105 protein-coding genes (2 of these 105 only partly in view) are annotated in these 115,343 nt (G+C 47.6%); 68 read left to right on the top strand and 37 right to left on the bottom strand.

What is annotated here, in order from left to right:
* From trpS to sppA, 13 genes are all read right to left on the bottom strand, one after another.
* A protein-coding gene (gene trpS, locus C504_RS0108655; protein ID WP_018688938.1) for a tryptophan--tRNA ligase crosses the window boundary here: on the bottom strand, positions 1–583 show its 5' portion. 485 nt of this gene lie to the left of the window's left edge; only the first 583 of its 1,068 coding nucleotides appear in the window; it begins with the start codon at positions 581–583; its stop codon lies beyond the left edge, outside the window.
* Positions 584–645: 62 nt separating this feature from the next.
* Positions 646–2,208, bottom strand: a complete 1,563-nt coding sequence (gene murJ, locus C504_RS0108650) for a murein biosynthesis integral membrane protein MurJ (RefSeq protein WP_018688937.1) — start codon at positions 2,206–2,208, stop codon at positions 646–648.
* A gap of 3 nt (positions 2,209–2,211) precedes the next feature.
* Positions 2,212–5,022 (bottom strand): [protein-PII] uridylyltransferase, encoded by a 2,811-nt coding sequence (locus C504_RS0108645; protein ID WP_018688936.1) that lies wholly within the window; start codon positions 5,020–5,022, stop codon positions 2,212–2,214.
* A gap of 6 nt (positions 5,023–5,028) precedes the next feature.
* Positions 5,029–7,776: a DNA mismatch repair protein MutS gene (gene mutS, locus C504_RS0108640; RefSeq protein ID WP_018688935.1), complete on the bottom strand. Its 2,748-nt coding sequence runs from the start codon at positions 7,774–7,776 to the stop codon at positions 5,029–5,031.
* Positions 7,777–7,925: 149 nt separating this feature from the next.
* Positions 7,926–8,789: a l-ornithine N(alpha)-acyltransferase gene (olsB, locus tag C504_RS0108635; protein ID WP_018688934.1), complete on the bottom strand. Its 864-nt coding sequence runs from the start codon at positions 8,787–8,789 to the stop codon at positions 7,926–7,928.
* An 86-nt stretch (positions 8,790–8,875) separates the two neighbouring features.
* On the bottom strand, positions 8,876–10,810 hold the full coding sequence (locus C504_RS0108630; RefSeq protein WP_018688933.1) for an ATP-binding protein: 1,935 nt from the start codon (positions 10,808–10,810) through the stop codon (positions 8,876–8,878).
* A gap of 70 nt (positions 10,811–10,880) precedes the next feature.
* Positions 10,881–11,876: an acrylyl-CoA reductase (NADPH) gene (gene acuI, locus C504_RS0108625; RefSeq protein WP_018688932.1), complete on the bottom strand. Its 996-nt coding sequence runs from the start codon at positions 11,874–11,876 to the stop codon at positions 10,881–10,883.
* Between the two features lie 31 nt (positions 11,877–11,907).
* Positions 11,908–12,396 carry a signal peptidase II gene (gene lspA / locus C504_RS0108620; RefSeq protein ID WP_018688931.1) on the bottom strand — a complete coding sequence of 163 codons (489 nt, stop codon included), beginning with the start codon at positions 12,394–12,396 and terminating at the stop codon, positions 11,908–11,910.
* The gene (locus C504_RS0108615; protein ID WP_018688930.1) at positions 12,393–13,247 is read right to left on the bottom strand and encodes a TrmH family RNA methyltransferase; all 855 of its coding nucleotides are present in this window, start codon (positions 13,245–13,247) and stop codon (positions 12,393–12,395) included. Before C504_RS0108615 ends, lspA begins: the two co-directional genes overlap by 4 nt.
* Positions 13,240–14,352, bottom strand: a complete 1,113-nt coding sequence (locus tag C504_RS0108610; RefSeq protein ID WP_018688929.1) for an RsmD family RNA methyltransferase — start codon at positions 14,350–14,352, stop codon at positions 13,240–13,242. Before C504_RS0108610 ends, C504_RS0108615 begins: the two co-directional genes overlap by 8 nt.
* Positions 14,353–14,460: 108 nt before the next feature.
* Complete coding sequence (locus tag C504_RS0108605; RefSeq protein WP_018688928.1) at positions 14,461–14,802, bottom strand: LapA family protein; 342 nt, start codon at positions 14,800–14,802, stop codon at positions 14,461–14,463.
* A gap of 29 nt (positions 14,803–14,831) precedes the next feature.
* Positions 14,832–15,110, bottom strand: coding sequence for an integration host factor subunit beta (locus C504_RS0108600; RefSeq protein ID WP_018688927.1), 279 nt, complete (start codon positions 15,108–15,110; stop codon positions 14,832–14,834).
* A gap of 33 nt (positions 15,111–15,143) precedes the next feature.
* Entirely contained in the window at positions 15,144–16,112 is a 969-nt protein-coding gene (gene sppA / locus C504_RS0108595) for a signal peptide peptidase SppA (RefSeq protein ID WP_018688926.1), read from the bottom strand.
* 193 nt (positions 16,113–16,305) lie between these two features.
* Between sppA and lptC the strand changes: the two genes are divergently transcribed.
* The 6 genes from lptC (at position 16,306) to ptsN (ending at position 21,269) form a co-directional block, all read left to right on the top strand.
* Positions 16,306–16,998: an LPS export ABC transporter periplasmic protein LptC gene (gene lptC / locus C504_RS17500; RefSeq protein WP_018688925.1), complete on the top strand. Its 693-nt coding sequence runs from the start codon at positions 16,306–16,308 to the stop codon at positions 16,996–16,998.
* A 21-nt stretch (positions 16,999–17,019) separates the two neighbouring features.
* Complete coding sequence (locus tag C504_RS0108585) at positions 17,020–17,544, top strand: LptA/OstA family protein (protein WP_018688924.1); 525 nt, start codon at positions 17,020–17,022, stop codon at positions 17,542–17,544.
* Positions 17,545–17,600: 56 nt separating this feature from the next.
* The gene (gene lptB / locus C504_RS0108580) at positions 17,601–18,359 is read left to right on the top strand and encodes an LPS export ABC transporter ATP-binding protein (protein WP_026317332.1); all 759 of its coding nucleotides are present in this window, start codon (positions 17,601–17,603) and stop codon (positions 18,357–18,359) included.
* A gap of 117 nt (positions 18,360–18,476) precedes the next feature.
* Positions 18,477–20,039: an RNA polymerase factor sigma-54 gene (gene rpoN, locus C504_RS0108575; protein WP_018688922.1), complete on the top strand. Its 1,563-nt coding sequence runs from the start codon at positions 18,477–18,479 to the stop codon at positions 20,037–20,039.
* 126 nt (positions 20,040–20,165) lie between these two features.
* The gene (hpf, locus tag C504_RS0108570) at positions 20,166–20,741 is read left to right on the top strand and encodes a ribosome hibernation-promoting factor, HPF/YfiA family (RefSeq protein ID WP_018688921.1); all 576 of its coding nucleotides are present in this window, start codon (positions 20,166–20,168) and stop codon (positions 20,739–20,741) included.
* Positions 20,742–20,804: 63 nt separating this feature from the next.
* On the top strand, positions 20,805–21,269 hold the full coding sequence (gene ptsN, locus C504_RS0108565) for a PTS IIA-like nitrogen regulatory protein PtsN (RefSeq protein ID WP_018688920.1): 465 nt from the start codon (positions 20,805–20,807) through the stop codon (positions 21,267–21,269).
* A 66-nt stretch (positions 21,270–21,335) separates the two neighbouring features.
* Here ptsN and C504_RS0108560 read toward each other — a convergent pair whose 3' ends face one another.
* Together C504_RS0108560 and C504_RS0108555 are read right to left on the bottom strand one after the other, a co-directional pair.
* Complete coding sequence (locus tag C504_RS0108560) at positions 21,336–22,418, bottom strand: ABC transporter ATP-binding protein (RefSeq protein WP_018688919.1); 1,083 nt, start codon at positions 22,416–22,418, stop codon at positions 21,336–21,338.
* Positions 22,419–22,446: 28 nt separating this feature from the next.
* Positions 22,447–23,232, bottom strand: coding sequence for an IclR family transcriptional regulator (locus C504_RS0108555; RefSeq protein WP_018688918.1), 786 nt, complete (start codon positions 23,230–23,232; stop codon positions 22,447–22,449).
* Between the two features lie 230 nt (positions 23,233–23,462).
* On the opposite strand from C504_RS0108555, the gene C504_RS0108550 reads away from it, so the two are divergent.
* The 21 genes from C504_RS0108550 (at position 23,463) to trmB (ending at position 44,998) form a co-directional block, all read left to right on the top strand.
* Positions 23,463–24,701: an ABC transporter substrate-binding protein gene (locus tag C504_RS0108550; RefSeq protein WP_018688917.1), complete on the top strand. Its 1,239-nt coding sequence runs from the start codon at positions 23,463–23,465 to the stop codon at positions 24,699–24,701.
* 126 nt (positions 24,702–24,827) lie between these two features.
* The gene (locus C504_RS0108545; protein WP_018688916.1) at positions 24,828–25,769 is read left to right on the top strand and encodes a carbohydrate ABC transporter permease; all 942 of its coding nucleotides are present in this window, start codon (positions 24,828–24,830) and stop codon (positions 25,767–25,769) included.
* 1 nt (position 25,770) lies between these two features.
* Entirely contained in the window at positions 25,771–26,622 is an 852-nt protein-coding gene (locus tag C504_RS0108540) for a carbohydrate ABC transporter permease (RefSeq protein WP_018688915.1), read from the top strand.
* Between the two features lie 6 nt (positions 26,623–26,628).
* The gene (locus tag C504_RS0108535; RefSeq protein WP_018688914.1) at positions 26,629–28,785 is read left to right on the top strand and encodes an alpha-galactosidase; all 2,157 of its coding nucleotides are present in this window, start codon (positions 26,629–26,631) and stop codon (positions 28,783–28,785) included.
* A complete protein-coding gene (locus C504_RS0108530) occupies positions 28,785–29,552 on the top strand; it encodes an SDR family NAD(P)-dependent oxidoreductase (protein WP_018688913.1) in 768 nt (255 codons plus the stop codon). Before C504_RS0108535 ends, C504_RS0108530 begins: the two co-directional genes overlap by 1 nt.
* The gene (locus C504_RS0108525) at positions 29,552–30,493 is read left to right on the top strand and encodes a 2-dehydro-3-deoxygalactonokinase (RefSeq protein ID WP_018688912.1); all 942 of its coding nucleotides are present in this window, start codon (positions 29,552–29,554) and stop codon (positions 30,491–30,493) included. The genes C504_RS0108530 and C504_RS0108525 overlap by 1 nt, the downstream gene beginning before the upstream one ends.
* 14 nt (positions 30,494–30,507) lie before the next feature.
* Positions 30,508–31,146 carry a 2-dehydro-3-deoxy-6-phosphogalactonate aldolase gene (locus C504_RS0108520; RefSeq protein ID WP_018688911.1) on the top strand — a complete coding sequence of 213 codons (639 nt, stop codon included), beginning with the start codon at positions 30,508–30,510 and terminating at the stop codon, positions 31,144–31,146.
* A 2-nt stretch (positions 31,147–31,148) separates the two neighbouring features.
* Positions 31,149–32,015, top strand: a complete 867-nt coding sequence (locus tag C504_RS0108515; protein WP_041951612.1) for an SMP-30/gluconolactonase/LRE family protein — start codon at positions 31,149–31,151, stop codon at positions 32,013–32,015.
* Positions 32,016–32,032: 17 nt separating this feature from the next.
* Complete coding sequence (locus tag C504_RS0108510) at positions 32,033–34,012, top strand: beta-galactosidase (RefSeq protein ID WP_018688909.1); 1,980 nt, start codon at positions 32,033–32,035, stop codon at positions 34,010–34,012.
* 58 nt (positions 34,013–34,070) lie between these two features.
* Positions 34,071–34,742: a tRNA (adenosine(37)-N6)-threonylcarbamoyltransferase complex dimerization subunit type 1 TsaB gene (tsaB, locus tag C504_RS0108505; RefSeq protein ID WP_018688908.1), complete on the top strand. Its 672-nt coding sequence runs from the start codon at positions 34,071–34,073 to the stop codon at positions 34,740–34,742.
* A gap of 2 nt (positions 34,743–34,744) precedes the next feature.
* A complete protein-coding gene (gene rimI / locus C504_RS17495; protein ID WP_018688907.1) occupies positions 34,745–35,239 on the top strand; it encodes a ribosomal protein S18-alanine N-acetyltransferase in 495 nt (164 codons plus the stop codon).
* Between the two features lie 60 nt (positions 35,240–35,299).
* Positions 35,300–35,710, top strand: a complete 411-nt coding sequence (locus C504_RS0108495) for a Fur family transcriptional regulator (protein ID WP_018688906.1) — start codon at positions 35,300–35,302, stop codon at positions 35,708–35,710.
* On the top strand, positions 35,710–36,492 hold the full coding sequence (locus C504_RS0108490; protein ID WP_018688905.1) for a lysophospholipid acyltransferase family protein: 783 nt from the start codon (positions 35,710–35,712) through the stop codon (positions 36,490–36,492). Before C504_RS0108495 ends, C504_RS0108490 begins: the two co-directional genes overlap by 1 nt.
* 41 nt (positions 36,493–36,533) lie before the next feature.
* On the top strand, positions 36,534–37,940 hold the full coding sequence (gene miaB / locus C504_RS0108485; RefSeq protein ID WP_018688904.1) for a tRNA (N6-isopentenyl adenosine(37)-C2)-methylthiotransferase MiaB: 1,407 nt from the start codon (positions 36,534–36,536) through the stop codon (positions 37,938–37,940).
* 20 nt (positions 37,941–37,960) lie between these two features.
* Entirely contained in the window at positions 37,961–39,043 is a 1,083-nt protein-coding gene (locus C504_RS0108480; RefSeq protein ID WP_018688903.1) for a PhoH family protein, read from the top strand.
* Entirely contained in the window at positions 39,033–39,512 is a 480-nt protein-coding gene (ybeY, locus tag C504_RS0108475; RefSeq protein ID WP_018688902.1) for an rRNA maturation RNase YbeY, read from the top strand. The genes C504_RS0108480 and ybeY overlap by 11 nt, the downstream gene beginning before the upstream one ends.
* A 6-nt stretch (positions 39,513–39,518) precedes the next feature.
* Positions 39,519–40,643 (top strand): hemolysin family protein, encoded by a 1,125-nt coding sequence (locus tag C504_RS0108470; RefSeq protein WP_018688901.1) that lies wholly within the window; start codon positions 39,519–39,521, stop codon positions 40,641–40,643.
* A 69-nt stretch (positions 40,644–40,712) separates the two neighbouring features.
* Entirely contained in the window at positions 40,713–42,299 is a 1,587-nt protein-coding gene (gene lnt, locus C504_RS0108465; protein ID WP_018688900.1) for an apolipoprotein N-acyltransferase, read from the top strand.
* Between the two features lie 149 nt (positions 42,300–42,448).
* Positions 42,449–42,868: a helix-turn-helix domain-containing protein gene (locus C504_RS0108460; protein WP_018688899.1), complete on the top strand. Its 420-nt coding sequence runs from the start codon at positions 42,449–42,451 to the stop codon at positions 42,866–42,868.
* A gap of 142 nt (positions 42,869–43,010) precedes the next feature.
* Complete coding sequence (gene metK / locus C504_RS0108455; RefSeq protein ID WP_018688898.1) at positions 43,011–44,282, top strand: methionine adenosyltransferase; 1,272 nt, start codon at positions 43,011–43,013, stop codon at positions 44,280–44,282.
* A 14-nt stretch (positions 44,283–44,296) separates the two neighbouring features.
* Positions 44,297–44,998, top strand: a complete 702-nt coding sequence (trmB, locus tag C504_RS0108450) for a tRNA (guanosine(46)-N7)-methyltransferase TrmB (protein ID WP_018688897.1) — start codon at positions 44,297–44,299, stop codon at positions 44,996–44,998.
* 61 nt (positions 44,999–45,059) lie between these two features.
* On the opposite strand, the gene C504_RS0108445 is transcribed toward trmB, so the two are convergent.
* On the bottom strand, positions 45,060–45,905 hold the full coding sequence (locus C504_RS0108445) for a polysaccharide deacetylase family protein (protein ID WP_018688896.1): 846 nt from the start codon (positions 45,903–45,905) through the stop codon (positions 45,060–45,062).
* Positions 45,906–46,156: 251 nt separating this feature from the next.
* Here C504_RS0108445 and rimP point away from each other — a divergent pair, with 251 nt between their 5' ends.
* The 12 genes from rimP (at position 46,157) to C504_RS0108385 (ending at position 59,259) form a co-directional block, all read left to right on the top strand.
* Positions 46,157–46,780, top strand: coding sequence for a ribosome maturation factor RimP (rimP, locus tag C504_RS0108440; RefSeq protein WP_018688895.1), 624 nt, complete (start codon positions 46,157–46,159; stop codon positions 46,778–46,780).
* A 41-nt stretch (positions 46,781–46,821) separates the two neighbouring features.
* Complete coding sequence (gene nusA / locus C504_RS0108435; RefSeq protein ID WP_018688894.1) at positions 46,822–48,438, top strand: transcription termination factor NusA; 1,617 nt, start codon at positions 46,822–46,824, stop codon at positions 48,436–48,438.
* A 17-nt stretch (positions 48,439–48,455) separates the two neighbouring features.
* Positions 48,456–49,127 (top strand): RNA-binding protein, encoded by a 672-nt coding sequence (locus C504_RS0108430; protein WP_018688893.1) that lies wholly within the window; start codon positions 48,456–48,458, stop codon positions 49,125–49,127.
* The gene (gene infB, locus C504_RS0108425) at positions 49,124–51,904 is read left to right on the top strand and encodes a translation initiation factor IF-2 (protein ID WP_018688892.1); all 2,781 of its coding nucleotides are present in this window, start codon (positions 49,124–49,126) and stop codon (positions 51,902–51,904) included. Before C504_RS0108430 ends, infB begins: the two co-directional genes overlap by 4 nt.
* A gap of 47 nt (positions 51,905–51,951) precedes the next feature.
* Complete coding sequence (locus C504_RS18750; protein ID WP_018688891.1) at positions 51,952–52,125, top strand: hypothetical protein; 174 nt, start codon at positions 51,952–51,954, stop codon at positions 52,123–52,125.
* Positions 52,122–52,520 carry a 30S ribosome-binding factor RbfA gene (gene rbfA / locus C504_RS0108415; protein WP_018688890.1) on the top strand — a complete coding sequence of 133 codons (399 nt, stop codon included), beginning with the start codon at positions 52,122–52,124 and terminating at the stop codon, positions 52,518–52,520. Before C504_RS18750 ends, rbfA begins: the two co-directional genes overlap by 4 nt.
* Positions 52,520–53,458, top strand: coding sequence for a tRNA pseudouridine(55) synthase TruB (truB, locus tag C504_RS0108410; protein WP_018688889.1), 939 nt, complete (start codon positions 52,520–52,522; stop codon positions 53,456–53,458). Before rbfA ends, truB begins: the two co-directional genes overlap by 1 nt.
* A gap of 51 nt (positions 53,459–53,509) precedes the next feature.
* On the top strand, positions 53,510–54,946 hold the full coding sequence (locus tag C504_RS0108405; protein ID WP_041951611.1) for an aldehyde dehydrogenase family protein: 1,437 nt from the start codon (positions 53,510–53,512) through the stop codon (positions 54,944–54,946).
* A 1-nt stretch (position 54,947) separates the two neighbouring features.
* Entirely contained in the window at positions 54,948–55,415 is a 468-nt protein-coding gene (locus C504_RS0108400; protein WP_018688887.1) for a GNAT family N-acetyltransferase, read from the top strand.
* A 145-nt stretch (positions 55,416–55,560) separates the two neighbouring features.
* A complete protein-coding gene (gene rpsO / locus C504_RS0108395; protein ID WP_018688886.1) occupies positions 55,561–55,830 on the top strand; it encodes a 30S ribosomal protein S15 in 270 nt (89 codons plus the stop codon).
* Between the two features lie 224 nt (positions 55,831–56,054).
* Complete coding sequence (gene pnp, locus C504_RS0108390; protein ID WP_026317328.1) at positions 56,055–58,181, top strand: polyribonucleotide nucleotidyltransferase; 2,127 nt, start codon at positions 56,055–56,057, stop codon at positions 58,179–58,181.
* An 82-nt stretch (positions 58,182–58,263) separates the two neighbouring features.
* Positions 58,264–59,259 carry a class I SAM-dependent methyltransferase gene (locus C504_RS0108385; RefSeq protein ID WP_018688884.1) on the top strand — a complete coding sequence of 332 codons (996 nt, stop codon included), beginning with the start codon at positions 58,264–58,266 and terminating at the stop codon, positions 59,257–59,259.
* On the opposite strand, the gene C504_RS17490 is transcribed toward C504_RS0108385, so the two are convergent.
* The 4 genes from C504_RS17490 to fabA all read right to left on the bottom strand — a co-directional run bounded on the left by C504_RS17490 (position 59,260) and on the right by fabA (position 63,510).
* Positions 59,260–60,786: a putative bifunctional diguanylate cyclase/phosphodiesterase gene (locus C504_RS17490; RefSeq protein ID WP_018688883.1), complete on the bottom strand. Its 1,527-nt coding sequence runs from the start codon at positions 60,784–60,786 to the stop codon at positions 59,260–59,262. It abuts the gene before it with no gap.
* 104 nt (positions 60,787–60,890) lie between these two features.
* Positions 60,891–61,697 (bottom strand): enoyl-ACP reductase FabI, encoded by an 807-nt coding sequence (gene fabI, locus C504_RS0108375; protein ID WP_018688882.1) that lies wholly within the window; start codon positions 61,695–61,697, stop codon positions 60,891–60,893.
* Positions 61,698–61,717: 20 nt separating this feature from the next.
* Complete coding sequence (fabB, locus tag C504_RS0108370) at positions 61,718–62,938, bottom strand: beta-ketoacyl-ACP synthase I (RefSeq protein WP_018688881.1); 1,221 nt, start codon at positions 62,936–62,938, stop codon at positions 61,718–61,720.
* Positions 62,939–62,994: 56 nt separating this feature from the next.
* A complete protein-coding gene (fabA, locus tag C504_RS0108365; RefSeq protein WP_026317327.1) occupies positions 62,995–63,510 on the bottom strand; it encodes a 3-hydroxyacyl-[acyl-carrier-protein] dehydratase FabA in 516 nt (171 codons plus the stop codon).
* A gap of 165 nt (positions 63,511–63,675) precedes the next feature.
* Between fabA and irrA the strand changes: the two genes are divergently transcribed.
* A complete protein-coding gene (irrA, locus tag C504_RS0108360; RefSeq protein WP_018688879.1) occupies positions 63,676–64,113 on the top strand; it encodes an iron response transcriptional regulator IrrA in 438 nt (145 codons plus the stop codon).
* A gap of 25 nt (positions 64,114–64,138) precedes the next feature.
* Here irrA and C504_RS0108355 read toward each other — a convergent pair whose 3' ends face one another.
* Entirely contained in the window at positions 64,139–64,696 is a 558-nt protein-coding gene (locus C504_RS0108355; RefSeq protein ID WP_052323632.1) for an SH3 domain-containing protein, read from the bottom strand.
* Positions 64,697–64,873: 177 nt separating this feature from the next.
* Between C504_RS0108355 and C504_RS0108350 the strand changes: the two genes are divergently transcribed.
* Complete coding sequence (locus tag C504_RS0108350; RefSeq protein WP_018688877.1) at positions 64,874–65,881, top strand: 2-hydroxyacid dehydrogenase; 1,008 nt, start codon at positions 64,874–64,876, stop codon at positions 65,879–65,881.
* A gap of 51 nt (positions 65,882–65,932) precedes the next feature.
* Here C504_RS0108350 and C504_RS19095 read toward each other — a convergent pair whose 3' ends face one another.
* The 9 genes from C504_RS19095 to C504_RS0108305 all read right to left on the bottom strand — a co-directional run bounded on the left by C504_RS19095 (position 65,933) and on the right by C504_RS0108305 (position 75,945).
* The gene (locus tag C504_RS19095; protein WP_425393372.1) at positions 65,933–66,835 is read right to left on the bottom strand and encodes an NADH-quinone oxidoreductase subunit E; all 903 of its coding nucleotides are present in this window, start codon (positions 66,833–66,835) and stop codon (positions 65,933–65,935) included.
* A 79-nt stretch (positions 66,836–66,914) separates the two neighbouring features.
* Entirely contained in the window at positions 66,915–67,661 is a 747-nt protein-coding gene (locus tag C504_RS0108340; protein ID WP_018688875.1) for a HesA/MoeB/ThiF family protein, read from the bottom strand.
* Positions 67,654–68,823: a DNA replication/repair protein RecF gene (gene recF, locus C504_RS0108335; RefSeq protein ID WP_018688874.1), complete on the bottom strand. Its 1,170-nt coding sequence runs from the start codon at positions 68,821–68,823 to the stop codon at positions 67,654–67,656. The genes C504_RS0108340 and recF overlap by 8 nt, the downstream gene beginning before the upstream one ends.
* Before the next feature lie 41 nt (positions 68,824–68,864).
* Positions 68,865–69,983, bottom strand: coding sequence for a DNA polymerase III subunit beta (gene dnaN / locus C504_RS0108330; protein WP_018688873.1), 1,119 nt, complete (start codon positions 69,981–69,983; stop codon positions 68,865–68,867).
* A 216-nt stretch (positions 69,984–70,199) separates the two neighbouring features.
* Positions 70,200–71,702: a chromosomal replication initiator protein DnaA gene (gene dnaA / locus C504_RS0108325; protein ID WP_041951648.1), complete on the bottom strand. Its 1,503-nt coding sequence runs from the start codon at positions 71,700–71,702 to the stop codon at positions 70,200–70,202.
* An 842-nt stretch (positions 71,703–72,544) separates the two neighbouring features.
* Positions 72,545–72,811 carry a 30S ribosomal protein S20 gene (rpsT, locus tag C504_RS0108320; protein WP_018688871.1) on the bottom strand — a complete coding sequence of 89 codons (267 nt, stop codon included), beginning with the start codon at positions 72,809–72,811 and terminating at the stop codon, positions 72,545–72,547.
* Between the two features lie 191 nt (positions 72,812–73,002).
* Positions 73,003–73,776, bottom strand: a complete 774-nt coding sequence (locus C504_RS0108315) for an enoyl-CoA hydratase (protein ID WP_018688870.1) — start codon at positions 73,774–73,776, stop codon at positions 73,003–73,005.
* Between the two features lie 47 nt (positions 73,777–73,823).
* The gene (mutM, locus tag C504_RS0108310; protein WP_018688869.1) at positions 73,824–74,705 is read right to left on the bottom strand and encodes a bifunctional DNA-formamidopyrimidine glycosylase/DNA-(apurinic or apyrimidinic site) lyase; all 882 of its coding nucleotides are present in this window, start codon (positions 74,703–74,705) and stop codon (positions 73,824–73,826) included.
* Entirely contained in the window at positions 74,698–75,945 is a 1,248-nt protein-coding gene (locus C504_RS0108305) for a phosphopentomutase (protein ID WP_026317325.1), read from the bottom strand. The genes mutM and C504_RS0108305 overlap by 8 nt, the downstream gene beginning before the upstream one ends.
* Before the next feature lie 131 nt (positions 75,946–76,076).
* On the opposite strand from C504_RS0108305, the gene C504_RS0108295 reads away from it, so the two are divergent.
* Complete coding sequence (locus C504_RS0108295) at positions 76,077–76,970, top strand: phosphate/phosphite/phosphonate ABC transporter substrate-binding protein (RefSeq protein WP_169385095.1); 894 nt, start codon at positions 76,077–76,079, stop codon at positions 76,968–76,970.
* 24 nt (positions 76,971–76,994) lie between these two features.
* On the opposite strand, the gene C504_RS17475 is transcribed toward C504_RS0108295, so the two are convergent.
* From C504_RS17475 to C504_RS0108280, 3 genes are all read right to left on the bottom strand, one after another.
* On the bottom strand, positions 76,995–77,609 hold the full coding sequence (locus C504_RS17475) for a TadE/TadG family type IV pilus assembly protein (RefSeq protein ID WP_018688865.1): 615 nt from the start codon (positions 77,607–77,609) through the stop codon (positions 76,995–76,997).
* A 24-nt stretch (positions 77,610–77,633) separates the two neighbouring features.
* The gene (locus C504_RS0108285) at positions 77,634–78,182 is read right to left on the bottom strand and encodes a TadE/TadG family type IV pilus assembly protein (protein ID WP_018688864.1); all 549 of its coding nucleotides are present in this window, start codon (positions 78,180–78,182) and stop codon (positions 77,634–77,636) included.
* A 137-nt stretch (positions 78,183–78,319) separates the two neighbouring features.
* The gene (locus tag C504_RS0108280) at positions 78,320–78,802 is read right to left on the bottom strand and encodes a pilus assembly protein N-terminal domain-containing protein (RefSeq protein ID WP_018688863.1); all 483 of its coding nucleotides are present in this window, start codon (positions 78,800–78,802) and stop codon (positions 78,320–78,322) included.
* A gap of 243 nt (positions 78,803–79,045) precedes the next feature.
* Between C504_RS0108280 and C504_RS0108275 the strand changes: the two genes are divergently transcribed.
* Together C504_RS0108275 and C504_RS0108270 are read left to right on the top strand one after the other, a co-directional pair.
* A complete protein-coding gene (locus C504_RS0108275) occupies positions 79,046–79,219 on the top strand; it encodes a Flp family type IVb pilin (RefSeq protein WP_018688862.1) in 174 nt (57 codons plus the stop codon).
* A 128-nt stretch (positions 79,220–79,347) separates the two neighbouring features.
* The gene (locus tag C504_RS0108270; RefSeq protein WP_018688861.1) at positions 79,348–81,564 is read left to right on the top strand and encodes an AGE family epimerase/isomerase; all 2,217 of its coding nucleotides are present in this window, start codon (positions 79,348–79,350) and stop codon (positions 81,562–81,564) included.
* Positions 81,565–81,601: 37 nt separating this feature from the next.
* Here the strand turns inward: C504_RS0108270 and C504_RS17470 are convergent, their stop codons facing one another.
* Positions 81,602–84,988: an SIS domain-containing protein gene (locus C504_RS17470; RefSeq protein WP_018688860.1), complete on the bottom strand. Its 3,387-nt coding sequence runs from the start codon at positions 84,986–84,988 to the stop codon at positions 81,602–81,604.
* Positions 84,989–85,454: 466 nt separating this feature from the next.
* Between C504_RS17470 and C504_RS0108255 the strand changes: the two genes are divergently transcribed.
* Together C504_RS0108255 and C504_RS0108250 are read left to right on the top strand one after the other, a co-directional pair.
* Positions 85,455–86,837, top strand: coding sequence for a M20/M25/M40 family metallo-hydrolase (locus C504_RS0108255; protein WP_018688858.1), 1,383 nt, complete (start codon positions 85,455–85,457; stop codon positions 86,835–86,837).
* 127 nt (positions 86,838–86,964) lie between these two features.
* Positions 86,965–89,178 carry a transglycosylase domain-containing protein gene (locus C504_RS0108250; protein WP_018688857.1) on the top strand — a complete coding sequence of 738 codons (2,214 nt, stop codon included), beginning with the start codon at positions 86,965–86,967 and terminating at the stop codon, positions 89,176–89,178.
* On the opposite strand, the gene C504_RS0108245 is transcribed toward C504_RS0108250, so the two are convergent.
* Complete coding sequence (locus C504_RS0108245; protein ID WP_169385094.1) at positions 89,162–90,859, bottom strand: tetratricopeptide repeat-containing sulfotransferase family protein; 1,698 nt, start codon at positions 90,857–90,859, stop codon at positions 89,162–89,164. The two genes, C504_RS0108250 and C504_RS0108245, sit on opposite strands and share 17 nt — an antisense overlap.
* A gap of 300 nt (positions 90,860–91,159) precedes the next feature.
* Between C504_RS0108245 and dnaK the strand changes: the two genes are divergently transcribed.
* The 9 genes from dnaK (at position 91,160) to C504_RS0108195 (ending at position 100,150) form a co-directional block, all read left to right on the top strand.
* The gene (gene dnaK, locus C504_RS0108235; protein WP_018688854.1) at positions 91,160–93,091 is read left to right on the top strand and encodes a molecular chaperone DnaK; all 1,932 of its coding nucleotides are present in this window, start codon (positions 91,160–91,162) and stop codon (positions 93,089–93,091) included.
* Between the two features lie 370 nt (positions 93,092–93,461).
* A complete protein-coding gene (gene dnaJ / locus C504_RS0108230; RefSeq protein WP_018688853.1) occupies positions 93,462–94,598 on the top strand; it encodes a molecular chaperone DnaJ in 1,137 nt (378 codons plus the stop codon).
* A 43-nt stretch (positions 94,599–94,641) separates the two neighbouring features.
* Entirely contained in the window at positions 94,642–95,199 is a 558-nt protein-coding gene (locus C504_RS0108225) for a class I SAM-dependent methyltransferase (protein WP_018688852.1), read from the top strand.
* Between the two features lie 99 nt (positions 95,200–95,298).
* The gene (locus tag C504_RS0108220; RefSeq protein WP_018688851.1) at positions 95,299–95,877 is read left to right on the top strand and encodes a class I SAM-dependent methyltransferase; all 579 of its coding nucleotides are present in this window, start codon (positions 95,299–95,301) and stop codon (positions 95,875–95,877) included.
* Between the two features lie 68 nt (positions 95,878–95,945).
* The gene (locus C504_RS0108215; protein ID WP_018688850.1) at positions 95,946–96,530 is read left to right on the top strand and encodes an NADPH-dependent FMN reductase; all 585 of its coding nucleotides are present in this window, start codon (positions 95,946–95,948) and stop codon (positions 96,528–96,530) included.
* Between the two features lie 74 nt (positions 96,531–96,604).
* Complete coding sequence (gene pyrF / locus C504_RS0108210) at positions 96,605–97,309, top strand: orotidine-5'-phosphate decarboxylase (RefSeq protein ID WP_018688849.1); 705 nt, start codon at positions 96,605–96,607, stop codon at positions 97,307–97,309.
* 17 nt (positions 97,310–97,326) lie between these two features.
* Positions 97,327–97,620, top strand: coding sequence for a DUF1330 domain-containing protein (locus tag C504_RS0108205; RefSeq protein WP_018688848.1), 294 nt, complete (start codon positions 97,327–97,329; stop codon positions 97,618–97,620).
* 439 nt (positions 97,621–98,059) lie between these two features.
* Positions 98,060–99,328, top strand: coding sequence for a polyhydroxyalkanoate depolymerase (locus C504_RS0108200; protein WP_018688847.1), 1,269 nt, complete (start codon positions 98,060–98,062; stop codon positions 99,326–99,328).
* Between the two features lie 207 nt (positions 99,329–99,535).
* Positions 99,536–100,150 (top strand): transglutaminase-like cysteine peptidase, encoded by a 615-nt coding sequence (locus tag C504_RS0108195; RefSeq protein ID WP_018688846.1) that lies wholly within the window; start codon positions 99,536–99,538, stop codon positions 100,148–100,150.
* Between the two features lie 28 nt (positions 100,151–100,178).
* On the opposite strand, the gene mbfA is transcribed toward C504_RS0108195, so the two are convergent.
* Positions 100,179–101,162 carry an iron exporter MbfA gene (mbfA, locus tag C504_RS0108190; protein WP_018688845.1) on the bottom strand — a complete coding sequence of 328 codons (984 nt, stop codon included), beginning with the start codon at positions 101,160–101,162 and terminating at the stop codon, positions 100,179–100,181.
* Between the two features lie 163 nt (positions 101,163–101,325).
* Here mbfA and C504_RS0108185 point away from each other — a divergent pair, with 163 nt between their 5' ends.
* The 12 genes from C504_RS0108185 to C504_RS0108130 all read left to right on the top strand — a co-directional run bounded on the left by C504_RS0108185 (position 101,326) and on the right by C504_RS0108130 (position 113,811).
* Positions 101,326–102,135: a YiiX/YebB-like N1pC/P60 family cysteine hydrolase gene (locus tag C504_RS0108185; protein ID WP_018688844.1), complete on the top strand. Its 810-nt coding sequence runs from the start codon at positions 101,326–101,328 to the stop codon at positions 102,133–102,135.
* Positions 102,136–102,260: 125 nt separating this feature from the next.
* Positions 102,261–104,069 carry a translation elongation factor 4 gene (gene lepA / locus C504_RS0108180; protein ID WP_026317323.1) on the top strand — a complete coding sequence of 603 codons (1,809 nt, stop codon included), beginning with the start codon at positions 102,261–102,263 and terminating at the stop codon, positions 104,067–104,069.
* Between the two features lie 3 nt (positions 104,070–104,072).
* On the top strand, positions 104,073–104,657 hold the full coding sequence (locus tag C504_RS0108175; RefSeq protein WP_018688842.1) for a DUF922 domain-containing protein: 585 nt from the start codon (positions 104,073–104,075) through the stop codon (positions 104,655–104,657).
* Positions 104,658–104,850: 193 nt separating this feature from the next.
* Complete coding sequence (locus tag C504_RS0108170) at positions 104,851–105,048, top strand: Flp family type IVb pilin (protein WP_018688841.1); 198 nt, start codon at positions 104,851–104,853, stop codon at positions 105,046–105,048.
* Between the two features lie 156 nt (positions 105,049–105,204).
* Positions 105,205–105,720, top strand: coding sequence for an A24 family peptidase (locus C504_RS0108165; RefSeq protein ID WP_018688840.1), 516 nt, complete (start codon positions 105,205–105,207; stop codon positions 105,718–105,720).
* Positions 105,721–105,871: 151 nt separating this feature from the next.
* The gene (gene cpaB, locus C504_RS0108160) at positions 105,872–106,675 is read left to right on the top strand and encodes a Flp pilus assembly protein CpaB (protein ID WP_018688839.1); all 804 of its coding nucleotides are present in this window, start codon (positions 105,872–105,874) and stop codon (positions 106,673–106,675) included.
* A 50-nt stretch (positions 106,676–106,725) separates the two neighbouring features.
* Entirely contained in the window at positions 106,726–108,237 is a 1,512-nt protein-coding gene (locus C504_RS0108155; RefSeq protein ID WP_041951645.1) for a type II and III secretion system protein family protein, read from the top strand.
* 15 nt (positions 108,238–108,252) lie between these two features.
* Complete coding sequence (locus C504_RS0108150) at positions 108,253–108,897, top strand: CpaD family pilus assembly protein (RefSeq protein WP_018688837.1); 645 nt, start codon at positions 108,253–108,255, stop codon at positions 108,895–108,897.
* 54 nt (positions 108,898–108,951) lie between these two features.
* The gene (locus tag C504_RS0108145) at positions 108,952–110,235 is read left to right on the top strand and encodes a CpaE/TadZ family protein (RefSeq protein ID WP_018688836.1); all 1,284 of its coding nucleotides are present in this window, start codon (positions 108,952–108,954) and stop codon (positions 110,233–110,235) included.
* Between the two features lie 28 nt (positions 110,236–110,263).
* A complete protein-coding gene (locus C504_RS0108140; RefSeq protein WP_018688835.1) occupies positions 110,264–111,784 on the top strand; it encodes a TadA family conjugal transfer-associated ATPase in 1,521 nt (506 codons plus the stop codon).
* Positions 111,784–112,797, top strand: a complete 1,014-nt coding sequence (locus C504_RS0108135) for a type II secretion system F family protein (protein ID WP_026317321.1) — start codon at positions 111,784–111,786, stop codon at positions 112,795–112,797. The genes C504_RS0108140 and C504_RS0108135 overlap by 1 nt, the downstream gene beginning before the upstream one ends.
* A 12-nt stretch (positions 112,798–112,809) precedes the next feature.
* The gene (locus tag C504_RS0108130) at positions 112,810–113,811 is read left to right on the top strand and encodes a type II secretion system F family protein (RefSeq protein ID WP_018688833.1); all 1,002 of its coding nucleotides are present in this window, start codon (positions 112,810–112,812) and stop codon (positions 113,809–113,811) included.
* Between the two features lie 103 nt (positions 113,812–113,914).
* Here the strand turns inward: C504_RS0108130 and C504_RS0108125 are convergent, their stop codons facing one another.
* Positions 113,915–114,736, bottom strand: a complete 822-nt coding sequence (locus tag C504_RS0108125; RefSeq protein WP_018688832.1) for a tetratricopeptide repeat protein — start codon at positions 114,734–114,736, stop codon at positions 113,915–113,917.
* Between the two features lie 48 nt (positions 114,737–114,784).
* On the opposite strand from C504_RS0108125, the gene C504_RS0108120 reads away from it, so the two are divergent.
* Positions 114,785–115,343: the 5' portion of a leucyl aminopeptidase family protein gene (locus tag C504_RS0108120; protein ID WP_018688831.1), read on the top strand. 905 nt of this gene lie beyond the right edge of the window; 559 of the gene's 1,464 nt are visible here — the first part of the coding sequence; it begins with the start codon at positions 114,785–114,787; the stop codon falls past the right edge of the window.

Genomic DNA, 115,343 nt, shown 5'->3' with positions numbered 1-115,343 from the left:
AATAGCCGTTCACAACCTCGCGGCCCATTTCCATTTCGACACCGAGACCAAGCTCTTTGATACGGCTGGAATAATCATTGTTGAATTTTTGCGCGATATCGCGCGTGAGCTCCAAATGTTGCTTTTGGTCATCACCAACAGGCACATGTGTTGCGCGGTAGGCAAGAATATCAGCAGCCATTAACGATGGATAAGCAAACAGGCCAACAGAAGCGTTCTCACGGTCCTTTCCAGCTTTTTCTTTAAATTGGGTCATGCGGTTCAACCAGCCCATACGGGCGATACAGTTAAACACCCATGCAAGCTCGGCGTGTTCATGCACACGGCTCTGATTGAACACGATATGTTTTTTAACATCGATCCCAGCCGCAATATAGGCCGCAGCGACAGAGCGTGTTGCGTTCATAAGGTCTTTTGGGTCCGGAGCAATCGTCAATGCATGCAAGTCAACAACGCAATAGATACAATCATGTGTATCTTGTAGTGCTACAAACTTACGGATTGCACCCAGATAATTGCCGAGTGTCAAATTACCGGTTGGTTGAACGCCGGAAAAAACCCGCTCTGGAATCGTATTGGTCATAATGATGATACCTGGCCATAAATGCTATTTCTGTGCGCTTATGGCAGGGCCACTCATTCCATTCAAGACCTTCTACGGACAAGACTGCGCTTCAAAGCCTCACGGTCCAGCGCATCGGTAAAAATTGCCATTGGGAAATAAACAAAAATTGCGATCAGGATGAGCGAAAGTAACAATAGAACGCGCAGCAAAATACCGGATTCTGCAAACAATACCCACCCATAATCTGCTGCAAAATATATGCAGATGCCCATCACGGCGCTGGATAATGCCATCATTAAACAACGCTTGAGTGTTTTTGGTGATGGCCTGAAATCATTGCGCCACCATAATGTGCCGCCAAGCAGAAGCGCTGTTGTCCACGCTGATACACTGGTTGCAAAGGCAATGCCCACATGGCCGTAAGTTGGAAACAATAGGAGGCTAAGGCCTGCATTGATGATCAGTGAAATAAGCGAAAACCAAAGCGGTGTACGCATATCTTCGCGTGCAAAATATGCCGGTTGAAATACTTTGATGAGGACAAAAGAAGGAAGCCCGATTGAAAACGCAGCGAGTGCGGCTGCTGTTGCCTCGGTTGTTTCAGGTGTGAATTTACCGCGCTCGAAAAGCACTGCAACAATTGGTTCTGGCACGATCGCTAAAGCGACAGATGCAGGTAAAATGAGGGCAAGGGCAAATTCCATGCTGCTGTTTTGCAGCTTTAATGCTTCTGGCTGGTCGCCAGCCCGCAGAGCACGCGAAAGCTCCGGCAGCAGGACCACACCGATTGCTATGCCGATGATACCAAGTGGCAACTGATAAATCCGGTCGGCGTAAGATAAAAGCGCAATCGCACCATCCTGTTGCGAGGCGATAATTTGACCAACCACAAGGTTGATCTGAATTAAACCGCCGGTAAGCGCTGCTGGCGCTGCAAGTGCTAAAAGCCGTTTAATAGCTGGAGACATACGCGGTTTGCGCGGCTTGAAGCTAAAGCCAACTTTCTTCATGCCCAGAACCAAGATGCCGAGCTGCAACACGCCTGAAAACAGAACACCGATAGCAAGAGCGATGCCAACAGATGCTGCATCAAATTCAAAATAAAGACTTGAGACCAAAACACAAATCAAGGTGATATTCAGCAAGACAGGTGCAATCGCGGCTATAAAATAATCACGCAGTGAATTTAAAATACCTGACAACATAGCCATAAGTGACATGGCGATGAGGTAAGGAAACATGATGCGTGCAAGCTGTGTCGTTAGCTCAAACTTGGATGGTGTATCGGCAAATGCAGGGGCAATCACTGTCGAAACCAGAAAAGGCATGAATGCAATTGCAAGTACCGTGAGTACAAGTAAAATCATAAAGAGAACGGAAAAGACCTCACCGGCAAATTTGGCAGCGCTTTCCTCGCCGTTTCCTTCTAACTCTTTTGCAAATAGAGGAACGAACGCTGAGTTAAATGCCCCTTCTGCAAAAAGCCTGCGAAATAGATTTGGAAATCTAAACGCAGCATAAAAGGCATCCGCAACGGGGCCAGCACCCAAAACAGATGCGATCAATGCTTCACGCACAAAGCCAAGCACGCGGCTGGCAGATGTTGCTCCACCAACGCTGGCAAACTTGCGAATCAAACTCATGCGCTAGGCATCCTTCGTATCTTTTTTATTTGTTGTGGCGGACGCATGCTGCGGCATCAATTTTTGGCGGAGGCTCTTTTTAATGCGAGTTTGGCGTGCTGTGTCGACAACCTTATGGCCAATTAAATCGGTTACATAAAAACTATCAATCACTTTTTCGCCAAAGGTCGTAATGTGTGCTGAGCGAATGTCTAATTTCAAATCAGACAATGTTTCGCAAAGTTCAGACAGCAGGGCAGGACGGTCAAGGCCTTCCACCTGAACAACGGAGAACCTGTTCGAAAGTGTGTTGTCGATTGTCACAACAGGTTCAATGACAAATGCCTTTGGCGTGCGGCCCAAGCGTGGCCGCGTTGCTTGCACCTCAGGTAAATAGCTCTTGCCGGACAGAACATCTTCGATAAGTTTGCCTATACGCTTTGCGCGGCGCAGCTCGTCTTCATCCGCATCAAATTCACGCTCTAATAAAATTGTATCAAGCGCACGGCCATCGCCGGTGGTAAAAATATGCGCACCATCAATTGATGCGCCTGCACTTGAACAAGCTGCCGCAATTACCGCCAATAGGCGAGGGTGATCCTGCGCAAGAATTGTAATTTCTGTAATGGCCTGAAACGCGTCCGTTTTAACCATCGTATCGAGGTGGCGGTCCGCAAGATCAGCATCACGCACGAAATGAGCATGGCGAATCTGGTCGTTTAGAGAAACAGTGAGAATATAATTATCATAGTGCAGGTTCGTGTATTTTGCGCGGTCGGCATCATTCCATTCGCCGAGTGCATCATACAGCCGTTCGCGCTCACCTTCGGCGCGGCTTTGGCGGTTGGTTTCTGAAAAACCGCCAGTAATCCAAAGTTCAGATTCTTGATAAAGTGTGCGCAGTAACTGGCCTTTCCAGCCGTTCCAAACGCCGGGCCCAACCGCTCGGATATCACAGATGGTTAGCACCAAAAGCAGTTTCAGGCGGCGCATCGTCTGAACGGTTGCGGAAAAATCTTCGATGGTTTTGCGGTCTGATAAATCTCGTGACTGCGCAACCATACTCATCGTCAAATGCTCTTGAATAAGCCAAGCAATGAGTGCTGTATCTTCTTTTGAAAAACCAAGCCGCGGACACAATTTGCGGGCAACTTCTGCACCTGCAATGGAATGATCTTGCGGGCGTCCCTTGGCAACATCATGCAAAAGCAAGGTGATATAGAGGATTTTACGCTCATGCTTCATTGAAGGCAGAAGCTTGGATGTAAGCGGATGCTCTTTAGCTATTTCGCCACTTTCAATGCGCTGCAATACACCGACAGTGCGGATTAAATGTTCGTCCACCGTATAGTGGTGATACATATTGAACTGCATCATCGCGACAACCTTGCCAAAATCACGCAAGAAACGACCAAGAACCCCAGCCTCATTCATGCGGCGCAGATTAAGTTCAGGATTGTTGCCTGATGTTAAAATGTTCATGAACAATTTGTTGGCGTTCACATCTTGGCGTAACTTGCGATCAATCAGCTTTAGTGACTTGCGGATCAATTGCATGGCTTGGGGGTGATATTCGAGGCTGTAACGGTCAGCCAGATGGAATATCCGTATTAGATTGACTGGATCTTTTTTAAATACATCCGCATCGGCAACATTGATGCGCTGGTTATCGATAACAAAATCTGTGATCCCAGCAATTTTTCGAACGCTGCGCGTAAATGGCAAGGTTTGGAAAAATTTAGTAAGAGACGGCGCTTGCTTTAAATCCTGTTCTTCAAGTGCTGCGCAGAAGATGCGCGTTAGGTCGCCGACATCTTTCGCAATCAGGAAATAGTGCTTCATAAAGCGCTCAACATCCTGCAATCCTGGATGCGACTGATAGCTCATGCGGGCCGCTAATTCGCGCTGAACGTCAAATGAAAGACGCTCTTCTGCCTTGCCCGTTAGAAAATGCAGATGGCAGCGCACAGCCCACAGGAAGTCTTCACACTTAACGAAAAGATTGAATTCCGAGCGCGTGAAGACGCCCTTTTTAATCAATTCTTTCCGGCGCAAGACCTGATATTGAAATTTACCGATCCAAAACAATGTTTGAAGATCGCGCAGACCGCCTTTACCGTCCTTGACGTTAGGCTCTACCACATAGCGTGTTTCGCCCATTCTTTTGTGCCGGTCGTCGCGCTCTTGCAATTTGTCTTGGATAAACTGTGAGCCAATTTTTTGAACAACATCGCTTTGATAAGCTTTGACGAGTTCGTCAAAAAGGTCTTTGTCTCCGGTCAAATAGCGCACTTCAAGAATGGAGGTGCAGATCGTGTTATCGGTTTTTGAAAGCTTGATACATTCGTCTACGGTGCGTGTCGCATGGCCAACTTTTAGGCCTAAATCCCACAGCATATATAAAATGTATTCGGCGATTTGTTCGCCCAAAGGTGTTTGCTTGTAAGGCAGAATAAAAAGAAGATCGACGTCTGATCCAGGTGCAAGCGTACCACGCCCATAGCCGCCAACCGCCGTCAGGGCCAATTTTTCTGCATTGGAAAGATTGCTCACTTTGAAAACATGGGTGAGTGCAAAATCATAGGTCGCACAAATGATTTGGTCTTGAAGGTGTGAAAGCCGCGCCGCGCAACCGCGCCCAAGACCGTCCTCATAGAGCATTTTTTCTGCGCGATCACGGCCGTCTTGTAGAACTTTCTTTAAGTGCGTCACAACTTTTGCGCGCACATCATTGCCGTCAGCAGAACTGCCACTTGCAACTGCAAAACCGTTAAGCGCTTCGTCTAAAGCAGTCCGGTCAACAATCTCATCGAGTTTAAGGTCTTGTTTCGCCAACAGGCTTTATTCCTTCTTAGCTGCAATCGATTTTAGCTTATATAGTGCTTCCATGGCCTGCATAGGAGTCATTTCATCAGGCGTCATATCGTCAAGCGCGGTATTGAGCGCATTGTTTGTCAGAACAGGCTTTGATGATTTGTTTTCAACTGCACGTGCGATCTCAGTTGAAAAGAGCGGTAAATCATCAATGAGCGTTGCTGTCTTACTCTCGCGCCCTTGTGTTTCCAACTCTTCCAAGACGTGCTTTGCACGCGCAACAACCGCATCAGGTAGGCCTGCAAGCCGTGCGACCTGTACACCGTAAGAACGGTCTGCTGCTCCATGAATGACTTCGTGCAAAAAGATCACATCGCCATTCCATTCTTTGACCTTGATCGTAACATTCGCAAGGCGATTGTGGCGTTCACTCAAAGCGGTCAATTCATGAAAGTGCGTTGCAAAAAGCGTGCGGCATTTGTTTTGTTCATGCAGATATTCGATGGTTGCCCAAGCAATTGAAAGTCCATCAAAGGTTGCTGTGCCGCGCCCAATTTCATCCAAAATAACCAGCGAGTTGGGGCCTGCCTGATTGAGAATAGCGGCAGTTTCCACCATCTCCACCATGAATGTTGATCGGCCGCGCGCCAAATCATCAGACGCACCAACGCGGCTAAACAGGCGGTCAATCGCGCCGATATGAGCTGCACCAGCAGGAACAAAAGAGCCAATTTGAGCCATAATTGCGATAAGGGCATTCTGGCGCAGGAATGTTGATTTACCGCCCATGTTGGGACCGGTTAGAACCCATATTGCGCCATGCTCATTGTCGCCATCAGTGCGCGGCGATAAATCACAATCATTGGCAACGAAAGGCGCGCCCGCCTGTTTGCGAAGTGCCTGCTCAACAACGGGGTGCCTGCCCGCCGTAATGTTAAATACACGGCTATCGTCAACGATTGGACGGCAATAACCTTGTCCACCTGCAAGCTCTGCAAGCGCAATGGTAACATCTAAGACCGAAGCTGCCTGTGCGCAGGCGCGCAAACTATCAGCTTGTGCAACAGTTGCATCACGCAATTGATCAAACACACCAAGCTCGATAGCGAGAGCTCTACCTGCAGCACTTGCAATCTTGCTTTCAAGATCAGCAAGCTCTGTTGTTGTAAAGCGCATCGCATTTGCCAAGCTTTGGCGATGGATATATTTGCCTTTGGCTTCATCTGTTTGCGTTAGCGGACCTGCGTTTAAAGCGGTGACTTCGATGAAATAACCAAGCACATTATTGTGCTTGATCTTGAGTGATTTAACGCCCGTATCATCTGCATATTTTGCTTGCAGCTCAGCGATGATGCGGCGGGACTGGTCGCGAAGGCCGCGCATTTCGTCCAACTCGTCATTATAGCCATTGGCCACGAAACCGCCGTCACGTTTAAGCAATGGCAATTCATCGCCAAGAGCCCGTTCCAGCAATTGATGAATATCGTCGGGAGCCATCGCTAAATTATCGGATGCCGATTGAATTTCCTGTGGCAGCATTTCGCACGCAGATAGAACGTCAAAAATTGAACGTGTAACCTTTAACCCGTTTGAAATTGCAGCCAGATCGCGAGGCCCACCGCGATTAAGCGACAAGCGCGAAATCGCGCGCGGCATATCCGGCATGGATTTTAGAAGCGTGCGTAACTTTTGGCCAAGATCGTCTTCACTTAGAAAAAAGCTAACAGCATCAAGACGCTGATTGATGTCGCCGCAATCTGTGAGCGGAGCGCGCAAACGCTCAGCCAAAAGCCTAGCGCCGCCGCCGGTTACGGTGCGGTCTATCGATTTGAGTAATGATCCATCACGCGAACCGTTTAATGTTTTTTCAAGTTCGAGGTTGAGCCGTGTTGCAGGATCGATGAATAAAAGTGAGCTTTCGCTTTCACGCTCTGGCCTTTGCAGTGAGGGGCGCTCAGCGATCTGCGTTTTCTCAATATAGGCCAGCGCACCCGCTGCAGCTGAAAGTTCAGCGCGTGAAAAATCACCAAAGCTGTCTGTTGTTTGAACGCCGTAGAATTTAGCAAGCTTTTGCGCAGCCGTTGCGCTGTCAAACAGAACGGCAGGTTGCAATGAAACAGCGCGGCCAAATTGTTCAAAAGAAGGTTTTAAAATTTCATCATGATAGACGGGCTCTGCCACAACAATTTCTTTAGGGCCAATGCGCATTAAATCGGGAAGCAGGCGCCGCGCATCGGTTTCCATCAACCTGAATTGTCCGGTTGTGATATCAATCCACGCAAGCGCCAGCACATCACCATTTGCTTTTACGCGGCCAACAGCAACGAGATAGGATGTGTCACTCGGATCAAGAAGCTTTTCCTCTGTGATTGTCGCGGGCGTAACAAGGCGTGTTACATCGCGCCGAACCACAGATTTTGAACCGCGTTTTTTGGCTTCCGCAGGGTCTTCCAATTGTTCGCAGACCGCGACACGGTAACCTTTTGAAATGAGCTTTTGTAAGTAGTCATCCGCGGCATGAACAGGGACACCGCACATCGGTATATCTTGATCAAGATGCTTGCCGCGCTTGGTCAATGCAATGCCAAGTGCTTTGGATGCTATCTCTGCATCTGAAAAGAAAAGCTCATAGAAATCTCCCATACGGTAAAAGAGCAACGAATCTGAATTCGCGGCTTTAATTTCGAGAAATTGAGCGATCATAGGCGTTGGCGCGCTGACGGGCTTTGCCGCGTCTGGCGTTGATGTCTGTGGTGTTGACGTTTCTGCACTCATGATGACTTGCTGAACTGTTCGATTTAAATTCGCGCCTAAGCGCCAGATTAATCCGTTTATGCGTCTTTAAACGTCATCGAAACAGGGCAATTTAATGAAATCCCCTGCAAAGGTTGCAGAGGGTTCAGTGTAACGGGCTATATTAGAGCCTAAGCGGCAAACCGTTCGGCATTTTCTCCATAATAAGCTTTGTATCGACCGGAGATATTTTCAACCGGCAAAACCACCATCACATCGATCGTGTTGAACTCATGGTCAATCACAGCGCCTTCGCCAAATTTAGCACCGAGGCGAAGATAGCCTTTAATCAGCGGCGGCAGCGTGTTCAAAGCCGTTTTCATATTGATGGCTTCTTCAGGCATTAAATCCATCGAAACATGCCTGCCCGGTACTGGTGCAATATGCCATGAAGCATCGGTGCGGGCGTGGTGATGCAAGAAGCTCAATGCTTCGGCATGTCTGGCAGGAACGGTTCCAAAAAAGGATGCGCAGCCAAGCATGACGTCAATTTTGTACTGTTGAGAATAAGCCCAAATACCCTGCCAAAGTAACTCAATAGTACGTTTGGAGCGGTATTTTGGCAGAACGCATGAGCGGCCTAGCTCTAAAAAATTACGATCTTTGTGGCGCGTCATCAGGCTCGCAATGGCAAATTCACCTGCCGAATAATAGCCACCAGCAGATTGTGCATGTTGTTTGCGCATCAATCTGTAAGTGCCGACAATTTGATCTTCACTTGAGCCGACAATTTCAGTGTCGAGCACAATCAGGTGGTCGCAATGATCATCAAATAAATCTTGATCAAGGCCAGATGCGCTGCAAGACGGCGAAGCATGTGCACCAAATTCGCGGTAAAAAACATCGTATCGAATAGACTGAGCTTTCTCAATTTCAGCCTTTGATTCGGCTAGTCTAACGTGAAGAAAGCCGATTTGGCCGAGCAAATTGCCAGCCTTATGTTCTTCAAATATTTGTGTTTTTTGCTTTGGCAAATTGCGTATGATGTGGTTCATATCACGCTTTCAAGTTTACTCTTGAACGTGAAATATCAATCTTTCACAACAAAATGGTGACAGCTGCGACTAAAGTCAAACCAAGTTTATCCCATTGATGCTGTTTTCGTTTCCAAAGCTATTTTTAAAACATCAATATTAAATGGCTTTTCAAGAATGCCGGACGCGCCCGCTGCCATAATAGCATTATTGGTTGAAATTTGATTGTCGGCAGTAACAGCCAAAATGGTGGCCGATTTCTCACCGCGTTCTTCTTCATTTTGGCGGATCGCTTTTATTGCCGTTAGCCCATCCATAACAGGCATGTGAAGATCCATGAGCACAATGTCATAGTCATGTTGCGCGTTTAGCTTCTCAACAGCTTGTGCACCATCGGTAACATGTGTGACTTGGCAGGATGCTCGTTCAAGTAGCTTACTGGCAAGCAATGCGTTAATTGGATTGTCTTCAGCAAGCAGCACTTTGTAGCTTTTCGGTTCGCTATTTTCAGTAATCGTTAGCGCGGTACTATTTGTGTATTCGGCCATTGGAATTTCATTGGCAAACACTTGTAATGCAGTTGAAGGGCGCACTGGCCGTGTCAGAAAACCATGTTCTGCTGCTTTAAAAGCTGCTCCAATTGTGCCGCGCTGTTCAGGTGTTATGAGGGCGATAATTTGGCAGTTGGGCAAAGCAAATTCGATTTGTTCTAAAGGCGCCATATCCGTCAGGCGTTGATCAATGATAATTTTAGATGGGTAGGGCCATTGATTTGCAAGATCATGCATCTCTGAAATGCTCGTCGTATGTAAGACATGCATGCCTGAACGTGCTGCGAGTTCACAAATGAGGTCTGCTTCAAAGCCTTTGCGTGCGCAAATCACAGCTGTTTCGTTCAGAAATTCTTTCTTTCTTGCTTCTAGCAGCGGCGTTGCTCGCACGCTCAGTGTAAAGACAGAGCCTTCGCCGACTTTACTTTTGAGAAAAATGTCACCGCCCATCGCATTTGCCATTTTTTTAGCGATGGAAAGCCCAAGACCAGCACCATCATGTGTACGGCTAAAGGTGTTTTCAACCTGCTCAAATGGTTCAAAAACACTGGCCTGGTATTCCTCTGCAATGCCTGGACCTGTGTCCTTCACCCGGATTTGCAAATGTTCATCGCAAAAAGAAACATCGATGCGGACACCGCCTTTGCCGGTGAATTTGAGGGCATTGCCGATAATATTAAATAAAATCTGGCGCAGGCGACCTGCGTCGATATTGAGCTTTTCAGGAAGATCTGCGCTCAAGCCATAACCAAGATCAATGTCTTTTTTATGTGCTTTGTCCGCAAGCAGCTCTACAACACCTGCAATAAGCGGGGCAATAAAGGTAGGTTCGGGGTTTATGCGATTTGCCGCTATGTCCTCACGCCCGAATTGCAGAAGATCATTCACGAGAAGAAGAAGCGCTTCGCTGGAGCTAATCATCGATTCGGTATAATTGCGTTGTTCGGCTGTTAGCTGTGTATCGGCCAGCAAACGCCCCATGCCCATAATGCCGTTCAATGGGGTGCGAATTTCATGGCTGACCATGGCCAGAAAGCGCGACTTGGCTGCGTTGGCTTCTTCTGCTTGATGACGCGCTTCAATTAATGCCGCTTCGGTGCGCTTTTGCTGGGTAATATCGCGGCCAATGACCCTGATAAATGTATCGCCATTTTCCGGCTCGCGCATGGAAAGTTGCAAACGGTCAAACCAAATTTCAGTGCCGCTTTGGGATGTTATTTTCTTTTCGCAGCGTGGGATTTCATTGTTGCGCAGAAAATCGAACTGATGACATGGCTGGCCAATAATTTGTTCAAGCGGTAGGCCAACGAGATCACCGAAAATTATATTGGCGCGTAGGATTTTTCCATCATATGTGCAGTCAACAACGACATCGCTCAACGCTTCAAATGCGGTATCACCAAGCGCGCTAACTTCAACGCTTTCCCACAGCCGGTCAGCATAAGCTTCCAACTCTTTATTGCTCTTAGGTTTTGCGCGCCCATTATCCATGTTCACGACATAAACCTTTTGGGTTATTATGCCGTAAAACTAGAAGATACAATTTTAGTGTTTGTACGCCTTATGCGGTCATATCAACGACAACGCGTCCACGCACTTTGCCATCCAATATTCCTGTCGCCGTTTCAATGATTTCATTGAAGCTAATTGTCGTTGCGATACTGGCAAGTTTTTCTCCATCCAAATCAGTGGAAAGACGAGCCCACGCTTCTTCGCGCAGTGCGATTGGTGCCATGACACTGTCGATGCCGAGCAGTGAAATGCCGCGCAAAATAAATGGTGCAACGCTTGTGGGCAGATCCATGCCTTGCGCCAATCCGCAGGCGGTTACAGCGCCGCCATATTGAGTTTGAGAAAGTACATTGGCCAGTGTTGTTGAACCAACAGAATCAATGGCGCCAGCCCAACGTTCTTTTCCCAGCGGACGGCCAGGTTCAGACAATTCAGCACGGTCGATAATTTCAGATGCGCCTAGGTTCTTTAAAAACGCTTCTTCAGATGTGCGCCCTGTAGAGGCGATGACACGATAGCCAAGCTTAGCAAGCAGGGAAACGCTAACAGAACCAACACCGCCATTGGCCCCTGTTACGAGAATCGGACCGCTATCGGGTGTAATGCCAGCTTTTTCGAGTGCCAAAATGCAAAGCATCGCGGTGTAGCCCGCTGTTCCGATTGCCATTGCATCTTTGGGTTTCATGCTTTTAGGTAAAGCAATGAGCCAGTCGCCGTTAACGCGCGCTTGCTGCGCATAGGCACCGTAATGCGTTTCGCCAACGCCCCAGCCATTTAAAATAACTTTGTCGCCAGCTTTCCACTTCGCATGGTTTGAAGAAACAACAGTGCCAGAAAAATCAACGCCAGGGATCATCGGCCAGCGGCGCACAACCGGTGACTTGCCCGTAATCGCTAAGCCATCTTTGTAATTGACGGTCGTTGCTTCAACGCGGACGACAACATCGCCGTCCATCAAGTCATCAAGCGTAATGTCTTCGATAGTGGCGCTTTGTTTTTTCTCTTCGTCGCGCGACACCATAATCGCTTTAAAAGTATCAGCCATTTTTATCTCCCGTTTAGATAAGAACGTGGTGTTACTCTGGATTCCTGTCAATCATTTTAGTTTTGCGCCATGTTATCAATTCGTCCAAAATGACGAGGCCAGCGCCAACGCTTATGGCAACATCGGCAATGTTGAAAACGGCAAATGACCAGTTTTCCAAGTAGAACAAAAACATATCGACGACATAGCCATACATGACACGGTCAATAATATTGCCGATCGCGCCCCCTATGATGAGGCCAAATGCAAGGTGTGATAACCAGCGATATGAAGGGTTAGAACGCCAAAGCCATGCCACGAAACAGACGACCGCGACTGCGATCAAAACCAAAGGCCAAGGGCCAAGGCCCCGCAACATTGAAAATGCGATACCTTCATTATGGGTGCGAAACAGCGAAAAGAATGGAAGTAACTCGATTTGCTGTTGGTATGCCATTTGGGCTTCCACCCAATATTTTGTTATTTGATCGATCACCACAACCAAAGTCACGATGAGAAAGCCACTCGCATATTTGTTCATATACGGCTTTCCCGCTCTTCAAGTGCAAGGGCATGGCGGCGCACTTCGTAAAGACAAACACCCGTTGCAATCGCAAGGTTCAAGCTATCAGCACGGCCAACTTGTGGAATGCGGATGAGTTGTTCGCACACGTCAACAAGCGGCGGCGGCATGCCAGATTGCTCATTGCCCATAATCAATAATGTCGGACGGCCTGAATATTGTGGCGCACGATAATCCACTGAACCAGCAAGATGTGTGCCGACAACAAAACCGTTCCAGTTCTTGGCAAAATCAATGAATTCTGCTTCGCCTAAGCGGGCAACTGGTATCGCAAAGATGGAGCCCATCGTCGCGCGCACGGTTTCGGTGGCAAAGGGGTCTGTGGTTTCCCCAACCAAAATAATGCCTTTTGCTCCCACAGCGTCAGCTGTGCGCATAATCGTGCCAAGATTACCCGGGTCGCGAATGCGGTCGAGAGCAATCCACACATCTTCGGCTTCTGGTTTTATATCAGAGGCATCAAGCAATTGGCGCTCAAAAATGCCGACGACCATTTGCGGGTTGTCGCGGCGTGTAATGGTGCCAAGTACTTTTTCCGGCACAATCAAAACATCCGCGCCACCAGTCACAGCGCGTGTGACAAGGTTTTTAACATTGTCATTTTCGCGGTGAGATGCTGCAAAAAGAAGTGTTTTCAACGTCCAGCCGCTATCAATGGCATCAATGATTAATTTCATGCCTTCTGCAATGAAGGAGTTGGTTTCTTCGCGGTGACGCTTTTTTTCCAGCAGACGAATGTCTTTTATAATCGGGTTAGAGACGCTGGTGATCTCTTTTATGCGGCCGCCATTTGTGTGTTCGTCACTCATCAAAAGTCTCCGGCAACCAACGTGAGAACATGGAGGTGGAAAGCGCCCGCCCACGTAATTTTTCGCGAATGATTAATTCTCCTGATTCAACGCAGCCCTGTGTTTTGTAGCCAGTAAAGCTGTCCATCATTGCTTCATGCATCGCAAAAAATGACGCGCGTATAGCGTAGGCCGTTAAAATCAGCATTTCAGGTTTGTCGCTTAAAAGATCGCGGCAACCATCCAGCATGTCGGGAAGGTGATCAAATAACTGCCAGACTTCACCATTGGGTCCGCGCCCATAGGCAGGCGGATCAAGCAAGATGATGTCATATGTGTTGCCGCGGCGCACTTCGCGTTGCACAAACTTCATCGCGTCTTCGCAAATCCAGCGAACTGGCATCTCATCAAGACCGGCAAAGCTTTGGTTTTCGCGTGCCCATCCGATCGCTTTTTTAGAGGCGTCAACATGAGTAACATGCGCGCCAGCATCGGCAGCGACCAGAGATGCTACGCCGGTATAACCAAATAGGTTGAGAACCCGCAATTGCTTGCCAGAGCGTTTAATTGTTTCGCGCATAGCACGCCAATGCGCGGCTTGTTCTGGAAAGACACCAACATGACGAAATGATGTAAAGCGTCCCAAATATCCGACGCCATCGAAAGCCATTGGCCATGTTTCGCCAAGTTGCGTGCCTGGAAAACGCCAGCGGCCCATGCCTTCTTCGTCTGTATCTCCAGTGAAGATTGCATTGGCGCTATCCCAAAGTGCATCATCTTGGCTTCTACCCCAAATAGCTTGCTGCTCAGGGCGTATAATTTTTATATCGCCATATTGCTCAAGCTTTAGCCCATCACCCGTATCAAGCAGTGCGTGATTCTTGTCGGGCGCGGTTTCTAAAATGACAGGCAGTTTTTCCGACGGACGCTTGGCGGTCTTGCGTGGGCGAACAACCGGAGCGCGGTTTTCTACATGATTGCCCGTTTTTGAGGGCGTTGCAGGTTTTGCTGCATATTTAGGTTTTGGGCGAAATCCAGCTTCCGGTGCGCTGTTTTCAACCCTTGGGCCGCGCTGCGATTTGTTCTTATTGTTTTTGGATCGCGGTGGGCGCACATCTAATTCCAATTTGATAGACTGAATGGGTCAAAGGCTGCATAAGCAGCCTCGTCCTTTATTCATATGGAGGATTGAACGCGAAAAGCCAAGAACCACGGGCTTCACGGAATCTCTATGTTAGTTATTGCTCAATGCCAGAGCGGATGAAGCTGTTTTCTTTTCGCCAACACCGGCCTCTTTCATTTCATAACGCAAATGCTGAACTTCTTTTTTGTAAGCGCGTTCTTTTTTGCGGTGTTTGCTTTGTGCAAGCCAGCTACCAATGCCGCCAACAATAACGCCAACTGCGCTGGCCGCGTACAACCATACGAAGAAGGGAGCATCAAAACTTAAAGCGCCATTGGATGGATTGAACACATCAAGATTGAACGCAACCGTTTGCCGATTTGCAACCGTGAGTGCAATCAAGGCGATTGCAAGCGGAATGAGGATAAGCACAAAAATAATTTTGCGGATCATGGTTCTTTCCTAGAAAGTCTAAAGACTTTTTATTTGTTTAGACGTTCGCGAAGCTCTTTGCCGGTCTTGAAAAATGGTACCCATTTTTCTTCAACCTGTACTGTTTCGCCTGTACGTGGGTTGCGGCCCTCGCGCGGCGGTCTGTTCTTGACCGAGAAAGCGCCAAAACCACGAAGCTCAACGCGATTTCCTGAGGCGAGCGTTTCTGTAATTTCATCGAGGATCGCATTTACAATATTCTCGACATCTCTTTGATATAAATGCGGATTTCGATCTGCAATTACCTGCACAAGCTCAGACTTTATCATAACGTCCCCATGTACTATTCATCTAGTATTCTACTAATTCTTCTCAGCGCTTTGAACGTGCCAAATCGAGAGCATACCGTCAAGCGCAAGCCGTTTACCAAATTGCTCTGCAATTGGAAGAGATAGACTTTCGAGCCCAACTTGTTTCATGAACCATGCCATTGCAGCATTCGGCAATAAGAAATTGTTACGCTCTGGCTTCTTTTTCCAAAGTTTTGTGTCCAAATCTTGGTCAACGCCTTGTTCTATAAGCCAATCGCGGGCGACATCTTCACCGCCCAATTGATCGATCAGGCCGTTTTCTAAAGCTTGACGTCCTGTAAACACGGAACCATCAGCAAGTTGGGCTGTTTTTTCCGGCTCAAAACCGCGGCGCTCTGTAACGATGCCTTTAAACCAATCATAACTATCCACAATCATGCGCTCAATCATTGCTTCTGCTTCTGGCGGCGTGTCGCCATAGAAATTGGGTTCGGCTTTCATAGGCGATGATTTTATGGAGCGCATATCAACGCCGAGATTATCTAAAAGGCCTTCAAAATTCGGATATTGAAAAATAACACCAATCGAGCCGACTATCGACGATTTGCGTGCGACGATTTGGTCCGTGGCAGAGGCAATAATATAGCCAGCAGAAGCGGCCAGAGTGCCAACTTGTGCAACAACGGGCTTTTTCTCGGCAATTTTGCGCACGGCTTCAAAAATAGCTTCGCCGCCGACTGTCGTGCCGCCAGGAGAATCAATGGAAAGAATTACGCCTTTAACAAAGTCGTCGTCTTCGATCTTTTCTAAGCGCTCAAGTAATTCTTCATCTTCGAATATGGTGCCATCAATTTTCACTTTTGCGATGTGATCATAGGCAAAGCCACTAGTTTCATTATCATTTGTATAATAACTGGCAGCCCATATAACGCCGATCGCGGCAATGAGAATAGCTGCAATGCGCCAGAAAGTTACCTTGCGACGAAGGCGTTGACGGTCAATAATGTCGTCTGCTTGCAATGCTCAATCCTCTTAAATGGCGAATAAATGCGTTTTGATTGTAAAGTTTAAGTCAGCGCGCATAGTTTTCAAGCAACAGCTAATATAGACCTGAAAGTAGTTTTCCAGTAAAATCGGAAGCATCCCATTAAAACCACATTAACCGCTTACCTGACCATTACTTCATTAAGCACAATCGGTAATTAAGAATATCATGTCCAAGGTCGTAGCCAAAGCAGCTTCAAACGACGCTTTTGAGCGGGCGCGCAGGCACTCTACAAAAGTGAGAGTCTTTAAACGGCTTCTGCCGATCATTGCGCTTATTGGTGTTGTGTTCGTGGGCGGCATATTATTCATTTCTCGTATTGTACCAGATGGGTCCGTTGATCTTGCATCCAGCACGATCAGTGACGGAAAGCTCGTCATGGCCAGCCCAAAACTTAATGGTATGACAAAAGACAAGCGCCCATATCGCGTTACAGCGTCCCGGGCCATTCAAGATCTTTCTGGCGAAACAGCGATGCAGCTTGAAAAACTTGTTGCGAAAGTTGAATTGGAAAATGGCGCAGAAGCAGAACTTAGTGCGCCCACCGGCAGCTTTGATGACCAAAAAAGCACTTTGTTGCTTGATCAGCAGGCCGTTTTGACCACAAGTGATGGTATGCGGGCTGTTTTAGGGCGCGCTGATATCGATCTAGCGTCTGGAAATGTGTCCGCCAAAGACAAAGTTGCAATCACACAAGAGCTGACAACGATATATTCTGATAAGATGGACGTTTATGACGGTGGAAAACGGATTGTCTTTTCAGACAATGTCACGCTTGTTATGCAGCCAAGTGTGGTGTCTAAGGACAGTCAGAATATGGCAACCGCCCAAGAAGATGTATCCGCTATTGATACGAACTGAAGTTATGCTCTGGAAATATAAATGACCAAAATTCTGAAAGCTGCGTTCATCGCCTCTCTTTTGAGCTTGCCGATTGCTGCCGCAGCTCAAGACAATTCAAGTTTGGCTCTATCGTCAGACAAGCCGGTTCAAATTGATGGCGATAAGCTGGAAATTTTTGAAAATGACGGCAAAGCAATTTTCAGCGGGTCAGTCAGTGTTGTGCAGGATGACACGATTTTGCGCACATCCATCTTGACGATTTACTATGCGAAGGGCGGCGAAGGCTCTATTGCGACAGGCGCAGCTGATATTGATCGCCTATTGGCAACAGGCGGCGTTAATATTCAAAGCGGCAAGCAAGTGGCAACCGGTGAAACCGGCACTTATGATATGAAAACGGAAACCTTTGTGCTTTCTGGCAAGCGGGTCACATTATCCGAAGACGGCAATGTTGCGACCGGCTGCAAATTAACCGTTACGCAATCGACCGGACGAGCTAAACTGGAAGGCTGCGGTGGCACATCGCGTCCTACAGTGCTTATCCAGCCAAAAAACAAGAACTAAGAGAGCTCCCTTTGGTTTTGTTTTTCAACAAAAAGAAACCTGAACCCGACATTCACATGGGTGATTTGGGGCTTTCTAACCCTGAAAGTCTTGATGGCACGCTTATCGCACGTGGTTTGAGCAAATCTTATCGTGGGCGACGGGTTGTGAACAATGCTGCTATGGCGGTTCGGCGCGGAGAAGCCGTTGGACTGCTTGGCCCCAATGGTGCAGGAAAAACGACCTGTTTCTACATGGTGACAGGCTTGGTGCCTGTCGATACGGGCCAAATTTTAATCGATGGCAATGATGTGACCATGATGCCGATGTACCAGCGTGCGCGTTTGGGTATTGGATATCTGCCGCAAGAAGCGTCTATTTTTCGCGGGCTAAGCGTTGAAAAAAACATCATGGCAGTGCTTGAGGTTGTTGAAAAGAGCAGCAAAGAGCGAAACCGAAAGCTCGATCAACTGCTCGAAGAATTTTCAATAAGCCATTTGAGAAAAGCGCCTTCCATTGCGCTTTCTGGCGGTGAGCGCAGGCGCTGTGAAATTGCGCGAGCATTGGCTTCCGACCCTCAATTTATGTTGCTCGATGAACCGTTTGCTGGCGTTGATCCTATCGCGGTTTCAGATATTCAGCAGCTTGTTCGGCATCTCACAAAGCGTGGCTTAGGCGTCTTGATCACCGATCACAATGTACGCGAAACTCTCGGGCTCATTGATCGCGCATATATTATTCATGCGGGCAGTGTGCTGACCCATGGAACGCCAGCCGAGATCATTGCCAATAAGGATGTTCGTCGGTTCTATCTTGGTGATGAATTCCGACTGTAATTTCCAAATTTTTAAGCGTATTTACAACCTGCTGCGTCAGGATGGACTCGCTTAACTATTCTCCCCTAAAGTGGACCAAGCAAATTTCAGGCCAGTTTAGGGAAGGGTGATTGTTGCATGGCTTTGAATGCTAGACTTAATTTGCGGCAAACGCAATCATTGAAAATGACACCGCAACTGCTTCAGTCCATTAAACTGTTGCAGTTTACGCAGCTTGAGCTTGAGCAATTCATTGAAAGCCAAGTCGAAAGTAACCCGCTTTTAAGGCAGACTAGCGCCAGTGATGATAGCTACACTGATCGTGATAATGGTGCCGCAGACAGTCAAAGCAATGCATCAGCCGAACGAAATACGGATTGGGATAATGCTGATCTGGAGGTGAGCGCGGCGGCAATTTCCGATAAGCTCGATAGCTCGCTTGAAAATATATTTCCAGATGATCCCGGTAACGGGGATGGCGCGCTGCCAGCTCAAATGCAGCATGATAATAATATTACGAATTCGCTTCCTGGGCTGCCCTCATCATCAGCGCCCGATGATGATTTTATGCTGGAAAATGTGGCTCAATCTCGGTTGACTTTGCGCGATGTCATTGAACAGCAGGCGCCGTTTATTTTCAGAACAATTCCCGACCACGCTATCGCAAGCGAGCTGATTGACGCGCTTGATGAACGCGGTTACGTGGATTTTGATTTAGCCGGTATTTGTGAGCGATTATCGTGCGATCCAGAGGATGTTTTGGCTGTGCTGGAAAGTCTTCAAACTTGTGATCCTGCGGGCGTTTTTGCGCGCGATTTATCGGAGTGTCTTCGTTTGCAATGCGCACGCAATGAGCGCCTTGATCCCGCAATGAGTAAGCTGCTTGATAATTTGGATCTGTTGGCAAAACGCGATTTTAAGACACTGAGCCAAATCTGCGGCGTTGATGATAGCGATTTGCTGGATATGCTTGCTGAAATCAAACGACTTGATCCACGCCCCGGCTTGCAATTTGAGCTAAGCGGAACACAGGCGATTGTTCATGATGTCGAGGTTGCGCAAACTCCCGATGGCAATTGGCGCATTGAATTGAATTCTGATGCGCTGCCCAAGGTGATTGTAGATCGGCAATATTATAATGAAATCTCAGGGGCAAAGCTCAAAAAAGATGAGAAATCATTCATTGCTGATTGCTTAGCAAGCGCGACATGGCTAGAGCGCAGCTTAGATCAACGTGCGATCACTATTTTGAAAGTGACGACCGAGATCGTAAAGCAACAAGATGGTTTTTTCTTGAATGGGGTTTCCAGTTTGAAGCCCATGACCATGAAAATGGTCGCAGATGCAATAGAAATGCACGAATCAACCGTTAGTCGGGTGGCTTCCAATAAATATATGATGACACCGCGTGGTTTATTTGAACTGCGATATTTCTTTACTGTCGCCATTTCAGGTGTCGCTGGTGGAAGCGATGACCACTCCTCTGAATCGGTTAAACAACGGATTCGTGATCTAATTAAAGACGAATCTGTACAAAAAGTGCTTTCCGACGACGCGTTAGTGGATGCTTTGCGTGAAGAAGGCATAGAAATCGCAAGGCGCACTGTCGCCAAATACCGCGAAGCGATGAATATCGCGTCTTCCGTGCAGCGCCGCCGTGAGAAAAAGGCCCAGCTAACGTCAGAAAAAAAACAACATTAAGCGCTTATTATTCTTGAAATATTTTTTGTCGTTTTGCTCTTCACAGCGGCACGAAACTGGCACAAGCTGTTGTAACTGGGTTGCTTCTAGGTGATTCAGAATAATAACGAAAGAATGAGGTAAATCATGAGCTTACGTATTTCTGGGAAACATATGGAAATCGGCGATGCATTCAAAATTCGCATTGAGGATCGCATTGAAGACGCGCTTACGAAATACTTTGATAAAGGAGCGCAAGGTCATGTTACCGTCGAAAAATCTGGCAATCGTTTTACCGCAGATTGCGTAATACATCTTGATACTGGAACCATGTTGCAGGCGAGCGGCGATGGTCAGGACCCCGACGCCAGCTTTGATTCTGCAGCCGAACGCCTAGAAAAACGTTTGCGCCGTTACAAGCGCCGTTTGAAAAATCATCATACTCAAGAAGCCGCTGCTCGTACTGAAAATTACGCATACAAGGTATTAGAAGCGCTGCCGGAAGATGATGAAGAAGATCTACCGGAAGATTATGCGCCGGTTATTGTTGCTGAAACACAAATGAAGTTAACGACTTTGCCTGTGGCTTCTGCTGTTTTGCAACTGGACCTTCAGGACAACCCAGTCTATGTGTTCCGAAACGCGGGCAGCGGTGACGTGAATCTTGTCTATCGCCGTCCGGATGGAAACATCGGTTGGATCGACCCAGGCGCAATGAAGTGACGCCAAAGCCAACCGTCAAGCGTGCCTTTGGGTGGGCCGCCAAAAAACAATAGGGTAAGTGACATGGATCTTGGCGAATTTCTCGGCAAGGACGCAGTTGTGATCGACTTGAAAGCAAGCTCCAAGAAACAGTTGCTTCAAGCAATGTCAGAGCGGGCCGCAGAGCTAACAAATCTGTCGGCCCGTGAAATCTTTGACACGATTTTACAGCGCGAAAAGTTGGGCTCAACCGGGGTTGGCAACGGCATTGCGATTCCGCACGGCAAGTTTAACAATTTCGACAAGATATTTGGCATTTTTGCCAGACTTGAAACGCCTATTGCTTTTGATTCTTTGGATGAAAAAGATGTCGATATTGCATTTCTGCTGCTCGCGCCTGAAAGCGCTGGCGCAGATCACCTCAAAGCACTTTCACGTATTGCACGGGTGCTGCGCGACACGGACCGCCTCGCTGCGCTTCGATCTGCTTCAAGTGAAGATGCAATTTATGAACTCTTGACCAACCCGGCTCATTCAAACGCAGCTTGAGTGAGCCTTGGAAATATAAAAAGCGGCCTTGATAACTTCAGGGCCGCTTTTGTTTGTATGATTGATTTAGCGAATTCGTTCTTGTGTGTCCGCATCAAACAAGAATGCGCGCGCTGGATCGAATGACGCGCTCGTTGGTTTTCCTTGTTTGACGGAATGCCCTTCAGGTAGCTGTATTGTGAGAGGGTCAGCGCTGTCTGCGCCTGAATACGCAAAAGATGCGCCGCCCAAATCTTCTATTACATCAATCTGAACGTCGAGTTTTGCCGTACCGTCTGCGGTAAAGTGCTCTGGCCGAATGCCGAGCGTTACTTTTCTACCCTTTTCAAGTTTTGTCGATATTGGCACGGCCGCTTTTGCGCCGTTGTAACCGTCGATCTCAACCGTTGCTTTACCTTTAGCATAAGCTGTGACTGTACCGCTTAAATGGTTCATTTTGGGAGAGCCAATAAACCCACTTACAAACTGATTATCTGGATCGTTATAAAGGTGAAGCGGGGAGCCATATTGTTCAACGCGGCCGGCCCGAAGTACAACGATCTTGTCAGCCAAGGTCATCGCCTCAACTTGATCATGGGTTACGTAAATCATGGTCGCGCCAAGGTCGTTGTGAAGCTTTGCGATCTCAAGTCGCATTTGTACGCGCAGTTCTGCATCTAGGTTTGAAAGCGGCTCATCAAACAGGAAAACTTTAGGCTCGCGCACGATGGATCGTCCAATCGCAACACGCTGGCGCTGGCCGCCAGAAAGTTGTTTTGGTTTGCGATCGAGCAAAGCGCCGAGTTTTAAAATTTCAGCTGCTTTATTGACACGTTCATTAATGAAAGCGGTGTCATGGCCTGTCATTTTAAGACCAAAACCCATATTTTCGCGAACCGTCATATGCGGGTAAAGCGCATAGGATTGAAACACCATAGCGACGCCGCGCTCTGCAGGTTCGACATAAGTAACATCTTGTTCGCCGATGGAAATTTTGCCTGAACTCGCTTCTTCAAGGCCTGCAATTAGTCGCAAGAGAGTGGATTTACCACAACCTGATGGACCAACAAAAACGACAAATTCACCAGATTTGATATCGAGATCAACGCCGTGAATCACATCAATCGGCCCGAACGATTTTTTAAGTTTAGTAAGTACGACGTCTGTCATTAAAGTCTCCCTTGATCGCGAGGTTTTGTTAAGCTCGCGGCCCCAGTTTTATTGGTAATTCTTCCATGATGGCTTTAGCGACACTGCGAACATCCTCAGCCCATGATTCTAATTTTTCGATTGGTACACGGTAGCAAGGTGCCGTCACCGACAAGCCGCCAATCACGCTCAAATTATTTGTAAAGATCGGTGCTGCGACGCAGTGGATGCCCGGCTCATGTTCTTCGCGGTCATATGCGTTGCCAGAGGCACGAATCTGGTCAAGCTCGCTCATGAGTGCTTGCTCGCTCATCAATGTGGTCTCGGTGAACTGATTGAATGATATATTCGCTATGCGCGTTTTAAGTTCTGCGTTTGGCAAAACAGATAGTCCGGCTTTGCCAACGCCAGTGCAGTAACATGGCGATGAATTGCCCACTTGGCTATGCATACGTACGGCCTGTAGGGACTCAACCTTATCAAGATAGATAACCTCGATGCCTTTGAGGATGCCAAGGTGGACAGTTTCGCCTGTTCGCTCGTGCAGTGCTTTGAGGTGAGGTTCTGCAATCTCACGAAAACCGCTGCCACTCCATGCGCGGGCAGCAAATTTCAAAAGACGGAAGCCTAAAGAATAAGACTGGTCAGCATTTACCTCTAATAAGCCTTCTTCAATAAGGTTGGAAACTTGGCGGTGCAGGGTTCCACGGGGCTGATCAATATGTGCTGCAAGATCGCGAAACCGCATAGGTGTGTTGGATGCAGCCACAGCATCTAGAACGGCCACCGCTTTTCCAAGCGTACCGGTGTCATGATCATGTTTCCCGCTAGCCATGTGCCCCTCCAAACTCAATCAGCGTAGTTCTGCGTAACACTGAAGTCTTGACATTATGGCAGGTTTATTACATTAATTCAACATAGTCAAATAGAGTTCCACTATATGGAATAAGCGGCTAGTGCGAAATATCTTGCTTGTAATTTTTGGGCAGGGTGAAATTGGGGCCTGATGGCCGAAACGACATGCGTGATTGTCACGCTCATTATTCTTTTGGGAGGAAGTGTGAAATGAAATCTCTTTTTAAGTCCACAATCATAGGGGCGGCTGCAGTCGTTCTTATGGCGGGAACAGCATCTGCTGGCGATCTCGTGATCAACTTTGATGATCCGAATCCAGCGCCTAAGGCCGGCTTTGAAGCCGCTGTAGAAGCTTTCAAAAAAGCAAATCCAGATATCAATGTGACGGTCAATATCAATGACCGCGAAGCGCACAAAACGGCGATTCGTAACTTCTTATCTGCTGACGCTCCAGACGTAACATCATGGTATCCTGGTAACAGAATGGGCCCGTTTGTTGATGCTGGTCAGTTCGAAGATATTTCGGAGCTTTGGGCATCTGACGCAAATCTTTCAACTTCATTTGAAGCGATTAAGCCAACAATGACACGTGATGGCAAGCAGTGGGGCGTTCCTTACTCTTATTATCAGTGGGGTATTTATTACCGTAAAGATATCTTTGAAAAGAATAACGTTTCTGAGCCAAAAACATGGGACGAACTCCTGACTGCCTGTGATTCGCTCAAAGAGGCAGGTGTTACTCCTTTCACAATCGGAACAAAGTTCCTTTGGACAGCTGCTGGCGTGTTTGACTATTTGAACCTTCGCACGAACGGATATGACGTTCACAACGACCTGACTGCCGGTAAAGTGAAGTATACAGATCCGCGCATCAAAGAAACATTTGCAAACTGGCAGACAATGTTAGAGCGCTGTTCATTCGTTGATAATCACGCGACGATGTCATGGCAGGATGCTGTTGCACCATTCGCTAAGGGTGAAGCGGCAATGTATGTGATGGGCAACTTTGCGGTTGCAGCGTTTAAAGACGCGGGCCTTACAGATGATCAGATCGACTATTTCCAGTTTCCGGAAATCACACCCGGTCTTGCTCGTGCCGAAGAAGCGCCAGCGGATGCATTCTTTATTCCTGCAAATGCAAAGAACAAAGAAGATGCAAAGAAATTCCTATCCTTCATAGCGCAGCCTGAGGTTCAAGCTGAGTGGAACAAGACAATCGGTCAATTGCCGCCGAACTCTAAATCAGCGATTGCTGATGATAAGTTCATCCAAAAAGGCTTTGAAGCAGTGTCAACAGCCTCGGGCCTTGCGCAGTTCTTTGACCGCGATGCGCCAGCTGAAATGGCGAAAGTCGGCATGGAAGGCTTCCAGGAATTCATGGTTAAGCCAGACCGTTTGGACGCAATTCTCGAGCGTCTCGATAAAACTCAAGAGCGCGTTTATAAATAATCGCATTTCAAACTTTAAGGCGGACTCTATTTGGAGCCCGCCTTTATTGCCAAAATACTAAACGATGCAGCGCAGTCATAATGCGCCAAAATATTTGGCCGAAGAACGGATCATGTGGGAGGGTTCATGTCTAGTGTTGAAAGCTTAGACGATGCGAGCGTAGTTACCGCAGTCGATAATCGCAGTTGGTACAAAAAAAACCGTTTGGCGATTGCGCCTTGGTTGTTTCTGACCCCTGCAATTTTGTTTTTCCTTGTTTATGTGATCCTGCCAATTTTCCAATCTATTTGGATTTCATTTCATGACTGGGACGGTCTTGGAGAGGCGACTTGGGTTGGCCTTGCTAACTATGTCGAGCTGCTCGATGATGACCGTTTTTATACGTCGTTATGGAACAACCTTTTATGGCTTTTCCTCTTTTTGTTAGCCGTACCTGCCGGTCTGTTCATCGCTTTATTCTTAAACCAAACTGTGTTTGGTATGCGGCTTTATAAGTCGTTATTCTTTTTCCCATTCGTAATATCGCAAGTTGTTGTAGGCCTCATTTTCACATGGTTCTACAATCCCAATTTCGGCATCATTGCTGAAATTTGGAATTGGTTTGGCGCATCGCCGCCCTCTATATTGGGTGATGAGCGATATGTGACTTATGGCATTATTGTTGCAGGCCTCTGGCCGCAAATTGCCTATTGTATGATCTTGTACTTAACCGGTCTCAACAATGTTTCGCCAGATCAGGTCGAAGCTGGAAGGCTTGATGGTGCCAAAGGTTTGAAGATGCTTTGGTATGTGATTCTACCGCAGCTTTGGCCCGCGACGTTTCTTGCAATTGTCGTGACGGTTATCGGGGCGCTTCGTTCTTTCGACATGATTGCAATCATGACGCAGGGCGGCCCTTACGGCTCATCCAATGTTTTGTCTTATTTTATGTATGAGCAGGCATTATCAGAATATGGCTTCCGCATGGGCTATGGCTCAGCGATCGCCGTCGTGTTGTTCCTCATCATGCTTGTGTTCATTAGTTACTTCCTCTGGTCGATGTACCAAGAAGAAAAGGGAGGTCACTAAGATGTTCCCACGCCCTATAGAAAAATCATCTGTCGGTGTTCGAACTGCCTATAAAATCTTTCTGCCGATTGCCCTATTCATATGGTTGTTGCCGCTTCTGGCAATTTTCATGACTTCGGTGCGCTCGGCTGCGGATATCAATTCAGGCAACGTGTTTGGATGGCCTTCTAGTTTCCAAATTATAGATAATTATACTGCGGTCTTTACGCAGTCCGATGCATTCACCTATTTTCTAAACTCAATTAAAATTACATTGCCGACTGTTGCGATTTCCGTCGCGCTGGCATGTTTGGCTGGTTATGCTTTGGCAATATATCGCTTCAAAGCTGCTCTGCCGTTGTTCTTCATATTTATTGCAGGCAACTTTGTGCCGTTTCAAATTTTGATGGTGCCGGTGCGCCAGCTTTCTGTTGAAACGGGGCTTTACAATACGGTCACTGGGCTCGTGCTTTTCCATGCAGCGTTTCAAACGGGTTTTTGTACGCTCTTTATGCGTAACTTTATCAGAGCGCTGCCAATGGAGCTAATTGAGTCCGCGCGTATTGATGGTGTTGGTGAATTTAGAATTTTCTGGCACCTCGTTTTGCCGCTTGTCCGTCCAGCGATTGCAGCATTATCTGTTCTCGTTTTCACATTTATCTGGAACGACTTTTTCTGGGCGACAGTGCTGACAAACGGCGAGGCATCAAAGCCTATTACCGCTGGTGTGAGGGCGTTGAACGGCCAATTTGTGAGTCAATGGCATTTGGTTTCTGCAGCATCATTGCTTGCAGCCGTGCCGCCAGTTCTCATGTTTTTCCTGATGCAGAAACACTTTATCGCCGGCCTTACGCTCGGCGCGACAAAAGGCTAAATAAAATTGTCCAACTACGAGAATACACTTCGACTTGATGGCTGGTCTACAACGCTTGTTTTTGCATGGAATGATGGCATTCCTGTCGTTATCTACCACGGTGAAAAGCTGCAATCCGGCATTGATCTTGGTGTTTTAACGGACATTCATGCGCGTCCTTTCACGCATGCATCACTCGATGATAATTCCCCAATTAGCCTTCATCCAGAATTAGGACGCGGCTTCCTTGGTCATCCTGGGTTAATCGGGCACCGGGTCAAAAGTGATAAGCCAGGCTGGGCAGGACAGTTTGTTTTTGCGCGCCGTATTGACCGTGAACATGGTGTTACATTTGGCATGATAGATGCCGTGCGCGGCATGGAAATGGAGATCATTTGCGATCTTGATCCGGAAACCGATGTCACTGTTTTTTCTACAGAACTATTCAATGTAGGCGATTCTCCTGTGTCTGTTGACTGGCTATCAGCGCCGGTTGTTGTGCCTGCGCAGCAATATTCGCAACATCTGTCCTTTCATGGGCGTTGGTGTGCTGAATTTCAGATTGAGCGCCAACCGATTCCAATGGGATTAACAAAGCGCGAAAACAGGCGCGGGCGCACTTCGCACGAAGCATTTCCAGGCTTAATACTTCTCAATGCAAAAACGGATGATGAGTCTGGCCCATGTTTGGGCATGCATCTTGGTTGGAGTGGTAACCACCGCATTGTGCTTGAACGCTTATCGACAGGCGATGTTCAGGTTCAAATGGGTGCATTATTGTTTTCTGGCGAAGGCATGATTGAACCCAAGCAATCAATGAAAACGCCGAGCATTTATGTTGCGCATTCTTCTAACGGGCTAAATGCTCTCAGTCAGAAATTTCACCATCATGTGCGCAAGAACATTTTAAAATTTCCAGTGCCGGACAAGCCAAGACCGGTCACTGTGAACACGTGGGAAGCACTTTATTTCGATCATAATCACGACCGTCTATGTGCATTGGTTGATGCCGCCGCCGATATTGGCGCTGAACGTTTTGTGTTGGATGATGGTTGGTTCCGTGGCCGCAATGATGACACTTCAAGCCTTGGAGATTGGTATCCAGATGAAACCAAATATCCAAATGGTCTTGGTCCTTTAGCCGAATATGTCCAATCTAAAGGCTTGGATTTCGGCCTTTGGATTGAGCCGGAAATGATCAACGAAAAGTCTGAACTGTTTCAAAAACACCCAGATTGGGTGCTGGGCTTAAACTCATATCCAAACATGACAGGCCGCAACCAGCTGGTGTTGGATATCGCGAACCCGCTGGTGAGCGATTATATCTTTGAAACCATCGCGCCATTGATTGAAAATCATCAAATAAAATATCTCAAATGGGATATGAACCGCGATCTAGTTTTACCGGGCGATCAATCAGGGCGCGCCAATGTCTATAATCAGACCGGCGCATTATATGCTCTTATGGATCGTTTCTTAGAGGCTTTCCCAACGCTGGAAATCGAAAGCTGTGCTTCGGGCGGCGGCCGTGTTGATTACGGTGTTTTGGCGCATACGCATAGATTTTGGACATCGGACTCTAATGATTCTGTCGAACGCGCACGCATTCAGACAGGCTTTTCTCATTTCTTCCCACCAGAGGTAATGGGCGCGCATGTTGGCCCTGCATGGAGCCATACATCAGGACGCGGACTGCATGCGGGTTTTCGTGCGCTTGTTGCAAGCTACGGTCACATGGGAATTGAAGCAGATCTGACTAAAATGTCGGACGAAGATCGCGAAATTATGCGTGATGCCGTGACACGCCACAAACAAGATCGTGCGATTTGGCACACAGGAAAATTTTACCGTGTTCGCACCGTTGATGACGGGCTCATTGGCGCGTTGTCCGTGTCGGTTGCGCTCGATCAGGCACGTATGGTGTTGATGCAATTGGAGCGTCCGCGCTCAACAATTCCGCCAAGAATACGTGTTCCAGGCCTCAATAAAAGCGCGGTATATAAGGTTCGTATTCAAACAATGACCGAGCAAGTGAAAAAAGCCAATCGGTCATTCCCAAATCCGATTTTTAATGGTGGTTTTGAGTTAACAGGCGCTGCACTTGAAACTGTAGGCTTGGGTTTACCGTCGCTTTATGCTCAGACAGGCCTAGCAATATCAATTGAGCAAGTCGGAGAGCAATGATGTCCAATTTCCCTATATTCCCAGACTTGAAAGATGCTTCCGTTCTGATCACAGGCGGTGGTTCTGGTATCGGCGCGGCTTTAACAGAAGGCTTTGTTGCACAAGGCGCTAAAGTAGCTTTCGTCGATATAGCGGATACCGCAAGCCAAGCTCTATGTGCCAAACTTGAAGCGGCCTACGGTGCTAAACCGTTATACATCAAAGCCGACCTTTCTGATGAACTTGCCATTACAGATGCTGTGAACAAAGCGGTCAGCGCACATGGTCCAATTACTATATTGGTCAACAATGCTGCTTGGGATGATCGCCATGAAATCGCAGATGTAGACGCGGCATATTGGGATAAAAATATTGCCATCAATTTGCGCCATCAGTTCTTCGTGATTCAAGCGGTCGTTGAAGGAATGAAATCTGCGGGCGGCGGTTCAATCGTCAATTTCACATCCACATCCTATATGCTCAATATTGGCGATATGCCTGTTTATACCGCTGCAAAAGGCGGCGTTGTGGGGCTGACCAAAGGTCTTGCTGGCAAGCTTGGTCCTGACAATATACGTGTCAACGCTATTGCCCCTGGCTGGGTGATGACTGAGCGCCAAAAAGAGCTATGGGCAACACCCGAAAGTGTCGCTGAGAATACGGCTCAACAAAGCCTAAAGCACGAATTGCAGCCCCTTGAGATGGCTGGTCCTTGCTTGTTCTTGGCTTCTAAATCAGCAAGCGCGATTACCGCACAGGTACTTATCGCTGATGGTGGTATTTTGTGATGCAAAACCAAGCAGCCGTCATCGCTGTAGATTGGGGAACGTCGCATTTGCGAATGTGGCCGCTTGACCCATCTGGTAAAGCGCTTGATTGCCGTAAATCTGCTGATGGTATGCGCACGGTTGCAAAGAGCGATTTTGCTTCGGTGATGAATGGACATCTCAAAGAAATGGGATTGCCCGATGATGTGCCTGCGATCATGTGCGGAATGGTTGGCTCACGACAAGGTTGGCAGGAGGCACCATATGTAACCGTTCCCTGCCACATTGGTGATCCAGCATTAGGTGCTGTGAAGATCAACAACACATCGCGCGACATGCGTATTTTGCCCGGTATTGCAAATCGCAGCTTGGACAAAGCTGACGTGATGCGGTCTGAAGAAACGCAGCTGCTTGGTCTTAAAGAAAAAATGGGCAATGCGCTGACCGGTCTGGTTTGTATGCCGGGAACACATGCCAAATGGGTGCATGTTGAAGACGAACGCGTATTGGACTTTTTCACATCATTAAGCGGCGAGTTATTTGCGGCGCTAGGCGCTGCCTCTGTTCTCAAACACGCACTCGACGGTGCAAGTGGTTCTGTGGATGAGAATGGCGCAGCATTTATTGACGGTGTTCGGCAAAGTCTTGATGAGCCTGCAACGATACTCAATCGTTTGTTCTCGGTGCGCCCAAAAAGTCTATTACATGACTTAAATAATAATGAGGCTGCAGCGTTTATCTCAGGAACAATTATTGGTCAGGATATTGCTGGCGCAAAAGCGCGATTTGGTGACGCCAGTTCGGTGATACTTGTTGGGAGCGGACATCTAGGATCGCTTTACGCATCTGCACTCAAAATTGCTGAATTGCCTTCACAGATGGTCGACGGGGATGAGCTCGCCGTTGCAGGCCTAGCGCATGCTGCACGGCTGATTTGGCCAGATCGCTTTAACTTGAAATAACGGAGTGTATTGAAATGAGCGCGAACGTAACTGCCCAATGGCCGGACATGAAGCGTGGTTTGGTTGCCATTTTGCGCGGTGTCAAACCCGATGAAATAGAGCCGATTGCTGATGCGCTCATTGACGCTGGTTTTGCTTGTTTGGAAATTCCGTTAAACTCTCCTGATCCATTCAAATCCATTGAGAAGGTTGTCGCTAAACATGGCGATAAATGCCTCATTGGCGCAGGTACTGTGTTGACCGCTGACAATGTGGACCAATTAGCAGGAGCTGGCGGAAAACTGATGGTGTCTCCTAATATTGATGAAGCCGTCATGGAACGGTGTGCACATCATAAGATGGTAACAATGCCCGGCGTTTTTACGCCAACAGAAGCATTCAAAGCGATTAAATTTGGCGCTTCAGGGCTTAAGTTTTTCCCAGCCAGCGTGATCGGTGCAAGCGGGATAAAAGCCATGATGGCTGTGCTCCCAAAAGATTTGGCCATTGGCGCAGTTGGCGGTGTATCTGAGGTTGATTTTGCAGATTATGGCAATAATGGCATTTTAGTATTTGGCCTTGGCTCTTCAATATATAAGCCGGGCCTATCTGCAGATGAAATTAGCGCGCGCGCGATCAAAACCGTTGCCGCTTATGATGCGGTGTTTGGTTGATCATGGCTAATATCTCAATCCTATCTGAACATCGCTGTGCCTTAGGTGAAGGTCCATTTTATTGCACGCGTCGCAACACGCTTTTCTGGTTCGATATTCTTGGCAAAACGCGTCATCAACATGACTTTGCAACAGGTAAAAACAGTGCGGTTGCCTTGCCTGAAATGGCAAGCGCAATGGCTGTGCTTGATGATGAGAACGATCTGATCTTTACAGAGACGGGCCTTTGGAAGCGCAATAATGAAAGTGGCTTTCTAACGTCTATAGCGCCGATTGAAGCCGATAATAGCCTGACACGTTCCAACGATGCACGGGTGCATCCTTCCGGTGCATTTTGGCTGGGCACAATGGGCAAACAAGCGCAAAATAAAGCTGGTGCAATTTATCACTATAGAAATGGCAAGCTCACAAAGCTCTATGCCGATATCTCTATTCCTAATGCGATTTGTTTTTCGCCAGATGGTAGCAAAGCTTATTATACCGATACAATTGCGGCCAAACTGATGTGCGTGAGTGTCGATCCAGAAACAGGATTGCCTAATGGCGAGCCCTCAATTTTCCTCGATCATGGTGATAATGAGGGCGGGCTTGATGGTGCTATTGTTGATGCCGAAGGCAATATTTGGATCGCGCTTTGGGGCGCAAGCGTCATCAATTACTATTCTCCTGATGGTGTTTTGAAAGCTTCGCACGCCGTAGATGCAACACAACCAAGTTGTCCTGCATTTATTGGCGGCGGAAAAATTGCTGTAACAACTGCAATGGAAGGCATGGATGAAGCCGCAAAACAAAGCGATCCAAATGCGGGAAAAACATTCGTGCTAGATGTTGCCGCCGTGCCAAAATTCGACCCCCTTGTTACCATTTAGATTTCAGGAAACTGATCATGATGAACCCGCCCAAACAAACCATTGGCGTTTGCTATTATCCCGAACATTGGCCTGAAAGCAGGTGGGAAGAGGATGCGCGCCTTATGGTTGCCGCGGGAATAACACATGTGCGGATAGGTGAGTTTGCGTGGAGCAAGTTAGAGCCAAATCCCGGCGCTTATAATTTTGATTGGCTGGATAAGAGCTTTGACGTTTTGCACCGCCACGGTCTCAAGGTTGTTCTCGGTACGCCAACCGCCACACCGCCGAAATGGCTGGTTGACCGTATGCCCGATATGTTGGCGGTAGATGCTGATGGACAGATACGTGGGTTTGGTTCTCGCCGTCACTATTGTTTTTCGCATGAAGAATACCGGAAAGAATGCGCGCGCATAACAACCGAATTTGCAAAGCGTTATGGAAAACATTCAGCCCTGATCGCGTGGCAAACCGATAATGAATATGGCTGTCATGATACGGTCCTCAGTTATTCTGATGCCGCGCTTAAAGGTTTTCGCAACTGGCTGGCACAGAAATACCAATCGCCTGATGCGATGAATCGCGCTTGGGGCAATATTTTCTGGTCCATGGAATATCGCAGTTTCGATGAAGTTGAGTTGCCAAATCTTACGGTTACCGAGCCGAACCCTGCTCATGTGATGGATTTTAGGCGTTATTCATCAGACCAAGTAAAATCATTCAACAGGCTGCAAACGGATATCATTCGCAAACATTCTAACGCGCCTATCGGCCATAATTTCATGGGCTCCTACACTGATTTTGACCACTATGCCGTCAGTGAAGATTTGGATATCGCCACATGGGATAGCTACCCGATTGGATTTCTGGACCGTGATAGCTCTGATGATGAGAACAAAGCGCGCTACTTAGGCGTTGGTGATCCTGATTTGCAGGCGTTTCACCATGATCTTTATCGTGCTTGCGGTGAAGTTCGAAATGGCGCTGTTGATGGCCGTTGGTGGGTGATGGAGCAGCAGCCCGGTCCGGTAAATTGGGCACCCTATAATCCAGCGCCTTATCCGGGCGCTGTAGAGCTTTGGGCATGGGAAGCATTTGCGGCAGGGGCCGAGCTTGTAAGCTATTTCCGTTGGCGTCAGCCATCCTTTGCGCAAGAGCAAATGCATGAAGCGCTTTTGTTGCCCAATGGCGAGTTCAATGAAGGCTACCATGTTTGCGAAAAAGTATCCAAACTGCTCAAGCAAATGGATTCCAAAGCGCAGGTAGTCCGTGCCGACGTCGCGCTGGTGTTCGATTATGAAAGCCAGTGGGCTTGGGAAATTCAGCCGCAGGGCAAAGACTTTTCTTATATTGAATTGGTCATGCGTTATTATCGCGCTTTGCGCAGGCAGGGTATCAATGTCGATGTTATTCCGCCGACCAAAGAGGCGATCACAGGCCGCAAACTCATCATCATGCCCGGCATGTTCAATGTTTCAGAGGATTTCGCAGCAGCGCTTGAAAGCAGCAAGGCCGTAATTTTGGCGGGGCCGCGTACAGGCTCTAAGGACGAGAATTTCCAAATCGTTCAAGATTTGCCACCGGGCGCTCTACGCAAATTGATAAACATCAAAATTACCCGCGTCGAAAGCCGCCCGCATCATTCTCCAGTATTGTTGCAAGATGATCTGGCCTTTGAGGGATGGCGCGAATTTGTCGTGCCCGAGGCAAGCGTTTCTGCTTCTATGAAGTCCGAAGATGGTCATGATGCCATCTTTGAAAATGATCGAATGATTTATTTAGCAGGCCGCCCGAACGCTCCATTAGTCGATTATATTGTTACTGCCGCGTTGAATAAGGCGGAGGTTAAGACAACGCGTCTTCATAGAGATATAAGGGTGCGTGATAATAATAATGTTCGTTATATTTTTAACTATGGGCCTGAAACAGTAGATTGTAGTGAACTTATCGGCGATGCGCAGCTTGTTTTTGGCGCAGCATCTTTGGCACCGCGCAGTGTGACGGCTTATAAATTATAATTCCTATTCAGAGCCTCACAACTATTGTTGAGTTGGCAAAAGCGCTTTAATTAGGGCTATGACCATTCTTGCCATTGATACTTCTGCTCATATTTGTGCTGCTTGTCTGTATGACCCGCAGAGCCAAAAAATACTTGCGCAAAAAAGCGAAGATCTGGGGCGCGGCCATGCTGAACGCCTGCTTAGTCTTATCGATGAATGCTTTACACAAGCAGGGCTCACCCCAAGCGATTTGACGAAGATTGCAGTGAGTGTCGGGCCGGGGTCGTTCACTGGTATCAGGGTTGGTGTTGCCGCTGCGCGCGGATTGGCACTTGCTGTTGATGTTCCAGTAGTCGGAGTTTCAACGTTTAAATCCATTGCACATGATTATGTTGAGGGCGGCGCTTCGGGTGATTTTGCTGTTCTTATCAAAGGGGGCAGGAGCCAGATATTTGCGCAGAAATTTGTAGCATCCGGCGCTGAAGATGAAGCGCCTTTCATTATTGCAGATGCTAATGATCTTGAAGAATGCGCACCGCTAGAGCATTTGCAAAACCTTATTGGAAACGCCGCGGCAGAGTTTGATGCGGGCCATGCTGTGGCTGGTTTTGATGCGGCAACGGGCTCTATTCAGGCCTATGCCCTATTAGGTTCTACAAGCAATTTGCCGCCTAAACCAATTTATTTACGTTCTGCAGATGCCAAAATAAATGCAAATTTTGCACTGCCGCACGCCGCGGTATCTTGATTATGGCTTGGCCATTTACGAATCGTGATGTCGGGCGGCTTGGTGAAGAATCGCTGAACTATGAACATGCACAAGCGCTGGCAGAGATTCATGCCTTGACCTTTCCTCACGCTTGGACAGATGGCGATTTCCTCGCATTGTTAAATAACAGGAATGTAAGCGGTCTATTGTTGCGTGAACCCTTATCTGATGGTGGACGCAATGTCGGGTTCGTTTTGGTACGTACAGCAGCAGATGAGGCTGAAATTTTGACGGTGGCCGTGACTCCAAAATGGCAAAATTTTGGGGTAGGGCGCAGATTGCTCAACCGCATTATCGAGCGTTTGAATGCCGATAAGATTGCTTCTTTATTCTTAGAGGTGGACGAAAATAATAAAAGCGCCATCGCACTTTATAAGCGTTTGCGTTTTGAGCAGGTGGCAATTCGTGAAAATTATTATACTAAGACTGGGGGACGCAAAGCCAATGCACTGGTAATGCGCCGCGAGAATGTTTGACTTATAATCCAATTCTATAGGTGCGAGTTGTCGGGAAAACCGGAAACATCATTGGAAACTATGTTCGCTGATCGCGGCATGCGCATGACCGGACAACGGCGTGTTATTGCGCAGGTGATCGAAAATGCGAGCGATCACCCCGATGTGGAAGAGCTGTATAAGCGTGCCTCCGCGATTGATCCTAATATTTCAATTTCAACGGTTTACCGCACAGTACGTCTGTTTGAAGAGTTGCAGATCGTTGAAAAACACGAGTTTCGTGATGGGCGCGCGCGCTATGAGGCAATCCCCGAGGAGCATCATGACCATCTGATTGATGTGCGCTCCGGCAAGGTGATCGAGTTCAAAAATGATCGTATTGAGCGTCTGCAAGAAGAGATCGCGCGCGAATTGGGGTATGAGCTTGTTGAACACCGGTTAGAACTTTATGCCGTGCCCATTAATAAAGATGAAGAGTGCGATAAAAGTTGATGCTCTTTTTTCGTTTTGCGTGGGTTGCAACAGCGGCACTAATCGTGACGGCTGTTTTACTGCCCGCTCATATGATCGCCCGATGGTTGCGGCATCCGATACGCAAAAATATTGAACGGCGCTGGCACCGCGCGATTTGCAAAATTCTTGGTGTTAAAGTTGAAGTGCGCGGCTCTATGGTTCAGCCTTCGGGCCACGGCGTTCTTATCGCTGCTAATCATATATCTTGGCTTGATATTATTGTCCTTGGCTCGGTTGCTCCTATTTCTTTTGTCGCAAAAGACGAAGTCAAAGAATGGGCGATATTTGGAACACTTGCTGTATGGCAGGAGAGCGTTTTTATTGATCGCACGACAAGACTTGGAGCCAAAGCTCAGGCGGAAATTATCAATAAGCGTCTACTTGATGGTGATAATATTGTTTTATTTCCTGAGGGCACGACATCAGACGGTAATTTTATTTATCCGTTTAAGTCGTCACTTTTTGGGGCGATCGGTGTTGGCGCAGCAGCGATTAGCTCACCAATTCAGCCTGTTTCGGTTGCATACAATAAGTTATGCGGATTGCCGATGGGACGTTTTAAACGGCCTTTAGCCGCGTGGCCCGGTGACATCGAAATTGTGCCACATTTGATAGGTGTTATCAGTGAGCCTCATCTAGGCGTGGTTGTCTCTTTTGGAGAACCCGTGGAGCAATGTGAAGGCATGAACCGAAAAGAAATTACGCAAATCGTACAGGAACGTGTTGCAGAAATGACATCACTTGCCTTGCGTGGCAGATAGCCCACTTCTCAAGAGCTAGAAAAGCGACTAAAAGCCGAATTATGAGCGCACCAATTATTGAAAAAATACCATCTGCTGGCACCAATACGGACACGAAGAAAGTCTTCGTGAAAACCTATGGTTGTCAAATGAATGTTTATGACAGCCAGCGTATGGCAGATGCCTTGGCAAAAGACGGCTATGTCGAAACGTCCAGCATGGATGATGCCGATATGGTGCTGTTGAACACGTGCCACATCCGCGAAAAGGCTGCAGAGAAAGTCTATTCTGAGATTGGCCGCATCCGCATGGTGCGCGAAGAAAAACGCGCCAATGGCGGCGATTTGATGATCGGCGTTGCAGGCTGCGTGGCGCAGGCCGAGGGAAAAGAAATTATCAAACGTGCGCCAGCCGTTGATTTTGTGATTGGACCAACAACCTATCACCGCCTCGGCGAAGTGGTTGCAAAAGCGAAAACCGGCAAAAAAGTCGTTGAGACAGAATATGCCGTTGAAGATAAATTCGAGCATTTGCCAGCACCAGCTAAGAAAGTCATGATGAGCCGCGGTGTGACGTCCTTTCTGACAGTGCAGGAAGGCTGCGATAAGTTCTGCACATTCTGTGTTGTGCCTTACACGCGTGGCTCTGAGGTTTCTCGCCCTGTATCTCAAATCATGGATGAGGCAAAACGCCTTGTTGATGCAGGTGTGCGCGAGATCACTTTATTGGGCCAAAACGTTAATGCTTGGCATGGCGCAGGCGGCGATGACCGTGAATGGGGCTTAGGCGAACTACTCTACAAGCTGGCAGAAATTGATGGGCTAAAGCGCCTTCGTTATGTCACCAGCCATCCACGTGATATGGATGATGCGCTGATTGAAGCGCATCGTGATCTATCAATGTTGATGCCTTATCTGCATTTGCCGGTTCAATCGGGTTCTGATAAGATTTTAAAGGCGATGAACCGCAAACATACGGGCGATGATTATCGCAAGCTCATCGACCGAATTCGCAGCGCACGACCTGATATCGCGCTTTCAGGAGACTTTATCGTCGGGTTTCCGGGTGAAACAGATGAAGATTTTGAAGATACGATGCAGATTGTGCGCGATGTCACACATGCTGCGGCCTATTCTTTCAAATATTCGACACGCCCTGGAACGCCGGGCGCAGACATGCCAAATCAAGTGCCCGAGGATGTTAAATCGGAGCGCTTGCAGCGCCTTCAGGCCTTGTTGACCCAGCAGCAGAAAGACTTCATGCAAAGTCTGGTTGGCAAGAATATGGATGTGTTGATTGAGAAGCCTGGCCGTGAAGCTGGCCAGATCGTTGGCCGCTCACCGTGGCTTCAACCGGTCATCTGTCATGAAAGTGTCGGTGAAGTCGGCGATATTGTGAATGTAAAAATCAGCCAAGTGATGGTGAACTCCTTGGTTTCTGACACCATTGCCACTAAGTTAGGGCAGTAACAGGAAAATAGGAAACGCGTTTGACCGCTAAATCAAATGTAAAGTCTGCAGCTGATGCTGCGCCACAACAGGCAAGCATCGTCCTTACCTTCGACAATAATAGCCATGCGCGTGCTCTTTTTGGTCAGTTTGAGCAAAATCTCACATTGATAGAAAATCGGCTTGGGCTTGATGTGCGTTCGCGCGGCAATCAGGTTTCAATCAAGGGCGATCCTACGGCTGCTGAACAGGCGCGCCGTGCGCTTGATTCGCTTTATGATCAATTGCAAAAAACAGGCAAAGATCCAGAGCCTGCAGATGTTCAGGGCGCATTGCGAATGGCAATCGCAGCCGATGATCAGTTGCAGCTGCCGACTATGGACGGCAAAGAAAATATTGCGGCGGCACAAATTGCAACACGCAAAAAAACCATTTTTGCACGCACGCCTAATCAAGATAAATATATGCGCGCACTGGATCGCTGCGAACTTGTGTTCGGCGTAGGGCCCGCTGGTACAGGTAAGACATATCTTGCTGTCGCACATGCGGCGATGCTGCTCGAACGGGGCCATGTTGAGCGTATTATTTTGTCGCGCCCTGCTGTTGAAGCCGGTGAACGATTGGGCTTTTTGCCCGGCGACATGAAAGAGAAAGTCGACCCATATCTGCGTCCGCTTTATGATGCGCTCTATGATATGATGCCGGGCGAACAAGTGGAACGTGCCTTAACAGCAGGTCTCATCGAAATTGCGCCCTTGGCGTTTATGCGTGGCCGCACTTTGGCAAATGCGGCGGTTATCTTGGATGAAGCGCAAAATACGACCTCCATGCAAATGAAGATGTTTTTGACACGGCTTGGCGAAAATGGCCGCATGATGGTGACGGGCGACCCAAGTCAGGTGGATTTACCACGCGGCGAGAAATCAGGTTTGATCGAAGCATTGCAGGTTTTAGAGGGTGTCGACGGTATTACCGAAGTGCGCTTTAAAGACGTTGATGTAGTGCGTCATCCACTCGTTGCTAAAATTGTAAGTGCCTACGATTCAGCTCATGGCGCTTATGAGGCTGCAGGGCGCGGCACCTATCCGCGCCGCCGAGATAAAGAAAGCGGCGATGCTAGTTGAAATTGATATAGCTGAAAATGCCGGTGATTGGCCTGATGTTAAAGACCTTGCTCAGCGCGCCATCACCCATGTTTTTGATATGCTTGAAATGGCAGATGTGGAGAGCGAGCTAAGTCTTGTGCTTACCGATGATGCCGAGGTTCAAGGGTTAAATGCTGCTTGGCGCAAAAAAGACAAACCAACAAATGTATTGTCTTTTCCTGCATTTGAGATTGAAGCAGGCCAAAAACCTGGTCCAATGCTTGGTGATATTGTGCTTGCCTACGAAACGGTGAAGCGTGAAGCTGAGCAGGAATCAAAGAGTTTTGAAGATCATACAAGCCACTTGATCGTACATGGACTATTGCATCTTTTAGGCTATGACCATGAAAATGACACCGAAGCAGAACATATGGAAGGTTTAGAAACAACGATTCTTGGTAAAATGGGTATTGATGACCCTTATGCGCCAGATGATGTTGCTCGTTGAAAGTCGATGGAACAATCTGAAAGCGGCGATAGTCGCACACCTGACAAAGAACAAAGCACAGCACTCGTTGTTGTTGATCAGCCCCTAGATAAATCTGAAACGCGTGGGCAGCCCGGTTTCTTGCAGCGCCTTGTCTATCTGTTCCGGCCTCAATCGGGTTCGGTACGTGAAAGCCTGCACGATGCGCTGAATGCGCAAAGCGATAATGATGAAACAATCTCGCTCGATGAACGCGCAATGCTCAGCAATATTTTGCGTTTGCAAGGCATGCGGGTTGACGATGTTATGGTGCCGCGTGCTGACATTGAGTCATGTGAGATTAAGACGACACTGGGTGAGCTTTTAAAGGTGTTTAAGACATCTGGTCATAGCCGTATGCCGGTCTTCGCAGAGACTTTGGACGATCCGCGCGGAATGGTTCATATTCGCGATGTTGTAACGCATTTGATAACAACAGCAGAAAAAAAGCCGCGCCGTCGCCGCAATAAGGCGGGGAGCGCAGATACTGCCAAAAACACCAAAAATGATGCGACTTTAGCCGCGCTAGCTGACATTGATTTGGGGCGCGTTGATCTTAGCAAGACCATAGAAGAACTAAAATTAATGCGCGACGTTCTTTTTGTTCCGGGCTCTATGCACGCATCGGATCTTATGGGCCGCATGCAGACGCAGCGTATTCAGATGGCACTTGTCATCGATGAATATGGCGGAACAGACGGACTTGTATCGCTAGAGGATATTGTTGAGATCGTGGTCGGCAATATTGAAGACGAACATGATGATGTTGATGTTTTGATCGAAACTGTTTCTGACGGTGTTTATATTGTTGATGCGCGTCTTGAGTTGGAAGAAGCGTCAGCACTTTTGGGCCGAGAGTTTTTAACCAAAGCACAAGAAGAAGATGAGGATGTCGATACTATTGGTGGGCTGATCTTCTCAATTCTAGGCCATGTTCCTGTGCGCGGAGAAGTTATTCCTTCATTTTGTGGGTATGAACTCGAAGTGCTCGATGCTGATCCACGCCGTATTCGCCGTGTTAAAATATCGATTTCGCGCCAATTGGCACGCAAGCGTCAGACGCGCCGTGAGGTAAATGCCGTCCACGAAGATACAGCGGCCCCAGCAGAATAAATTACAATGTTCGCGCAAGTGTGCGAACACTGTTAATTCTATTGATGACGTGATTCGAATGAGGTGGACGTGCAGCGTCTTTCGCAAAAAATATTACTGCTTTCAGGCTGGAAGCGTGCGCTAATCGCGTTCATGATTGGCGCATTGACGGCGCTTGCGCTTGCGCCATTCCATTTTTTCTTCATTGGGTTTCTCACATTCCCTATATTGGTCTGGTTACTCGATGGTGCGGTAGGCCGTATTGAAGCTGGTCGCATTGCCCGTCATTTTCCGGCGTTTTGGACCGGTTGGTTCTTCGGTTTCGGCTACTTTGTTGCAGGCCTTTGGTGGATTTCAAATGCGCTTTTAGTCGAAGCACCTGAATTTGCTTGGGCTATTCCACTTGCCGTTCTTGGGCTACCTGCTTTGCTTGCCATTTTTTACGGCGCTGCAACGGTTTTAGCCCGAAGCTTTTGGTCCTCCAGTGTCGCGCGGATATTTGTGCTCGCAGCTTCATTTGGTGTCGCAGAATGGTTGCGCACCTTTGTTTTGACCGGTTTTCCTTGGAACGCATTATCCAATACTATTCAGCCATCACCGCTCATGATGCAAAGCTCGGCCTTTGTTGGTGCCGACGCGATGAATGTTTTAGCGGTTGCTTGTTTTGCGCTTCCGGCAGCTTTTTTCACAAAGGGTCGTGAGCGTATTCTGGCGCTTATATGTTTTATGATCCTTCTTGGCGGGCATTTAGGCATTGGTGTATGGCGGTTGAACTACAGCCCAGAACCTGATGCAGAAGGCAGTATTGTGCGTATTGTTCAACCAGCGGTTGATCAATCCACCAAGCTTGAACCTGGCGATGGCAAAGAGGTCTTTGCTGCCCTTTTGGAACTTTCTTCGCAGCCAATTGTCGATGAGACCTTGGCACGGCCGCGTTATATTATTTGGCCAGAAACGTCTGTGCCCTTCATTTTAACGCGTGAGCCTCAGGCTGTCGCGGCAATTGCCGACATGCTAAAGGTCGGACAAAGCTTGATCGCTGGTGTGGTGCGCGAAGAAGTTGATGAAGACAGTGATGGCAGTCAGCGCCGTTATTATAATTCAATGCTGCTCATCAATGATGAAGGCATCATTACAAGCGCCGCAGATAAAACGCATTTGGTGCCATTTGGTGAATATTTGCCCTTTTCGGAACAGCTGAAACAATGGGGCTTTAAAGCCGTAGCGGCGGCGGATCGGGGTTATTTTTCTGGCGCGCAAAGACGAAGCCTGCCTATCTCTACAGGGCTTACAGCAATTCCATTGATTTGTTACGAGGTGATTTTTGGCAGTGAAATCAATCACTTAGAGAAAACTGACGGGCTTATGATTAATGTAACCAATGATGCTTGGTATGGACATACACCGGGACCATACCAGCATTTTCATCAAAGCCAATTACGCGCTGTCGAAATGGGTATGCCCATGGTTCGTGCCGCCAATAATGGCATTTCTGGTTTTATTGACGCGAAGGGGCGTATTAAGGCAAAATTGGAGTATGGGCAGACAGGTGCAATCGATGCAGAATTGCCTGCTAGCCTTGCCATTCCTTTTGGTAAACAGTTCCAATCACAAATATTTTGGTTGCTGGTTGTTTTGTTTGCTACTATTGGCATTGTTTCGCGGACACGAGGGTGAGTTTGCGTTTGAGTGCCAATCCAGTCGTTTGACTCATTTGGTTAAAAGTGGAAATTACTTGCGAGAGAGCTTTGCTAACGTGCAGAGCCAGCGAAATAATGCCGCTTGAGCGGAGCAAATAATGCCGCCTGAGCGGAGTGAGGACGATTATGACCGATACAAAGAAGGTCCCCAACCCTATTGATATTCATGTCGGGAGCAGAATTCGTCTGCGCCGTACAATGATCGGTATGAGCCAAGAAAAACTAGGCGATTCACTGGGTATTACATTCCAACAAATCCAGAAATACGAAAAAGGTTCCAATCGTGTGGGCGCGAGCCGACTTCAGAATCTTGCAGGTATTTTAAATGTACCGGTTTCATTCTTTTTTGAAGATGCGCCAGGCAGTGATGCGGTTGTGCCCGGCGGTCTTGAGGAGACATCGACAAGTTATGTCGTCAACTTTCTCTCCAGTTCTGAAGGTCTTCAACTCAACCGTGCCTTCGTTAAGATTTCTGATCCAAAAGTGCGTCGCCGCTTGATTGATCTTGTAAAGACGCTGGCTGACGGAGATGAAGGCACAGTTTAACGCATAGGTAAAACATATGCACTTATGTTTATATCTTTCTATTATGCTGTCTTGCCCTTGACCTTTATACCTCAAACCAATATCCAAACTGCCAATATTCGGTGGCAATTGCCGCTATTACCCTATTTGCAGGATTACCGATATGAGCCGCCAAAATTACCTCTTTACCAGTGAATCTGTCTCCGAAGGCCACCCTGATAAGGTATGTGACAGGATCTCTGACGAAATCGTAGACATGATTTATAAAGAGGCGCGTAAAAGCGGTGATGATGCCGTGTGGAATGTGCGCGTTGCCTGCGAAACACTAACGACGACCAATCGCGTTGTGATCGCTGGGGAAGTACGTGTTCCGGAGACTTTCTTCAAGAAAGACAAGTCTGGTAACGTGCTCAAAGACGCAGCGGGAAATCCAGTAATTGCACCAGGACGTTTTCGCTCTGCAGCACGTCGTGCCATTAAAGATATTGGTTATGAGCAAGATGGCTTCCATTGGAAAACTGCAAAAATCGATGTTTTGCTTCACGCTCAATCAGCGGACATCGCGCAGGGCGTTGATAATTCTGCCGACCGTCAAGGTGAAGAAGGCGCAGGCGATCAGGGCATCATGTTTGGCTATGCGTGTGAGGAAACGCCAGAGCTTATGCCAGCCCCAATTTACTATGCGCATAAAATTCTTGAACTGTTGGCAACCGCACGAAAAACAAGCGAGGGTGATGTTTCTAAGCTTGGTCCAGACGCAAAGTCACAGGTTACAGTGCGCTATGAAGATGGCTTGCCAAAAGAAGTAACATCGATCGTGCTTTCAACACAGCATCTTGATGCGTCATGGGATTCCAAAAAAGTACGCGCCGTATGCGAGCCATATATTCGTGAAGCATTGACAGATTTGCCAATTGCTGATGACTGCGTCTGGTACATTAATCCGACGGGTAAATTTGTGATCGGCGGCCCTGATGGTGATGCTGGTCTAACTGGCCGCAAGATTATTGTTGATACTTACGGCGGTGCAGCCCCCCACGGCGGCGGTGCATTTTCTGGTAAAGACACAACCAAGGTTGACCGTTCGGCTGCTTATGCATCGCGTTATTTGGCGAAAAATATTGTTGCTGCCAAACTTGCAAGCCGCTGCACAATTCAGCTTTCTTATGCAATTGGCGTGGCTCAACCTTTGTCAATTTACGTTGATACGCATGGCACAGGAAAAGTGCACGAAAACAAAATTGAAGCTGCAATCCGCGAAACTATGGATTTGTCGCCGGGCGGTATTCGTCGTCATTTGAACTTGAACAAGCCAATCTATGCGAAAACTGCAGCTTATGGTCATTTTGGCCGCAAGGCTGGGCGCGACGGTTCGTTCTCATGGGAAAAAACGGACATCGTTAAAGCGCTTAAAGCCGCTGTTGTTGCTGCCTGATCGGCGCATAGGTGATGAGCGAAGATAGACGAAGCCGTTCTACAGAGGCATTTTTTGGCAGAAGGCGCGGTAAGGCAATGAAGCCGCGCCAATCAGGTCAATATGAGTCGCAATTACCCAAATTGCGCATTGCTATCGATACAGACACAGCCCCCGCATCGATGTCGGCGTTATTTGAGCATGCGCCAGCGAAGGTGCGTCTTGAAATTGGCTTCGGCGGCGGCGAGCATCTCATTCATGAGGCGACACGCTTCCCTGATATTGGTTTTATTGGTGTAGAGCCATTCGTTAATTCAATGGCGAAATTTCTGGCCAATGCTAGCGAAGCAGGTTTGGAAAATCTTCGCGTCTATGATGATGATGCCACCCAGCTTCTTGATTGGATGCCAGCAAATTCGATTGATGGCATTGATCTTCTTTATCCAGACCCTTGGCCAAAGAAGAAGCATTGGAAGCGTCGTTTTGTGAACCCGCAAAATTTGTCTCGCTTTGCCCGCGTTATGAAACCGGGAAGCTTGTTCCGTTTCGCATCAGATATCGACACATATGTTAATTGGACACTCAATCATTGTGATGAGCATCCAGATTTTGAGTGGCTGGCGCAAACTGCTGATGATTGGCATACGCCCTATGGGGCATGGCCTGGCACGCGTTATGAGGCAAAAGCCTTTAGAGAAGGTCGCACGCCTGCCTATCTAACATTCCTACGAAAGTAGATTTGGCTTAACGCGTTTGAAGCGCCCGCAATTGCAGGCGCTTCTCATTGGTTGTTGCCGTTTAATTGTCAAGTAAGGCAACGGCCCCACCGGCACCGCGCGAAGGCTGTAAATTGACGACTTTATAGCCATCTGCTTTCAATCGGCGCAGCAATGTCGGTAACATCGTGGCTGTACGATTATGAAGATCATGCAACAATATGATGCCGTTACCTTTGGTGTGTAAACGCTTCATTGTTTGCTCCACGACATGCGCAGGGCTTACTTTAAAATAGTCTTTGCTATCAACGTCAACGTCGAGAACCACTGTTCCGCGTGAGGCGAGGTGGTCACGTAGTTTTGACGTGTGGCTTAGATATGGAAAGCGGAAGAAAGCAACTTCGCTGCCAGTGGCCGCGCGTACAGCGCGCTCGCCTCGGCGAATATTATCAATCGCGGAAGAGAAACTTTGTTTGGCAAGGTTGTCGTGATTGTAGGTATGGCTACCTATGGCATGTCCTTGTTGTGCAACGCGTTTTGCAAGGGCTGGATTTGCCTTTGCCATCTGACCTACCATAAGAAATGTTGCTTTGATGCCATGCTGATCAAGCGCATTTAAGACGCGTTCAGTTTTGCCGGGCGCAGGACCATCATCAAACGTCAGGATGACCTCTTTATTCCGCAGTTTTATATCTCGAATTGAGGAGGCGTAGATGGTCCGTCCAGCAAGGCCGTGGTTTGAACTATAGTTGTTTTCATACTCTGCTTTGGGCTCTTTTGGGCGGAAGATGAGAGGTTCATCTGCTTGGTAAGACGCTGCAGTGATTGGTCGATCTGCACTAAGGCTCGTAACCGGTTTGGGTTTGGACGCACAGCCCGCGACGATAAGCCCAGCGAGAACGCTGACAAAAACACTCGAAAAACGCATAATCAATTTACCTATACAAAACAAATGAGCCGTAAGCGAAGCCCTTAACAAACATGGTAAATGCTCTTGGTTAATCAGCTGCAAACAAACGTGGTTAGCAAAAAGTAAACCGCGAACTTTGGCTGAATACCGAGAATTTCAACAGCGTCCTTGCAAATCCGTCAGTGTGGGCGTATATCAAATGAAAATCTTGATCGAACGAGCAAGAGTGGGCCTAACGGACCCGCTCTTTTTTATTACTTAAAGGGCCTATGACCGAACAAAACGCTTTACCTCCGGTGGAAAACTATGAGCCGCGCCTCATCACAGAGACGGGTGTTGATGCTCGTATTGCTTCCATTGTTGAGCCAGTCATTAATAGTGCGGGTTATGTTTTATGCCGCGTCCGACTAAGTGGTTTGAATGGCCTTACCTTGCAAATTATGGTAGAGCGGCCAGACGGCACAATGACGGTTTCTGACTGCGAAGAAGTCAGCCGCATAGTGTCACCGCTACTTGATGTCGAAGACCCTGTTGAGCGCCAGTATTATTTGGAAATTTCAACGCCAGGTATTGATCGGCCGCTTGTTCGCAAATCAGATTTTGCAAAATGGGACGGGCATATCGTTAAGTTGGAAACGTCACGCTTGGTGGAAAACCGCAAACGGTTCCGTGGTACTATTACAGCGGTTACCGAGAGCGAGTTCACACTGGTGCCGGACAAGGCAACTTACGGTGAAAACAGTTCAGTGGTGATTCCACTCGATGCGATAAGCGATGCTCGATTGATTTTGACTGATGAATTGATCCGCGATTCTTTGAAAGCGGAAAAAGCTGCGCGCATAGCGCGTGGTGAAACGATAGACGACGACACAGATAATAACGACAACTCTTAAAGTGAAATGCTGATGGCTTGGCGCCATCAAGGAGAACTTTCATGGCCATAAGTGCAAACAAACTAGAGCTTCTTCAAATTGCGGATGCTGTTGCGCGTGAAAAACTGATCGACAAAGAAATTGTCATCGGTGCGATGGCGGATGCCATCCAGAAGGCAGCGAAGTCCCGCTATGGTCAAGAAACCAATGTGCACGCGGACATTAATGCCAAAACTGGTGAAATCCGACTTGAGCGCTTGATGGAAGTTGTCGACGTAGTCGAAAACTATGACAACCAAATCCATATTGATTTGGCACGTGCTGATAATCCTGAAATCGAAGTTGGCCAGTTCACGCGCGAAACATTGCCGCCGCTCGATTTTGGCCGCATTGCAGCGCAATCTGCAAAGCAGGTTATCGTGCAAAAAGTGCGCGAAGCTGAGCGTGATAAGCAGTATGATGAATACAAAGACCGTGTTGGTGAAATCATCAACGGTACTGTTAAGCGTGTTGAATATGGCAATGTGATTGTTGATCTGGGCCGCGGCGAAGGCATTATTCGCCGTGACGAACTGATCCCACGTGAGACTTACCGTTATGGTGAGCGCGTGCGTGCCATTGTTTATGATGTGCGCCGTGAACAGCGTGGCCCGCAAATATTCTTGAGCCGTACGCATCCACAATTCATGGCGAAACTCTTCCAGATGGAAGTGCCGGAAATCTATGATGGTATTATCGAGATCAAATCCGTTGCTCGTGACCCTGGTTCACGTGCAAAAATCGCCGTTATATCTTCAGATTCTTCAATCGATCCTGTTGGCGCTTGTGTTGGTATGCGTGGTTCACGTGTTCAGGCCGTTGTCGCCGAACTTCAGGGTGAAAAAATCGATATCATTCCTTGGCAGCCAGATGCGGCTTCCTTTATCGTGAACGCGTTGCAGCCTGCTGAGGTTGCTAAAGTGGTTCTTGATGAAGATGCTGAGCGTATTGAAGTTGTTGTGCCTGACGAGCAATTGTCATTGGCAATTGGTCGCCGCGGACAGAACGTGCGTTTGGCATCACAGCTAACAGGCTGGGATATTGATATCCTGACAGAGGAAGAAGAATCTTCTCGTCGTCAGAAAGAGTTTGCCGAACGCTCTGAATTGTTTATGCATGCACTAGACGTTGATGAAATGGTTGGTCAGCTACTGGCATCTGAAGGTTTCTCTTCGATTGAAGAGGTAGCCTATGTTGATGCTGATGAAGTTGCGGCAATCGACGGTTTTGACGCAGATACTGCTGGTGAGATACAAACACGAGCAAATGAGTACCTAGAACGTATCGAAACAGAAAATGACGAAAAACGTAAAGCACTTGGCGTTGAAGACCTTCTGATCGAGATTCCAGGTATGACAACAGCAATGTTGGTCACGCTTGGTGAAGATGGTATCAAAACCATGGATGACTTTGCTGGCTGTGCCGTTGACGATCTGTGCGGATGGCGTGAACGTAAAGATGGTGAGACAAAAACATTTGATGGTCTCTTTACACCTTACGGAACAACACGTGCCGAAGCAGAAGAGATGATTGTTACTGCGCGCCTTGCAGAAGGTTGGATTAAGCAGGAAGATTTGGATGCAGACGCTGAGGCTGAAGCAACTGAAACTGATGAAGCAGAGGTATCGAACGCGATTTAACGATTTGCGTGACAATTATGACCAAGGGCAATGCATCTGATATGAATGACCGCAAATGTATTGTCACAGGTGAAAGTGGTGACGCGGACGTTTTGATGCGGTTTGTCATTGGGCCAGGTGATCAGGTTGTGCCTGATTTAAAGCGAAATTTACCTGGTCGTGGTTGTTGGGTGCGTGCTGAGCGCACATATATAGAGAAGGCCGTTGCTAAAGGGCTATTTGCGCGTGGGTTTAAACAAAATGTTGCCGCGCACGCCGATTTGCCCGATCTGGTTGATCAACTGCTTCAGCGCGCTGCCCTTGGTAGCTTGGGTTTGGCACGAAAGGCTGGAGCAGCAATTTTCGGTTCGGCGCAGGTCGACAAAGCGGTTCGTGCAGGCAAAGCATTGGCAGTTTTGCACTCTACGGCGGCAGCGCCGGACGGCGTAAGAAAGATAACGCAAGCCAGACGCGCAACAGTGCATCTGGGTGGTCCAAGAATAGAGTCGTTTACTTTATTTGGACGTGACGAAATGGATTTGGCTTTTGGCGGCGGAAATGTGATACATGCCGCAATAATGAATGCTGGACCGGGTGCAGCAGCGCTGAAAAGACTTAATGCGCTGAAAATGTATCGGCAGATAGCAGATGAACATGACATGCCAGAAGGACAAAGCTTCTGGGATGAGGAAGAAACGGACGAAGAATGAGCGATATGAATTCTGACGACAATAAAAAAGGCGGCTCTGGGCGCACTCTCTCTTTAAAGGGTAGTGGTTCAGGTACTGTGCGTCAAAATTTGAGCCATGGCCGCTCTAAGCAGGTTGTGGTTGAAACGCGCAAACGCAAGTTTCTAACGCCTAAAGAAAAAGCGGCTCAGGCTAAAGCTGAAGCCGATGCGATGGCAGCGGCAGCAGCGGCTGTTGCAGCCCGCATTAAAGAAACGGAAACACGTGTGGAAACACCGCCGCCGCCAGGTAAAGTGGTGCGCGAGACCCCAGCTGTTGTTGAAGAGACGGCACCTGCTGCGGAAGAAGTTGTTGCACCGCAGGAACCTGAGGTTGCATCAGTTAAAGAGGTTGCTCCTGTTAAAGAGGTGCCAGAAGAAAAATCGGCGCCTGTTGAAGCTAAAGAGCCTGTAAAGCCGACGACGCCGCCGGTACAAATACCTGCTAGAGCGCCAGCGCCAAAGGCTGCGAAACCTGTTGTCAATAAAGCACGTGGCCGCAATCTATCAAAGAATGAGATGGACGCTCGTATGCGTGCGCTCGAAAGTGCAAAAGAACGTGCTGCTGAAGATGAGGCACGCGCGGCTGAAATGACACGCCGACGTGCGGCAGAAGAAGATTTCCGCCGTAAGCAGGACGAAGAAGCTGCAAAACGCGCAGCTGATGAACAGCGCCGCGCTGAAGAAAAAGTGCGCGCTGAAGAAAAAGCGGCCAAAGCGGCACAAATGTCTCCAGCTGATGCGGAAGCAGCTGCTGCACGTAGCGAAAGCAAACGTGGTAGCGCTATGCCAACGCCAGTGCGTCGCCCTGAAAAAGAAGATGCTAAACCAGCGCGTAATACACGCGGCACAGATCAGCGTCGTCGTGGTAAGCTAACGCTCGCCAATGCGACAGGTGATGGCGAAGGCCGATCACGTTCAATGGCAGCGATGCGTCGTCGCCAAGAGAAAATCAAGCGCGCGCAAAGCGGTCAATCTGGCCCGCGCGAGAAAGTAGCGCGTGAAGTGCAGCTACCTGAAACAATCACTATTCAGGAACTAGCTCAGCGTATGGCAGAGCGTTCGGTTGATGTCGTCAAGTACCTCATGAAAGAGGGACAGATGATGAAGCCAGGCGATTTGATTGATGCTGACTTGGCGCAATTGATTGCTGAAGAATTTGGCCACACTGTTAAGCGTGTTACCGAAGCGGACGTTGAAGAAGGTATCTTTGACGTTCAGGACAAGGTCGAAGATCTTGAAACCCGTGCACCGGTTGTCACTATTATGGGCCATGTTGACCACGGTAAGACATCATTGCTCGATGCTATTCGTAATGCGCGTGTAACTGCAGGCGAAGCCGGCGGTATCACACAGCACATTGGTGCCTACCAGGTTGAGCAAAACGGTCAAAAGATCACATTCCTTGATACACCTGGCCACGCTGCGTTTACTGCAATGCGTGCCCGTGGTGCGCAGGCTACAGATATTGCGATCCTCGTGGTTGCAGCTGATGATTCGGTGATGCCGCAAACGATTGAGTCTATTGCTCATATCAAAGCGTCAGGCGTTCCGATGATCGTCGCAATCAACAAAATCGACAAACCATCTGCTGATCCGCAAAAAGTTCGCACAGAGCTCTTGCAGCATGAAGTGTTTGTAGAATCGATGGGTGGTGACACGCAGGAAGTTGAAGTTTCGGCTCTTAAGGGCACAAACTTGGACGGCCTTTTGGAAGCGATTTTGTTGCAGTCTGAAGTTCTTGAGTTGAAAGCCAACCCGAACCGTTCTGCAGAGGGCACAGTTGTTGAAGCCAAATTGGATAAGGGACGCGGTGCTGTTGCAACCGTACTCATCCAAACGGGTACATTGAAAACAGGCGACATCATTGTTGCTGGTTCGCAGTGGGGTAAGGTTCGTGCATTGATCAACGATCAAGGCGAACAGATTGCAGCAGGTCTGCCATCAATGCCGGTCGAAATTCTTGGCCTTAGCGGCACGCCGCAAGCTGGTGACCGTATGGCGGTTGTTGATAGCGAAGCGCGGGCACGTGAAATCACAGATTACCGTCAACGTTTAGACCGTGAGAAAGCTGTTGCGCGTCAAACAGGTGCGCGTGGCTCACTTGAACAGATGATGGCTTTGGCTGCCGATAAGGATCGTGCAGAATTCCCACTTCTTATTAAAGGTGATGTACAGGGTTCTGTAGAAGCCATTAATGGTGCGCTTGATAAAATGAGCACGGAAGAAGTGATCGCACGTGTCATCCATTCGGGTGCCGGCGGTATTACAGAAACCGATGTGTCGCTTGCAGAATCTACAGGCGCTGCAATCATGGGCTTCAACGTTCGTGCCAATAAACAGGCACGTGAGGCTGCGGAAGCAGCTGGCGTAGAAATCCGCTACTACAACATCATCTATAACCTACTTGATGATGTAAGAGCTGCGATGGAAGGTCTTCTATCTCCAGAACGCCGTGAAACATTCCTTGGTAACGCGGAAATGCTCGAAATCTTCAACATCACGAAAGTCGGCAAAATTGCTGGTTGTCGTGTCACTGAAGGTAAAGTTGAGCGCGGTGCTGGTGTTCGCCTTATCCGTGACAACGTTGTTATCCATGAAGGTAAACTGAAAACACTCAAACGCTTCAAAGACGAAGTTGCTGAAGTGCCTTCTGGTCAAGAATGCGGTATGGCATTTGAAAACTACGAAGACATTCGCGAAGGCGATGTTGTTGAATGTTTCCGTGTCGAAGAGATCGCACGTAAGCTTGAAGCTTAATTAAAACTCACACCGGACGGTCCAATCCCGTCCGGTAGGGGAGCAATATGACGCTTGAATTCAAGCATAATACCACGGCACATAAAGCGCCCAGCAAGACAAAGCTTGGCTATGCTTCACGTTTTTTAACGGGCGTAGCAAACGCTGCCGAAATACGAATTTCAAAACTCAACCTCAAGCTATGTTCTCATTATCAATGGAAGAGCGCAAATAACCTATGAGTAAAACAAACGAACCAAATCAGCGCCAGCTACGTGTTGCGGAAAATGTACGCCATGCATTAACGCAGCTTATTCAGCGCGGCGATCTGCAAGATCCAGCCCTTGATGGCGTGGTTCTATCCATTACTGAAGTGCGCATGTCATCGGATTTGAAAATTGCAACAGCTTTTATTACGGCATTTGGCCAGCAGGATATGCAGCCCATTGTTAAGGCGCTCGCAGCAAATGCAAAATTTATACGCGGCCGTGTTAGCCCGCAATTGCGTGAAATGAAATATATGCCGTCATTTCGTTTTAGGCCCGATACGAGTTTTGACAATTTCTCGAAAATTGATGCCTTGCTGAAAAGCCCAGAAGTTGCACGCGATCTTAATGACGATGAGGGCGAAGACTAATGGCACGTCAACGCAAGAAAAAAGGCCGTCCAGTCTCCGGCTGGATTATTTTAGACAAGCCGCTGGAAATGGGGTCAACAGAAGCTGTTGGTAAAATCAAATGGTTGTTTGGTGCGCAAAAGGCAGGCCATGGTGGCACACTGGACCCGCTTGCGACGGGGGTTTTGCCAATCGCATTGGGCGAAGCAACCAAAACGATGCCCTATGTAACAGACGGAACCAAAGCATATCGGTTCAAAGTTGCATGGGGCGCGCAAACATCGACGGACGACCTTGAAGGCGAACAAATCAAGACCTCGGAAAAGCGGCCAGAACGAGCTGAAATAGAAGCCATTCTTGCCAATTACACAGGTGTGATTAGCCAGATACCACCGCAGTTTTCGGCCATCAAAATTGATGGTGCACGCGCTTATGATCTTGCTCGCGGTGGTGAGCAGGTGGACATTAAAGCCCGTGAAGTTGAAATTGATGAGATCAAGATCACTGAACACGCAGCGGATGAAACCACTTTCGAAGTTGAATGCGGCAAGGGCACTTATGTGCGCTCATTGGCGCGTGATATGGGTATTGAGCTTGGCTGTTATGGCCATGTAACCGAGCTGCGCCGCACACTTGTTGAGCCATTTGACGAAGCTGATCTTGTGTCGCTCTCTGATTTGGAAGCTGCAAAGCCAGAAACAAGTGATGACGAAGCGGTCGATTATAGCGCGCTTGATGCGTTGCTCCTCGATACAGGCGAAGCGATGGGTGGTTTGCCGCGCGTTGAGCTTTCTGATGAACAGGCCCAGCGTATTCGTATGGGTAATCCTGCTTTGTTGATTGGCCGGGATGCGCCAATTGCAGAAGATGAGGCATGTGCTTTCATCAAAGGAAAACTGCTGGCTATTGGTGAGATTGGTAAAGGTACATTTCAGCCCAAGCGCGTATTTAATCTTTGATCATAGGGCTTTTTGTTTAGCGTCGTTTAACCTACATTAGGGCTTCAAGACATGGAGCCCAAAATGATCGACAAGCGCAATTTTTATATCAATGGCAGCTGGGTAAAACCGCTCGTTGAAAATGATTTGGAAGTGATTGATCCTGCGACGGAAGAAGCGTGCGCGATTATCTCTTTGGGAGCGAAAGCTGATCTCGATTTAGCGGTAAAAGCTGCAAAAGATAGCTTTGATAGCTGGGCGGCAACACCCGTTAATGAGCGCCGCGCACTTATCGTCAAGCTTGGCGAAATCATGAAAGAGCGCTTGAGCGAGTTGGGCGAAGCCATCAGCCTAGAGATGGGCGCGCCGATTGACCTTGCCGCAAATGATCAGGCAGGTGTAGGGGCTTGGCATCTAAAAGGCTTCCTCAAAGCGCTGGATAATTTCGAATGGGAAAAACCATTCCAAGACGGGCAGACAATTATACGCGAGCCTATCGGTGTCTGCGGTCTCATCACGCCTTGGAACTGGCCAATCAATCAAATCACATTAAAGGTTATTCCGGCGCTTGCGACGGGATGCACATGCGTTCTTAAGCCTTCGGAAATAGCACCACTATCTGCCATGCTCTTTGCTGAATTTGTTGATCAGGCAGGCTTTCCCAAAGGTGTCTTTAACCTTGTAAATGGTGATGGCGCAGGCGTTGGCGAAGCCATGTCATCGCATCCAGATATTGATATGATGAGCTTTACCGGTTCAACACGCGCCGGAGCGCTTGTCACGAAAGGGGCGGCTGATACGGTTAAGCGTGTAACGCTTGAACTTGGCGGCAAATCACCGAATATCATTTTTGCCGATTGCGATCTGGAGAAAATGGTAACCGGCGGCGTTGAGCATTGCATGGAAAATACTGGTCAGTCATGTAATTCGCCAACGCGTATGCTGGTTGAAGAAAGCGTATATGAGCAGGCGGTATCTATCGCCAAAATTGCTGCTGAAAACGTGAAAGTAGGCAATCCAAGAGAAAAGGGCAGCCACATCGGCCCGCTTGTCAGTCAGATGCAATATGACAAGGTTCAGGCGCTGATTGAAGTCGGGATCAAAGAAGGTGCGCGGCTCGTGACGGGCGGCTTGGGTCGTCCTGAAGGCTTTAATCGCGGATATTTTGTCCGTCCGACCGTATTTGCAGACGTAACGCCGGATATGACGATCTACAAAGAAGAGATTTTTGGTCCGGTTCTATCCATGATTGCGTTTGACGGTTCAGAAGATGAGGCTGTGCGCCTCGGTAATGATACCCCATACGGTTTGGCTGCTTATTTGAGCACGGATGACAAAGAAAAAGGTGATCGCGTTGGACGCCGCCTGCGTGCTGGTATGGTGCGTGTGAACCGTAAAGGGCTTGGCATGGGCCATCCTTTTGGTGGCTATAAACAGTCTGGTAATGGCCGCGAGGGCGGCGCTTGGGGATTAGAAGATTTCACGGAAGTGAAAATTCTTTCGCAATAAAATGACCACACTAACGATCAAAGATGATGATCTTATGGGATCAGAGATTGCCGCTCTCCTGCAGCGGCATCTCGACCATATGTTTGCGATTACACCGGCTGAAAGCGTTTTTGCGCTGGATATAGATGCGCTTCGTGTCCCTGAAATAAGCTTTTGGTCTGCATATTTAGATGGTGAACTGGTTGGGTGTGTTGCGCTCAAGGATCACGGCAATGGCTTGGGTGAGATTAAATCCATGCACACACTGGAAAAACACCGCGGAAAGCGCATCGCTTATCATCTGGTTAAACATCTCATTGATGAAGCGCGTGAACGCGGTTTGGAACGTTTGAGTTTAGAAACGGGAAAAACAGAGCACTTTATGCCCGCACAAAAGCTCTATGAACGCTTTGGGTTTACCGCCTCTGGCCCATTTGCGGATTATGGTCCGGATCCGCACAGCTATTTTATGACATTGGCGCTTGCTTAGTTTAAACAAAGCTCCCTCTTTCATTTCATGCCAAAATAGACTATGTGCAGCGCAATACAGCAAATATTTGCAGTATATGGCCCTTGCTGGACGACATCCCGGTCTGGGCGACCGATTAACCCTTCATTTTAAGAAAGGACATCCGATGTCGATTACACCTGAGCGTAAAGCTGAGTTAATCCAGAAATTTGCCACAAAAGCTGGCGATACTGGTTCACCGGAAGTGCAAGTAGCGATCCTTACAGACCGCATCAACACACTCACAGGTCACTTCAAAGACCACAAAAAGGATAACCATTCCCGCCGTGGACTTTTGAAAATGGTTTCTTCGCGCCGTAGTCTTCTAGACTATTTGAAGCGCAAGGACGAAGCACGCTATTCAAAGCTCATTTCAGAGCTTGGTCTACGTCGCTAACTGAATTGAGAGCGGGCTTTGGCCCGCTCTTTTTCCAGTGAATTTGATTTCATTGGAAAGAAGAACGGGTTTGAATATGTTCGAGAAAGAAAGAACATATTCTATGGGGCAGGATTGCCGGTTACTTGTATTCAAGTGCCCAGTCGTCTTGCCCAAGCTCATAATGAAGAAAAAGCGCACGCTAAATGTAGCAGTGCGCATGCATGAACTTGAAAGGACAAGACATGTTCGATCACCATAAGGTGGAAGTTGAGTGGGGCGGTCGCACGCTAACACTCGAAACAGGTAAAATCGCCCGTCAGGCTGACGGTGCAGTATTGGCAACATACGGCGAAACAGTCGTTCTTGCGACAGTTGTATCTGCAAAAACAGCTAAGCCAGGCCAAGACTTTTTCCCGCTAACAGTAAACTATCAGGAAAAGACATTTGCTGCGGGTAAGATTCCAGGTGGTTTCTTTAAGCGCGAAGGCCGTCCTTCTGAAAAAGAAACACTAACATCACGTCTAATCGACCGTCCAATCCGTCCGCTTTTCGCGGAAGGCTATAAGAACGAAACACAAGTTGTTTTGACCGTTCTTCAGCACGATCTGGAAAACGATCCAGATATGGTTGCAATGGTCGCTGGCTCTGCCGCACTAACAATTTCTGGCGTGCCATTCATGGGCCCACTTGGTGCTGCACGAGTTGGCTATATCAATGGCGAATATGTTTTGAACCCGCATATTGACGAGATGGAAGAGAGCGATCTTGACCTTGTTGTTGCTGGCACACAAGACGCCGTTTTGATGGTTGAATCAGAAGCTAAAGAGCTAGACGAAGAAACAATGCTCGGCGCTGTCATGTTCGGTCACAGAGGCTTCCAGCCTGTTATTAAAGCCATCATTTCACTTGCTGAAGTTGCTGCGAAAGACCCACGCGATTATACGCCAGAAGATTTGTCTGCACTTGAAGCTGAAATGGCTAAGATTGCAGCTTCTGATCTGTCTGCAGCATATAAAATCACAGACAAACAAGAGCGTTACAAAGCTATTGATGCGGCGAAAGCTAAAGTCAAAGAAGCAATGTTGCCGGAAGATGGTGAAGGTGAACATACGCCTGAACAAATCGGCGCTGTATTCAAATCATTGCAGGCGAATGTTGTTCGCGGTGACATTTTGAAAACAAAGAAACGTATTGATGGCCGTGATCTGGAAACAGTTCGCCCAATCGTTTCTGAAGTTGGTGTATTCCCGCGTACACACGGTTCTGCAATCTTTACCCGTGGTGAAACACAGGCAATGGTTGTTGCAACTTTGGGTACTGGCGATGATGAGCAGTTCATCGACTCGCTAACAGGCACGTACAAAGAAAGCTTTATGCTGCACTACAACTTCCCACCATATTCTGTGGGTGAAGCTGGCCGCATGGGCTCACCGGGCCGCCGCGAAATTGGTCACGGCAAATTGGCTTGGCGCGCGGTTCATCCGATGCTCCCAGCACCGGAAGATTTCCCATACACTATCCGCGTTGTTTCAGAGATTACTGAATCAAACGGTTCATCTTCTATGGCTTCCGTTTGTGGTGCATCATTGTCAATGATGGATGCTGGCGTTCCGATCAAAGCACCTGTTGCTGGTATCGCGATGGGCCTTATCAAAGAAGGCGATGATTTCGCTGTTCTTTCCGATATCCTTGGCGATGAAGATCACCTTGGCGATATGGACTTTAAAGTTGCTGGTTCTGAAAATGGTATCACTGCATTGCAGATGGACATCAAAATTCAGGGTATCACTGAAGACATCATGAAGATCGCATTGGAGCAGGCTAAAGGCGGCCGTATCCATATTCTCGGTGAAATGGCAAATGCATTGTCAGAGAGCCGCGGTGAGCTTGGTGAGTTTGCACCGCGTATCGAAGTGATGCAGGTTCCAGTTGATAAAATCCGTGATGTTATCGGCGCAGGCGGTAAAGTTATCCGCGAAATCGTTGAAAAAACAGGCGCGAAAATCAACATCGAAGACGATGGTACTGTGAAGATCGCATCTTCATCTGGCAAAGAAATCGAAGCTGCGAAAAAGTGGATTCACTCAATCACAGCTGAGCCGGAAGTTGGCGAAATCTATGAAGGCACAGTCGTTAAGGTTGCTGACTTTGGCGCATTCGTAAACTTCTTTGGACCTAAAGACGGTCTCGTTCATATTTCTCAGCTTGCCAGTGAGCGTGTTGCGAAAACAGCGGACGTTGTAAAAGAAGGCCAGAAAGTTTGGGTTAAACTGATGGGCTTTGATGACCGTGGTAAAGTTCGCCTTTCCATGAAAGTTGTCGATCAAGAAACTGGAAAAGAATTTCCAAAAGAAGAAAGCGAAGACTGATCTAACAGTCCCACTTGAAACTTGATACATAAGCGCGGCCCTGATTCAGTCAGGGCCGCGTTTTTTAATTATAGGAATAGATATGGCCGGCAGCGCTGATACACTCTTTATGCCCATTGAAAATGGTGAAGTGCCACTTGGTGATGGTAAATGGTTCTATCTTGGAGCCAAAGCCATTGAGGGTGGGTTTTCAGACGATTTACGCGCCGCACTCGTGTGCGAGCAATCAATGCGCGGCCCTTATATGGATTTGCAAATGCGCGGCATGGATGTCCATCCGAGCGTTGAAAGCAGCACTCTTTTCTCTGGTGCACTCATCCTTATCGGTAAGCACCGTGCAGAAAATGAAGCGATGGTCGCGCGCGCATCAACAATGGTTGCAAGTGGCGCGCCGATATTGATTGCTGGTGATAAAACCAGCGGCGTTGTGCCTTTGCGCAAGCGCATGTCAAGTTTTGTGGACGTGGATGGCTCTCTTGCCAAGTTTCATGCCACGGTGTTTTGGCTGCGCAATAGCGCTGAAATCGCGACCAATTTGAACTCAAATAAAGCCTCACCTGAGGGTTTTAAAACATCGGGCGGTATGTTTAGCGCTGGAAAAATTGACAAGGGTTCAGCGCTCCTTGCTGAGCATCTTGATGACAGCATACGCGGCGATATCGCAGATTTTGGCGCAGGCTGGGGCTATCTTAGTGCGGAGCTTCTTAGCCGTTTTAATCCCCGTACCGTGCATCTTTATGAGGCACATTGGGCATCATTAGAAGCTGCAAAAGAAAATCTAAGCAGTTATGATCAGGGGCAAATTAGCTATTATTGGCATGATCTTGCCAGAGAGCCTGTTGGCAAAAAGTTTGATTGGATCATCATGAATCCGCCCTTTCATACGGCTCGTAAAACAGAGCCGCAGTTGGGCGTACAATTCATTGAAACAGCCGCTAAATCCTTAAAACCAAAAGGCGCACTGCTTATGGTCGCCAATGTGGCGCTGCCTTATGAGAAAGCTCTGCAGCAACACTTTACCAAAGTAACGCAGTTGGACCGTAGAGATGGTTTTAAACTGCTCAAAGCATTGAGATAATTACGCTGCCTGCTGAGTATCAAAGGTACGATCTTCAAGGGCAAGCACTTCCTCAAATGCGAGAGGTTTGCCGAAGTGGTATCCTTGAACAAGGTTACAACCAGCAGCTTTCAAGAGGATTGCCTGTGCCTCATTCTCGATGCCTTCTGCGATAACGCGCGCACCAAGCGAATGGCCGAGATTGACAATCGTTGCAATCATCAGGTTTCGCTCCTTGCTTTGATCAAGGCGGTCAATGAATGACTTGTCGATTTTAATTTTATCAAAGCAGAGTTCAGATAAATTGGTAAGGTTAGAGTAACCCGTACCAAAATCATCAATCGCGATTGCGACTTCCATTTGGTTGAGCTTTTTGAACAGACGGCGCATGCGCATATGGTCTTTGATCAAAATATTCTCGGTTATTTCCAGCTCAAGACGCGAAGCAGGTAGACCAGTTTCAGCTAAAATCGCGTTCAAAGTTTCAATGAATTTCGGGTGCTCCAACTGAACCGTAGAAACGTTGACGGCCATTCTCAAGTCTGGTTGAAGCTGAACAGCATCAAGGCAAGCGCGGCGAAGCACCCATGTGCCTATTTCTTGGATTAAACCGCAATTCTCAGCAACAGAGATAAAGTCCGCAGGGGAAATCGCGCCTTTTTCGTGATGCGTCCAGCGTAATAGCGCTTCATAGCCCTTCAAAGCACCGCTGTTGAGATCGTATTGTGGTTGATAGACAAGACGGAATTCTTCGCGTTGCAAAGCGTATGAAAGTTCACTTTCAAGCCATTGATTATACGAGGCCTGATGGCTCATCTCTGGATGATAAATCGTGTATGATCCGCGCCCAGATTGTTTGGCATTTGTACGCGCAAGATTGGCATGGCGCAGAACTTTTTCAAATGACGTTCCACTACCTGTGTTGAGCTCAGCAATGCCGCCATTGGCATAAACAGGGTAGGAAATAGTGCCAATGCGTACCGGTTTTGAAAGTGCGCTCAATAGCGCTTCAACAGCCGCTTGAAGTTCAAGCTTACCATGGCCGACTTTTAACGCCACGACATACTCACTGCCATTTGTGCGGGCCAAAGGCCCTGCGTCCCCTACAAGTGAAGAAAGTCGTTTTGCAAGTATTTTTAAAACAGCATTGCCAGTCTCGGTTCCATAGACATTGTTGATGAGCTTTAGCTCATCAAAATCCATGCTGATGACATAATAATGATCCAGAGACTTGGATTTGTCGGATTTATCGACGAGCTCTTTTAGCGCTAATTCTAAGCCAGTGCGTGAAAGCAGACCTGTTACGACATCTGTACGCAGCGCTTTTTCAAAGTGAAGTGTTTTCTCATCACCGCCGGCAAAATAGGCGTGCGCACAGCCAGCGCCAGCAAGTGCCGCTAGGCCGGCGATAATGGAGCCGGTGCTCGCAAAAGCTATCTGTGGGTCAATGCCTGAAAATGACATGCGTGTAGACCACAGCGCTAACGATGCAGCGCCAAAGCCACTCGAAAATACCGTGCATGCGCGAAAGAATAGATTTTTGCTCATGTGCCCTTACCTAGATGAGTAAGGGTACTTATGAGCTCCTAACAAGGTATTGATATTTCCTCATTGGATTTGTCCCACAACACGATTTTCAGCGCTATGGTTTATTAATCGTCAACGCTTTTTAATTGCTCTGGGCGCGGCATAGATGTGATGTTGTATCCAGAATCAACGAAATGTATTTCGCCAGTAACACCGCCAGAAAGATCGGAAAGCAAATAAAGGCCAGATCCACCGACCTCTTCTTGCGTAACGGTTCGCTGGAGGGGAGCATTGCGCTGTTGATGCGCAAACATCGCACGTGCATCACCAATGCCTGCGCCTGCTAATGTGCGCATAGGGCCGGCGGAAATCGCATTAACGCGAATACCGTCAGGACCAAGATCATTGGCCAAATAACGCACGCTGGCTTCAAGCGCTGCCTTAGCAACGCCCATAACATTGTAATTTGGCATCACACGTGTTGAGCCACCATAGGTAAGCGTCAGCAAAGAGCCGCCATTCGTCATCAAAGGAGCTGCAAGCTGGGCAACTTCTGTGAATGAATAGGCAGAGATAACCATTGTTTGAATGAAGTTTTCGCGCGTGGTGGCATCCACGTAGCGGCCTTTTAATTCGCTCTTATCCGAAAAGCCGATAGCGTGAACAACAAAATCAAGCGTTCCCCACTCGTCTTTCAACGTGTCGAATACAGATTTCACTGTTGCAACGTCAGAAACATCACATGGTAAAATGAGCGAAGCACCAACGCTTTCCGCAAGTGGTTTCACACGTTTTCCGAGCGCATCACCTTGATAGGTAAAGGCAAGTTCTGCGCCATGGTCATGTAAAGTTTTTGCAATACCCCAAGCGATAGAGTTGCTATTGGCGACACCCATAATGAGGCCGCGTTTTCCGCTCATAATACCTTGCATGTTTTTTGAACTCATTCCTATCAACCGTTATAAAGCTGGAAAGCCAGCGTTGCATTCGTACCGCCGAAGCCGAATGAATTCGTAATTGCTGCTTCAAGTTCGATATTATCAATGCGCTTTAATGCTATTGGCATGTCAGCAAACAGTGGATCAAGCTCTGTGATATGGGCACTTTCACACACAAAACGGTTCTTCATCATCAAGAGAGTGTAAATGCTTTCTTGAACGCCCGTCGCACCTAATGAGTGACCTGTCAGCGATTTTGTTGAAGAAATATGCGGAATGTCATTGCCGAAAACAGCTCTGATGGCTTCCATTTCGCGCTCATCGCCTACCGGCGTTGATGTTCCGTGAGTGTTAATATAGCCGATTTTTCCATTTACGGTTGAGATCGCCATATTCATGCAACGTGTAGCGCCTTCACCTGAAGGGGCCACCATGTCGTAGCCGTCAGATGTTGCGCCATAGCCAACGATTTCGCCATAAATTTTTGCGCCGCGCGCTTTTGCATGTTCTAATTCTTCAAGAACCAGCACACCAGCACCACCAGCAATAACAAAACCGTCGCGGGTTTTATCATAAGCGCGTGAAGCTGTTGAAGGCGTATCATTATGCTTGGAGGACATAGCGCCCATTGCGTCGAACATGTTGGACATTGTCCAATCTAGATCTTCGCTGCCGCCAGCAAACACAATATCCTGCTTGCCCATTTGAATCACTTCATAGGCGTTACCAATGCAGTGGTTTGATGTCGCGCATGCCGACGATATCGAATAATTGATACCTTTAATTTCAAACGGCGTCGCCAGCGTTGCAGAAGCTGTAGATGACATTGTTTTTGGCACAGCAAACGGGCCAATACGCTTTGGTGAATTGTTTTTCTCAGTCAACAAAGCTGCCTGATAGACAGTCTGAGTAGACGGACCACCGGACCCCATCACAATGCCTGTGCGGATATTGGAAACGTCTGATTTTTCTAAGCCAGAATCATCAATCGCCTGCTGCATTGCCAAATAGTTCCAAGCAGAACCTTTTGCCAAAAAGCGTGTTTGACGGCGATCAAGAACTTCAAACGGATCGACTTTTGGTGCGCCATAAACATGGCTACGGAAGCCATGCTCGACCATGTCGGGTGAAGTTGTGATGCCTGATTTTGCATTGAGCAATGAATCAAGTACTTCCTCGGCGTTATCACCGATTGAAGAGACGATACCCATTCCTGTAACGACAACGCGTTTCATAAAATCTTCCCGTTTTTATTTGGTTGTGTAACCAATATAGTAAAGTTCGTGGCTAATTACGAAGCCTGATCTTGGAAAAGCGCAACACGCAAATCTTTTGCAGTGAATACGGTTTCTCCGTCAGCTTTAACGATACCATCAGCAATTCCAAGAACAAGACGTCCACGCATAACACGTTTAAAGTCAATTTCGAACTCAACCAACTTCGTTTCAGGTGTTACCATGCCGGTAAACTTTACTTCGCCAGTGGAAATTGCACGGCCTTTGCCAAGCTCACCAAGCCAACCAAGATAAAACCCTGTTAGCTGCCATAGCGCATCAAGGCCGAGGCAACCGGGCATAACTGGATCGCCAATAAAATGGCAAGGAAAGAACCAAAGATCAGGATTGATGTCGAAAGCGGCGCGAATACACCCTTTACCGTGCTCACCACCTGTTTCGGAAATTTCAGTGATCCGATTAACCATCAACATCGGTGGTGCAGGTAACTGGGCATTGCCCGGACCAAACATTTCACCGCTTGAACAAGTTAGAATCTCTTCATAAGTGTAGCTGGATTTTTGTTCAGCCATCAAATTGCCCTCTTTTTCGTCTGCATAGCGTGCATAAAGTATCAATGCCATTACTATTGTTGTTACCGCAATGCCATCCCATCTATTGATTGGCGTTGATTATGCGAATATACTGGAAAATGTAAGGGCAATACGAATTTTTCCCTACTTCAACAGGTTTGAGTGATGATTAAGACGAACAAAGACGTCAAAATCAATGAGCGAAACGTCCGCGGGATGCTAAATGCCGCTGGATTGCGTCCAACGCGCCAGCGCTTGGCTTTGGCTGAAATGTTGTTTTTGGAAGATGATCGTCACGTCGCAGCAGAAGATTTGCATAAACAAGCGGTTGAAAATGGCGTTCCGGTTTCATTGGCAACCGTTTACAACACGCTGCATCAGTTCACAGAGGCAGGTTTGCTTCGTATTCTGGCGATAGAAGGCCAGCGCACCTATTTTGATACCAATACAAGCGATCACCATCATTATTTTGTTCAAGATTCAAATGATGTGATGGACGTGCCTGATGGCGTGATCACTGTTGATAATCTTCCAATTCCTCCAGAGGGTATGGAAATTGCGAATGTCGATATCGTCATTCGCTTGAGGAAAAAAACAAGCTAATACAGGCTTTTGATAGCCTTTATCCTTAGTTTTCGAATTTCTCGTCTGGGTACGCACCCCAAAGATCAGCTTGATCCGTAAAGCCGTGGATTTTTTTGCCATCGTTTAAGATTTCTAGTTCGCACCAGACACCGTCACATTTTTGAACATTGGCCAGAACGCCAGGCTCAACGAAAGCGACTTCTTTTGCACCTGATTTAGGACTTTCATACACATTGATCGTCTCACCTGACGAACCTGCGCGCCACGGTGTTGTGATGACTGTTCTGTCGCCGGAAAGAAGAGAGCCGTGAATCCAGCCCATAGTTCCTTCTGAATCGCGCACACGGCGCCAATTGTCATATTCTTGAATGATTTCGAATGGTAAGCCGGATTTGAGATACATCCATGAAACAGCATAGTCTTTGCCTGGACCAACCCGCATGTTCACGCGCTCTGATTTTAAGCTAACAAAACGTGGCAGTGGAAGCCCACTTGGGCCCCGATTAATAGAGGATGTTTGTTGTGCATGGGCATTAGGCACCGCTAACAAAGAACCGGATGCCAATAACGAAATTGCTGACAACACATTTAGTAACTTCATAAACTTGAACTCAACCATTTTTACCCCAACACTGTTTCAACACCGACTAAAAATGTGGCGTATCTAATTCATTGCCAATTGTGACTGTTTTTGGTTAATGGGTACTCAACAAATGATTACCAAACTGATATTGTTTGCATCTGTTGAGCGATCTACGCGAAAATAATTAACTGAATAATGGAAGCGCTCTTGAATAAAACACCTATTGTAATCGTGACACGCAAACTACCGGAGACGGTAGAAACGCGTATGGGTGAGTTATTTAACGTCAAGCTTAATGACGCAGATCAGCCCATGGATAGAGAAGCCTTAGCGCAAGCCATGCAAGAGGCAGATGTTTTGGTGCCCACTGTAACCGACCGAATAGATGCTGATCTCATTGATCGCGCTGGCCCTAAACTGAAACTGATAGCTAATTTTGGTAATGGCGTTGATAATATTGACGTAACCGCAGCCCATGCAAAAGGCATTGTCGTTACAAACACACCGAACGTTCTCAATGAAGATACGGCCGATATGACGATGGCGCTTATTTTGGCAACGCCGCGCCGTCTTGTCGAAGGTGCGTCGCATTTGCTTGGTGAGAATGAATGGTCGGGCTGGTCACCAACATGGATGCTTGGCCGCCGTATCTGGGGCAAGCGCCTTGGCATTATCGGCATGGGGCGTATTGGCGTTGCAGTTGCGCGCCGCGCTAAAGCTTTTGGCCTCTCAATTCACTATCATAACCGTGAACCGATTGATGATAGTACGCATAAAGAGCTTGATGCGACCCATTGGGATAGTTTGGATCAAATGCTGGCACACATGGATATTGTGTCGGTTAATTGTCCTTATACGCCCGCCACATATCATTTGTTGTCTGAGCGTCGCCTTGAATTATTACAGTCTCATGCGTTTGTTGTGAACACGGCGCGCGGCGAAATCATTGATGAAAATGCATTGATACGCCTGCTTGAAGAAAACAAGATCGCCGGTGCAGGGCTTGATGTTTTTGAAGGTGAGCCAAAAGTTAATCCGCGCCTGAGTAAGCTTGCCAAGGGTGGGCGGGTGGTTTTGCTACCACATATGAGTTCAGCAACCATCGAAGGCCGCATCGAAATGGGCGAGAAGATCATTATCAATATCCGGATGATGGCAAGTGGCGACCGCCCACCTGACAGAGTTCTTCCATCCATGATTTAGGCAATAAAAAAGGCACCATAAGGTGCCTTTTTTGTTTTGAACTTATGTGCTTTAGCGCGGTTTTTTACCGAACACTTTAATGTATTCAGCTTCGCCGCCCTTAGCCAAGGCTTTTGCCTGTTTAATCCAATCGTCACGCTCAATACGGCCCTTGAAGGAAAGCTCATCATCAACGATAGCGATGTCGGCTTTTTTCCATTTAGCGATTTGACTGAAATGCCAGAAGCCAAGACCATTGAGCGTTTGCTCTAGTTTTGGGCCAACACCAGCAATCAACTTCAAGTCGTCAGCTTGGCCGTTAGGCTTGCTTAAGCGTTCTGGTCCTGCTGATGCAGACTTAGCCGCCGCAGGTTTAGATACTGCAGCCTTTTTAGGTGCCGCTTTTTTGGCTGCTGTGCTTGATTTGGTCGTTGCTGACTTCGTTGTTGCAGTTTTTGCAGCAGCAGGCTTCTTAGTGGTTGCGGCTTTTTTAGGTGCTGCAGATGCAGTCGCCGTTTTAGGAGAAGCTGCCTTCGTTGCGGCAGTTTTGCCAGTTGTTTTTGGCGCTGCAGTCGATTTCGCTTTAGACGTTGTCGTTTTTGCAGTGCTGGTTTTTGCTGCTGCCTTAGGCTTTGTTGTTTTGGCTGAAGACGCTGTCTTCGCAGCTGTCGTCTTTTTAGCTGCTGCCGGCTTCTTCGCAGGCGCTTTGCTCTTAGCCGTGTTTGATGTGCCCGCCATTAAACCAACAGCTTCCGCTGGCGGTAATTTAACGTCTGGTTCTGATGTTGTTTGTTCTTTTTCTACTGGTTTAGAAGTGATCGCTCCGGTCGTAGATTGAGCAGCAGGTTTAGCTGCTGCGGCAGATGATTGTGATCCGCCGGTCGAGTTTCCAGATGAATCTTTACCAAAATAGAAGTAGAGAAGAATTAGAATGAGAATAATCAGAATGATAAGACTGATTGCCATTAAGCTCATTACGATGCCCTTTAATATATACAAATGGCGCCGCCCCTCGACACCTTGACCGTAACATGTAGCGAAACATTGCTGTGCGTCAAGTTTTACGCTTAAATCGCATTTTTTCGAACCGGCATTCTAGGGCATCGTAAAGTAAAAGCTGCCCTATGAGCGGTGTCCCGATGCCAGTAACGAGCTTGATTACTTCGGCTGCTTGCAAGGTTCCCATAACGCCAGCCACGACACCAAGAATACCTGCCTCGGCACATGTTGGCACAACACCATCAGGCGGTGCTTTAGGGAAAATGTCCCGGTAACGCGGGTTATTTCCTTCAAAAGGCGCTAAAACAGTCAGAGAACCATCAAATCGCCCAAGAGCCGCTGCAACCAATGGCAGGCCTAAAGCCTCGGCTTGATCGGCAACGAGGTAGCGCGTTTCAAAATTGTCTGAGCCATCAACGATGATGTCATAGTCTTTGAAAATGCGCTGAGCATTGTCTGCGTTTAAGCGTTCATTATGAGCGATAACTTTAACGTGCGGGTTGATGTTCGCTATTGTTTTTGTTGCGCTGTACGTCTTTTTCTCTGAAATCTGATCTGTTGCGTGAATGATTTGGCGTTGGAGATTGGAAAGCGAAACCACATCATCATCGATGATGCCGAGCGTGCCAACACCTGCCGCAGCCAAATACATCGCAACTGGACTGCCAAGCCCGCCTGCGCCGATAATGCAAACACGCGCTGCTTTCAGCTTTTGTTGGCCTGCTCCACCAATTTCAGGCAGTATAATATGGCGTGCATAACGCTCAATTTCTTGACCCGTCAATTTAGCGTTTTTAGCCATCTTGTTCCCTGTTCAGGCTTCCGTTGTCGACGGTGAAATATTGCGCGCGACTACCAAGAGCGTCAAAGAGATTGCGGTCCGTTCCAGTCATAAATGCTTGCCCGCCGATAGCATGAATGCGGTCAAATAGAGCGGCGCGCCTATCAATATCTAAATGAGCCGCAACCTCATCAAGCAGCATGATGGGGGCAAGTTTTGAAACTGTTTTTGTGAGCATCCCATGGGCAAGAACAAGGCCGATAAGCAACGCTTTTTGTTCTCCGGTAGAGCAAAGACCTGCTTCCATATCTTTTTCGCCGTGCCGCACAATTAAATCGGCGCGGTGTGGGCCTGTGAGGGTTCGCTTTGCTGCACGGTCGCGGTAGCGCAAATCACGAAGCTTCTTTTTAAAGGTTTCTTCCAGATCAAAACCGTTCAGACCCTCAGCGGCCATCGCCTCCAATTCGCCTTCGAGCGCTAAATGTGCCGTCGGGAAAACGCTTTGTTGGTTTGTGCTCAATTGCTGTATTAAGCCCGTCAATAAAGAGACAAGTTCATAGCGCGCAGAAATCATGGCAACGCCAAGCGAAGCAAGTTGATCTTCTGCCGCATCAAGCCATTGATCTGTTTGCTGGTTCGGCACTTCATCAAGCAGTCGGTTGCGATTACGCATCGCTTTTTCATAATTACTGGCACGGCGCCCATGGGCAGGATCAATCGCCAGCACCATGCGATCCAAGAAACGGCGCCGATCTGATGCTGCTCCCGTAAACAGCCCATCCATAGAGGGAGTGACCCATATCACACGGCATAGATCAAGCAGCTCATCGGCGTTCTTCATCGGCGTGCCGTTGATGCGCACACGGCGAACCGGCGTTGCGTAAGGGTCTAGCCCAGCCGTGCCAGTGCCAATCGCATAATCCTCATCGTCCTTGTTTAAAGTCGCAAAGACTGAAAAGCCGTCAGGTGCCGTTTTATGTCGCATCGAGGAAAGTGGCGCACGGCGTAAGCCACGTCCAGGCGACATCAGTGAAACAGCTTCCATGAGATTTGTCTTTCCGGCACCGTTCGCACCGGTAAGAACGACATGATGGTCTGACAGATTAACACTGAGCTTTTCGTAATTGCGAAATGTTGTCAGCTTGATCTGGGATAGCCAAATTTGAGGGCGGTCGCCGACCATTTAGGATTTACCTTTATAATTCCAGCGACCAGCGCAGCGTTCTAAACGCGCATAGGCATTAAGACATAAAGTGCCAGCGCGTCGTTCGTATCCTCAATCAGCGTCGGTGAGCCTGCATCAGCGAGCAAAAACTTCACATCACTGCCAGATAGCTGATTGGCAATATCCAAGAGGTAGCGAGCATTAAAGCCAATTTCCATTGGCTCAGCATCATAGCTGACAGCTAATTCTTCTGTTGCAGATCCAGAATCAGGATTGTTTACGGAAAGTGTGAGCAATCCTTCAGACAGTGCAAGCTTAACGGCACGCCCACGTTCACTGGATACGGTAGAAACACGGTCAACAGCATCCGTGAAAGTCTTACGCTCAACTTGCATAGCCTTATCGTTGCCTTGAGGAATAACCCGCTGGTAATCAGGAAAGGTTCCATCAATCAACTTGGATGTCAAAACCACAGCGCCAATTGTCATGCGGATTTTGCTGTCAGATAATTCGACAATCACGGCCACGTCAGGGTTGTCGACGAGTTTTTGTAATTCGCCAACTGTTTTGCGCGGAATAATAATGCCGGGCATGTTTTCAGCGCCGTCAGGTGCTTCTGTTTCACAACGCGCCAATCGGTGTCCGTCTGTCGCCACTGCGCGCAGCACGATCTTGCCGTCACTTTCAGCGCTGTGAATGAATATACCGTTCAAATAGTAACGGGTTTCTTCTGTTGAGATCGCAAATTGTGTGCGCTCAATCAGGCGGCGCATCGTTGCGCTATCAAGACGGAATGTGTGACTAAACTCACCCGCAGCCAGCTGCGGAAAATCTGATTGTGGCAAGCACTGCAATTTGAAGTGAGAGCGACCAGACGCAACAGTCATGGTCGAACCTTCAGGGTCAACCGATAACATGACTTCCGAACCATCAGGCAGCTTGCGCACGATGTCATAAAGAAGATGCGCAGGAACTGTTGTGGCACCCGCTTGCTCAATCTGCGCTGGCGTTGCCTCTGTGATCTCGAGATCAAGGTCGGTGGCCTTAAGTTCAAGGCTGGCACCTTCAGCGTTCAAAAGCACGTTAGATAGAATCGGTATCGTGTTCCGGCGCTCTACAACACGGTGAACATGATTAAGTGATTTGAGAAGATTAGCTCGCTCGAGTGTCACACGCATGGCGTTCGTCCATTGGTCTATTCTGAATAATTATCGCCTACAGCTATAAATATCGCGCAGGTGTTTGGACGCCGAATGTGGCGCTTTAATAGGCTAATTGCAAGCTCAAGCGGGGCTGCAGGGGCACGATTAAAGCAAAGCTTGGGGAAAAACTGGGCGAAACCCCAAAATAGCAAAAGCCGCCCATGACAGGCGGCTTTCAAAAAGCAAAAAAGCTTATTCTTCAATTAGGCGGCGCAACAATTCCAACTCTTTGGAAAGATTGGTGTCAGCTGTTTTCATCTGCTCAACTTTGCGCACAGCGTGAAGCACTGTCGTGTGATCGCGGCCGCCAAATCGGCGTCCAATTTCAGGCAAAGAGCGCGGTGTCATGATCTTCGACAGATACATTGCAATTTGGCGAGGGCGCACAACTGTTCGCGTGCGGCGATTAGAGAGCATCTCATTGCGCGGCACATTAAAGTGTTGAGCAACGACCCGCTGAATATCTTCAATACGGATTTTCTTGCGTTCTTCGGCGCGGGTTAGGTGCCCAAGAATATCATCAACACGATCAAGTGAAATGTTCTGTTCAAATGATTGGCGGAAAATCAGCTGGTTGAATGCACCTTCCAGCTCGCGGAAGCTTGATGAAACTGTTTTTGCAACATGTTGCAAAACATCTTCTGCAATGTGCAGCGTAGCATCATCTTTGCGTGCATCATCCAAACGCTTTTGAAGCATCGCATGGCGCATCTCATAGTCTGGCGCTTCGATTTCTAGCGCGACGCCACCTTTAAGGCGCGAGCGCACGCGTGGATCAAGTGATTCAAGTTCAGAAGGTGGACGGTCAGCAGCTACAACGACTTGTTTTGCGCTATCGAGCAATGTGTTGATGAGGTGACAGAATTCAGATTGAATTTTCTCGCCTTGAAGAAACTGCATGTCATCAATGATGAGAAGGTCAATTTCATTCAGTGCATCTTTGAAAACCAGCGCTTTGCTGTCGCGGATAGCGCTGGCAAAGCGCCACATGAAATATTCAGCTGTTAGATAAACAACGCGCTGGTTCGGGTTTTTCGCTTTGGCAGCATTTGCGATTGCTTGAAGAAGGTGTGTTTTGCCAAGGCCAACAGAAGAATAGAAGAAAAGCGGGTTAAAGCGGGCAGCATTGGCGCCCTTATCAACGGCTGTACGCGCAGCTGCAAGGCAGACATTGTTCGACGGGCCTTCAATGAAATTGTCAAATGAATAGCGGCTATCAATTGGCGAACCTAGAACCGTGCCACGTGCGGCTTGCTCCTGAGCTGAGCCAATAATGGCTGTCTTGCTAACCGTAGAGCCTGGCATCGCCGGATGTCTGCTGGTTGTTGATGCAGCTTTAGCAGCTTGCTCTTTTTGGGCGAGAGCCTTGCTGGCATCTGCGCGCGCAGCGCTGCGCACGACGATATCAAGTTTCAAAACACTTGGTTCTTCTTTTTGCCAAAGGGCGAGCATGTCATCAAGGTAATGGCTGTTGATCCAAGTGCGCAGGAACGGTGTTGGAACAGATAATGTAACGACGCTGCTGCTAGATTGTTCAAGTTGCGCGCGGCCAAACCAGCTTTGGTATACTTCTGCGCCAATCTTGGCTTTTAGTAGCTGACATACGCGATCAAAAATCCGCGTTTGCTCTTTTTTAGAAGTTTCGGAAGTCTCGCCTTCGGTTGTTGCTGCCCCTGCAACTGATGCATCTGTCATTAAGCCAGTTTCCTCTTTCGCATCGCATTCTTTCGGTTGCGCAATGCGGACATGCTTGGAGACAAGTGCTCCAATATTCATGGTGTCCACTTTATCTGATTTTTTTGCGCCGTTTAAATGCATTATGCGAATTTCCTTTGTTGATTTTATGTGCCGCTATTAGGCGTTTCTTATTATTCTTGCCGAACCCCATCGGCATTCTTTTCTCCAAATTTAGGGCGCAAAAACCCTGTCGCGAAATTGTGGATTTCGCGTTTTGTATCGTCTTTATTTAATGGCAATGATCGATGAAAACCGATCCAGACTGAGAAGTGCTTATTGTTTGTGCCAGCCTTGTTTTGCTGGCCTCATTCAAGATCCCCATCTTGAATGCCCCGTTAAGTTCCCTCGTTCCGTGGATAAGGATATACCGCCAAGAACGCGCTGTGATCAAGTCGCGTTTACTCAAATTTAACGAATCAAAACGCTTGATAATTGAGTTGAAATAGGACTCACCAAGCCCAAATGCGGCTAAACGTTTGGGATTCCACAGTTTCTTTTTTTGAGGCTGATTTTGAACGAAGTAGAAAAAAATTTATAAAAATTTGCTTGACTCAGCGTTGGACGCTGAGACTCACTTCGCGTTGATTGACTGCAGGAATGTGAACGACTAAGCTATTGAAATGTAATGATAAAATATTTTAAACAAGATTCAGCGTGACATTTCAATGACATAGAAAAAAACGGATGCTGACGTCAGAAAATAAGTGATGAGCATGATCGCAGTGCCGCAAAATTAATGCGTTGCAACAAAAAAGCCCGACCAAACGGCCGGGCTTTTCAAAAAATATATATAGTCGGTATTAAGCAGAGATTGCTTTTACACGTGACGCGAGACGAGACACTTTACGTGATGCAGTGTTCTTGTGGTAAATACCTTTACCAGCAGCGCGCATCAATTCAGGCTGAGCCGCTTTGAGTGCTTCTGCAGCAGCGCTTTGGTCGCCTGAAGAAATTGCTTCTTCAACTTTACGTAGGAATGAACGAACGCGTGAGCGGCGAGCTGAATTAACTTCAGTGCGGCGAGCGATTTTGCGTGTCGCTTTTTTAGCGGATGGTGTGTTTGCCATAGTTGCCTCAAATTGTCGTTCTTATGAACGAATAAACCTTAGCCAGCTTGCGTATCATTAATGAAACGATTGTGGCACAAAAAAACATTATGGCGACCAAAGGCCGCCAAGTTGGTGTTGCTATAATACCAATGTTCTTGCACGTCAACGGTTTTTGCACATTGAGATCGTACAGGATAGAAATTGTTAGTCTAGCGGTTTTTAAACGAAGGGGAGCGTTTCTCTATAAACGCTGTCATGCCTTCTTTTTGGTCTTCTAACGCAAATGTTGAGTGAAATGCCCGTCGCTCAAACCGAAGACCTTCTTCAAGGCTCGTTTCATAAGCGCGGTTAACGGCCTCTTTGGCAAGCATAACAGAAGGAAGCGAGTAATCGGCAATCTTTTGTGCCGCACGAATGGCTTCTTCCAACAATTCTCCATCAGCAACAATACGAGAGACCAACCCGCAACTTTCAGCTTCCTCTGCGCTCATCATACGGCCAGTAAGAATCATATCCATTGCTTTTGCTTTGCCCACAAAGCGTGCGAGGCGCTGTGTACCGCCAATACCTGGTAAAATTCCAAGCGTAATTTCTGGTTGACCAAATTTAGCGCTCTGGCCGGCAATAATGAAGTCGCACATCATAGCAAGTTCACACCCGCCGCCAAGGGCATAGCCAGATACTGCTGCAATGATTGGTTTGCGTATGGCCGGAATATCGAGCCACCCCGCCATGCTATCTGCCATAAATGCACCGGCGAAATCTAAATCCTGCATTTCTTTGATGTCAGCACCTGCCGCAAATGCTTTCTCAGATCCTGTAATGACAATCGCGCCAATTTTGGCATCGTTATCAAAGTCTTTCAGTGCCAAGCTTAGTTCTTCAAGCAGGGCAGCGTTGAGTGCATTCAGTGCCTTTGGGCGATCAAGCGTGATGAGACCGGCACGGCCACGTTTTTCAACTATTAAATTCTGATACGCCATAGGGTTCCTTTTTCGTGGGCTTTATTAGAGTAAAGGGCCAAGTCGCCTTATCTTTGACATATAGGACAATAAAAAGTCGAGCGGCCACTTTGGACAATACGATTTATGGTGCCCCCACAGCCCTGTTTTCTGCATGGCATACCTTCTTGGTCATAAACGGCAAAACTGTGTTGGAAATAACCGAGCGTACCATCGGTCTGGGTATGATCGCGCAAAGATGATCCACCGGCTTGAATAGCATCGGCAATAACAGTGCGAATATGACCCGCAAGATCATTGCATCGCGCCGTAGGTTTGCCGTCCTTACGCACCAATGTGCCGGCTTTCCGTTTGGGAGATAGGCAAGAACGCCAAAGCGCTTCACACACATATATATTGCCCAGCCCCGCAATAAGCTTTTGGTCAAGTAGCGCGGCTTTCAAAGGGGCTGCTTTGCCCGCAAACATTGGGGCAAGGGCTTCTCCGCTCAATTGGTTGCCTGTTGGCTCTAGGCCAAGCGCGCTCAAATGCGGGTTCTCATGAATAAGATGCGCCTTATCCATGAACATAAAGCCAAATCGGCGCGGGTCATTATAGATAACCTGTGCTTGTTCGCCATTGCTTTGCTTTAGATGGAAAATGACATGGTCATGCGCTTCAATCTTTGCATGCTCATGATGACGTTCCCCAATATCGCCGTTTTGTGTGCGAAATGATCCTGACATACCCAAATGACAGACGAGAACGAAGCTGTTGTCGAAATGGATCATAAGATATTTGGCGCGGCGCGACAGGCTGGTTATTTTTACACCTTGAAGGCGAGCAGCCATATTATCGGGAAACGGAAACCGTAGATTGGGACGGCGCAATTCCAAACGCTCGAGCATCGCGCCTTGCATCACCGGCTCAAGCCCGCGCCTTACTGTTTCAACTTCAGGAAGTTCAGGCATCGGTTTTTATCTTATCTATAAAGGACGTTCCATATTTGCCGGCCGGTACCCCGAGATGAGCAGCAATCGTCTCGCCAATATCAGCAAAGCTTTTGCGAATGCCAAGTTGCACGCCCTTGGCGTTAGAGCCTTTTAATAGGCCAACAATAGGAATGCGCTCACGTGTGTGATCAGAGCCAGTCCATGTTGGGTCGCAGCCGTGGTCCGCTGTAATAATCATTAAGTCATCATGTTTAAGGGCAGCAATGAATTCAGGTAATCGTTTGTCAAAATGTTCAAGTGCAGATGCATAACCGGCGACGTCACGGCGATGGCCATATAGCTGATCGAAGTCGATAAAATTTGTGAATACCAGATCACCGTCACCCGCATGCGCCATAGCTTCTAATGTCGCATCGGCAAGGGCATCATTACCGTTGGCTTTTATTACTTCGCTAACGCCTTGGTGGGCAAAGATATCGCCAATTTTACCAACGGCGGTCACGCGTTTTCCCGTTGATGTTAGCCTATCCAGTAATGTTGGTTCTGGCGGCAGAACAGAATAATCACGGCGATTACCCGTACGAACAAAACTGTCCGGCGCCTCTCCAAGAAAAGGCCGCGCGATTACACGTCCAATATTGTAAGGATCAACAAGTTTGCGAACGGTTTCGCATAAAGCATAAAGTCTTTCTAAGCCGAAATGCGTTTCATGCGCAGCAATCTGAAAAACAGAATCAGATGACGTATAAAAAATAGGCCATCCAGATTGGATGTGTTCATCGCCGAAATTGGTCAGAGCTTCTGTGCCTGAAGAGTGGCAATTGGCCAGCGAGCCTTCAATGCCTGCTTCTTTATAAATGCTGTCGAGAAGGGCTTGCGGAAAAGTTTGTGTTTTGTGGGGGAAGTATCCCCAGTCGAACGTAACCGGCAATCCTGCAATTTCCCAATGCCCCGATGGCGTGTCCTTGCCGTTTGAAACTTCATCGCTAACGCCCCAGAAGCCATATGGCGAGCGCGCCTGCTTTGTCTTGGCCAAAGGGTGAGCGCTAGCAAGTTCAAGGGCGTGGAAAAAACCAAGGCCCGCAAGATTAGGACATTGAAGCGGCCCTTCACGGAGACTTGCTTTGTCAGCCTTACCGTTTTCTGTGTGTTCAAGAATGTGACCGACGGTATTTGAGCCTTCATCATTAAACTGTGCAGCATCATTTGCGCCGCCTAAACCAACGGAATCCATGACAAAAAGAAAGGCTCGGGCCATTTTAAATCCTAGTTATTGTGTCGGGCTTTAAGTATTTGTTGATTGCCCATAGTAAACAATTGATTATACAGGTTTGAAATGGGTCCGGTCCACAAATGTTTAAAGCCCCAATATCATTGTCACTGAGAAAATTGTCAAAAGCAGTTTCTTTAAGTTTGCTTGCTGCGGGGTTGTCATCCTCCCCCGTCTTAGCTGATTGGCGCAGTGACATGGGTGTCTTCCGTGTTGGTATTTCTGCAGTTGAAGGTGAAGCATTGCGTGCTGGCATTTTTGATGAGTTTAGAAAGCTGCTTGCAGAAACATTAAATATGCCCGTTGAGATATTTCAGGCCAACGATGCATCAACACTTATCGATGCGATGGCGTCTTCGCGCATAGAATATGCGATATTGCCAGCTGCAGGCTATGCTACGCTTGATATCTTTTGCTCATGTGTTTTGCCTATTGCTGCTCCTATTGCAGAAAATGGCAGCGATGCGGCCCGTTCCGTTTTCATCACAGATCAAAACCGCATTGCTACTTTAGAAGATGTCAGCGGGCGTAGAATTGCTGTGGGGCCACCTGCGTCCTTATCTGGGTTTATGTTGCCTTACGCTTTTTTCCAAGCATCAGACAAATCGCTCGAAAATAGCGGCGCTATAATTGTTGAAACTACGAGCCAAGCAGAAGCGGCAAAACTTTTTCATGATGGTGAAGTCGGTGGTTTTTTCGCGTGGGAAAGTGCAACGCTTGGCTCTGAAAAAACATATAAGAACGAATTTTTAAATGCTGTTGATGAAAACAGTGACCTGCGACCAGTAATTTTATGGCGCTCTGAGCCTGTACGTTACGGACCGCATGTTGTGCGCAATAATCTACCCAAAGAGGCCGTTGATGCACTATCAAGCGCACTTTTGTCGATGAATGAAAAAGCGCCACTTGCCTATGATGCAGTTTCGCCTGAACTCGCAGGCGGTATGCAAACAGTGTCGAGAGATGACTATAATGTGGTTAGCAAAATGGTGCGTACATTAGCAGAAAAGTAGTCAATGGGGCTGGGTAAAGAGAACTTAGCAATCCGTGCATGTAACGGTATCGGCGATACGCGGACGCAACCAATATTCTTCGGACATATCCAGCGCAGTATAAGTGTTACCGCCCACATCCGTTTTTGACCCAAGTACCCATGTGACAATCGGGCGATACTCAATTTCAGTAATGACTTTGATAAGAAAAGTTCCGTCCATGCGCAGCCGTTCAGGCACCGCAATCTTTGTGCCTTTACCTGAGCCAAAACCGCCATCAAATTTACCTTTATCATAACGCCGTGACCAGATGATCTCGCCGCCATCGGGATGCTTATCACGAACATCAACGCCAACAATCGTAATTCTCGGTTTGTCTGCCGTATATGGATACATAATCGCCGCACCGATTTCTAACATTGAATCGAGCGTCTTTTTGTCAACTTCTTGTTGCTGCGTAACCAAGTCGGCAACAGTACTGGCCACGCGCGCAGCTCGCTTGTTGACCGTTACGCCCGTCGAGATTTCAACAGTACCAAGATACAATGCTAAAAGAAGCGGGACGATGAGTGCGAATTCAACCGCAGCAATACCGCCTTTATCCTTGCGAAATTTTCTTAAAACGCTGCTGAGGCTATTTTGCTTGAATGCTTTTGTCATGCTTAATGTACTCAAATCGCGGATTTAAAAGGGTTCGTTCTGCCAAGTGGATGACGAATAAAGGAGCGTTTTTCCGTCCTCCAACCCAGAAAGGTGTGACTTCATAATGTCCGTGATGACAGGCCAGCGGTAAAACACACGCAGATGGTTGATTGTGCCTGCACCGCCTGGTTCATAGGTGAAACCGGATGTGTCTAACTTTTTCGGCGTCTCCATCGGAATTGTCGTCGGTACATCCGAAAATTTCTTGTACGATTTCAAATCGAATTCAAGCTCGGGGCAACCGCTTGAGACCAAGAGTTCTAAATCGTGGCATATCATTGCACGGAATTGATCTTTATTTGTGGTTTTCGGGTCAATTTGACCTGTGCGTACTTTGCGCGCTGCTTGGTCAACAGAATTGGCCATAACTTGCTGTGCGGTAAATGAGAGTGATGTTTCGAGAACGGCAAAAACAATCAAAATAAAGGGAATAGCGAGAATACCGAACTCGATCGCCGTTGCGCCATCATTATTATGCTTAAATCGGCTTAAAGCTGTACGGAGCCTGCCGATTTTTTCAATCCTATGCACTTTGTGTTGCTCCTGATACTCAGATCAAAAAAGCATAGCCGAAAAACCTTTAAAACTTCTTGCGCAAACCGCTAGAATGTTAGGCACGCGTCAAATTGATACGTGCTAGCAATATAATAAATTAAAACAGCAGTTACCTATTCATCATCATCAGTGCGGTTGGCTTCATTCATCGCGGAAATTGCTTGAAGTTCAGCTTCAGTAAGATACGCGCCTTCGCATTCAGGTTCACAGGACAGATTTTCAATTTCAGCGCGGCGATATACCCGTACAATTGATGCGGTGTTGCGCCCAACAGCAATACTTTCGTCCAGTATAGGCGTGCCAGTTTCATCAAGAATAACAAGATTTGTTCGGCCAAAGCCGCGGCCTGTCAGAACAAGCGTTTGTGAATCTTGTATTGTTACATCTGCAATTTCGGGATTGCCAACAATAACGGTCGTTGCAGCGCGTGATAATTTTATAATTTTTGCATTGTTCAACTCAACTTTAATTCCAACAGCGTTGGAATGTTTTTCGACCTGAACTTCAGGGGCAAAATCTGCTGCATGAACAGTCGTTATGCCGTTCGTGCTAGCAATAAATGTTGCTACACAAAGTAGTTTAATGCGCGAGACCATGACTTAACTCCAAACATATCTGATGTCTAAAATTGCGCAGAAAGCTGAAGGAAGCATTAACCATAGAAATTTTGCTTAAATTTTTGCAAACTATTTACCACATTCACGCGAACTCAGAATTAAACTTTGAGCAACCTTGTTCATTAAGTAAGTGGCAAGTGAGAATGGATAGGTTGTCTGCAATCGATCGGAAAACAATATCTGACGATATGCTGTTTAGTTTACACGAGTAAGGAACTCATTATGCTTACACGTTTTCTTAAAGACGAATCTGGAGCAACTGCTATCGAATACGGCCTCATCGCTGCTCTTATTGCTGTTGCTATTATCGCAGGCGCGACATCACTTGGTAGTGAATTGAATGTGAAATTCAATTCTATCGCTACATCTGTCAAGAATGGTACATCTCCAACATAAGATTACAAAACGAATTGTTTATAGCGCCCCGTTCTTCATTCGAGAGCGGGTCGTTTGTGTTTAGTTTACGCTTAGGTAGTATTGTCGGATTTAATTACAGTTTTGGCATCTAACAATTCGAGCATTCTATGAACGAGCTTTCCATCACACCTGTTATATTATGTGGCGGTGCCGGTTCACGTCTTTGGCCAATGTCGCGAGATGAAAAGCCTAAGCAGTTTCACGCATTGTTTAATGAGCGCTCTCTACTGACCAATACTGCTTCTCGCATTCCTGTCGGCATTTATAACGGTCTTGCGATTGCGCCGCCCATCGTGCTTGGCAGCGCACAGCTTGAGCAAATGTTCCATGGGGCAATCAAAGAATTTGAAACGCAGCCAAGCGAGGTTTTGCTTGAGCCTTCTGTGCGTGATACCGCAGCTGCCATCGCAGCCGTCACAGCTTTTGTTTCAGCCCGTGATCCAGAACAATTAGTAGTCGTGTTACCATCGGATGCGCGAATCGATAATCACGAAATTTTCCTGGATACAATCGTTAAAGCCGCCCGTACCGCATCAAAAACCGATGCGATCATGACGTTGGGCATTTCACCATCACGACCAGAAACACAATATGGGTATATTCAGCAAGGTGAGCCGTTTGAAGAAGGCTTTCGTGTGGAAAAATTTCGTGAGAAACCTGACTACGAAACAGCTCAAAAATACCTGGCCGATGGTAGTTTTTTATGGAATGCGGGTATGTTTTTGTTCCGAGCTGGGCGCATGGTTGAAGAGTTTGAGAAACTTCAACCTGAAATTTGGGATAAAGCAAAAAGATCTGTGGAGTTAGCGCAAACGGATGGCTCGTTTATTTTCCTAGATAATGACAGTTTCAATGCGGCGCCTAAGCTTTCTATGGATTACGCCATCATGGAAAAAGCCGATAATATCGGCGTGGTCCCTGCAAGCTTTGATTGGGATGATCTTGGCTCATGGACCCAGCTTTATGATGCTGCGCATAAAGATGAAGCGGGTAATGCTCTTTATGGCGATGTTATCAACATTGATGCAAAAAATAATTATGTCCGTGCTGATGACGCACTTGTCGCTATTGCCGGTGTTGAAGGGCTGACCGTCATTGCAGAGGACAACAAAGTCCTCGTTGCGCGCACAGACATGGCACATCTTGTCAAGGACGTGACGACCGTTTTCAAGGCTAATTATGCCTATACTCGTAAACGCCATTGGCCGAAAAAAGAAATCCAGCAATGGTTGTTTGAAAAAGCGCTGCCTCTATGGGCTGAAAAAGGAATTGATTATGAGTATGGCGGTGTTCATGAAGCGCTGACATTTGATGGCGAACCAGCGCCGCACCCACATAAGCGTTTGCGCGTAATCGCAAGGCAAATTTATTGTTTTTCTCATGCCTCGTTGATCGGCTGGAAAGGCGATTCAGATAAAATTTTACGCCATTGCCTCGACACTTTGATCGAGACTGGATGGCATCCAGAAGGCGGTTTTATTCATCTCTATAATCCTGATGGATCTGTTCTAGATGATTCCCGAGATACATATGACCAGTGTTTCGTCTTGCTTGGTCTTTCATGGCTTTATCGCGCCAAGGCTTGGCCAGAAGCGCGTGAATGGGCAGACAAAACACTGGGCTATATGGATGAGCATCTCGCGGATACTGTAAATGGTGGTTATCTCGAAGATTCAAAAGGCTCTACACCGCGGCGTGCCAACCCGCATATGCATTTCTTAGAAGCAATGCTTGGCTGGTATGAAGCAACCGAAGACAAGCGATTTTTGGATCGCGCGCAAACGATGGTTCAACTCTTTGAGAAACATTTCTTTGATCGCATAACTGGATCAGTCATAGAGCGGTTTAATAATGACTGGTCGCTAATGGCGAGGGGAAAAGCTGATAATTCTGTCGAGCCTGGGCACAGCTATGAATGGGCATGGCTTTTGATGCGCTACAATACGCATCGATCAACGCCGCGACTTGAGGCTAAAGCCCGAGCAATTTACGCATCAAGCCGTGCATTTGCTTATCATGAAAAAACGGGCGCTGTCGCAGATTATATGCAGCCGGATGGAACCAATTTAAGTGACAATGCGCGGTGCTGGCCGCAAACAGAAGCGCTCAAAGCGGCCATTGTTTTTGAGAAAAATGGACTGTCAGTAGCCGCAAATCATCGCAAGAAAATGCTCGATGTTCTGTTTACGCGCTATCTCAATGGGCCGATTGACGGTGGGTGGTATGATGCAATCAACACCGAGGGAAAAGTGACGGCGCCAGATATGCCGTCAAGTACCTTTTATCACGTATTCTGTGCGCTCGCCGAGCATATAGAAGGCTAGCGCGTCGCTGACACTCTTAATCAGGCCGCTTGAATAATCAAGCGGTCTGTTTGTTTTCATCGCTCAGCAGAGGATCAATCGCTGACGGGTGGAAAAGCACAGTTTCCGGATTTGTCCGAGCGATCTGGCGTTGAAGATTGGCTTCGGCGTCTGTACCGAATGTCTGCTCCCATTGGCGCAGCGTATGCTGATATGTTTCCAATACATGCATGATGGCTGTTTTCTGTTCACGGCTCGCATGTGCAACCATATCAACTGCGATACATAGAACATGATCAATTTCTGCGCTGTGTAGCCCAGTAACAGGGACGGCAATAACAGCTTCTTTGTTGATGTAGCCGCAAGTCAATTTGCGTGTATCAAGCGCCGCGCCTACAACACCTATTGGTGCTTTCCCGTCCTGATAAGAGGCTATGGCTTGTGGCAACTCGGTGCCCTTTGGTGCCATTACGATCATGCCATCATTTTTTTGCGTAAGATCCATCAAGGCAACCCATCTAACGCTATCAATAACCCGTGAAACAGACGCGAGCGTCTTACGGTTGTCAAAAGACAAGCGGCTGTCTGCCAATGCCAGCGAGCCAAGCGCATCACGTACAGCTGGAGACAGCGCATCTTCAGGACGGCTTGTGCCAACGGTCACGGTTTTTGCTTGGTGGCGAATCGTGTCGATGGGCCGTGATGTTTCTTCAAATGCCTTGCGAATAGGTTCACTTGCAGCTTCCGTTATGGCTTTCAAAGCGGCTTCATCACCTTTGTTTGCCAATAATTTGCGTGCAATATTTGCAATTGTCGCCGTGTGGCTCGCACCAAGGCCGGAGTTGAATGCGCCTTTGATTGCCTCTTCTGTAAAGGCATCAATCATATCAATGATTTTATCGACATTTGCATTGGCATCGCCCATGGCGAGAAACTCAAGCTCAACCATGATAAGTTTTAGTTTCTGAGCGCCAACATCAATCGCACGGGCCGCATGAAATCCGAATAGGTGGCCAGCAACTGTCGCCAAGACAAAAGCAAGATCAGCACCAATTTTAGGCAGCGCAATGACGCGTTCGGCATAGTCGCCAAAAGCTTCAGCGTCAGCACCTTCGGTCGCAAAAACAATAGGGCGGCCATTATGTGCTTTGAAAATAGCAGCTTCTTTCACAACGTCGCCAACTAGATCGCCCGGCAGATCATTGGCAATAACCAATGTTAACGGCTCTGTTGAAAGGTCGATATGTTTTTTATCTTCTGTGTAGTCGACTGGAATGGATTTGTAGCAAAGCTCAGATAATTTAATGCGAATTTCGAGCGCGGCAACGTGGTTCACACCAGAGCCGGTAACCGCCCAATAACGTGCATAAGGTGCAAGGCTTTGGGCGCATTCAGCAATATGTGCCTCATTGGCCAGAACAGAAGCAACATGGGCGGGCAGTTTTTCTAACTCGCCAATTTCATAGGCAAGTTCTACATCCGTCATTGTTTGCAATTGATCGGCCAAGAACATGGCTGTCAATTTACCGGCAGTGATTTGGCTGTAAAATGCCTTAGTTGACGCAACAGACATTTCTACATCGCGGCCATCGGACGTGAACAAAGCAGAATCTGCTTTGCGCACCAGATCAGAATTACGACGGTTTACAATCGCATGAACAAATGCGCCACGTTCTCTGGCAAGATCGACTGCGCGGTTTGTATCGGTAGTCGTACCCGATTGAGAAACGGCAATCACCAAAGCACGGTCAAAGTTATAAGCTTCAATATCAGCCGATAGTTCAGATGAGCGAATTGCCATAACTGGAACTTTGCGACGTGCATCGCGCCCAAGAGCCTTTTCGATCAAATGACCAATGCCGACAGCTGCAACACCAGCAGTACCCTGACCAATAACATAAACGCGAGAGAGGCCGCCTTTTAGGTTCTCGCGGAGTGCTTGCCAGATATCTGTCGGCAAATCATTGAATGCAACAAAAGAGCCTTCGCGGCGGTAACGACCACGCAAAGTTTTTGCGACACTTGAAGGACCGTCATTGATCTCTTTTTCAAGGAAATGGTCATATGCGCCGCGATAAATGTCGCGTGCGAAAATCTGGTTGCTTTCGGACTTTACTTCGACCGACTTGCCATCGGAAACCGTGCGCATATCGATAGTGTCGCTGCCACCGACGAGCTTAATAACCGAGCCACCAGCAACAGATCGCGCAAGATTGTAACTTGTCAGCGCTGCATTACACAGACCGTAAACCTCAGATGCAAATATCCAGCCATCATTCAGGCGGGCAGCGTACAAGCCTTGGCCCGAGCCTTTTTGTGCTAGAAACACGGTGCTTGGGTGGAATGGATCGATACAGCCTATCGCGACAGACCCATCAAGCCTGCGCGTGGCCGCACGGAACTGTTCCAAGCGATCATTGCCCATATTGGCGGATACACGGTCGGTGATTGGAATGATTTTTGCATCAGTCGTAATCGCTGTATCAACGGCCAGATCGCGCTTCGTAACAAACTCTTCCAGCAGTTCCATGTGATTGTCGACATCACCATTGAGTGCATACATGGCACCAAGCTGGGTGTCGGTGCTATCTTGCAAATCGCTTGTCAGAGAAGGGTTGTGCGGGTGGCAATTGGCGACAGAAATAACACCATGCGAAGCCCAGCGTGTGTGTGACAATATGCTGGCGTTCTTGGCGTTGGCGGCGATTGACCAGAAAACGGCATCACCAGCAATGGATGCACGAAGGGCAGCGCCATTATCCCCAAGACGTCCGACTAGATTTGCTGTCTTGTAAACAAAAGTCAGGCTGATGCCGCCATCATTGCGAACTTCCTGATAAATAGACATGTCTCCGGCATGCGTGTCTTTGCGCCGCTTATCAAAGTTTGTTTTCAAATCAGCGCTCATCGATGAGACACTATTTTCGTCAACGTCAACTTGAATCGCGATGCCTGCTGAATCGCGTCCGCGCACTTCAAGCCGGTCTATAGAGCGCAACACATATTCGGCGGCAATGGCAACGTGTAGAGCCGTGCTGGATTGCAGTTCTGCTTTTGATGCTAATTTTTCAGCCGCTTTTGCATGATCGGCCAATTCGGCATGAAGCTGCCAGCCATAGTCACGAAGGCTTTCGATGAGTGGATCAAGATCGGTGCGGCCAGCTTGTGATAATGCCGTCAGCGCCTTCTCGTGAGCGGATAATATTTCGGATAATGAACGAACACTATCTTCAATATCCGTATTCAGTGCGACTGCGCGCAGCGTTGCAATCGACATTAGATCGCTAAAGCGTTGTTCCAAAATTGTAACGATGGCAGACAGGCCGCCTGCGGCGTCAACACCATCCGGCAAAGCTTTGCCGTTTTGGGTAAGGTCGAGTAACCACTTGAGGTCAGCAGTTTCTGTAGAAAATTCATTGCTAATAAAGCCGGCAATTCCGCACATTTAAGTAGCGCCTTATGACTAAGAGTTGATGAGAGTAAATGATAACTCGTTACAGTGGTGCTTATAGCTATAAATATGTAGCTGACAAACCTCTCAATTGAAATCTGGGTGAAGCTGATCACTTGATATTACAATAATGTATTCTGAATGATGTAAAAAAGTATAAATATACGACGGCAAAAAACTCGCACGATCATTATATGCCCTTATTCTGCCATTTTTAGGCGCTTTTCTATCAATATAGCGGCCCTAAAGGTCGAATCTGTATCGATGTCTCCCCAATGTCGAACGCAGATTGGATGACGCCCACCCCATTCCCGTCATTCCAAAACATCAATAATACTGCCATCGTGCATATCTTTGCATGGTGGCTTTTCTTTATTGAGTTGTAGCTTTCTGTCTTTGACAAATCTCAATGTCCAGCCCATGTATGCCGAAGATAATACTCAGCTAAATGGAGCCCCTCATGTCCGCACCAAACTCAGTTCTTGAACATCTCGATGCTCAACTAGATACTAGCGTCACGCATCTGTTTGAACTGTTACGGATCAAATCCATTTCAACAGACCCTGCTTTTGCTCAAGACTGTCGTAAGGCGGCCGAATGGTTGGTCGAAGACCTTAAATCCATTGGTTTTGATGCAAGTGTACGTGACACGCCAGGACACCCAATGGTGGTTGCTCATCATGATGGGCCTTCGCCGGATGCTCCACATGTGTTGTTTTACGGACATTATGACGTTCAGCCGGTTGACCCATTAAATCTATGGAGCGATGCGCCGTTTGAGCCGAAAATCAAAGAACTGGATGGGCAAAAAGTTATCACGGGGCGTGGTTCGTCGGATGACAAAGGCCAGCTAATGACCTTTGTGGAAGCATGCCGCGCGTTCAAAGCTGTTGAAGGTTCTTTGCCTTGCCGCGTCACAATATTGTTTGAGGGCGAAGAAGAAAGCGGCTCACCTTCACTTGTGCCGTTTTTGAAAGAGAATGCCAAGGAGCTGAAGTCTGATTATGCTTTGGTTTGCGACACGAATATGTGGGATGTTGATACACCTGCGATTTCTGCTGGCTTGCGCGGACTGCTTGGAGAAGAAATCACGATCAAGGCTGCAGACCGTGACCTTCACTCTGGTTATTTTGGCGGTGCCGCTGCAAACCCTATTCATATTCTAACGAAGATTTTGGCTGACCTGCATGATGATAAAGGTCGTGTCACAGTCGATGGATTTTATAATGGTGTTGAAGAAACACCAACGCAAATTCTGGAAAGCTGGAAAACGCTCGGTCGCACAGATGAGAGTTTCTTGGGTGCAATTGGCCTATCTAAGCCATCGGGTGAAGAAGGCCGCTCTGTATTGGAGCTAACTTGGGCGCGTCCGACAGCAGAGGTAAACGGTATAACAGGTGGTTACACAGGCGAAGGCTTTAAAACAGTTATCGCCGCCGAAGCATCTGCAAAAGTCTCTTTCCGTCTCGTTGGGGATCAAGATCCGCATGCCATTCGCAAAAGCTTCCGCAAATTTGTTCAAGACCGTGTGCCGGAAGATTGCTCGGTGGAATTTGAAGAACACGGCGCATCGCCAGGTATTCAGTTGCCGTATGATTCTGAATTGCTGAACAAGGCCAAAGAGGTTTTGTCTGATGAATGGCCAAATCCAGCGGTGATGATTGGCATGGGCGGCTCAATACCAGTTGTTGGCGATTTCCAATCTTTGCTGGGTATGGATTCGCTTCTTGTAGGTTTTGCACAATCCGATGACCGTATTCACTCGCCCAATGAGAAATACAACTTGAAGTCGTTCCATAAAGGTCAGCGTTCATGGGCACGTATTTTGGCTGTACTTGCCTAAAATCGCTCAATTATAGATCGTTAAAATACGGCAGGTTGCATCAACCTGCCGTTAACGACCCCTTAAACGCCATATTCTATAGTCACACAAATACCGATTATGTGTTGAGTACGGTGAATCTGGCCTGATGATATTTCGAAAAAAACCGAAGCAACGTGTCGAACCACGTTTTGCCGACCGCCCTTCAAAAAAAGCGGCGGCAGATTTCGCTGTGACGGAAGATGATCGCGCGGCACCTCCACCTAAAAAGCGTGCAAAGAAAACGACGGCACGCAAAGCACCGGCAAAATCTGGCCCTCAGCGCAGAAGCAACAAGAGATCCTCCAAAAGTAAAAAACAAAACCGTGGGCGGGGGCTCATTGGTGGGCTGTTTTACTGGTCATTCATTTTGTGCATTTGGGGCGGGATCGGCGTTGCCGGTATTTTTGCGTATTATGGCGCGCAGATGCCATCTGCTTCGACATGGGAAATTCCAGATCGCCCACCAAATGTTAAAATCGTTTCTGTAAATGGAAAACTGGTTGCAAATCGCGGCACAACTGGCGGTGCAGCCGTTGGGCTGCATGACATGTCGCCTTATATTCCTCAGGCCATTATCGCGATCGAAGACCGCCGTTATTACTCACATTTTGGATTTGACCCTATTGGCTTTGGCCGCGCGATGATGCGTAATGTCATGTCTGGCCGCTTGGTGCAGGGCGGCTCTACGATAACCCAGCAGCTTGCTAAAAACCTTTTCCTATCACCTGAACGTACAATGGGCCGAAAAGTCCAAGAGCTAGTGCTGGCGCTATGGTTGGAGCAAAAATACTCCAAAAGCCAGATTTTAGAAATGTATCTGAATCGCGTTTATTTTGGTTCTGGTTCCTACGGTGTGGAAGCTGCAAGTCGCCGTTATTTTAGCAAAACAGCGCGCGATGTGTCTCTTCCAGAGGCAGCCCTTCTTGCGGGGCTTGTTAAAGCGCCTTCGCGCTTGTCTCCTGCTAAAAACCCGCAAGCTGCCGAAGAACGAGCACAAGTTGTGCTCAGTGCAATGCGCGCGCAAGGAATGGTGTCTGACTCTGAAATGACTGCTGCGCTTTCTGGTCCAACCACCAAGGCTGCGGCCTATTGGACGGGGTCTGAAAACTATGTTGCCGACCATGTCATGGATCAAGTGCAGGCTCTTGTTGGCGAAATCAAGCAAGACGTCATTGTTGATACAACGGTTGATCTGTCGCTGCAAAAATTCGGTGAAGAGGCCATCCGTGAGTTGATTGCGCAAAATGGCGAGAAATCAAACGTCAGCCAAGGCGCTCTTGTTTCCATTGATGGAACAGGTGCTGTGCGCGCGATGATCGGCGGCTATGATTATGCCAACTCACAATTTGACCGTGCATCCGAGGCTAAAAGGCAGCCTGGGTCCAGCTTTAAGCCATTTGTATTTTTGGCTGCGCTAGAAAATGGCATGACACCCAATTCAATCCGCAATGATGCGCCAATCAAAATTGGCAAGTGGACGCCGGAAAATTATAATGGAAAATATTATGGTGAAGTCACGCTAACGACGGCGCTGTCTAAGTCGTTAAATTCGGTCGCGGCTCAGTTAATCATGGAAAATGGTGCTGGTAATGTTGCCAAAACTGCGCATCGCATGGGTATTGCATCCAAACTAGAGGCTAACGCTTCGCTGTCTTTGGGAACCTCTGAGGTTACGCTGCTTGAACTAACGAGCGCATATACACCATTTGCAACAGGTGGTTACCGCGCTAAGCCGCACATGGTTCAGCGTATTACGACAATGGATGGTGCAATTTTATATGAGCATATTCCACAGTCCGCGCGTGTAATTTCCGCTGATGTTGCAGGTATGATGAATGCCATGATGTCACAGACCGTTGAAAAAGGCACAGCGCGCGGTGCCAAGTTCGATCATCCAGCTGCGGGCAAAACTGGCACAAGCCAAAGCAATCGCGATGCATGGTTTATTGGTTACACGCGCAATCTGACAACGGGTGTGTGGTTCGGCAATGATGATGGCGCACCAATGAAGGGCATTACAGGTGGTGGGCTGCCAGTAAAGGCGTGGCACTCTTTCATGGTCAAAGCGCATGAAGGTGTACCCGTTTCAGATTTGCCCGGCTATCAACCGATAACAATTGTACCGCAGCAACGCCCTAATGATTTGATGGTTCAACGCCCAACGGCACCTGTTGGTAACAGCAATGCGGCGAGTTTAGAGCAACAGGTTCTCGACAATCGCGTGACAGCCTCCAATCCGCGACCAAAAGTCGGCGTGGGCGAAAATGGCACAAGTAACGGCAAGCCGCGCTCTCTCGTTGATATTATACTGGGGCGCTAAGCGCCTCTTTTAGCGGTTTCAGCTTGGCTTCATAATTCAGCCACGCCTTAGAACTGGCTTGGTACATGGGTTTTCGCACTTGATGGGTGCTTGCGGTACGGACCGATCGATCATTCTCATGAAAATTGAGACAACTGTCTTGCCATTCTAGGTCGCAAGCTTGGATGAGTTTGAGGGTTTCTGCCTCCTGATCTTCCGTTAGTTTTTCATAGTCTACGGTGTAGATCTGATCTGGAAATTTCTTTTCCCAGAAGTTCATCAAGTCAACATAATGATTATAATAATGCCCAAGTGCGTCCAATGACCATTGGTAATCAATGCCCTTTGATGGAAAGAGGTGGCGATAGATAGACCAGCACACGGCCATAGCATCACGTTTCGTATGGATGATTTTGGCCTCAGGTATCGCGCTCAAAATAAAGCCGATGAAACGAAAATTCATAGGCATCTTATCTGTGAAAACAGGCTGCTCCAACTCTTTATCTAATCGCTGAAAAAAGGAGTTACGTACTTGCTGCCAAGTTTCAGTTTCTGGGGGCTCGCCATTTGTCAAAGAGGTGAAAACCGGCGCGGTTGCATGGGCAAGGTGAGGGAGTTCACCGCCACCATATACATCCGAATGGCTCGATATAATCTGTTCGACAAGCGATGTGCCAGAACGCGGCATGCCTAAAATAAAGATTGGACGAGATGGTAAGGTTTCGGTCTCAGCGTCGCTTAAAACCGTAACTTTCTCGAAACTTTTCTTGATGCCTGAAAATGTTTTGTCGTGACGTTTTTTTGAATAAAGAGATTGCTCTAAACCAATGTCGTTTGCTGCTTTAAATTCTTCGAACGCAGCATCATAATCGTTGATATCATCTTTTGCTTTGGCGAGCGCAAAGCGAATATGCATTTGTTCATGAGCATTATCAGCGTGGTGTTCGAGCGCAGCTTCCAAGTCTTCGAAAAGTGGATCTTCAGGCTTTGACGCGTCGAGCATTGCCAAATTGCGTAAAATTTCGCCAGAATGAGGCGCGACTTTGAGTGCAGCTTTATAATATTGTTTCGCAGCAGGCTTATCCCCAACCTCTCGCAATACATTCGCGATATTGGAAAGGGGCTGCGGAGCTTTTGGGGTTAATTCTGCCGTTTTCTTAAAACACTCAATTGCACGCTCAGCTTCTCCCATTTCACGCAGCACATTGCCAAGGTTATTGTGTGCTTGAGCAGAGTTTGGATCATAAGTGAGTGCACGCTCAAGTGTTTCTTTTGCAAGATCATATTGCCCTGCCACGCGAAGACACTGACCATAATTACCCAATATCTCAGGGTCATCAGGGCGTAATTTTACAGCTATCTCATAATGCGCTGCAGCCCGTTTTTGATCTCCTGTACGATCAAAAATTATGCCCAGAATATTGTAGATGAATACACTTGGACCGGCACTTTGAATGCACTTTTGAACGAGTGCGTGCGCATCGTTAAACCGGCGTTCATTGATGGCTTTAAATAGAGTGTTTTTTTCATCGGGAGTAAGGCCGCGCTTTTGGCCGATGAACGGGCCTTCCACCAAGCGGAAACCTTCGCGTGCACGCTGATTATTAGGGTACTTCTCCATAACGGCAGCATATACTGCACGTGCTTCGGCAAACTTGCCTGCTTTGGTCAAAGCCTTGGCTTTTTTAAAAGAACTTTCCACAAAGGTCACTGCTGCACTCCGGTCATTTATAACCGTTCTAAAAAAATAACCTTGTCCGTAGGTGTTTAATCCTCATCACTTCGTGTAAACGGAGGTGCTAAAGTCGGAAAAGACATGTTTTTTATGTCAAAACTGCAAAAATTCACGGATGATCAGCCTTGCGCCGCAAAAAAGGCTTTCTTATATACGCCGCAACGGTGTTCAGGGGGTCTGAGCATCAATAATATTTAAGCCAACTAGGGATTGTGCCAAGGGACGCCGTAACGGGTCCGCGCAGTCTGCTGAAAAAGAGGTCTAATAATGGCAAAAGTAATCGGTATCGATTTGGGTACAACAAACTCTTGTGTTGCCGTCATGGATGGCAAAGACGCAAAAGTTATCGAAAACGCAGAAGGTGCGCGTACAACGCCTTCAATGGTCGCATTTACTGACGATGGCGAGCGCCTTGTTGGTCAGCCAGCTAAACGTCAGGCTGTTACCAACCCAGAAAACACTTTATTCGCGGTCAAGCGCCTAATCGGTCGCCGGTTTAATGACCCGACTGTGAAAAAAGACCAGAAAATGGTGCCTTTCAACATTGTTGAAGGTACAAATGGCGATGCTTGGGTTGAAGCTGGCGGTGAGAAACATTCACCAGCACAGATTTCTGCGATGATTCTGAACAAGATGAAAGAAACTGCAGAAGCTTACCTTGGCGAAAAAGTTGAGCAGGCCGTCATTACAGTTCCTGCATACTTTAATGATGCACAGCGCCAGGCGACAAAAGACGCTGGTAAAATTTCCGGTCTTGAAGTGCTTCGTATTATCAACGAGCCAACGGCTGCTGCGCTTGCTTACGGCCTTGATAAAACAAATGGCGGTACAATCGCGGTTTATGACCTTGGTGGTGGTACATTCGACGTATCAATCCTTGAGATTGGTGATGGCGTATTTGAAGTTAAATCAACCAATGGTGATACATTCCTTGGTGGTGAAGACTTCGATATGCGTCTTGTTGAGTACTTCGCAGAAGAATTCAAAAAAGATCAGGGCATTGACCTGAAAGGCGACAAGCTGGCGCTTCAACGCTTGAAGGAAGCCGCTGAAAAAGCAAAAATCGAGCTTTCATCATCATCACAAACAGAAGTGAACCTTCCGTTCATTACAGCTGATGCTTCTGGTCCAAAACACTTGACCATGAAACTGTCACGCTCGAAGTTTGAAAACCTCGTTGATGATTTGGTGAAACGCACTGTTGATCCAATGAAAGCCGCACTTAAAGACGCTGGTCTTAAAGCTGGTGATATTGACGAAGTCGTTCTTGTTGGCGGTATGACCCGTATGCCTAAAGTTCAGGAAACGGTTAAAGGCTTCTTCGGCAAAGAGCCGCACAAGGGTGTGAACCCAGATGAAGTTGTTGCTATGGGTGCAGCAATTCAGGGCGGCGTTCTTCAGGGCGACGTTAAAGACGTTCTTCTTCTTGATGTGACACCATTGTCACTTGGTATTGAGACGCTTGGCGGTGTGTTCACACGTTTGATCGATCGTAACACAACAATCCCAACCAAGAAGTCACAGACATTCTCGACAGCTGAAGACAACCAGTCTGCTGTGACTATTCGCGTTTCTCAAGGTGAGCGTGAAATGGCGGCTGACAACAAAATGCTTGGTCAGTTTGACTTGATTGGTATTCCGCCGGCACCGCGCGGTATTCCGCAGATCGAAGTAACATTCGACATTGATGCTAACGGTATCGTGAATGTTAAAGCTGCCGATAAAGGTACTGGTAAAGAGCACGAAATTCGTATTCAGGCATCGGGCGGTCTTTCTGATGAAGAGATCGAACAGATGGTTAAGGATGCGGAAGCAAATGCTGAAAGCGATAAGAAACGTCGCGAAGGTGTGGAAGCTAAGAACCAGGCAGAATCGCTTGTTGATTCAACAGAGAAATCTTTGAAAGAGCATGGCGATAAAATCGGTGATGAAGATAGAACTGACATCGAAGATGCTATTAAGGATCTAAAAGAAGAAATTGCTAAAGAAGAACTTGATGGCGATGCTTTGACTGCAAAAACGCAGACATTAGCTGAAGCATCAATGAAACTTGGTCAGGCAATTTATGAAGCTACGCAGGCTGAAGAATCTGCGGCTGCTGAAGCTGATGCCGCAGCCGATGCTGCTGGTGATGATGTAATGGATGCAGACTTCGAAGACATCAGCGATGATGACGACGATAGCAAAAAATCCGCCTAATCATATCAGATAGAAAATTTAAAACCCCGGTGCTTGTGCCGGGGTTTTTGTTTGCCTTTATCCTTTTGGGCGCGCCACAGTGTTATTGGTTGGCGCTCAATATTTAAAGAAAGCCGCTTGGGAATTGGTTGGTCAGGCACTTTGAGTGAAAAATAGCTCTAAAATGCAAAATAATTCAGCTTGAGCGGTGTAATTACAGCATTTTTTTTCATTGCTTATGGAAACCGAGCTTGACGACGTCTATATCGTGCAGGACATGTGCGGATGTCTGTCATGACATGATTGCGAATTATCGCGCACCGCCTTAAATGCGAATTGCTCTGCGCAGCATGCTGGCGCAGAATTAAACGGAAAGCTGGACGTATTATTTATGGCTAAGGCTGATTTCTACGAAACACTGGGCGTTGTTAAGAGCGCTGACGATAAAGAATTAAAAAGCGCTTATCGTAAAATGGCAATGAAGTATCATCCGGATAAGAATCCGGGCGATGCTTCTGCTGAAGCAAAATTCAAAGAATGTAACGAAGCATACGAAACGCTTAAAGATCCACAAAAACGCGCTGCTTATGACCGCTTCGGTCATGCAGCTTTCGAACAAGGTGGCATGGGCGGCGGTGGCGGCCCATTTGGCGGTGCCGCAGCGGGCGGTTTCTCGGATATATTCGAAGACATCTTTGGCGAAATGATGGGCGGCGGACGCCGTCAGTCTTCAGGTGGCCGCGCGCGCGGTGCCGATCTTCGCTATAATCTTGAGATTTCACTCGAAGAAGCATTTGCAGGAAAGACGGCTTCTATTCGGGTTCCGACCAATAAATCATGCGATACATGCGCGGGCTCTGGCGCAAAACCGGGCTCTAGCCCGACGACGTGTACCACATGTTCTGGCTCTGGCCGTGTGCGCGCAAGCCAAGGTTTTTTCTCCGTAGAGAGAACATGTCCGACATGTAACGGACGCGGCGAAGTTATTTCAGATCCTTGTACAGACTGTTCGGGCCAAGGCCGCGTTAATGAAGAGCGCACGCTGTCTGTCAATATTCCAGCGGGAATTGAAGACGGAACACGTATTCGTTTGTCCGGTGAGGGCGAGGCAGGCTTCCGCGGCGGCCCAACGGGTGATCTATACATATTCATTTCAGTGCGCCCGCATGAGTTTTTCCAGCGCGATGGCGCGGACCTTTATTGTAAGGTTCCGATCTCCATGACGACAGCATCGCTTGGCGGACAGTTTGATGTCGGCACGCTTGATGGTTCCAATACGCGGGTTAAAGTGCCTGAAGGTACCCAGCCGGGTCGGCAGTTCCGCTTGAAGGGTAAAGGCATGCCTGTCATGCGCCATTCTGCGATGGGCGATCTATACATTCAAATTGCAGTGGAAACTCCGCAAAATCTTTCCAAGCGTCAACGAGAGTTGCTACAGGAGTTCGAAGAAATATCCGCTAAAGAGACCAGCCCTCAATCTTCTGGTTTCTTTTCGCGCATGAAGGATTTCTTTGATCTTGGTGAATAAGCGAAACACCGCGCCCTGTAAAAAAAGCCAATCGTCACGGTTGATGGAGCAGGTGCGTTTTTTCGGAGCTTGGGCAAGATCGCCAAAAACGGTAGGCGCAGTTGCGCCAACATCGTCGGAAACCGCCGACCTTATGGCGTCTTATATCACCTCGCCAAATGACTTGCCTGTACTGGAACTTGGTCCTGGTACGGGCGCAATTACCAAAGCTATTTTTAGAAGCGGTATTGCTGAGCGCGATCTATATGCTGTGGAATATGACGTAAAATTTTGTCGCGATTTGAGCCAGCGTTTTCCGCAAGCTTCGATCATTCAAGGCGATGCGTTTAATCTGGATGAAACGCTTGCTCATTTGGAGGGGCAGAAATTCGATTGCGTTATATCTGGGCTGCCACTTTTGAACTTTACGCCTTCAATGCGCTTAAAATTTCTTCAAGGCGCACTCGGAAACATACCGCATGGCCGTCCGCTCGTGCAATTTTCATATGGCATTCGTAATCCAATAGAAGTTGATGATGCTTCGATTTCTATTAATCGGAGTCGGTGGGTTTTTAATAATCTCCCGCCTGCGCGCGTTTGGACTTATAGCTATAAAATATAGAGTGGGTTTGAGCTTTAAGGGAGGATTTTCTTTTGATGTTGCAAAAACAGTTTGAAGCGCGAGTGCTAAAGCGCCATAGCGCGGGAATGTAATAAGCGAATGCAAAATTCTTCTTCTGGTATTTTGAAACAGCTGCACTTTATTGGCGGCGTCATTCGTTCTCCTCAACGCTTAAGTGCGATTGCGCCAACTTCCGGTGTTGTCTCAGATGTTATTGCTTCTCATATTTCCAGCAATAGTGATTTGCCTGTTCTGGAGCTTGGGCCCGGTACGGGGCCAATAACCGACGCGATATTAAGGCGCGGCGTTGCTGAACGAGACATTGTTGCCATCGAATATGATGAGACGTTTTGCAATGAGTGGCATATGCGTTATCCGGACGCGACGATCGTGCAAGGGGATGCGCTTAATCTTGATGAGGCTTTAGCACATTTGGGGGAGCAGCAGTTTGACTGCATTATTTCAGCTATCCCGATGCTGAACTTTTCACAGGCAGATCAAGAAGTTTTTCTAAAAACGGCTTTCAAGCGCATTGCGCGGGGGCGTCCTATCGTTCAGATAACTTATGGGCGCCGCTCTCCGATCATTGTCAATGATAGCGATGTAGAGATCTCATCTAGTCGCCGCATATTGCGCAATTTGCCGCCTGCAAAAATCTGGACCTACCGTAAATACTGAAACTATCATCGAATGTTTGAAATTTAAGGCTCTCTTGGGGCTTAATGAACGGCAAGTGGAGCCATAATATGAACGCAAAAATTCTCGTCTTTTCAGGTTCGCTTCGAACCGGATCATATAATACTCAACTGGCAAAAGCCGCGATTAAGATTTTGAGCGCTGAAGGCGCAGAAGTTACCGAGATCACGCTTGCTGATTATCCACTGCCAATACTTGGTGCAGATCTATTGGAGAAAGATGGCGCGCCCGAAAATGCGGTCAAGCTTGCTCAATTGTTTCAGGTGCATGATGGCCTCTTTATCGCATGCCCTGAATATAATTCCTCCATTCCACCTCTTTTGAAAAATGTGCTGGATTGGGTATCTGTAACCAAATCAGATGGAACGCATGATTTAAAACCCTATGCTGGATTGACGGTTGCTCTAGGTGCAGCATCGCCGGGCGCGTTGGGCGGTATTCGCGGCCTTTACCATGTACGTTCGGTATTAATGAATGTGGGTACGCAAATTATCACAGAACAGTGCTCTGTGGCACGTGCAGCCAATAGCTTTGGAGCCGACGGTATGCCGAGCGATGAACGAACTTTATCATTGTTGAAAAAGACATGCCGCTCGTTGCTTGAGCGCGTAACCGTGGGACGCGGCAGGGTTTAATTTCTGCCTTTGATCTTGAGACATGACTGCTGCTATGCGATTGAACGGTAGCAGAATTCAAGAAGGATTATCCCATGCCAAACAATGCAAAAGACAGACTGATTGTTGCGCTGGATGTGCCAACAATGCTTGAAGCCGCCGGGATTGTTGAAAGCCTTGGCGATGACGTCTCATTTTATAAAATAGGTCACCAATTGGCATTTGTCGGCGGGCTGGATTTAGCGCGTGAGCTTAAAGCCGCAGGCAAGTCTGTTTTCCTTGATATGAAATTGCTCGATATCGATAATACTGTCGCGAAAGGCGTTGAGAGCATTGCGCGGCTGGGTGTCGATATGTTGACGCTTCACGCTTATCCCAAAGCGATGGCTGCAGCTGTTGAGGCTGCAAAAGGCACGAATCTTACTTTACTCGGCGTTACAGTTTTAACCTCAATGGACGACAGGGATTTGTCTGAAGCTGGTTATCATGATGATGCCGTTACATTGGTACTCAAGCGTGCGCGTCAAGCCGCTAAAATTGGTATGGGCGGCATTGTGTGCTCAGCAGAAGAAGCTGAGTCTGTGCGCGAGATTGTCGGCAATGATATGGCAGTTGTCACGCCGGGTATTCGCTTGGCTGATGGTGAAGCAGGTGATCAAAAACGTGTTGTAACACCTGATGTCGCTATTCGCTCTGGTGCGAGCCATCTTGTTGTTGGCCGACCTATTATTGCCGCACCAGACCGCCGCGAAGCGGCACGACAGTTCCTTGAACAAATTGAAACAGCGCAAAGCGCATAATCAGAGGGAATACAATCATGGCAAAAGGCTATTGGATTGGACGTATGACTGTTCACGATGCAGAACGTTATAAAGACTATGTGGCAACAGCGACACCTGCCTACGAAGAATTTGGTGCAAAGTTTCTTGTTCGCGGCGGGGACATTCACGCCGAAGAAGGTGAGAGCAGATCGCGCAATGTTGTCGTAGAGTTCGACAGCGTAGAGACTGCCCTTGCTTGCTATAACTCTGAAACTTACAGCCGCGCCCGCGCTATTCGCCAAGAGATTGCTGACGGCGAGATTATCGTCGTTGAAGGATTTGCTGGCTGATACCAGTTGGAATAATAAGTGCTTTAAAAGCCCGTTTTGTAATGAAACGGGCTTTTTTTATGTTTTTTAACAGGCGACGAGCTTGCTCGGTAAGGTTTAGACAAGGCGTTTTCAAATGAAATCATTAGGGTAAGTTCAATAGCTCTGGATGATGGCGTTATGTCGATCGCACTATTTTAGAACGCCTCTAATGGCATGTTTTCAAATCTTTTTTCGGATTGAGAGAAACGCCGCAATCTAGGTGATTTAAATGTAATAGCTGTGAATGTGCCCCAAACGCGGGGATGTTATGAGTGAATGCACGACAAAGTTGAGACTAATAGACTTGAAATAATGCGTTTCGTTGCTTGATTTTGCAGTGCAACAAAGCAATTGTACAGACCCACTCGCTGTATAATCGATTTAGTCGTCTGCTTGAGTGTTTTAAGGAGCGTAATAAATGTTCTATAAGTTTTACGAAATGAATCATGCGCTAATGCAGCCTTGGCGTACGATGGCCGAAGCTACGGGCATGTTCTATCGCAATCCTGCCAATCCATTTTCGCAAACGAAGTACGGCCGCACAATGGCTGCTTGGGCGGAGGTGTTTGAACGCACAACACGTCGTTACGGCAAGCCTGCATTTGGTCTCAATGAGACTATTATCGATGACAAGGAAGTTGCTGTTGTTGAAAAAAATGTATGGGAAAAGCCATTCTGTAAGCTCTTGCACTTTTCCCGTGCGCTGAAAAAGCCACGCGGAAACGATCCTAAAGTTTTGCTTGTTGCGCCCATGTCCGGCCACTACGCAACTTTGTTGCGCGGTACGGTGGAGCGCCTGCTTCCTGAAGCTGAAGTATATATAACGGACTGGGTTGATGCACGTGATGTGCCGCTATCCAAAGGCTCTTTTGATCTTTCAGATTATATTGATTACCTTATCGAAATGGTTGATCACTTAGGCCCAGATACGCACATTATTGGTGTGTGTCAGCCTTCAGTGCCTGTGCTTGCAGCGGTTGCTATGATGGAGAAACGAAAAGACGCTGTGTCTCCATTGTCGATGACCTTAATGGGCGGGCCAATTGATACGCGCCGCAATCCAACTGCGGTTAATGATCTGGCAGAAGAAAAAGATATAGATTGGTTCCGCGATAACGTCATCATGGATGTGCCATTCCCAAATCCGGGATTAGGTCGTCAAGTCTATCCAGGGTTTTTGCAGCTTACTGGCTTTATGTCGATGAACCTTGATCGCCATATGATCGCGCAAAAAGATTTTTTCATGCATCTTGTGCGTGATGATGGCGATAGCGCAGAAAAGCACCGTGATTTTTACGATGAATATTTGGCTGTTATGGATTTGACCGCTGAATTCTATCTGCAAACAATCGAAGTTGTCTTTATTGAGCACTCTTTGGCCAAAGGCACGATGATGCATCGCGGCGAGAAAGTTGATCTTTCAGCGATTAAGAATGTTGCCCTCTTTACGATTGAGGGAGAAAACGACGATATTACGGGGCGCGGCCAAACCGAAGCTGCGCATGATTTATGTCCAAATATACCTGATGCCTTTAAACAACATTATGAACAACCGTCGGTTGGACATTATGGCGTCTTTAACGGCTCACGCTTCCGCAATGAAGTTGCGCCGCGTATCCTCGACTTCATGGCAGAAACAAAAACGCGCAAAAGCCGCAAAAAGCCTGCCTTGCGTGCTGTGTCGTGATTTTCAGGTGATTGAGCCTAACTTTATCCACATGGTTTAAAATTATTGTGAATTGACTTTTTAAGCACCGCCGAAAGGCGGTGTTTTCACATGTGCCATACTGCCACGCTTTAACCATATTTTAACCTTGCTCTTCGTGTGCATTGCGTTCGAAGAATAGTCTGGTTAATCATTTGTTAATAAATAAAAGAGCCCGGCGGTCACACCATGAGACTAACGAAGATAAAAGTTGGACTATGCGCGACTGCCATTAGCGTGGTGGCCTTATCCGCTGTCGTGGCCAATGCGTCTTCTATGATCACTGGAAAACTGACCTCACAGCCAATCGGTCACTATGAATTTTGTTTGGCTTATTCAGAAGAGTGTCAGCAAGACCGCAAAGCGTCGTTGAAGCCTGTACATTTAACACGCGAACTTTGGAAGAATATCGTCAATATTAATTCCGCCATCAATATGGTGATTGAGCCGCGTAGCGACCTAGAAATCTATGGTCGCGAAGAGGTGTGGGCTTATCCGGATATTGCAGGCGATTGTGAAGATTATGTTTTGTTAAAGCGCAAAATGTTAATCAAGCAAGGCATTTCCCCGTCTGCGCTATTGATAACAGTTGTGCGCAAGCCGGACGGCGAGGGCCATGCCGTTTTAACGGTTCGCACCGATCGCGGTGATTTTGTGCTGGATAATTTGAACAGCCAAGTCCGCGTGTGGGACCAGACACCCTATGAATATCTAAAGCGCCAGTCTGAGCGCCATGCAGGTCACTGGGTAACAATAGAGAGCCCAGACATGACAATCGTTGGTTCGGTTAAGAAAAGCGACTAATTCGGCTGTTTGAGCTGCCTAAGAAACCTTAAGCATTACCAATCAGCATGCCTGCTGCAAAAACCAATGCGCCGCCCAGAACCACTTGGAATATTGCGCGGCCCCATGGGGTTTCCATATATTTGTTTTGTATCCATGTGATCGCGAAAAGTTCAATAATAACGACAGCGAAGGCGATAGCTGTTGCGGTCCAAAAATGTGGAATTAGATAGGGTAGGGCATGGCCAAGTCCGCCGACCGTTGTCATGATACCTGTCGCTAAGCCGCGTTTGATCGGAGAGCCACGGCCTGAAATGACCCCATCGTCAGATGCGACTTCTGTAAAGCCCATCGATATGCCAGCACCAACGGATGCGGCAAGACCGACAAGAAATGTGGTCCATGTATCATGTGTTGCAAAGGCGACAGCAAAAATGGGGGCCAGCGTTGATACTGAGCCATCCATTAATCCAGCAAGGCCAGGCTGCACATAAGTTAAGATGAATTGCTTATGTTCTGCTTGGCTCTCAATTTCGCGAACATCGTCTGGGGTGTGTTCGGTTTCGAGTTGAATCGCCGTCGTGTGATGGCTGTTTTCAGCAATCGCCAACTCGCCAAGTAATAAGCGTGTATCGGCGTCTTTAGTTTGTTGCGCAGCACGTAAATAGAACCGATGTGCTTGTTCTTCCATTTGAGAAGCCATTGCGCGCACTTTTTCAATGCCGAGCGGTCGCACAAGCCAATCCGGCTTGCGCTCATAATAACCTTTTACATGCTCGCGGCGGATCAAGGGAATAGTGTCGCCAAACCGCTTCTTATGCATTTTGATAAGCATTTCGCGGTGCGTTTCTTCTTCCAAAGCCATTTGTTCGAAGATTTTTGCCGATGCAGGATATTCTTCTCTAAGGCCGTCCGCATAGGCTAGGTAAATGCGCGCATCGTCTTCCTCTGATGAAATGGCGAGTGCAAGGATTTCCTGCTCGCTAAGGGAGGAGAAATCACGACGAGAGGCCGGCCAGAAACGGTTTAGCATACTTTTATCTCTTTAGAATAATTCTAAACTGAAGATATGCACAATGCTTGTTAAGGTCAACCTTGTTGGCGAAAGATGAACTGAATTTGATTGTACTTTATTTGTCGTGCATTGACCCCATATAGCAGTCGTGACTAATCATTAGACCGCAAGGAGTGACGCGGTGGCACAAATAAAAGAGTCAATATTGGCACGTATAGGAACTTGGATCGCGCAGCGGCTTGAGCGCGAAACGTCCGGATACCAACCTTACACGCCATCTGATCCTGAAACTCTATACCGCACGCTTCAGCCCGGTGACATATTGCTTATCGAGGGCAATCGCAAAATTTCAGCTGCGATTAAGTATTTAACGCAAAGCACATGGAGCCACGCTGCGCTTTATATTGGCGACGCTTTGGATGAAAAGAATGAAGAGGGGCATGCGAAACGCTTGATTGAAGTTAATCTTGGGCGTGGTTGCACCGCAGAGCCGCTAGAAAATTACCAAACATTCAATACGCGCATTTGCCGCGCCTCGGGCCTAACACCAGAAGATCGCCAGATTATTGTTAATTTTATGATCTCTAAAATAGGCCTGCAGTACGACACAAAAAATATTCTAGACATGGCGCGATACTTGCTGCCTACACCGCCTGTACCCGTGCGGTGGCGCAGGCGCATGATTGAGTTTGGCTCAGGTGATCCAACCCGCGCAATTTGCTCAACTTTGATTGCACAGGCATTTCATGAAATTAATTATCCTATTTTGCCTGAAATAACTGCGGCACCGGGGCGTGCCCGCGCAACGTCAGACTATTCCCGTCGTGAAATCTTGCATATTCGCCACTATTCCTTATTCACGCCGCGTGATTTTGACCTTTCTCCTTACTTTCAAATCGTTAAACCGACACTGGAATTTGGTTTCGACTATAAGAAAGTGATTTGGGGGCCATCCATTAATGACAAAGAGGCAGATAAGCTGAACGCTTAATAGGTACCCGCTAAGTCAGGCCGTTACTTCACGGTCTTTGGCTCAAATGCTGGCCGTCGTTGGAAACTCACAAGCCAGTAAAATCTCCACTTCCATGCGGCGCAATTGCGCTCTATATGAAGCCTATGACAAACACGCCATTATCCAATATTCGCAACTTTTCTATCGTCGCTCATATCGACCACGGGAAATCCACGCTTGCCGACCGTCTGATCCAGCAAACTGATACGCTGCAGGCACGAGACATGAAGGATCAGATCCTTGACTCGATGGATATCGAGCGTGAACGCGGAATTACAATTAAAGCCAACACTGTGCGCTTGGAATATAAAGCGCAAGACGGCCAAGATTACGTTCTCAATCTCATTGATACGCCGGGCCATGTTGACTTCGCTTACGAGGTTTCACGATCACTCGCAGCCTGTGAAGGCTCGCTTCTCGTTGTCGATGCTTCGCAGGGCGTTGAAGCGCAAACGCTCGCGAACGTTTATCAGGCAATTGATAACGACCATGAGATTGTAACTATACTCAACAAGATCGATCTGCCCGCAGCCGATCCTGAGCGCATTAAAGAGCAGATAGAAGAAGTCATCGGGCTTGATACAACTGATGCAGTGGAAATTTCTGCCAAAACAGGCCTAGGCATTCCCAATGTTTTGGAAGCAATCGTCAAGCAGCTTCCGGCACCGAAAAGTGGCGACCGCTCTGCACCGCTAAAAGCTTTGCTCGTGGATAGCTGGTACGACACCTATCTTGGTGTTGTTGTGCTTGTGCGTATTATTGATGGCGAGATGAAACGCGGCCAAAATATTCGTATGATGGGCACCGACGCGAAATATTTAGTAGACCGTGTTGGCGTTATGACGCCGAAACTGGTGCCCGTAGAAAATTTGGGGCCGGGCGAAATCGGCGTCTTTACCGGCTCGATTAAAGAAGTTGCTGACACACGTGTGGGCGATACGATCACAGAAGATAAGCGCCCTTGCACCGATATGTTGCCAGGCTTTAAGCCGGCGCAGCCTGTTGTGTTCTGTGGGCTCTTCCCAATTGATGCAGATGATTTTGAGGATTTGCGCTCAGCTATCGGCAAGTTGCGCCTGAATGATGCAAGTTTCTCGTTTGAAATGGAAACATCCGCAGCGCTTGGATTTGGTTTCCGTTGCGGTTTCCTCGGACTCTTGCACTTGGAAATTATCCAAGAGCGCCTAAGCCGTGAGTTTAATTTAGAGCTGATCGCTACCGCACCATCCGTTGTTTATAAAATGAACATGACGGACGGCAGCGAAACAGAAATGCATAATCCGGCGGACATGCCAGACGTTGTGCGTATTCGGTCGATTGAAGAGCCTTGGATTAAAGCAACAATTTTGACACCCGACGAGTATCTAGGTTCAATCCTGCAATTGTGTCAGGAGCGCCGAGGTATTCAAACAGACCTTTCTTATGTCGGTACACGCGCTTTGGTGGTCTATGATTTGCCGCTTAACGAGGTTGTGTTTGATTTTTACGATCGTTTGAAGTCGATTTCAAAAGGCTATGCATCATTTGATTACCAGCTCGCTGAGTACCGCGAAGGTGACCTTGTGCGCATGAGCGTACTTGTCAACGAAGAGCCGGTGGATGCGCTTTCCATGTTGGTTCACCGTTCGGCTGCTGAAAAGCGTGGCCGTGTTATGTGCGAAAAGCTTAAAGAGCTTATTCCGCGTCACATGTTCAAGATTCCGATTCAGGCAGCTATTGGCGGCAAAGTTATTGCGCGTGAAACCATTTCAGCAATGCGTAAGGATGTTACGGCCAAATGTTATGGCGGTGACGTTTCGCGGAAGCGCAAGCTGCTCGACAAGCAGAAAGAGGGTAAAAAGAAGATGCGTCAGTTCGGCCGCGTCGAAATTCCTCAAGAAGCGTTTATTCAAGTCTTGAAGGTGGATAGCTAATCTATGCGGTGGGTTGTGTGGTTCATCTTTGCGACAATGACATTGATGAACGCGCAGGCCGCTGAGTGGAAAGCAACTGAAAATTTCACGTATTATAATGTGTCAGGCACGACCGGTCCTGAGCTTTATCGATCAATTGGTGCGGGCGGCCCCATTATATCGGGCAATCGGCGCACGATAGCCGTGACCAATTGGGATCTAAAATGGCGCCGCAATTATCAGCCCGATGGAAATGCATGCGAACTTGTCTCCGCACTGCCTTTTGTAACCATTACATATAGTCTTCCCAAACCAAGCCAGAAATTACCGCCCGCAATTGCTGCTAAATGGAAGCGGTTTGCCGATAGTATATTGGCGCATGAGAAGGTTCACGGCGATTTTGTAAAACGCCTAGCGCAGCAAATCATTGATACAACCGTTGGACTGCGTGTTGAAAATGATAAGGCCTGCAAAAAAATACGCGACGAAGTTCTAAAACGAGTGGCCAGAGAGTTTGAGCGTTATAAAGCAGATAATCGTTCATTCGAACAATCTGAAATGCGTAAGGGCGGTAATATTGAACAACGCGTGCTTGATCTTGTGAATTAACACGCTGTTTCCTCCACTTGCAGTATTCATCAAGTATTTGTTTACTATGCGGCACATAAGCAGGAATTAAGATTTGAGAAACCTTGTTTATTAAGCGGGTGGCAAGAGCCTTAGGGTAATTTGTGTTCAAGCCGATCAGAACAAAACAAAACTGACGGTGTGCTGTTTAATTAACACGAGTAAGGAACTCAATATGTTTACACGCTTTATCAAAGACGAATCTGGTGCAACTGCAATTGAATACGGTCTTATTGCTGCTCTTATCGCTGTTGCGATTATCGCTGGTGCGACATCACTTGGTAGCCAGTTGAACGCGAAATTCGATTCGATTGCTACGACTGTTGAAACTGGTACAGCTCCTGCTGCTGCTGGTTCAGGCGATGGCAGCTAATAATTACACATACTTAAAATTTATAGCGACCTGCTCTCCTGTGGAAAGCAGGTTGTTTTAATTTGTACTTTTAAAATTGTCAGATGTGTTTTTGCGTTTATGAGAATTTAATTCTCACATATTCAAATAAGGTGTAGAGAAACGAAGGTTGTGCCAATGATTGCTGTTATTATTTTTGTCGTATTCCCTTTTGCTATGATTTATGCTGCCTTGTCAGACATATTCTCAATGACAATCGCCAATAAGGTATCCGCGCTTCTCATCGTTACATTTTTGGTGGTTGCGCCGTTCATAGGCTTAAGCTGGCACGATTTTGGATCGCATTTAATGGCATTTGCGGTTGTTCTTTCTGTTACTTTTGCGATGTTTGCATTGGGCGCAATGGGTGGCGGCGATGCCAAATTGCTTGCTTCGACGGCTCTTTGGATGGGTTTTTCCGTGCATTTGTTGAATTATATTTTAATATCTGCAGTCGCTGGTGGCATTCTTGCTATTTTGATTATGCTCTTACGTAAATCATCGATGGCAGTCTATGCTGGCGAGTTACCTATGCTTCGCCAAGTGATCGACGCAAAGAAAATTCCGTATGGCGTAGCTTTAGCTGTTGGAGGCCTTTTCGTTTTCCCAAATAGCCCAGCGATGATCTTTGCGCTTAATTACTTTGCGAATTAAAACTGCCTGCTGATAGATCAGATTGCTTATAAGTGCTGTTTAACTTGCGTTAAGTATAAATCTAACGACACCATTAACCATAATTACACCATTAGATGTGAATGTTGATCCTGTAGCGGATTCGTCCGCCCAATAATTTGCAGGTGTTAGCATGTCTATGCGTTTCGTTATTCTTGGAGTTGCAGTTCTTGCCGCGGGGGGCGCTGGTTATTTGGCAATGAATTTGTCAGCACCAGCACCAGCACCGATTGCAGATATATTACCGTCAGCCCCTTCTATTGAACTCGACCAAGTGTTGGTTGCAAAAGAGACCATATTAACGGGTGCTAAAATCAATGGCGGATTGAGCTGGCAGCAATGGCCTGTTGCAGCAATTGCGCCAGATTTTATAACTGAAACGAGTAGACCTGAAGCAATTGCTGAACTTGAAGGATCGATTGTTCGCTCAACGATCATTCAAGGAGAGCCTATTCGTCCTATAAAAATCCTTGGTGCTGATCAGAGTTTCATGTCCTCTATATTGCCTGCCGGTAAACGGGCGGTTGCAACGACTATTGCAGCAGACACATCAGCTGGCGGTTTTATCCTTCCCGATGATTATGTCGATGTAATCATGACAACGCGTGATCAAGATTCGGAAAATTCTTTTCTAACCGAAACGATTCTTGCTAACATTCGTGTTCTTGCGATCGACCAAACTATTCGCGAGGATGAAAATGGACAGCTGGTACAAGTCGGGCAAACTGCGACACTTGAATTAACACCAGATCAAACAAAAATTATTTCAGCGGCACAGCAAATGGCTGATCGTCTGACGCTCGCTTTACGATCAATTAAAGATATTGAATCCGGTCGCTCAGAACCAAGTGCCGATCACTTAATCTCGGGTGGTTCGCGTGGTGGCACCATTACTTTGATTAAAAATGGTGAGAAAATAAAGGTGCGGAGCCAATGATGAAAATGAGCGCACCAAAACAAGAATTCACACACATAAAGAGCAGTCATATGTCCAAAGTTGCAAAAAGCTTTAAGACCTTACTCTTGGCAGGCACAGTTGTTGCCTTGACGTCCGCAGTCCCAACACAATTTACACCATTCGGTGTGACGCCGGCGGAAGCACAGAATATAGTTAAAGTGCAGAAACGTACATCTGGTACAGAAGATGTGTTGCTTGGTTTAGACAAATCCTTAGTTCTTGAGCTTCCAGAAGATGCGCATGATATTCTTGTTGCGAACCCAGCGGTTGCTGATGCCGTAACGCGTACTGCACGCCGAATTTATCTGTTTGGTAAAGCCGTTGGTCAGACAAATATTTTCGTTTTCGATAAAAATGGCAACCAGATGGTTAGTTTGCAGTTGCGGGTTGAACGCGATGTTGCTGGGCTAGATCGCTATCTTGAGCGTTTTATAGCAGGGTCAAGTATTAAAACGGAAATTATCAACGATAACATTGTGTTAACTGGTACGGTTCAGACACCACAGGATTCAGCCAAAGCTGCAAAATTGGCCGAAATTTTCGTAAAAGGCGGTGATGCGACTAACGATGGTGCTGAGAGCTTTTTAGATTTCTTTTCACGCGGTGATAGTCAAATCGTTAATTTATTAGAGATTGCTGGCGGTGATCAGGTAACATTAAAAGTGACAGTCGCAGAAATCCAACGATCTGTGATGAAGCAGCTTGGTATCAATTTGATTGGTAATGGTGCATCTTCCGGACTTTCATACAGTGGTATTTCCGAAACGATTGCGGGTGCACTTGGTAAACCGCTCACTAATACAGGTTTTAATGTTGCTGGCTCCTTAGGTGGTTTGAATATTGGCGCTTATTTTAAAGCGATGGAAGAGGCTGGGGTGATGAAAACCTTATCCTCTCCAACTTTGACCGCAATATCAGGCGAGTCTGCAACATTTTTTGCGGGAGGAACCTATAATGTTATATCAGGTGGTACCCAAGGCAGTACAAACGGTACAACTACATATGGCATTGAAAAAGTCGACTATGGTGTAGGGCTAGAATTTACACCTGTGGTTCTTTCACCTGGCCGGATTAGCCTACGCATAAAAACAGAAGTCTCCGAACCAACAACAGAGGGAAGTGTTTCTCTAGCTACGGCTTCAGGCCAACCCGCGACCAATGTATTGTCTATTCGTCGTCGTGAAGCGGAGACAACTGTTGAATTGCCATCTGGTGGCTCGATGATGATTGCGGGTCTTATTCGTGATGATGTCAGACAGGTTGTCAGTGGATTTCCAGGACTATCAAAGCTTCCTGTTCTTGGAACGTTGTTCAGAAGCCGTGATTTTATTCGCAGTGAATCCGAGTTGGTTATCATGGTTACGCCTTATCTGGTTCGACCTGTCGCAGCTTCACAAATTGCACTGCCGACAGATAATTTTGCACCACCATCAGATTCCGTTGGTAACCTACTTGGCCGCCTCAACCGTATTTATGGCAGCACAGACCAACAAATGCCGACTGGCCGTTATCACGGTGCCGTTGGTTTCATTTACAAATAATCGGAGTACGCAAACATGTTTGCCGATAAAATAAAAACTTCAGCTGCGGCTGTGCTGTGCGTTTCTCTTCTTTCTGGATGCGCGAGTTTGCAACAGCGCGATAATATGACTGTAAGCAGTGTTGCAAATGATTACACCAAGCGTCACCCTATCGTGTTGTCAGAGCAAGAGCAGGTTTTAGATGTTCCTGTCGCCTCCGGCGCTCAAAGATTGAATTACGCCACGCTGAGCAATATTCAGGCTTTCACGCAGAAGTTCCAAACATCTGGCACCGGTACAATTGTTTTGATGATGCCTTCTGGATCAGCAAACAGTTCTGCGGCTAATTTTGTTCAAGGGCAGGTCGTTCAAGCAATTGAGCAAGGTGGACAACATCGCAACAATATTGCGATCCAGTCCTATGATGCGTCTAGGCATGGTTCATCAGCGCCAATACGCTTGTCATTTCGCTCGGTGACGGCCTCTACTGGGCAATGTGGCCAATGGCCTGAAGACCTTTCGAATACGCCTGAGAACGAAAATTACGCTGATTTTGGCTGTTCAACACAGAATAATCTCGCGGCACAAATCTCCAACCCAGGCGATTTGCTTGGGCCGCGCAAAGAGACGCCAATTGACGCAGAAAATCGAGGCAACGTAATCGCCGATTATCAAGGATAATAGGTTGGCGCCGAATCTATAAATTTAACGATCTAGACCCCTAGGGTGATAACAATGTCAGACGCTGCATTTAAAGACGAAAACGAAATGGCTACCATGCCAAGCGCTAGCTTCGAGCCGGATGAATTGCAAAATGTACGCCCTGTACCGCGTATAACAATTCAGGCATTTTGTGAAACGCAAGGGGTCTCGGGGCCTATCGAGCGTATGGCAGAAGACCGCCGCATGGCAAAAGCCCAGATGCGAACCTATATGGGCGGTATTGGTGCTGCTGTGGAATTTTATCAAACAGCACCAACGCCAAACTTGATTATTCTTGAGACTTCCGCTCGTCCAGATGAACTCATGAACGGGCTTAATGAGCTTGCAGAAGTTTGTGATCCATCGACGCGTGTGGTCATCATTGGTCATCATAATGATGTTTCGCTATACCGCGACTTGGTTCGCAATGGTATTTCCGAGTACATCGTAGCGCCGGTATCAATTGCCGATCTGATGGCGGTTATTACAATGCTATTCATTGATCCTGATGCCGAGCCATTAGGCAAAACAATGGCTTTCATCGGCGCTAAGGGCGGGGTTGGTTCATCCACGATTGCTCATAACGTTGCTTGGTCTATATCGACGCTTTTCCAAAACGAAGTTGTCGTCGCAGATATGGATTTGCCTTTTGGCACCGCCAATATCAATTTTGATCAAGACCCTGCACAAGGTATTGCAGAGGCCGTTTTCTCACCGGATCGCATTGACGAGGTTTATCTTGATCGGTTGCTCGCAACATGTGCTGAACATCTTTCTTTGCTTGCTGCGCCCTCAATGCTCGACAAGGTTTACGACTTTGGAGCGGAAGATTTCGCACAGTTGATCGACGTTGCTCAGCGCACCGCCCCTTCCGTTGTGCTTGATATTCCACATGTATGGAATGGCTGGACACGCACAACGCTTTCTCGTGCGGATGAAGTTATCATTGTTGCAACGCCAGAATTGGCAAATTTGCGTAACACCAAGAATATGGTCGATACGCTCAAGAAGCTACGTCCAAATGATTTTGCGCCGAAATTGGTTCTCAACCAAGTGGGTGTGCCTAAACGGCCTGAGATTAGTGTCAATGATTTCTTGGATTCACTGGATATGGAAGCATCTGCGATCATCCCATTTGATCCGCATTTGTTTGGCACGGCATCTAATAATGGTCGAATGCTGGCGGAGTCCGACAGTGCTAGCCCAATCGTTACAACGATCTCTGATCTTGCACATATTATAACGGGGCGCGGCGCAGTTTCAGCAAAACCAAAGGGCGGCCTAAAAGGCATTTTGGCAAAACTGAAGAAGAAGTAATTTCAAGTTCGAGTTACGAGGTAATTCAATGTTTGGTAAAAAAGGATCCGGGGGTTCATCCTTTGCGAGCGCTAAAACGCAAGCAAAACCCGTTATAAACGAACCGGCATCTAAACCGATGGAAAATGCTGTTGAAAAACAGCATATGTCGGAAGCTTTGGCACCGACAGTTGATGCTCCCAAGGCACCTGCTAAAGAGACGCCACGTGCGAAAGTTGAAGCGCCTCCTATGTCTATGGAGCAGCCAACTCAAAAGCGCCCTAATCGCGATGATGCCTATTATGACACCAAATCACAGGTGTTCTCTGCGCTGATTGAGACAATCGACCTGTCGCAGCTTGCAAAGCTAGATGCTGAAAGTGCACGCGAAGAAATTCGTGATATCGTCAATGATATCATCGCCATTAAAAACTATGCGATGACCATCTCCGAGCAGGAGGAATTGCTTGAAGATATCTGTAACGATGTGTTGGGTTATGGACCGTTAGAGCCTTTGCTTGCACGTGATGATATTGCCGATATCATGATCAACGGCCCAGATGCTGCTTATATCGAGGTAAACGGTAAGGTTATTGATGCGGGTATTCGCTTTCGTGATGGCCAGCAATTGCTTTCAATTTGCCAACGAATTGTGAGCCAAGTGGGCCGCCGCGTTGATGAATCTAGCCCAATCTGTGACGCGCGTCTTGCGGATGGATCACGTGTTAACGTTATTGCACCGCCATTGGCAATTGATGGCGCTGCACTAACGATTCGTAAGTTTAAGAAAGACAAGCTCACACTTGATCAGCTGACAAAATTTGGTTCAATTTCGCCAGAAGGTGCAACGATCCTACAGATTATTGGACGTGTGCGATGTAATGTCGTCATTTCTGGCGGTACGGGTTCGGGTAAAACAACTTTGCTCAACTGTTTGACCAACTATGTTGATAAAGATGAGCGTGTGATCACATGCGAAGACTCTGCCGAACTTCAGCTTCAGCAGCCGCATGTTGTGCGCCTTGAAACCAGACCGCCGAACTTAGAGGGAGAAGGTCAGATCACAATGACTGACCTTGTCAAAAACTGCCTTCGTATGCGTCCTGAACGCATCATTGTTGGTGAGGTTCGTGGACCCGAGGTGTTTGACCTTTTGCAGGCGATGAATACTGGCCACGATGGTTCAATGGGCACAATCCACGCTAACACACCGCGCGAATGTCTAAGTCGTATGGAATCAATGATTGCGATGGGTGGTTATACATTGCCGCAAAAAACAGTGCGTGAAATTATTTGTGGGTCCGTTGATATCATCATTCAGGCTGCGCGTTTGCGCGATGGTTCTCGCCGAATTACCCATATTACTGAAGTCATTGGTATGGAAGGTGATGTCATCATTACGCAGGATCTCATGCTGTATGATATTACTGGCGAAGATGCCGATGGCAAATTTATCGGTAAACATCGTTCTACAGGCGTTGGTCGCCCTCAAATGTGGGAGCGCGCACGTTATTTCAACGAAGAAGTGCGCCTTTCTGAGGCACTTGATGCAATGGAGGTGATTGAATGATTTTTGGTCTATCCCCCATTGCGCTTGCTGTAATGGCACTTGCCGGACTTAGTATCGGCGGGGTCATGTACGCATTGATGTTACCATCGTTGCAAGCAGAAAAAGACCGCAAGCGTCGAGTTTCAAAGGTAAAGTCTGTCAAAACGGATAGTGTGTCAAAACGCGCTGAAGTTGATCGGGCCCAAGAAGGTCAAAAACGACGTAAGCAAATTACAGAGTCGCTTAATGATCTTGAAGAGCGTAATAAAGCGCGCGAGAAAAACGCAACCAAGCCAAACCTGAAGACACAAATTCAACAGGCAGGTTTGAAGCTCGATATTCGGATGTTTTATATTTATTCTGCTGTGTTTGGAGGCGGTGCGGCAATTGCGGCATTAATTTTTGGTGTTCCTGCAATCTATAGCATTGGAATAGCATTCGCAGCTGGGTTTGGTTTGCCGCGTTGGATTATTTCATATTTACGCAAGCGTCGCGTCAAAAGTTTTTTAGCAGAGTTTCCTAATTCAATTGACATCATTGTTCGTGCCATCAAGTCAGGCTTGCCATTGAATGATGGTTTGCGCCTTATTGCAACAGAAGCACGCGAGCCAGTTCAAACTGAGTTTCGCCGAATAATTGAGGCGCAGCAGCTGGGTATGTCGGTACCTGAAGCTTGTTTACGTATGTATCAAACGATGCCTTGCTCGGAGGCAAACTTTTTTGCAATCGTTATTCAAATCCAATCTCAAGCCGGTGGTAACTTATCAGAAGCTTTGGGCAACCTTTCAGGTGTGTTGCGTGCGCGCGCACAAATGAAAGCAAAAGTTGCTGCAATGTCGATGGAAGCGAAGGCTTCTGCCGCGATTATTGCCGCATTGCCGCCAATTGTTACTCTTCTGGTTCATTTGAGTAGTCCAGACTACATCAAGCTTCTTTTTATAACAGATACAGGACTCCTCATTTTAGGTGTCTCTGCTATTTGGATGTCCATCGGCGTATTCATCATGCGTCAAATGATCAACTTTGATATATAGGGGAGCAGGTTCATGTCTTCAGATATTGTAACACTACTCACCTCGGGTCAGTTTTTAATCGCTGTTTTAGTCGCTGTCAGTGTTTTTGCCACTATTTTCACACTGCTTGCACCAGTGCTGGGCGGCAATGAGCTTAAAAACCGGATGAAATCGGTAGCGACTGAGCGCGACGAAATTAGGGCGCGTGAGCGCGCTCGATTGGCATCTGAAAAACAAAATGGGCGTGCATCATTGCGTGTTGATAGCAAGGATAAAGGCAGTGTTAAATCCATCGTTGAGCGTTTGGATTTGAAGAAGGCCCTTGCCGATGAGAAAACAGTTTCAAATTTGCGCGCTGCAGGCTTTCGCGGTCAAGGGCCGCTCAATTTGTTTCTCTTCATGCGCCTTGTTTTGCCATTCCTGACTTTTGGAGCTGGGGTGGTTTATATGTTCGTACTTGATGGTTTTGCGGATAAAACAACAAACATGAAGATTATATACTGTCTTGGGTTTGCAGCGGCAGGCTTTTACGCACCCAATATTTATGTGAATAACAAAGCATCACAGCGTAAAACCTCGATAACCAAGGCATGGCCAGATGCGCTCGATTTATTATTGATCTGCGTTGAATCGGGTATGTCAATTGAGGCTGGTTTCCGCAAGGTTGCCGCTGAGATAGGCACGCAATCGACAGCACTTGCTGAAGAGATGGTTTTAGTTGGCGCAGAGCTTTCGTTCCTATCTGAGCGTAGAAAAGCTTATGAGAACTTATATATGCGTACTGGTTTAGATGCTGTAAAAGGTGTTTCACAAGCACTCATTCAGGCCGAGCGATATGGTACGCCTGTGGGACAAGCATTGCGTGTCCTTGCGAGTGAAAGTCGTCAGATACGACTGAATGCTGCTGAGAAAAAAGCAGCAGCGCTACCGCCAAAGCTTACTGTTCCAATGATCCTTTTCTTCCTGCCTGTACTTTTTGGTGTAATCCTTGGGCCTGCAGCTATTCAGGTTTCGCAGCGTGGTGGTATCTTCTAAAGATAAGAATTAGTACGCAGACAAATTAACGTAAATAAAAACCCGCTTCTGAAATTTCAGAAGCGGGTTTTTATTGTTAAGGTTAAAAAAGAAAGAAAGGCTTTTATTGCGCGCTTTTCTTGTCTTCTTCTTTGATCATGTTCCATGCATTTTGCTGTGATAGAATCTTGCGTAGATACTCTACATTGGCCTGTGCCTGTTGAGGCGAAAGTTCGCGCTGTGCAATGGCCATTGCTTCATCAAAGCGCCCTTGAAGGCCAACCACCATCGCAAGGTTTTGGCGCACACGGCTATCGGCTGTTGGCTGTTTTACAGCTTCACGCAAATAGCGTTCGGCGGTCGGAAGATCATTCACCAACAAGTGGCTGATTGCTATGTTTGATAGAATTGATGGTTCATTTGGGCGCATTTGCAGCGCTTTTTGATAAAGGTCACGGGCCTCTTCAGGACGGCCTGTCTGATCGTAGATTGCGCCTTCTGCTGATACGAGACGCCAATCTGGCCGCGTTGGGTCTTGCGCGCGCTGAATAGCATCGAGTGCCGCAGTAAATTGCCCCGCACCGGCAAGTGCTTTGCCATATGCTGCAAGAACATCGCGGTCATTGGGATGAATAATGGCTGTTTTGCGCATGACAGCCACAGCCTGCTCATTGAGATTGTTAGAACGAAGAATTGATGCATATTGCATTGCAATAGCTTTGTTCTTTGGATCACGCTCATAGGCGGCACCATAGGAATCAACGGATTGAGCCAGTTCAGCGGAATTCATCCGCTCTACTGACTTGCCGTTTTTGATCGATCCTGTTGTGCGGCTGTCTGTTGCGCAGCCAGCGACGGTAGCACTCAGCAGCACAGCGCTTAGAACGGAAAGATGTGCCCGTTTGCGTGCCTTAGGAAATGCCGATGTGCGTTCTTCAAGCCTCATGATGATCTCCTTGCTGCGAATCTTGCGAAACACAAAAATGTGGACGCAATGCCCCTTCAATTTAATCAATATTCTGTTAACCCTAATGGAAAGTTAACAGCCGTGCTCAGTACGGTGCGTAAAAAAGCAGGAGCCTTCAAGTTGAACAATATTTTTGTAAGCGCAGCGCAAAAAAACGAGAAAATATTGCCGGTGCATTGCGTGGCACAGTCGGACTTAGATGCAATGCCAAGCGAAGCAAAAATATGGGCGGACCTAAATGGCTTTGATGGCGCGGTAGGCAATGTTCTGCTGGTTCCTGCCGAAAATGGGCAAAGTATTAGTATGGTGTTGCTGGGCGTGGGAGATGCGACTGACCCATTTGTAACAGGGGCGTTGGCTAAGAAGCTGCCCAATACACCTTTTACGTTTGCGTCATTGGCAGGGCTTGATCTTCGGTTGGCAGCAATTGGTTTTGGACTTGGTAGCTATCGCTTTGATGTTTACAAAAAGTCGTCACAAAGAGTTCCGCAATTGGTTTTGGGCGACACGCTCGACCGCGATGAAATTTTGCGCCATGTCGAATCAAGTTGGCTGGCCCGTGACCTTATCAATACACCTGCTGAAG

The sequence above is a fragment of the Ahrensia kielensis DSM 5890 genome (assembly GCF_000374465.1).
In the GTDB taxonomy this organism is placed as follows: Bacteria; Pseudomonadota; Alphaproteobacteria; order Rhizobiales; family Rhizobiaceae; genus Ahrensia; species Ahrensia kielensis.
The sequence above is the reverse complement of the archived record's forward strand: the minus strand, read 5'-3'. Positions and strand labels throughout refer to the sequence as shown.

Bases quoted from the DNA above. Each gene is read 5' to 3' on its own strand.
- murJ (WP_018688937.1), bottom strand. From the start codon at position 2,208: ATGAGTTTGATTCGCAAGTTTGCCAGCGTTGGTGGAGCAACATCTGCC.
- mutS (WP_018688935.1), bottom strand. From the start codon at position 7,776: ATGAGTGCAGAAACGTCAACACCACAGACATCAACGCCAGACGCGGCA.
- olsB (WP_018688934.1), bottom strand. From the start codon at position 8,789: ATGAACCACATCATACGCAATTTGCCAAAGCAAAAAACACAAATATTT.
- C504_RS0108630 (WP_018688933.1), bottom strand. From the start codon at position 10,810: ATGGATAATGGGCGCGCAAAACCTAAGAGCAATAAAGAGTTGGAAGCT.
- acuI (WP_018688932.1), bottom strand. From the start codon at position 11,876: ATGGCTGATACTTTTAAAGCGATTATGGTGTCGCGCGACGAAGAGAAA.
- lspA (WP_018688931.1), bottom strand. From the start codon at position 12,396: ATGAACAAATATGCGAGTGGCTTTCTCATCGTGACTTTGGTTGTGGTG.
- C504_RS0108615 (WP_018688930.1), bottom strand. From the start codon at position 13,247: ATGAGTGACGAACACACAAATGGCGGCCGCATAAAAGAGATCACCAGC.
- C504_RS0108605 (WP_018688928.1), bottom strand. From the start codon at position 14,802: ATGATCCGCAAAATTATTTTTGTGCTTATCCTCATTCCGCTTGCAATC.
- C504_RS0108600 (WP_018688927.1), bottom strand. From the start codon at position 15,110: ATGATAAAGTCTGAGCTTGTGCAGGTAATTGCAGATCGAAATCCGCAT.
- lptC (WP_018688925.1), top strand. From the start codon at position 16,306: ATGTCCAAGGTCGTAGCCAAAGCAGCTTCAAACGACGCTTTTGAGCGG.
- C504_RS0108585 (WP_018688924.1), top strand. From the start codon at position 17,020: ATGACCAAAATTCTGAAAGCTGCGTTCATCGCCTCTCTTTTGAGCTTG.
- lptB (WP_026317332.1), top strand. From the start codon at position 17,601: ATGGGTGATTTGGGGCTTTCTAACCCTGAAAGTCTTGATGGCACGCTT.
- rpoN (WP_018688922.1), top strand. From the start codon at position 18,477: ATGGCTTTGAATGCTAGACTTAATTTGCGGCAAACGCAATCATTGAAA.
- hpf (WP_018688921.1), top strand. From the start codon at position 20,166: ATGAGCTTACGTATTTCTGGGAAACATATGGAAATCGGCGATGCATTC.
- ptsN (WP_018688920.1), top strand. From the start codon at position 20,805: ATGGATCTTGGCGAATTTCTCGGCAAGGACGCAGTTGTGATCGACTTG.
- C504_RS0108560 (WP_018688919.1), bottom strand. From the start codon at position 22,418: ATGACAGACGTCGTACTTACTAAACTTAAAAAATCGTTCGGGCCGATT.
- C504_RS0108555 (WP_018688918.1), bottom strand. From the start codon at position 23,232: ATGGCTAGCGGGAAACATGATCATGACACCGGTACGCTTGGAAAAGCG.
- C504_RS0108550 (WP_018688917.1), top strand. From the start codon at position 23,463: ATGAAATCTCTTTTTAAGTCCACAATCATAGGGGCGGCTGCAGTCGTT.
- C504_RS0108545 (WP_018688916.1), top strand. From the start codon at position 24,828: ATGTCTAGTGTTGAAAGCTTAGACGATGCGAGCGTAGTTACCGCAGTC.
- C504_RS0108540 (WP_018688915.1), top strand. From the start codon at position 25,771: ATGTTCCCACGCCCTATAGAAAAATCATCTGTCGGTGTTCGAACTGCC.
- C504_RS0108530 (WP_018688913.1), top strand. From the start codon at position 28,785: ATGTCCAATTTCCCTATATTCCCAGACTTGAAAGATGCTTCCGTTCTG.
- C504_RS0108525 (WP_018688912.1), top strand. From the start codon at position 29,552: ATGCAAAACCAAGCAGCCGTCATCGCTGTAGATTGGGGAACGTCGCAT.
- C504_RS0108520 (WP_018688911.1), top strand. From the start codon at position 30,508: ATGAGCGCGAACGTAACTGCCCAATGGCCGGACATGAAGCGTGGTTTG.
- C504_RS0108515 (WP_041951612.1), top strand. From the start codon at position 31,149: ATGGCTAATATCTCAATCCTATCTGAACATCGCTGTGCCTTAGGTGAA.
- C504_RS0108510 (WP_018688909.1), top strand. From the start codon at position 32,033: ATGATGAACCCGCCCAAACAAACCATTGGCGTTTGCTATTATCCCGAA.
- tsaB (WP_018688908.1), top strand. From the start codon at position 34,071: ATGACCATTCTTGCCATTGATACTTCTGCTCATATTTGTGCTGCTTGT.
- rimI (WP_018688907.1), top strand. From the start codon at position 34,745: ATGGCTTGGCCATTTACGAATCGTGATGTCGGGCGGCTTGGTGAAGAA.
- C504_RS0108495 (WP_018688906.1), top strand. From the start codon at position 35,300: ATGTTCGCTGATCGCGGCATGCGCATGACCGGACAACGGCGTGTTATT.
- C504_RS0108490 (WP_018688905.1), top strand. From the start codon at position 35,710: ATGCTCTTTTTTCGTTTTGCGTGGGTTGCAACAGCGGCACTAATCGTG.
- miaB (WP_018688904.1), top strand. From the start codon at position 36,534: ATGAGCGCACCAATTATTGAAAAAATACCATCTGCTGGCACCAATACG.
- ybeY (WP_018688902.1), top strand. From the start codon at position 39,033: ATGCTAGTTGAAATTGATATAGCTGAAAATGCCGGTGATTGGCCTGAT.
- C504_RS0108470 (WP_018688901.1), top strand. From the start codon at position 39,519: ATGGAACAATCTGAAAGCGGCGATAGTCGCACACCTGACAAAGAACAA.
- C504_RS0108460 (WP_018688899.1), top strand. From the start codon at position 42,449: ATGACCGATACAAAGAAGGTCCCCAACCCTATTGATATTCATGTCGGG.
- metK (WP_018688898.1), top strand. From the start codon at position 43,011: ATGAGCCGCCAAAATTACCTCTTTACCAGTGAATCTGTCTCCGAAGGC.
- trmB (WP_018688897.1), top strand. From the start codon at position 44,297: ATGAGCGAAGATAGACGAAGCCGTTCTACAGAGGCATTTTTTGGCAGA.
- C504_RS0108445 (WP_018688896.1), bottom strand. From the start codon at position 45,905: ATGCGTTTTTCGAGTGTTTTTGTCAGCGTTCTCGCTGGGCTTATCGTC.
- rimP (WP_018688895.1), top strand. From the start codon at position 46,157: ATGACCGAACAAAACGCTTTACCTCCGGTGGAAAACTATGAGCCGCGC.
- nusA (WP_018688894.1), top strand. From the start codon at position 46,822: ATGGCCATAAGTGCAAACAAACTAGAGCTTCTTCAAATTGCGGATGCT.
- C504_RS0108430 (WP_018688893.1), top strand. From the start codon at position 48,456: ATGACCAAGGGCAATGCATCTGATATGAATGACCGCAAATGTATTGTC.
- infB (WP_018688892.1), top strand. From the start codon at position 49,124: ATGAGCGATATGAATTCTGACGACAATAAAAAAGGCGGCTCTGGGCGC.
- C504_RS18750 (WP_018688891.1), top strand. From the start codon at position 51,952: ATGACGCTTGAATTCAAGCATAATACCACGGCACATAAAGCGCCCAGC.
- rbfA (WP_018688890.1), top strand. From the start codon at position 52,122: ATGAGTAAAACAAACGAACCAAATCAGCGCCAGCTACGTGTTGCGGAA.
- truB (WP_018688889.1), top strand. From the start codon at position 52,520: ATGGCACGTCAACGCAAGAAAAAAGGCCGTCCAGTCTCCGGCTGGATT.
- C504_RS0108405 (WP_041951611.1), top strand. From the start codon at position 53,510: ATGGAGCCCAAAATGATCGACAAGCGCAATTTTTATATCAATGGCAGC.
- C504_RS0108400 (WP_018688887.1), top strand. From the start codon at position 54,948: ATGACCACACTAACGATCAAAGATGATGATCTTATGGGATCAGAGATT.
- rpsO (WP_018688886.1), top strand. From the start codon at position 55,561: ATGTCGATTACACCTGAGCGTAAAGCTGAGTTAATCCAGAAATTTGCC.
- pnp (WP_026317328.1), top strand. From the start codon at position 56,055: ATGTTCGATCACCATAAGGTGGAAGTTGAGTGGGGCGGTCGCACGCTA.
- C504_RS0108385 (WP_018688884.1), top strand. From the start codon at position 58,264: ATGGCCGGCAGCGCTGATACACTCTTTATGCCCATTGAAAATGGTGAA.
- C504_RS17490 (WP_018688883.1), bottom strand. From the start codon at position 60,786: ATGAGCAAAAATCTATTCTTTCGCGCATGCACGGTATTTTCGAGTGGC.
- fabI (WP_018688882.1), bottom strand. From the start codon at position 61,697: ATGCAAGGTATTATGAGCGGAAAACGCGGCCTCATTATGGGTGTCGCC.
- fabB (WP_018688881.1), bottom strand. From the start codon at position 62,938: ATGAAACGCGTTGTCGTTACAGGAATGGGTATCGTCTCTTCAATCGGT.
- fabA (WP_026317327.1), bottom strand. From the start codon at position 63,510: ATGGCTGAACAAAAATCCAGCTACACTTATGAAGAGATTCTAACTTGT.
- irrA (WP_018688879.1), top strand. From the start codon at position 63,676: ATGATTAAGACGAACAAAGACGTCAAAATCAATGAGCGAAACGTCCGC.
- C504_RS0108355 (WP_052323632.1), bottom strand. From the start codon at position 64,696: ATGAAGTTACTAAATGTGTTGTCAGCAATTTCGTTATTGGCATCCGGT.
- C504_RS0108350 (WP_018688877.1), top strand. From the start codon at position 64,874: ATGGAAGCGCTCTTGAATAAAACACCTATTGTAATCGTGACACGCAAA.
- C504_RS19095 (WP_425393372.1), bottom strand. From the start codon at position 66,835: ATGAGCTTAATGGCAATCAGTCTTATCATTCTGATTATTCTCATTCTA.
- C504_RS0108340 (WP_018688875.1), bottom strand. From the start codon at position 67,661: ATGGCTAAAAACGCTAAATTGACGGGTCAAGAAATTGAGCGTTATGCA.
- recF (WP_018688874.1), bottom strand. From the start codon at position 68,823: ATGGTCGGCGACCGCCCTCAAATTTGGCTATCCCAGATCAAGCTGACA.
- dnaN (WP_018688873.1), bottom strand. From the start codon at position 69,983: ATGCGTGTGACACTCGAGCGAGCTAATCTTCTCAAATCACTTAATCAT.
- dnaA (WP_041951648.1), bottom strand. From the start codon at position 71,702: ATGACAGATGCATCAGTTGCAGGGGCAGCAACAACCGAAGGCGAGACT.
- rpsT (WP_018688871.1), bottom strand. From the start codon at position 72,811: ATGGCAAACACACCATCCGCTAAAAAAGCGACACGCAAAATCGCTCGC.
- C504_RS0108315 (WP_018688870.1), bottom strand. From the start codon at position 73,776: ATGGCGTATCAGAATTTAATAGTTGAAAAACGTGGCCGTGCCGGTCTC.
- mutM (WP_018688869.1), bottom strand. From the start codon at position 74,705: ATGCCTGAACTTCCTGAAGTTGAAACAGTAAGGCGCGGGCTTGAGCCG.
- C504_RS0108305 (WP_026317325.1), bottom strand. From the start codon at position 75,945: ATGGCCCGAGCCTTTCTTTTTGTCATGGATTCCGTTGGTTTAGGCGGC.
- C504_RS17475 (WP_018688865.1), bottom strand. From the start codon at position 77,609: ATGACAAAAGCATTCAAGCAAAATAGCCTCAGCAGCGTTTTAAGAAAA.
- C504_RS0108280 (WP_018688863.1), bottom strand. From the start codon at position 78,802: ATGGTCTCGCGCATTAAACTACTTTGTGTAGCAACATTTATTGCTAGC.
- C504_RS0108275 (WP_018688862.1), top strand. From the start codon at position 79,046: ATGCTTACACGTTTTCTTAAAGACGAATCTGGAGCAACTGCTATCGAA.
- C504_RS0108270 (WP_018688861.1), top strand. From the start codon at position 79,348: ATGAACGAGCTTTCCATCACACCTGTTATATTATGTGGCGGTGCCGGT.
- C504_RS17470 (WP_018688860.1), bottom strand. From the start codon at position 84,988: ATGTGCGGAATTGCCGGCTTTATTAGCAATGAATTTTCTACAGAAACT.
- C504_RS0108255 (WP_018688858.1), top strand. From the start codon at position 85,455: ATGTCCGCACCAAACTCAGTTCTTGAACATCTCGATGCTCAACTAGAT.
- C504_RS0108250 (WP_018688857.1), top strand. From the start codon at position 86,965: ATGATATTTCGAAAAAAACCGAAGCAACGTGTCGAACCACGTTTTGCC.
- dnaK (WP_018688854.1), top strand. From the start codon at position 91,160: ATGGCAAAAGTAATCGGTATCGATTTGGGTACAACAAACTCTTGTGTT.
- dnaJ (WP_018688853.1), top strand. From the start codon at position 93,462: ATGGCTAAGGCTGATTTCTACGAAACACTGGGCGTTGTTAAGAGCGCT.
- C504_RS0108225 (WP_018688852.1), top strand. From the start codon at position 94,642: ATGGAGCAGGTGCGTTTTTTCGGAGCTTGGGCAAGATCGCCAAAAACG.
- C504_RS0108220 (WP_018688851.1), top strand. From the start codon at position 95,299: ATGCAAAATTCTTCTTCTGGTATTTTGAAACAGCTGCACTTTATTGGC.
- C504_RS0108215 (WP_018688850.1), top strand. From the start codon at position 95,946: ATGAACGCAAAAATTCTCGTCTTTTCAGGTTCGCTTCGAACCGGATCA.
- pyrF (WP_018688849.1), top strand. From the start codon at position 96,605: ATGCCAAACAATGCAAAAGACAGACTGATTGTTGCGCTGGATGTGCCA.
- C504_RS0108205 (WP_018688848.1), top strand. From the start codon at position 97,327: ATGGCAAAAGGCTATTGGATTGGACGTATGACTGTTCACGATGCAGAA.
- C504_RS0108200 (WP_018688847.1), top strand. From the start codon at position 98,060: ATGTTCTATAAGTTTTACGAAATGAATCATGCGCTAATGCAGCCTTGG.
- C504_RS0108195 (WP_018688846.1), top strand. From the start codon at position 99,536: ATGAGACTAACGAAGATAAAAGTTGGACTATGCGCGACTGCCATTAGC.
- mbfA (WP_018688845.1), bottom strand. From the start codon at position 101,162: ATGCTAAACCGTTTCTGGCCGGCCTCTCGTCGTGATTTCTCCTCCCTT.
- lepA (WP_026317323.1), top strand. From the start codon at position 102,261: ATGACAAACACGCCATTATCCAATATTCGCAACTTTTCTATCGTCGCT.
- C504_RS0108175 (WP_018688842.1), top strand. From the start codon at position 104,073: ATGCGGTGGGTTGTGTGGTTCATCTTTGCGACAATGACATTGATGAAC.
- C504_RS0108170 (WP_018688841.1), top strand. From the start codon at position 104,851: ATGTTTACACGCTTTATCAAAGACGAATCTGGTGCAACTGCAATTGAA.
- C504_RS0108165 (WP_018688840.1), top strand. From the start codon at position 105,205: ATGATTGCTGTTATTATTTTTGTCGTATTCCCTTTTGCTATGATTTAT.
- cpaB (WP_018688839.1), top strand. From the start codon at position 105,872: ATGTCTATGCGTTTCGTTATTCTTGGAGTTGCAGTTCTTGCCGCGGGG.
- C504_RS0108155 (WP_041951645.1), top strand. From the start codon at position 106,726: ATGTCCAAAGTTGCAAAAAGCTTTAAGACCTTACTCTTGGCAGGCACA.
- C504_RS0108150 (WP_018688837.1), top strand. From the start codon at position 108,253: ATGTTTGCCGATAAAATAAAAACTTCAGCTGCGGCTGTGCTGTGCGTT.
- C504_RS0108145 (WP_018688836.1), top strand. From the start codon at position 108,952: ATGTCAGACGCTGCATTTAAAGACGAAAACGAAATGGCTACCATGCCA.
- C504_RS0108140 (WP_018688835.1), top strand. From the start codon at position 110,264: ATGTTTGGTAAAAAAGGATCCGGGGGTTCATCCTTTGCGAGCGCTAAA.
- C504_RS0108130 (WP_018688833.1), top strand. From the start codon at position 112,810: ATGTCTTCAGATATTGTAACACTACTCACCTCGGGTCAGTTTTTAATC.
- C504_RS0108125 (WP_018688832.1), bottom strand. From the start codon at position 114,736: ATGAGGCTTGAAGAACGCACATCGGCATTTCCTAAGGCACGCAAACGG.